Below are 113553 nucleotides of genomic sequence, written 5' to 3'. Positions count from 1 at the left end.
CCAGCCGGCTGTTCGCGCCCTGGCTGAATGCAGCCCAATTGACCCCCGTCTGATGACTGTCGGACAGCTGTACTTCGATGATCTTGGCTTCCAGCATCACTTGACGCTCGATCACCACCTGCATGGTCTTAAGAAATTCGGCGACACCGCGCAATTCCGAAGGCAATGCGCGTACGACGATCACGCCGGCCTGGGGGCTCATCACCACGATGCGTCCGCCTTCTTTGCCGACGATGGCGCGTAGTGCGGCATCTATCTCTGCCCAGAAATCGTTGTTCGAAGTGGTGCTGATGCGGCTGCTCTCAAGTGCCGTTGTCGACGCGCCGGTGCCGCTCGTGGTGCCGGGCTGCGCGGTAGCCCCGGTAGTGGAAGAGGAATCGGTTAGGGCTCCGGATGTCACCCTTACCTCGGTCTTGCCCTTGCGCTGGCTCATCAGGTAGTTCACCTGGTACACGCGCGTTTGCAGGCTGAGAGGCTCGATCAGGATGCGATTGCCCTGCATTTTGTATTCGTAACCGTAGACCTCGCGAATCGTATCCAAGGCTTCGAATACCGTCACATCGCGCAGGTTCACCGAGATCTGATCCTTGACTCCGGGATGCACAACCATGCTGTAGCGGGTGCCGGAAACGATCGCCATGAACACCTGACCCGCTGGTGCATTGTTGACCGCCAGATCGAATCGCGGCTCGATCGGCCGACCGTCGACCTTCGGCATTTCCACCGTCAGCGGGGGCAATAGCGCACGGCCGACGTCCTCGGACTGAGGGGTGGATTGCCGGAGGCGCGAGGCATTGGACATTTCTTTCTTCGCGCTGTCGTAAGTCGTGCCGGTGGGCGTCATCGTCGCGCACGCACCCAGCAGACTCAGCAGGAACACGGCGAGAGTCCGTCTCATGGCATCACTTGTATTTTTCATTTCTTCATTCCGGAGTGACTGGATCTCGCAGCTTTCGTGTTTTTTTCCACATCCGGCGCGTGCGTGCGCTTAGCCATGCCGGGGCTTGCATCGGCGGCGTCCAGCCTCATCACATCGGGAAACAGGTGGACAACACGCAATCCTTCCTGCGTGCGCAGCGTCACGCGCTCCTCTGCAACGGCAATCAGTTCGGCACCCGCAATCGAGCCGCCCAGCTGAACGACCTCACCGTTGATGATCGCGTAACGGCGTTCGGGCGAAATGAGTACCGACTGCAGAACCCATCCCGACTGTTCGATCTTGCCTGCGGCTCCCTTGGCACTCGCAGCCGGCGGAGGCCGGGTCGGATCACGCAAAGCCTGTGCGGCTGCTGTCGATGCGGTCACGACGCAGATCAGTGCGGCCAGGATCGGCGAATAGCGCATCAAACGACCAGCCACGCTTCCTCCAGACTGAGGGTATACAGCGTAATCGTCATGAGCACTCGTGGGTAGTCGACGGCGTTCACGCTGGTGCGTGCGAAAAACATGCGCCATGGAAGTTTCTCCAGTCGCGCCTGATACTCCAGCAAGTCAAGATAGTTGCCTTCGACCGTCAACTCTATGCCGTGTTTGTAGACCAGATTTTTCGACGGCGCGGCTGATTTTGCCGCCGCGTTGTCGGCATGGGCGCCCGCCGGTTCCATCAGGGCTGCGACCGGAAGCGTGCGCAGTTTCACCAGACGCACGTGTGAATCGCGGCTCAGCATGTCTTCAAGAACCCTGACCATCCGGTTGGGCGGCACCAGCCCCTGCTGAACGCTTCGCAGCTCGGTGTCATAACTCCCCAATTGACGCCGCAGATCATCGATGCGCTTGCGTCCTTCCGCATCCGCATCCTGGTTGAGCAGGCGGGACATTTCCGCGTTCTGCTTCTGCAATTGGGCGAGATCGATGCGGTGCTTCTCGGCATTGGCCGCCAGGATTTTATGTTTGGCAAGCGCGCCATCGATCGCCAGGACAAAGCCCAATCCGGCAATGATTGCCACCCCGGCCGCGAACACCATCACGCGCTCGCGCGGCTTCAGGGCGTCAAATCTGCGAGCCAGCTTTCCCCATGCCTGCCTCATTGCGTACCAGCCCTGGGCACGGCAGTCGCATCCGGCTTGGTAGCCAGCCTGAATTCCACGTAGTTGGGACGGACCGGGTTCTTGGCAGCGGGATCGGGCGCAGGCTCCTGGATTACCAATTCCGAAAAGGGATGCCCCTGCATCGCATTTTCCCCGTTCAAACGCTTGAGATAACTCGGGACATAGGCGGCTTGCAGCGCGCGCCCTTCGACCGAAACGTCGCGTCCCGCAGTCGCGATGCTCAATCCGGTCAACCAGACGCCTTCGAAAGACTGGCGCGCGAACGCCCTGAAATGGTCGGAAAAGCCACGGGTATCCCCGAGTTCGCCAGAGTGCAGCATGTTCATGGCTTCCTGCCGACCTTTGACGTCCCCCTCCAGCTTGGCAGCCTCCTCGGTAATCCGCGGATCGTGCTGGCGCGATGCCATTTGACTTCCCAATCGTTGCGCGTCGGCCTGTGCGGTAGCCACCTGCCGCTCCAGTTCGCGCTCCTGTTGCTCAGCGGAACGCAAGCTGATCGACTGATAGCCGGCGATCGCGACGACCAACGCTGTAGTCGCCACCCATCCGGCGGCTGCGCCCTTCATGGACATCAGCGCGCGTTTCGCCTCGAAGGCCGGGTTATACAGGTTGATCTGCTGCGGCATGACTGTTTCTTCTCCGTCCTATGCCGATTCGACACGCAACGCCGTGCCGAGCGTCTGCCACCGCATCATCTGTTCAGTCGGTTCGCGCAGTTCCGGCACCTCGTGAAAATCGAGAACATCGCCCAGATTCACCGGTTCCACCGGTGCTGACAGATTTCCCGCAAGGTAGGCGGACAATCCCAGTTCTTCCGGCAATGGCGCCAGCAGCAGACGCGCAAGCGGAATGTTGCTGAACTGGCGATCGAAGTGATCCAGCGAGCGCTGCAATTCCAGGGCAATGCGTTCGAACAATTGATCGCGCACCTCCGTCCGCACATCGACGAGTTGATCGAGACTGATCTCGATCCGGCGTGACAGATAAAGTTCGCCTCTGGCGCTGAACGTGAGCAGTCCACCTTCCTCGCTGAAGCTGAGCATAGCCAGGGCGCGCTGGTCGGATTCGAACAGGGTGGCGAGATTACGCTGCGCCATCTCGGCGACCTCGATTACGCGCAACGGAATCTTGGCCTGCGCGAACATTTTCATGCGCGCTTCAATGTCCTGGTTGCGCGCCGACACCGCGTAGACCGATCGGCCGCGATTGGCAGCAGCCTGGTCTGCGGGAATCGCCACGACATCGACGGTCGCGGTCTCCACCGGATACTCGAGAAAGTCCTTCAGCCGCCAGCGCACGGCCGACTTCATCTCCGCTTCGGGAACGTTCGGCGCATCGATCAATTGCAACTGGTATTGACGTGCCGGCAGCAGGGTCGCACAACTGAACCGATCCAGATGCGCTTCGCGGCGTAGCCGCTGCAGCGTCTCGACTTCGTCACCCACATTGGGGAATTGCGCGCACACATTTACGACTGGCCGCCCCGAACCGTTACGACGAACCTGCCCGACCTCTGCGCGATTGCCATAGAGGTTTACCGCCGCTAATTCGGCAGCCCGTTGTCGGGAAAACAGAGGGCGCATCGATGTCATCTTAATTTTGCGCTCGAAGGTATATCAATAACCCATTGTCGTCAATGCGGAATTTCAGACTTCAATTGATTTAATAAACTTCACGCAAATAGAGAAATTGATCTGCGCTTTTGAACACGCCAAATGCCGCTCGCCCCTGCGGGTTTTTGTCATAGGTCGCGGCTCCCCAGTTACCCTGTAGCCAGATTTTACTTGCGCCAGTCGCCGGAGTAGAACTCGCCCCGACGCAGGTGTTGCCCGAGGCTGTCCCCAGATTTACCGTCAGATCCACCGCGCCATCGTTGCTACTGCCGGGTTTGGTGAGCTTCACAGTCGCCGCTCCGGAACTGAACGAGAGCGTGCCGGTTGGACTCATCTGCGTCTCGCAGGTGGGGCCCAGGTTCGTTCCGGCGACGAAACTGAAGCTCACGTCACTCGCCAAGAGTGTCGTGCAACTGTCAGCGCTGTTCGTGACGAAGAGACCACTGCTGTTGTAGTACTCGACGGTCAGTGGCAATGGCAGGTCGAGCAGTGTGCTGCCGAAAGCGTTGCCGAGACGCATGCGCCCGAAGCGCATCTCCTTGGCGGTCACGGGCGAAAACGCGATGCCGTTGCCAGCGGTCGCCGCGCTGAACGCTGCCGGATTGCCGGCAAAGACAACGGAGTCGCCGTCGATTATGTTGAGTGCCAAGGCAATATCTGCATTGAACGGCAAATTCGGCGTAGTAGTGCTGCGAGTAAACGCGAGTCCCGTACCCGATGAGAACGTTAGCGTGCCAACGCCGCTGGCAAATGCCCCTATGGCAGGATCAGCGGTCGTTAGCGGCAGCGAACTGTAGTCGAGCAAAGGCGTCGTGCCGCCGCCCAGGGCGTCGAACCGTGAATAACGCCCCGATTGTGTGCTGTACGGCGCCTGATTCAGGCTTGTGCCCGCGACATTGGAAAACTTGGCGTACGAGCCGGCGTAGTTCGCGGTGGTCGCATTGGTCAACCCGTTGGTCGTGCCATTTCTCGCGGTCACCGTGATTACCGGCGGAGTCGAATACGCGAATGTCTGTCCGACATAGCTGAACGTTCCACATGCAGGTGCAAAGGAAGGCGCATTCAAACTCACGTTGAAGTTGTCAGGGATGAAACGTCCGAAGCCGCTTACACCGAGAGTCTGGGCAACAGCGGTGCTGCCCAGCAAACAGCCGTACTTTCCACTGACGAGGGAATTGGAAAAATCGGCGGTGCAGTCACTGGCCTGATCGACGCTGGTAAAGCCGGAGTCGAAAACGGCATTGGCTAGGAGGCCGACATTGCCGACCTCGCTGTAGAAAAAGCTTGCGCCGGACGCGGTTCCGGTGGCTGCCGGCGCCGCACTGAAGCTGCCGCCGATCGTACCGGCGGTCGGCGTACCCACGATCTTGGTGTTGTCGATCACGGGCGCTCCGTCATAGCCAATCACCGAAGCGGCAGTTAGGTTGAAGTTGGCCCCAGTCTTGATGGCTGGAGCGCCCGAAGTGTTGTTCTGGGTCGCGTTCGTGGATGTTATGGTGAAAGATTGCGGGCGGATCGTGAAATTGTCGGTCGAGCAACCGACATTGGCTCCCTGGGTCACCCGGATACGCGCGTTGCGCACCGCCTTTACCGGCGCCGTGATGGTCACGTTGACGCGCCCGCTCGCCCACGCAATCGCCGCCGGCACCGTCTGCGTTTGAATCACTGTAACCCAAGTCGTGCGGCAATTGCTGGCTGCGGTCAGCGTGCCACCAACGGGGCTGGCATCGATCACATCCACAGTGAGCGTCGTAGTGAGGGGAGCCGCGTTCACCGTATTGTTGCTCACGGCGACAATGGACACAGTGAAGGCAGTGCCGACCAGCTTGGTATACAGACGTCCCAATACCGCACCCGCCGGCGTGGTGGTCTCAAACGCGTTAAACGCGCCCGGCCCACCATTGAAGCCCGCCAGGGGGTCGCCGATGGCGAAGTCATTATTGCCGGCGACAAGAAGCGTGATATTCGATACTTGCGTGTTGAGCGGGTTGGCCGCGACCAATGTGGTGGGGTTCCAGTTTGTGCCGTCATAACGCTGCACGATGAAGTTGGCCGTGTTGGCGCCGGCGTCGACATCGCCCGCCACAAAGGTGAAGATCGCACTAATGGCCGTTCCGACCGTGAGTCCGGAGTTATTGACCCTCCAGTAGCGGTTGACGCTATTGTTGGCGTCGATGCTGGTTGACGCAATCGGGGTCGTCACTTGCGGGTGATCCGGCGTGAGCGTCGATACCGTCAGACTGCCCGCGGTAGTGGTAGTGCCGGCGCTGACATTGACAGGCGTGAAGTTGGTGGCATCCCCAACAGGAAAATCGTTTCCGGCGAAATAGCTGAGTGCGGCGCCGGCAGCGTAGTTTTTCTGAATGGATCCCGCCACGTAGCTGCTCGCACTGGGGGTGGCGATCGTCGCGGCCGTCCCGAGAATCACCCGGTTCGCGCCGGTCACGATATCCCCGTTGGTGAAAGTCAGCGTGCCGTTCACCGTCGGGGTGGTATTGATAGCCAGATTGTTCGATGCCTTGTTGATGGTGAAGTTGTTGAAGGTTGTCGCGGCTGTGCCACCTATCGCCGGCGCAGCGCTGGTGCCGGTGAACGTGACGGTGGTGGACCCTTGGGTGAAGGTGCCGTTGTTGGTCCAGTTGCCGCTCGCATTCCCCGCGCCAATGTTGATGGCAAGGCCCGCGCTTGGGTTCAGATTGTTGAGTGTCTGAATCGTCAGATCGTTCAGAATATTGGTCGAAGATCGCATCAGGATGTTTCTCGCGGGTCCCGAAGCGAGCACAAGATTCCACACGTTCAGTTGCCCACCCGCGCCATTGATGTAAGAGATGTCGTTGGCCGAGGTCGTGGTAGCGCTTCCGAACTGCAGCGTCCCGCCCGTTATATTTTGCGTCGCCGAACGGATGTCTACGTCGTCCGTGGTGGCGTTGCCGTTGGTCGCGATTATGGTTCCTCCCGACCAGTTCAAGGTGGTGGCGCTTCCCAGCAGGAAGGTATAGACCGGCCCCGCGTCGATGGTCTGCAGGGTAATGGTCCCGCCGCTCATCGTGAAGGTACCGGCGCCGTTATTAGCGGAACTGTTGATTCCGCCGGTCACTGTCAGCGCGCCGCCGTCCATCTGGAACAAAGTCGTAGCGGCGTTGCCCAGCGTCAGCAGCGTGTTATCCGCATTGCCGATGGTCATCGTGCCGGCGCTGATCCGCAGCGACCCTCCGTTTAGAGTGACGTTGAAACCGGTGGTGGTCACCGTCGCGGCGGCGTTCAGCCAGAAGCCCCCGCTCGCCGGGATGGCGGGGTCTGCGGTCCAGGGCGTGATATTGCTCGTGTTGGAATGCTTATAGGTGCCGTTGGTGATGGTCAGGAAATTGGCCGGCACCGTCATGTTCGATTGAACGTCCAGGATGTTGGCGTTCGTTGCACCCATATTCAGGGTGATACGGTTGAACGTGTAGGCCCCCGCGCCACTGACGGTCTGATTGCCGTTGCGGCTGAATGTGGTATTGCACAGGCTATTGGCATCCGTAGCGAGGTTCAGGGTGCCGCTATTGGAGAGATTCCCGACCAGCGACAGGGTATGGGTCACGTTCGATGCCGTGTCGACATCGAGCGTGGCGCCGGTCTGGATGGTGACGTTGCCCTGCGTCCCGGCATTGCCGACTGCAAGTGAGCGTGCGGCTGCCGTTGCAAACCGCAGGATGCCGCCGGTATTCACGGTGACGTTCTGCGCCACGGCGGCCGTATCGATGGTGACGGTGTGGCCGTTCAGGACGAAGACATCGTCGGTTGCAAGCGGCACGCGGCCACAGCTCCAGCGCGCGATCGTGTTCCATGTACCGCCACCAGTGGAGTTGCAGGTTGCGGCAACCGCATTGGTGCCCCAGGCCGAAAGAAGCGCACAGACGCAAAACCCGTACAGCGCGGATTTTTTCCACCATCGGTGCCGCGCCGGCAACCCGATGCCGCTCAAAGCGAGCAGCCTTGGCGCTTGCCGAAGGCCGATGGAAAAAGAGACGAGGAAACGTGTCATGGCTGCGATCGATTCATTGGGTCTGCATGTCGTTATCTTGCTGCAAATGCCGTCCCTTGTGGCTACGCACAATGAGAAGGCCGGGATTCAATCAATTTGTTTCCTGTCGCAGGTCTTGCTTCATTCTGCAACAGGCCCTTGGCGCCCATTGAGCCAGTGGCATCGTGATGCGTTTCGCAGTAGCAAATTAGGCAATGCATGGCTTCAGTTGTCGAGCGTCACTTCGAGCTGGCGCTCGACGTAGTACCCGCCTTGAACCCCGGGGCACGAAGTCCCGCTTGGCGGACTGCATCCGGTGGAAGTGATGCGGTAGATATTCTTGGTCACCCCGTTCTCCGAATAGCCGCCTGGAGTGGTGTTCGTACATAGCACGGTCACCGCAAACGCACCGAGAGCGCCGGTGAGTGCGAAAGAAGTGCTGGCGACGGGACAGGAGCCATTGCGCAACGCTTGGTAGACCCCCCACTGGATACCGGCATACGCCGCCTGATAGGCTTTCGCACCCTGAAGGTCCAGTGTCTCCGCCGTATGCTGTGTCGTAGCGACACTAGCGATATACGCCCCTAGCACCGCGATCACCAGGATCAGGAAGATCGCGGTGATCATGGAGACGCCGCGCGCGCGTTTACGGGACATTGTTGACATGCACCTGGTAAACGAGGCTGACGGATTCGCCGCCTTTTGTGAGCCCCAGCTCCAGCGTAATCAGCGCGTTGAGCTGGTTCAGCGTCTGATAGACAAACCGGCAGCGGGAAACATTGGTGGCGAGCAAAGCCGGCGTTCCGGACGGTGGCTGCGGCTGCGCGACGCTGAACGCATAGCCTGCGTAGCGCTGGAGTTGGCCGGTCCCGACATTGCAAACGTAGCTGACCGGCGTACCCACTACATGGAAACGGCGCGCAGGCGATGAAAACGGAAAGGCGCCCCCGCTGAATCCGGTTGTCGCCAACGCTGTTCCGAACGGAGCTGTGGCCGTGCGACGATCGGACCCGGCGTAAACATCCGAACCTGTGATGCCGAGGTTGTAGATGACGATCGAATCGCCCGAGGCAACGTCTACGCCCGGTCCGATCACGTCGAATGTGTCCGCTGCCGCCGTGAAGTCGAGCGAATTGCCGGGGCCACCATCGCGGTATCGGCCGGCGGATTTGATCGGCACGAATTCCATATAACAGGTCAGCGTACCGTCGCAGGTTGCTGCGGTAGTTCGGATACTGTTCGGCAGCGCCGCCCGGACATCGCGAGCAACGCGGCGCAGCGCCGTATCGGCGATATCGGTCAATTCGGCGCGTCGCGTGACATCCTGGTAGGCCTTGATGGGCGCCACGACGAACACGGCCACCGTCCCGGCTAATATGCCCGTCAGCACGATGGTCACGATGGCTTCCACCAGCGTAAAGCCAAGGGCGCGCCACCTGCTTGATAGGGGGAGGGTCATGGCACAGCGTTCGGCGCGTATTGGGTGCGGTGACCCTGCAGTGTCAGGCTTTTGTTACCGGGTCCCGTAACGGTCACGGTGATCTGCAGCGCATCGGTCGCGGCGATCCCGTTCAATGCCGAGGCGGCTACCGTAATGGTCGCGGCGTACCCGCCCAACCCGCTGATGGCATTGCCCGCAATATCGGTGATCGGAGAGATGACAAGACCAGCGTAGTCATTCACGTTGTTGAACGGCGTGCTGGCACTGGTACGGGTCTGGCCCGGTTCCGGTCCCGGCGTTTCGGGCAGGGTACAGCCCGCCGCGCTGGCCGCGGTCCTGGCATTGGGGTCTGTCGGGTCGCAATAAGTAAAGGGCTGACTCTCGACTTCTTCCAGCAACGCCTCGGCGATCGCCAGCATCTGCTTCTGGATCATCGGGTCCGCGCTTTTACGCGATGTCGTGCTGAACACCACCAGCAAGGCAACAACCCCGATGCTGACGATGATGATAAACATGATCATCTCGATCAGCGAAATGCCGCGCTGGCGGGCGGGCTGAATCAAGCAAGGCGCGCGCGTCCGGGAGACCGGACGCGCGGCGGGATCAGGTATGGACATAGCCGGTTTCCGGCTCGACACTGAACGATCGGGAGATATCACCGCTGATTGTGATGACCAGGACGGAAGCGAGCGGCAAGCCCGTCGCTGTGGCGAGGGGGCGGCCGAGTGCGTCGAAAGTCAGCCCGGCTGGAACGGCCGCAAACGTCACGACGGATTTAGCATCGGGCGAGATGGAATAAGGGCTCTGCCCGGCAGGGCCGGTCAGACTGGTGTTGCAAGCCGAAGCGGAACCGGCGGCGGAAGCGAACGTGAAACTGGCCGTCGTGGAAGTGAAGGCGACACAAACATTGCGGCGTTTGGCAATCGCCTGTTTTTGCGCGTAACGCAGGCTCGTCATCACGCTATCGGCAAATCCCTTGGTATTGAAGCTGGCCACACCGCGGAACCTGGGTATGGCGATCACCGCCAGTACGCCGACCAGAATTATCACGACCACCAGTTCGACCAGCGTAAATCCGCGTTGAGCTCGCATCCGCTCTAGCCCGCAGCGCCTGCAAACAGATTGCGCCGGACACCGTTCAGGAATCCGGCGCAGCTCCAAGCACTGCGGTACAGGCAACGTTATTACTGCGCGCAGATGTAGGTAACCAGTGCGGACGCGGTAGCCAACGCAGCGTCCTGGACCCGGCAGGTGCCGACGTTGCCGTCATTGGCCACCACCGAGCAGTCCATAGCGGTTGTTGTTGTCGTGATTATGTTGTATCCACTGGGCACGCCTCCCGTCATGACACCGCCAATAACGCCGGTAGTGCAAACCGCGGCCTGGGTACCATTGACTGCAACCGCAGTGGCGTTGTTGGCTTTTCTCGCGCCGTAGTTGATGGCGAAACCAGATGTTCCCGCTGCGGCTACGCCCAAGACTGCCGCATTGCGGGCTTCGGTGGACAGGTTGATGAACTTCGGCAATGCGGTCGCCGCCAGAATGCCCAGGATGATGATCACGACCACCAGTTCGATCAGGGTAAAACCGTTTTGCTTCGCTTGCATTTGCTTCTCCTCTTCAAGAAATGACACCGTTTGCAAATTCACCGGGCTTCCGAAAAATATCGGCCCTATCTGTTCAGCAACCTCCCGCAGCCACGCTGATGGTCGGCGACCCGTTGCCAACGTTCGGCGATGTATAGCTCACGCGGCAATTCGGCACCGTTCCGCCGTTGACATCCACGGTCAATGTCGCGCCCGCTCCGGCGCCGCCGGGCGTAATGTTGACGTCAGTTTCCAGGTTCGATATTTGCAAGGCGGTCTGAATGCCGGCGAGATCGGCGGTTGGATAGCCGTTGACCAGCGTCACGTTCTGCGCCTCCATCTGAATGGTCACCGGACCCGAAGCAAGCGTATTCGAGGCGATCACCTGGGCATGGGCCAGCGCCGCCGCGGATCGCAGGCCACCATAGAGCGCTTGCGTCTTGGCGATTCTTGCCTGCGTCTGCAATGCGATAAAGCGCGGGAGCGCCACCGCTGCGAGAATCGCGATAATGCTGATGGTAACCACCAACTCGATCAACGTGAAGCCGCGGCTGCGTTGCTTCGTTCCGTGTGCCTCGCCGGATGTCAATCGCATTTCTCCTTTTGAACGCACTCTATCTTCCCCTGCCGGGGCGTTCCGGTGCTATTCCCGCACGTTCCGTACCTGTTTTCACGGCAACCATGTGTATCCCTGTGGCTGCATCAGGTCGACCCACACCTGGGCACGGGAAGCCTGCGATGAAGTCGTTGCCGGACCCTGAATCCGCACAGCCCGATAACGAATGGTGAAATCCCGGCCGCCGTAGGGCATAAAGTGGCGCCGATTGTTCACCGTATACACCAGTTCCCGGTTGCGCTTGTCGTAGAACCACTTGCCCGCCGTCCCATCTCGGGGCGGCGAATCGAATTCGCCGAGATAGTTCTCCGGCGGCTCGGCAAGCCAAATCACCGGATTTTCGTCTGCGAGTGTCGGCATTTCCGACAGCCGGTTGTTCATGATCAGGTCGGCGATCTTGTACCTCAGTCCGGTACGCATGTTTGCCACGGTCATTTCCATCGCCGTCTTTTCCGCGTACTCCTGGTAGTAGAACGCCCGCTCCAGGAACACGGCCAGGAAGATCGCAAACAGCACGATGCTCACGGCCAGTTCCAACTGGCTTGCACCGCGCTGATGCCAGCGCCTCGGTCCTTTGTACATCGATCACTTCTTCAACGCCGCCTGGCCCAGATCCCAGATCGGAAGGAACACGCCCAGTGCGAGGATCAGGACCAGAATTCCCAGGCAGACGATGAGGATCGGTTCGATCTGCGAACCCAGCGTCTTCAGCTCGTATTCGACCTCGCGTTGATACATTTCGGCGATCTCTTCCATCATGTCGTCGAGTGCGCCGGATTCCTCGCCCACCATGACCATCTGCATCACCACCGGCGTAAAAATTCCAGCATGCAGGGCTGTGCGCAACACGCTTTCGCCGCGCTCCACGCCTTCCCGCATTTTCTCCACTTTCTCCGTAACAAAAGTGTTGTCCACGGTTTGCGCAACCAGCGACAGGCCTTGCACCACCGGCACGCCGCTGCGCATGGAAAGCGAGAAGCTGCGCGAGAATCGAGCCAGCGTGGCCTTGAGCACGATCTTGCCGGCGATGGGGATGCGCAGCTTGAACCGATCCCAGGCGTATCTGCCGTGTTTAGTCCGCGTGTAGCTGCGGAACGCAAAGACAGCGGCGATCAGCCCGGCGAGCAGAATGGGCCAGGTAGCGACCATCAAGTTGGAAAAACCGATCAGCAGCTTGGTGATCGCCGGCAATTCCGCGTTGAAGCCTTTGTAGACCTTGGCAAATTCGGGGATGACGAAAAGATTGATAATGACAATCGCGACCGCCATGGCCGCGATGACGAAGATCGGATAGCGCAACGCCGATTTGACCTGGTTGCGCATGGCCTCCTGGAACTCGAGATGGTTGAACATCCGCAGGAAGATCTCCTCGAGCTGCCCCGTGGTTTCGCCGACGTACACCATGGCAACGTAAAAAGGCGAAAACACCGCGTTCTGCCGCTGCATGGCGACCGACAGCGGTCGGCCGCTGTCGAGATTCTCGCGCAGGCTGCGCAGTACTTCCCTGAACGTCGGATTGCCGGACGACTCCTGCAGGCCACCGAGGGCACGCATGATCGGCACGCCAGCCTTCAGCAGCGCGTACATCTGACGGCTGAACAACAGCAGATCCTCAGTCCTTATGGGCTGCTGCTTCAGACGCGAGAAATATTCGCTTACCGGGGAAGTCTGCCCGCGGTTCGTTTCGCCGATTTCGACCGGTGTGATACCGGCGCTGAAAAGTTGGCCGGCAATGGCGCCGCTATCCGTCCCCTCCATCACGCCGCGCACCAACTCTCCGGCGGCATTTCGGCCTTTGTAGGCGAAGAAACTCATGCGTCGTCGGCCTGGCTACTGATGCGCATGGCCTCTTCCACCGTCGTGCGACCGCCGGCGACAAGCTGGACCGCGTGGTCCCTGAGGGTCTCGCCCTCCATCTGTTTGCGCGCCACACCGATGAATACCGCCGGGTCGGCCTGATTGGCCGCTTCCACCACCGGCCTGGTCATTTCCAGCATTTCGTATACACCGGTGCGGCCCAGATAACCGGTGCCGTTGCATTGGGTGCAACCCTTGCCCTTCATGAAGCTGCGGTCATCCACCGTGCCACCCAGTTGCATTCGCATCCATTCGTGTTCAGCCGGATCGAGCGGCTTCTCTTCGGCGCAGCTCTCGCAAACCAGCCGGAGCAGGCGTTGCGCGACTACGACCTGCAGCGACATGGCAACCATGTAGCGCGGCGCGCCCATGTCCAGCAGTCGGATCGGCGTACTGACCGCGTCATTGGTATGCAGCGTCGAGAACACCATGTGACCCGTCATCGCCGCACGCAATCCGGTCTCGACCGTGTCCTGATCGCGCATTTCGCCGACCAGGATCACATCCGGATCCTGGCGCAGCGCGGTGCGCAGCACCCTGCTGAACGTCAGGTCGATTTTTTCGTGGATCTGCACCTGATTGATTCCGGGCAGGCGATATTCCACCGGGTCTTCCACGGTGATAATCTTGCGCTCCGGTGTATTCAATTCCTCGAGCGCGGCATACAGAGTGGTCGTTTTGCCGCTGCCGGTCGGCCCCGTCACCAGTACCATGCCGCTCGGCCGATGGATGACTGAGCGCAACCGGTCGAGCATGCGTGTGGGCAATCCGATGCGCTCGAGGCCAAGTATGCCGCCGCTCTGATTGAGCAAGCGCGCAACGGCGGATTCTCCATGCTGCGTAGGCATGGTCGAAATGCGCACGTCGATCTGAACATTCCTGACCTTGACATTGAAACGCCCGTCCTGGGGCAGGCGCTTTTCCGAGATATCCAGGCCGGACATGAGTTTCAGCCGCAGCGTGAGTGCGGAGGCGATCTTCGAATCCGCTTCGGCCTGTACATGCAGCATGCCGTCGATCCGGAAACGGATCAGCACCTTGTGTTCCTGGGGCTCGATATGAATATCCGAGGCGCGCACTTGCACGGCGTCCTCGAACACGGATTGCAACAACTTCACCACGGGCGCATCTTCGGCGCCCGGCGTCAATCCGAGCGCGGCAAAGTCGGTGGTTTCGCCAAGTTCCTCTCCGAGCTCCAGCGCCAGTCCGCTGATTTCCTCCGTGCGGCGATAGACCCGGTCGATAGTCTGCAACAACAGCGATTCACCGACTACCGCGAGTTGAATTTCGCGCTTCAGGACACGATTGATTTCGTCATAGGCAAACAAGTCTGTTGGATCGGACATGCCAACCCGATAGAACACGCCCGTATCCTCGAGTACGATCGCGCGAAAGCGGCGCGCCAGAGTTTCCGGCAAGCGCGTTGCGACTTCGGGGCGAATATTGAAATGCTTGAGGTTGATGAAGGGAACCTGCAACTGCCGTGCAAGCGCGCTTCCGATCTGTTCTTCTGTAACAAACCCGGCATCGATGAAAATGCGGCCGAGCTTACGCCCACTGCGCTTCTGTTCGTCGAGTGCAGTCTTGAGCTTGTCCTCCGTCAGCAATTTTTGCTGAAGAAGAATCTCGCCTAGCCTTATTTTTTCCGGTCTGCCCATCTGCCTGGTTTACGTGTAGAGGCGTCTCTTTCCGTCTAACTTGAGGTTTGAGTTGCAGATCATTGAATTACAAGATTAAACTACTAAGTCTCGCAAATTGCAACAAATAATGTTCGATATCGTCCTCTTCGAGCCCGAAATTCCTCCCAATACAGGGAACGTCATCCGGCTCTGCGCCAATACCGGCTGCAGGCTGCATTTGATCCAGCCTCTGGGATTTCAGCTCGGCGATCGCCAACTGAAACGCGCCGGGCTGGATTACCACGAATACGCTTCAGTGCAGGTCCACAAAGACTGGCCTGCCCTGCTGCAGGCATTGCCAGGCCGGCGATTCGCTTTCAGCACCAAGGCGACAAGACGTTTTGATAGCGTCAAATACCTGCCCGGCGACGTGCTCATATTCGGGCCCGAAACCCGGGGTCTGCCAGGAGAGCTTTTAGCAAGCTTTGATCCGCAGCTTCGTCTCTGCTTGCCGATGGTAGCGGCAAGCCGAAGCCTCAACCTGTCCAACGCGGTGGCGGTAGTGGTATACGAAGCGTGGCGACAGAATGGCTTCGCCGGGATGGCGAGTTAGCGCACGCTCTCTGACTTTGGCTCGCGCTGCAACAAGCTCTCGACCAAGTCGCGGGCCGAAGTTGTGCCGTCGAGCAATTGTGAGACGGCCCATGTGATCGGCATGTCGATGGCAAGCTGTTCCGAAATACGCAATACTTCCGGTGCCGTGTAGACCCCTTCGGCTACGTGGCCGAGTTCTGCCAGGATCGCCGGTAGCGGTCGTCCCAGCGCGAGTTGCAGTCCGACCCGGCGATTTCTCGACAAATCAGACGTTGACGTCAGCATCAGGTCGCCGGCACCGGCAAGGCCTATGAAGGTCTCGGCACGGCCGCCGAGGCGCACTCCCAACCTCGTCACTTCCGCCAGGCCACGTGTAATCAGCGCCGCGCGCGCCGAAGCCCCCAGGTTGAGGCCATCGCAAACACCGGCAGCAATGGCGATGACATTTTTCACGGCTCCGCCGGTCTCCACCCCGACAAGATCGTCGCTGGAGTAGACGCGCAACCGGCCGGTATGCAGTTCCCGCGAGGCGGCGGCGGCAAACTGCGAATCGTGAGAGGCCAGCGTTACCGCGGCCGGCAAGCCGCGCGCAACTTCGCTGGCAAAGCTCGGCCCGGATAGTGCGGCGCGCGGCTGTCCGGATGGCAGTACCTCTTCAGCCACTTGGTGCGGAAATTTCGCACTACCGGTTTCGAACCCCTTGCACAGCCAGACCACCCCCGCTGTCGTTGCGGCTGACGCAGCCCGCCTCAAGGTCTCGCGCAATGCCGATGTAGGAACGGCGACAATGATCAACTCGCTATCCTCGATGGCCGATTCCATCTCCGGTGTTACCCGAACGCGCTTGGGTATCGCCACGTCGGGCAGATAGCGTGCATTGATCCGGTCGGCTGCCAGCTTCCGGCTTTGCACCGGATCACGGGCCCATAACGAGATTTGATGGTGAGAAGCCAGCGCAATGCCGAGTGCCGTGCCCCATGCCCCGGCGCCGAGAATGGCGAGCCTCATAGGCCCCAGAGCTGGCTTACTTTGACGAATCCGGTGGCGCCATCGTTATGGCGCACTTTGGCCCAGCCCGCCGCAGTATCGACCAGTTCCAGGAAAACGTTTTTTTCGGCGGTGAACACCACCGGGGAACTCTCATTGGCTGCCTGGCGTGCCTCTGCACTTGCCACTTTCACCATGACGGTATGACGTTCTGACAGGTGGCTGTTCTCTATCCAGGCGAACTCGCCGGTATCGTCACGGACCTTGGTCCACGCCTCGATCTTGACGACAACCTCCACCGGGTAACCCCGGGATAGGACGAAGAGCTTCTGCGCCTTGGTCGACGGTGCGTCGTAAAGGATCGCCGCCGGTTCGGCAACGGACCGAAACTCCAGTGCTGCCGCATTTGTACTGGCAAGCAGTACCGCAAGAACGACCAGAGACCACGGCCTGCCGTTCATATTGAGCCTGTTAATGCGTCGCTCCCGCTCCAGCCTTGCTTTGAGCATTCGCTTCGCGCTGCGCCTGAAATATTGCTTCGAAGTTGACCGGGTTCAGCAATACCGGGGCAAAACCGGCGCGCACGACCGCATCGGAGACGACCTCGCGCGCGTAGGGATAAAGAATGTTGGGGCAGGTGATCCCCAGCACCGGTTCGAGGTCTTCCTGCGGCAGATTGCGGATCTGGAACACGCCGCCTTGACTCGCCTCAACCAGAAAAACCGTCTTTTCCGCAAGCTTGGCCGTCACGGTTACGCTTACCACAACCTCGAAGTAACCCTCATCGATCGGGTTGGCGCTGGTATTCATCTGTATCTCGACTTGCGGCGTATCACGTTCGAGATATATTTTCGGTGCGTTAGGCACTTCGACCGAGAGATCCTTTACGAACAGTTTCTCGATCGAAAACACCGGCTGGTTGGGCTGCTGGCTCATGTGGACTGGTCTCGTTGGATAGTGGGGGTTCAGGCCGCGGATTTCCTGGTCTCATCGCGCAAAAGGGGATCGAGCCCGCCGGCGGCATCGAGCGCGGCGAGGTCATCGAATCCGCCGACATGCCGATCATCGATGTAGATCTGCGGAACCGTGCGCCTTCCGGTGCGTTCCATCATTTCGGTGCGTCGTGCGGGCTGCAGATCGACGCGAATCTTCTCGATGTGCCCGACGCCTTTGCTGGTTAACAACCGTTCGGCGGCCACGCAATAAGGACAGACTGCCGTGCAATACATGTTGATGCTCGGCATTATTTTTCTACCGGCATGTTGGCCTGCTGCCAGGCGTTGATGCCTCCGGCCAGAACGACGACCTCGGCAAAACCGGCCTTCTTGAGTAGCGCGGTTGCCGCGTGCGACCGGCCCCCGGTCTGGCAGAGTACGACCGCAGGACGATTCTTGAATTTTTCCAGTTCCCCTATGCGCTTGTCGAGTTGTGCAAGGGGAATATTCTTCGCGTTCGGTGCATGGCCGGCACTGAATTCCGCCGGCTCGCGCACGTCGATCATCACCGCATCCTTGCGATTGAGCAGTTGCACCGCCTGCAGCGCGCCGACCTCGGGCACGCCGCTGAGACGCCGGTTCACGAGCGGCCATAGCAGAATCGCGCCGCTCACCGCGGCTGCCAACACGAGCCATATGTTGTTCAGTACGAATTTCATTTAGTTTCCTTGACCCTCTGCATTTTTACATAGGCTGCGAGCCCCACAGCATTTGACTCGCGCGATGCCACGTTCTCCAGCACCTTCGCTATTCTGGCGCGTTCGCCCGGATAATTCGCCACGGCCAGATCCCATTGGGTTCGCGCTGCATCCTCCTGTCCGTCGAGCGCAAGCAAAACGGCCTGCCGATAGACCACGTCCGGCGCGGGCGCGAAGTGCATAACGGCATCGTTCAAGGTGAACTTGCTCTCGATCTGTTCCCGGTCGAGCACTATCGTGCGCGCCAGGGCGAGTTCCACGAAAGGCGCAAACAGCGAATGCTGCTGCAACTCGAGCAGGACAGCGGCCGGACTTCGCGTCTGCGCAGCGGCATCCCGCTGCGGAACTCGATGCACGGACTGAAGTGTGCGGTAGTCCTGATAGATATTGGCAACGGCAATCCACCCGAGCAGCAGTACCAGTACCGGCACCATCCTTCCGCCGGTCCGCTTGCCGATCGTTGTTGCAGCAGATTCAGAAGCGCCGCTGACAACCGCGGCGGTACCCAGGAAATACGCGTACCAGAGCGGGTACTCTAGCATACTGTGAATGCTCAGAATCGCGGCGAGCGACAGCACCCACCACATCGACGCCGAGAATTCGTTCCGCAATACGCTGCGTAGCCAAAGTGCAATTCCCGCTAGGAGTACGGCAACCCCTGCAACCCCGAACTCGGCCATCGTATGCAGCAGCAGGTTGTGAGCGTTGTCATTGATCACGTCCTCTGCGCGCGGCGGCGGCAACTGCCCGTTCAGCAGAAAGTGCTGCCACGGAAATTGCCGGAATCCCTGCCCGAATAGCGGCGCGTCGCAAAACATCAGCCAGGCCTCCTGCCACAGACGAAAACGGACCGGGGACAGCATGCCTTCACTGCGCATGCGTGCGCCGACCGCCTGCACTGAAGTAGACGAAGTATCCACCAGAATGCCCGCAAACCATTGCGCCAGCAGAAATCCCGCGAAAGCCGCAATGCTCAGCAGGAGAATGCGGGACGCGCCAGGTGAAGGCCGCAGAACGCGATGCAGACCCGCGAGGATCACCAGCGCCGCGAGAAAGAGCCAGATGCTGCGCGAGCCGGATACCATCAGCACAATGAGCAGAGGCATAGTGACCACAAGTGCGATAGCCAGACGAACACGAGCGGAGCCATACAGGAAGATCAGCGATGCGATTCCCATACAAAGATAATTCGCGAGGTGATTGGGTTGGCCAGTATTGGCGTAGATGCGTCCCGTCACGGGCGGAAGCATGAAAGGCTGCAGCAGCGACGAAATCCCCCACAGCTGCCCCAGCCCGATAGCGGCACTTACCAGCGCTCCGGCCAGGGTGAACCACGACAATACGGTAACCAGCCTCTCCAACCCGAAAATTTCCCGGAGACGCCACGCCAGTGAGGCCAGCGCCATGGCCCAGATCAGGTAGAGGATCGCCAGCAGGTTCTGCTGTGGATAAACCGTGCGGCCGAGCGCGACGTGCAGAAGAATCAGCGCCGCGAATCCGAGAAACACCAGGCTGGAACGCGGCAGCTGAATCACCGGCCATGCAAAACGCCCGTATAAGCAGGTGACGGCGGCGAGGCCAAGGACGACGGCTGCGGCTTCGCCATAGAAGCTGGAAATGGGCTCGAAAAAATTCGGACTCTGGAACGGCAACACCCAAGCGAGCCCGATCAATGTGAGGGCCAGCCTGGCCCGCCACGCATCGAAGGCACTGAGATTCGAGATCGTCAAGGCGGGCCTTTCCTGGCGATGGTTTTTCATTGTTCTGGGCAAGGTGCCAGCAGTAGCGCCAGCGACGTCGGCAGGACACTCGCCGATGCGGGTAATACAATTCTATCCGCTGGGCGCGAAAGCGCCCGCATCCCTCCAACCTCGCGATCATTGCATGTTTCCATGAAAAAAATCGTACTGCTGCGCCACGGTGAAAGCGTCTGGAACAAGGAAAACCGGTTCACCGGCTGGACCGATGTCGATCTTTCGGAGAAAGGCCTCGGGGAAGCACACGACGCCGGCCGGTTGCTTAAACAGGAAGGCTTCACCTTCGATCTCGCCCATGGTTCGGTACTCAAGCGCGCGATCCGCACGATGTGGATTGCGCTCGAAGAACTGGATCTCACATGGATCCCCCAGCAGCTTTCGTGGCGGCTGAACGAACGTCACTACGGCACGCTGCAGGGTTTGAACAAGACCGACATGGCCGAACGCTATGGCGCAGAGCAGATTCTGGTCTGGCGCCGCAGTTACGACACGCCCCCTCCAGCGCTCGAACCTGGCGACGCTCGCTATCCCGGAAACGATCGCCGCTACGCCGACATGCAGCCTCGGGACATTCCTCTCACTGAATGTCTGAAGGACACGGTGACACGCTTTCTACCCCACTGGAACGATGTGATCGCACCACAAGTCAAAGCCGGCAAGCGCGTCATTGTGGTCGCGCACGGCAATACCATTCGCGCACTGGTGAAATATCTCGACAACGTATCGGAACAGGACATCGTGGGGCTGAATATTCCCACCGGCATCCCGCTGGTTTATGAGCTGGACGATGCGCTGAAGCCGCTGCGCAACTACTACCTGGGCGACCAGGAGAAGGCAAAGCAGGCTGCGGCCGCCGTGGCGGCGCAGGCGCGCGGCAAGTCTTGAGCACGGAGCGGAAAAACCTTCAGCTATTTCCGGCTGCGGTCGCGGCGCTGTTCATGCTAGCCGTTTCGGCCGGGGCGCAAGCCGGACCCAAGGACGAACTGAAAGACCTTCGCGGCCGCATCGAGGCCCTGCAGAAGCAGCTCACCGAGTCCGAGGGGTCGAAAGCCGAAGTAGCCGATGCGCTGAAGGATTCGGAACGCGCGGTCAGCGAGACCAGCCGCAAGTTGTATCAGATCTCCGGCCAGCGGCGCGAGGTCAATAGCGCTTTGTCCCGTCTGCAATCGCGAACTCGTGTCGTGGAAAGCAATATCGCCGACGAACAGGCCACGCTGGGCCGGCTGCTCTATCAGCAGTATGTCGGCGGACAGTCGGACGCCATCAAGCTGGTGCTCAACGGCAAAGACCCGAACGAAATCGCACGTCAGCTGCACTACCTCAGTTACGTCTCGCGAGCCCGCGCCGAACTCCTCGCCAGCCTCAGGGAAAATCTCGCCAACCTCGAGAAACTGACAGACGAAACCCGCCGCAGGAGTTCGGAACTGCACGCGCTGCAAAGCGAGGAAACATCGCAAATGCGCCGGTTGGAGAAGGAAAAAGCGGAACGCCAGCGGGTCTACGTCAGGGTTTCGGACGACATCGACAAGAGCCGCGAGCAGCTTTCCACGCTCAAACGCGACGAAGAACGGCTCTCCCAGCTGATCGAGCGGCTCGCAAAGGAAGCAGCGCGCAAGAACAAGAAACCCGGCAAACGCATAACCAATCAGGCATTGCCGAATGCCGACACCGGATCAGGGCCATTCCGCCAGTTGAAGGGCAGATTGCGGCTACCGGTGATCGGGGAACTGATGAACCGCTTCGGCGGCCAAAGAAAGGACAGTGGTTTATCGTGGAAGGGTTTGTTTATTTCCGCCAAGCCCGGCCGGGACGTCAAGGCGGTAGCCGGCGGCCGGGTAGTTTACGCAGACTGGCTGCGCGGCTTCGGTAACCTGCTGATTCTTGACCACGGCGACGGTTATATGAGCCTATATGGCAATAACGAGTCGCTGCTCAAACAGGTCGGCGAAGAAACCCGGGCGGGCGACACGATCGCCGCAACGGGCAACAGCGGTGGCAACCCTGATTCGGGTTTATACTTTGAACTGAGATTTCAGGGAAAGCCTTTCGACCCCATCCCTTGGGTAACGTTGAAATGAGATCGCGCGCCATCGGGTTGCGCACATGAGGAGTCATGAAGATGCATAGCAAATTTCGGCAGATTGGCCTGATTGTCCTTGGGGCGATCCTTGGCGTGCTGATCAGCCTGAACTTTTCCGCCGTGGCGCAAAAAAACGTCGGCCCGCTGCCGATCGAGGATTTGCGCGCGTTCACCGAAGTATTCGGTCGCATCAAGAACGACTATGTCGAGCCGGTCGACGACAAGAAGCTCATCTCCGAAGCGATCAACGGCATGCTGTCCGGCCTGGATCCGCATTCCGCCTATCTGGACGCCGAAGCATTCAGGGACCTGCAGGTCGGCACCCAGGGCGAATTTGGCGGCCTGGGCATCGAAGTCGGCATGGAAGACGGTTTCGTCAAGGTCGTCGCGCCGATCGAGGATACACCGGCCTGGCGGGCGGGCCTCAAGTCGGGCGATCTGATCATCAAGCTCGACGAAGCCAATGTGAAAGGCATGACCCTGAACGATGCCGTCAAGCGCATGCGCGGTAAACCCAATACGCCGATCACGCTGACCTTCGTGCGCAAAGGCGATACCAAGCCGCGCGTGGTGACGCTGACCCGCGCCGTGATCCAGATCCAGAGCGTGAAGTCCAAGTTGCTCGAACCGGGTTACGCCTATTTCCGGGTCACCCAGTTCCAGGAGCACACCGGCGAGACCCTGGCGAAATACGTCGAGAAGCTGTTCAAGGACAACAACGGCCCGATGAAGGGCATCATCCTGGATTTGCGCAATGATCCGGGCGGTCTGCTCAACGGCGCCGTGGCTATTTCGTCGGCCTTCCTGCCAAGCGAAGCGCTGGTGGTCTACACCGAAGGTCGCACCGAAGACGCCAAGATGAAGCTGTTCGCGCGCCCCGAGTATTACCTGCGCGGCAGCAAGGACGACTATCTCAAGAAGCTGCCGAAGGAGCTCAAGACACTGCCGATGGTCGTGCTGGTCAACAGCGGATCTGCATCGGCGTCGGAAATCGTGGCGGGCGCCCTGCAGGATCACAAGCGCGCGGTGGTGATGGGGACGCAGACGTTCGGCAAGGGATCGGTGCAGACCATTCTTCCGCTCGGCAACGGCACCGCGATCAAGCTCACCACTGCGCGCTACTTCACGCCGAACGGACGCTCGATCCAGGCGAAGGGCATCACACCCGACATCATCGTCGAAGAAGCGACCGTGACCGAAGGGGAGGCCGCCGCCAGGTTGCGTGAAGCCGACTTGGAGCGCCATCTGGCCAATCCGCAAGGCGGTACGTCCGAAATCAAGCAACCCGCGCCGCAGCCGCAGTCGGCGGTGCCGCCCGCGCCGTCAGCGCCCAAGGCCGAGGACAAACCTACCGATGACGGCACGCCGCCGGACATCGTGTCGAAGAACGACTATCAGTTGAATCAGGCGTTGAATCTGCTAAAAGGTCTGCAGATTATTGGCAAGAGATAACCGCTGCCTAGGCAAGCGCCAGCCAACGGAAGGCCCGCCCAGTGCGGGCCTTCCGCGTTAAGATGCCCGCAAAATCCGGACTAATTACCGCAATGGACGACAACCAACTACTGCGTTACAGCCGCCACATCTTGCTGCCCGAGATCGGCATCGACGGCCAGCAGAAGTTGCTCGACTCGCACGCCTTGATGATCGGCGCCGGCGGACTCGGCGCCCCGGTATCGCTTTATCTGGCAGCGAGCGGCGTGGGTCGATTCACCGTATGCGACGACGACAATGTCGACCTGACCAATCTGCAACGGCAGATCGTGCATTTCACCGATTCGATCGGCGAGCGCAAGGTCGAATCCGCGCGCCGCACGCTGTCGCGCATCAATCCGGAGACCGTTGTCACCGCCATTGCTGAACGCGTAGCCGGCGAACGATTGGAGGAACTGGTCCAGTCCGCGGATGTGATCATCGATTGCACCGACAATTTCGCCACGCGTCATGCCATCAATCGCGCCTGCGTCAGATTTTCCAAACCGCTGGTGTCGGGCGCGGGTGTCCGCTTCGACGGCCAGGTTGCGGTATTCGATCTGCGCAGAGCGGACAGCCCGTGCTATCACTGCCTGTTTCCGGAAAGTGGGGATCTCGAGGAAATGCGCTGTGCCGTCATGGGCGTATTCGCCCCGCTGGTCGGAATAATTGGTTCGGTCCAGGCCGCCGAAGTGCTGAAATTGCTGATGGGCGTGGGCCGGGACCTGACCGGCAGGTTGCTGCTGCTCGACGCGCTGACGATGGAATGGAGGAGTGTGCGACTCAAGAAAGATCCGCATTGCGCCGTGTGCGCGGCGGGAGATACGACGCAGCGCGAAGCCGTTGAGGTGTGCGCGCGGCCGTAACGTTGACGCTTACTGCTTGCGAACTTCCACGCGCGTCCGGCCGTTGGCCGCGGATACATAGATCATTTCCTTGCTGGTGACTTCCTTGAGATGCCAGGCCGCGGCAAAACCCACCGGCATCAGACTGGGCAAGGTCGAAGACTCGATCCTGGTGTGCAGGTAGCCATCGCGTACCGCCCAGTTGCCGCTCGCAGAGAAGTAGTACACCAGCCGGCCATTCTTCACTTCGTAATTGGGGCGATTCGGCAGATAGAAATCGGGGGGCACCAGCATGCGCAACTCGCCCTGCCAGTTGACCCGCCCTCCGGGAAGCAGCGTGAACTCGGTTTCGACGATCACGTCGTCCGGTGCGACTTCGCGCGAACCCCAGGTCCCGGCGACCACTTTCGCAAAGTCGTCGTCCGAGGTGCCGCAACCGCCCAGCAATACAAACATGGCAGCGCACGCCATGGCCCTGACGACCTTCGCGGCATATCGCAAGGAAGCTATACCAGCGCGGGCCATTGCGCGGCCCACTGCTCCGTGGGGTCGCGCCTGAATCCGCTCTTGGCAAACTGGTGCCAGCGGCCGACCACGAAAGCGATCATGAGATTGGCCTGGGCGGCTGCGTCGGTATTTTCCGGAATCTGTTTTTCCGAAATCGCGAAGCGCAAGGCCTGCTTCAGCGTTGCTTCCAGCCGGTCATGCAACTGGTTGATGCGCGCCTGCAGGCGCTCGTCTTCATTGACCAGTGCGTCGCCGATCAGCACACGCGTCATGCCGGGATTTTTCTTGGCAAAGCCGAGCAACGTCGTCATGATCGCCTCGAGCTGCTTCAGTCCGCTCGCCTCCTCCGCGGTAATCTTGTTCACCAGCCCAAACAGGGTCTGCTCGATGAATTCGATCAATCCCTCGAACATCTGCGCCTTGCTCGCGAAATGCCGGTAGAGCGCCGCCTCCGAAACATCGAGTCTGGCAGCGAGCGCGGCAGTGGTGATTTTTTCACCCTTTGGATTTTCGAGCATGCTCGCAAGGGTCTGCAGAATCTGCAGCTTGCGTTCTCCCGGCTTGGTAGGCATGGCAACGCTGATTGGGGTGGAGGGAGGAAAGGTTACCCGAACGGCGCGAAATTTAACACGAACCGGCGTTGTGCGAAGCGGCGCGCCTTACAGGAGGCGCAACAACCTGGGTAGCCGGAACAGTTGCCGCACATTGGCGTCCACCCAGGCCGGCGCGCAATTCGACTCCGTCATCCACACGGTTTTCATTCCCAGACGCTTGGCGGTGCGCAGATTCTCCAAGCTATCTTCCACCATGACGCAGCGCGACGCTACCAGTCGATGCGCGTGCATCAGGCGCAGAAATCCGTGTGCTTCCGGCTTAGGTCGAAACCGGGTGCGCTCGATCGAAAAGACATCGTCGAACAGATCGCGCACCCCCAGCGCCTGCAGGACGGCACGCGCGTAATGTCCCGGCGCATTCGAGAACACGATCTTGCGGCCTGGCAGGCGCCGCAGGACGGAGCGCAATTCACGGCGGCCCACGACCATGCGGTCGAGTTCGGGGAAATGATGGGTTTCGCGCAAAAAATGCCCTGGATCGACGCGATGGTGCCGGATCAGACCGAGCAGCGTCGCACCGTAGCGCTTCCAGTAGAAGTCGCGTAACGCGTTGGCGTCCTCCTCGTCGAGATCGAGCAGCCCGGCTACGTACTCCGTCATCGAGCGGTTGATATGCGGAAAGATATGCGGTCGCGCATCGTGGAGGGTGTTATCGAGGTCGAAGATCCAGACCCTCGACCTGCGCACGCGGGAAACAGTCATTTCAGCGGAAGGACCGCACGCCCTCGATCGACAAGCTGACCGTTAGCGGTTGCGGATCAACGTCCCCACACCCTGATCGGTGAGCACTTCCAGCAACAGCGCGTGCTCGACCCGCCCGTCGATGATGTGCACGCTCCTGACGCCGCTCTTGGCCGCGTCCAGCGCCGAGTCGATCTTGGGCAGCATGCCGCCGTGGATGGTGCCGTCAGCGAACAGATCGTCCACCTGTTTGGGCGTCAATCCGGTCAGCAGCTTGCCGTTCTTGTCGAGCACCCCGGGCGTATTGGTCAGCAGGATCAGCTTTTCGGCGTGCAGGATCTCGGCCAGTTTGCCGGCGACCAGGTCGGCGTTGATGTTGTAGGACTCGCCGTCCTCGCCCACCCCGATGGGCGCCACCACCGGAATGAATTCGCGGCTCTCCAGCAGGGAAATCACTTCCGGGTCGATACTCTGGATCTCGCCGACCTGGCCGATGTCGAGCATCTCGGCGGCATCGTCCTTGTTCGAGAGCAACAACTTCTTGGCGCGAATGAAGGAACCGTCCTTGCCGGTCAGACCGATCGCACGGCCGCCGTTTTGGTTGATCAGGTTGACGATGTCCTTGTTCACCAGGCCGCCGAGCACCATTTCGACGATGTCCATGGTTTCGCGGTCGGTGACCCGCATACCCTGGATGAATTCGCCCTTTTTGCCGACGCGCTTGAGCATGTCGTCGATCTGCGGCCCGCCGCCGTGGACGACCACCGGGTCCATGCCGACCAGCTTGAGAAGCACCACATCACGCGCGAAGGAGTGCTTGAGCTTCTCGTCGGTCATGGCGTTGCCGCCGTATTTGACGACGATGGTCTTGCCGTGGAAACGGCGGATGTAGGGCAGCGCCTCGGCGAGGATCTGCGCTTTCTGCGCTACGTCGGTGGCGGACAGGGACATGGTGCGCTCACGTGAACTTGGGAATAGCGCGGATTCTACCGCGACGGTTACAAGGATCGTGATGAAACCGTGATTTTCGGGTGATAAGGCCGTGAGCATTGGCGCCGAGAATGCCGCACTGACGGGACTGAACCTGTCTGTTTTCTCGCCCGGCCCGGGTACTTTCACCCGGGCCGTCATTCCGGGGTGGCAACCCAGACACGAAGGGGAATTCTCATGAACAAGAGCAAGTCGATGACGGGACTCGCGATCGCAGCCGCTGCCGCTTCGCTGTTCGCTTCGGGCCTGGTCGGGGCCGCCGACGAAAGCGGATCGGGCGTGCAGATCAAGTGTTTCGGTGCGAATGCCTGCAAAGGTCACGGCCAGTGCAAAACCTCGATGAACGAATGCAAGGGGCACAACGCCTGCAAGGGCAAAGGCTTCGTCGAAATGACCGAAAAGGCGTGCGTCGAAAAACTCGGCCGCAGCTGATTCCGTTTTATGCCGGAACGAAACAGCACATCAACCCGGTTGAGCGCTGCAACGCCCCGTTCATTCACCAACTGCAAAGGAGCAACAATGAAAACCTCTGATCGCATCATCCGCAGCACCTTCGCCAGCCTGTTCGCGGCCGGCGCGCTGGCCTTCGGCTCCCAATCGATGGCCGCCGACAACGACCACAGCAAGGAAGAGAAGTGCGCCGGCATCATCAAGGCCAGCAAGAACGACTGCGCCACCAGCAAGAACCAGTGTCACGGCCATGTCACCAGCGACCGCGACCCGGAAGCGTGGATCTATGTGCCGAAGGGCACCTGCGAAAAGATTTCCGGTGCGCATCTGACCGCCGCCATCGATCCGACTCCCGGCGTCAAGAACTGAGCCCACAGCCTCGGGGCCGGGCAGCTTCCGGTCCCGACTTCGTTCCCCAATTTACGGGCGCCACCCCGGCAGCGCCCGAAATCGCGAGGCCATCATGAACATGTCAATTTTGCGAGTTGCTGCTGCGTTATCCCTGTTTGCAGCGGCGATGAACCTGCACGCAGAACAACTGACCGAACGTAAAACGCTGACACTGGAAGGTGCGGAGAAAGTCATGGCGGCGGCCATCGCCGAAGCCAGACGCCTCGATGCACCCGGCGGCGCGATTGCGATTGTCGATGACGGCGGCCATGCCGTGCTCACCGCGCGTCTGGACAATACCTTTCCGGCCGCGTCCACGATTTCCCTTGGCAAAGCGCGCACTTCGGCTCTGTTTCGCAAACCGACCAAATTTTTCGAAGACATCGTCAACAAGGGTCGCATCACCATGGTGGCATTGCCCGACACATTGTTCACCCCGTTGCAGGGCGGCATCCCGTTGGTCGTGGACGGCCAGACCGTCGGCGCGATCGGTATGAGTGGCGCGGCGAGTGCGGCTCAAGATGAGGAAATAGCCATGGCGGCGGCCAAGGTACTGACCGGAGAAAACAGATGATCTCCGTTGCGCGACTGCTGCTTGCGGCCGCCCTCGGCCTCGTTGCCGGCGCCGCCATGCCGGCGCCGGGCACAGCGGACCCGGATATCTTTCCCGGCAATCCGCGCGCCGTGGTGGACCTGGCAACCAGCACCGGGGCCGCATTGGTCAAGGGTGAGTGGCGCTACAGCGATACCCGCATCGTCGAAGCGCGCTTCATCGGCCCCGGTGCGGACGGTCAGCCCACCGGCGAACCGGTTGCCACCTACGACTACCTGCCGAAAGCGGGCGGCGCTGACTTCGACGACAGCGCCTGGGAAATCATCGCGCCGGAAACCCTGAAACGACCGCGTGGCCATGGCCATGTCGCATTCAACTGGTACCGGATCCGGCTCACCGTTCCCGCGCGCATCGGACGGTTCGATCCGACCGGCGCCTCCGTCGTATTCGAAACCAAGGTGGACGATTACGCCGAGATCTGGGTGGACGGCGAGATTGCCTACGCCATGGGCGACAGCGGCGGGCCGGTCGTGAAAGGTTGGAACGCGAAGAATCGTCTCGTCATCGGCCGCGACGTCAAACCCGGCCAGCAAATCCAGTTGGCTGTGTTCGGGATCAATGGCCCGATTTCGCGTTCTCCGACCAACTTCATCTTCCTGCATCACGCCCGGCTGGAGTTTCACAATGGCCCGACCGGGCCGATGGCAATTCCTCCGCACGAAGTCAACATCGAGGTCGAACGGCTGGATCCGGAGATCGACCGCATCGTCAGCCAGAATCCCAAGCTGTTCAAGCTGGCCGACGGCTTCCAGTTCACGGAAGGACCGGTATGGGTACGCGACGGCGGTTACCTGCTGTTTTCCGATCCGAACGCCAACACCATATATAAATACACACGCGCTGGCGCCTTGTCGGTATTCCGTTCCCCAAGCGGCTACGAAGGTGCGGACATAGCGGAATTCGGTCAACCGGGATCCAACGGTCTTACGGTGGACAGGCAGGGACGGCTTACCTTCGATGAGCACGGTAACCATCGGGTGAGTCGCCTGGAGCGCGACGGCACGATCACCGTGCTCGCCGACAACTATCAGGGCAAAAGGTTGAACAGTCCGAACGACCTGGTAATCAAGTCCGACGGCGCTGTGTACTTCACCGATCCGCCATTCGGCCTGCCGAAGTTCTTCGACGATGCGCGCAAGGAACTGCCCTACAGCGGTATCTACCGTATCAAGGACGGCATGCTTGCGCTGCTATCGGCCGATCTGACCGGCCCCAACGGCATCGCCTTCTCTCCCGACGAGAAGCATCTCTACATCGGCAACTGGGATGAAAAAAACAAAGTCGTGATGCGTTACCCGGTAAACCGCGACGGCACTCTGGCGCCTGGCGAGGTGTTCTTCGACATGACCGCCGCGCCTGGCGAAGACGCGCTTGACGGCATCAAGGTGGATGCAGAAGGTCATCTCTACGTATCCGGTCCCGGCGGACTATGGATCCTTGCGCCCGATGGACGACACCTCGGTACCATCCGTGGGCCGAAGCATGCGCACAACATGGCGTGGGGCGACGATGGCAACACGCTCTATCTCACCGCGCAGTCGGCGCTATACCGGCTGCCGCTCAAAGTTCAGGGCATTCGGCCCTAGATTGCATATCTGCGAATTGCTTCTCTCCTCCCTTGCGCCCGGCTTGCCGGGCTTTTTTTTGCCGGCGACCGGCATGGGGCAACTCTGTCGTTCGCTCAAGCCCATCCTTACAGCCTGCGCTCAAAAGACTTCCATCGGTCATTTCGCGCCGCCAGCCGTGACCAAAGCTTGTCTTCTCCGTGATCTTTGCGTGATCAACGCCGCCAATACTGCCGCCATCTGATCAGGCCGATCGGGCCTGCAGAAACAGACAGGGCCTGCCGCCCGGCCAGAACACAAGGAGATATCGAATGAACACCGTCGCCATGTCACTCTTATCGATGAATGTCGGCACGGCTGCGGCCGTGCGCCACTCGCGCGCCGCCGACGCGCTGCTGTCGCTGATGAGCTTCTACGAGCAGGGCGAAGGCCTGGAAGAAGGTGAGGAATCCGAGACCGAACTGATGGTGCTGTTGTCCGGCATGGTCGCAGTCGATATCGGCGCGTTGCAAGGCGAGTGACATGGGCGCATGCGAATCGATGAACGGACACGGTATCCCGGCGCGTGCAGGCATCGGTCTGCGCCCACCGCACTACCGGCAGTTGCTGGATGAATTGCCGGACATCGGCTGGCTCGAAGTCCACAGCGAAAACTATTTCTGCGAGGGCGGCCAGCCGCTGTACTTCCTCGATCGCCTGCGCCGGCACTATCCCGTCAGCCTGCACGGCGTCGGCCTGTCGCTGGGATCGACCGATGCGCTGTCCCGCGAGCACCTGACGAATCTGGCCCGCCTGATCGATCGCGTCGAACCGGCACTGGTTTCCGAGCACCTGTCGTGGAGTTCAGTCGGCGGCCGCTTCTACAACGACCTGCTGCCATTGCCCCATAGCGAGCAGGCGCTCGCAGTGGTATGCCGTCATATCAATCAGGCCCAGGAATTTCTCGGCCGTCAGATCCTGGTCGAGAACGTTTCCAGTTACCTGCAATTCGCCGAGTCGAACCTGCCGGAATGGGAGTTCGTCGCGGAAGTGGCGCGCCGCACAGGCTGCGGCATCCTGCTCGACGTCAACAATGTCTACGTGTCATCGGTCAATCACGGCTTCGACGCAGCGCGTTATCTGCGCGGCATTCCGACGGCGCACGTCCGGGAAATCCATCTTGCCGGCCACGATCACAACGGGCGCTGCCTGATCGACACGCATGGCGCCCGCGTCGCCGAACCGGTGTGGGCCCTGTACCGCGAAGCCGTCGCGCGTTTCGGGCGCGTCCCGACGCTCATCGAATGGGACACGGACCTGCCGCCGCTCGCCGTCCTTGTCGACGAAGCCGCCGCCGCCGACAGAATCCTGGCCGACACCATCATGGAGAACCGGCATGCCCTCGCTGCGTGAACTGCAACTGAAGTTCGTCGCCACCCTGCTTGATCCGGCGGGCAACTACGCGACCGCACACGTGATCGACAACGCCATCCCGGCGCACGAACGCATCGGCGTCTACCGCAACAACGTGATATCGAATTTTCGCCAGACATTGCGCGCCGTCTATCCGGTGATCGAACGCCTGGTCGGCGCGCGCTTCTTCGACCGCGCCGCCGACCGCTACATGCGCGTGCATCCCTCCGCCAGCGGCGACCTGAACCGCTTCGGAGAAACCTTCGCGGATTTTCTCGATACCTGGCCGCCGGCGCGCGAACCGCGATACCTCGCCGATGTGGCCCGCCTTGAATGGCTGGTGGAGGAATCGTTCCACGCAACCGACCGCGAAAGCCTGCGGCCGACCGATCTCGCCGCGGTTCCGCCCGATCGCCAGACATTGCTGACCTTCGATCTGCATCCTTCCTGCCGGCTGCTGGTCTCTGCCTATCCCATCCATCGCATCTGGCAGGTGAACCAGCCGGATGCGCCGGATGACGCTTCGGTGGATCTCGCGGAAGGCGGCGTGTTCCTGCTGGTCCGGCGTCACGGCCGTGAAGTCGCAATCGAAACGCTCGACCGCGGCGGCTTCTGCATGTTCAGCCTGTTCGCCGCCGGGAGAAATTTCGACGAGGCGCTCCGCTACTCAGTTTCGGTACAGCCGGATTTCGATGTCGCCGCCTTCCTGCAGCGCCACGTGTTCGGCGGCGCATTCGCCGGCTTCGACTGGCCGCTGTCCTGCAGCGACGAGACGGCGGACGGCGACTCGCAGCGCCCATTCGCGGCGGCTGCGTGACCGAACGTTTAGGTTTGCGTGAGACGTGCGTGATCTTTCGCGAACACACTCGCAATCACCAGGTGGCCCGATGCCACCCTGGCCTTCCAACCCTCAAATGAACGGAGCAAGAACATGAATGCATCGAACAGGATCATCAATACCGCTTTTGCGAGCCTGCTTGCGCTCGGTTTGAGTGCGGCCGGCAGCCAGGCGATGGCGGCCAAGGGCGACACCGAAAAATGCGCGGGCATCGTCAAGGCCGGCAAAAACGATTGCGGCACCAGCAAGTCGGCCTGTGCCGGCAGCATCAAGACAGACAACGAGGCGGAAGCCTGGATCGCGCTCCCCAAGGGCAGTTGCGAGCGCATCGCCGGCGGCCACATCGTCACTGCCGCCTGGGCCAAGCCCGGCGGCGCCAAGTAAACAACGCTGCTTCGATCCCTCTCCGGCGGCGACGCGGAGAGGGACTATCCGGGCAAAGGAGGCAACACATGGAACTGACCATGAACCAAAGCGCGCGCGTGAATGCGATCGGCACAGCGACCGCAATCGCCAGGAATGCGGTTCGTATCGCCGAGGGCTGGCTTGCGCCGGTGCTCGATCTCGCCATCCGCATCTGGGTCGGCATGGTGTTCTTTCAGTCCGGCCTGACCAAGATCCTGAGCTGGGACACGACGCTGGCCCTGTTCGAGAACGAATACGCGGTGCCGTTGCTGCCGCCGCAACTGGCCGCGTACATGGGTACCGCCGCCGAGTTGGTACTGCCGGTTTTTCTGGTTCTCGGCCTCGGCGGCCGGCTTTCAGCCGCCGCGCTGTTCGTGTTCAACATCATCGCCGTGGTTTCGTATCCGGATCTCGGGGAAGTCGGCCTCAAGGACCACCAGTACTGGGGCCTCCTGCTGCTCATTCCGCTGTTGCACGGCCCCGGAAAAATTTCAGTCGATCATTTTCTGCGCCGCCGCCTGTTCTGATCCGGCTGGCGTCACGCTACCAGAAGGAATGCAGCCATGAACGCAATCAATGCCAGCGAACAACGCGCCATCTCGATGCGATTGCTCGACGGACAGCGTGCCGTGATCACCGGTGCCAACTCCGGTATCGGAGAGGGCGTCGCCCGCGGTTACGCCGAAGCCGGCGCGCGGGTCGTCGTCAACTATGTCGCCGGGGAAGAGCGCGCGCAGCAGATCGTTTCCGAAATTCGCTCTGCTGGCGGCGAAGCCATCGCCATCCGCGCCGACGTAAGCAACGAAGCAGAGGTCAAGGCCATGTTTGCCCAGGTGATAAACACCTGGGGCAGCGTCGACATCCTGGTCAACAATGCCGGCCTGCAGCGCGACGCGAAGATCCACGAAATGTCGCTCAAGGACTGGGAACTGGTGCTTGCCGTGAACCTCACCGGCCAGTTCCTGTGCGCCCGCGAAGCCGTGTGCGAATTTCTGCGCCGCGGTGTGGTGGCGGAAATTTCGCAGGCCGCCGGCAAAATCATCTGCATGTCCTCGGTGCATGATGTGATCCCCTGGTCCGGCCACGCCAACTACGCCGCCTCCAAGGGCGGCGTGTCGATGCTCATGAAGACCATGGCGCAGGAATTGGCGATGCACAAGATCCGCGTCAACGGCATTTCGCCGGGCGCCATCAAGACCCCGATCAACACCGCAGCCTGGGCCACGCCGCAGGCGGAAGCCGAGCTGCTCAAACTGATTCCCTATTACCGCGTCGGCGAAACACGCGACATCGCGCGCGCGGCGGTATGGCTTGCCTCCGATCAGTCGGACTACGTCAACGGTGCGACGCTGTACGTCGATGGCGGCATGACGCTGTATCCGGAATTCCGCGAGGGGGGCTGATCATGAGCCTCGCGCAAACCACGGTACAGGCGCAGCAATCGCGCGCCTGGCGCGAATGGCTGCACACTTTCGCGCTGCTCGCGGCAGTGTCGCTGATCCTGCTGGCCGGCAGCGCCTTTGCCGGTGCCCGCGAAGTGAAGGGCTTCGTGCTGACGGTTTCCGATCTTGACCGCTCGGTCGCGTTTTTCGAGCAGGCGCTCGGATTCCGCAAGACCGGCGAACGTACGACTGCGGATCGCGACTACGACTATGTCACCGGTGTTTTCGGCACCCGCGTGCGAACGGCGTCGTTGCAGCTCGGCGATGAAACGATCGAGCTCGACCAGTATCTCGGACCCGCCGGCAAGCCGGTCCCGGTCGACAGCCGCGCCAACGACCTCTGGTTCCAGCATTTTGCGGTCGTGGTATCGGACATGCAGAAGGCCTATGAGCATGTCTCGCGCTTTCCGATTCAGGCGATTTCCAGCGCCCCGCAGACCCTACCCGAGTGGAACAAGGCAGCGGCTGGCGTCAAGGCTTTCAAGTTCCGCGACTTCGACGGCCATCCGCTGGAGCTGCTCTATTTGCCGCCGGACAAGGGCCCGGCCAGATGGCATCGCGACGACGCGCTGTTTCTCGGGATCGACCACTCCGCCATAACCGTTTCCAGTACCGATCGCAGTTTCGCTTTCTACCGCGATTTGCTTGGCCTAGTTGTGGTCGGCGCAAGCCTGAACTCGGGCGAAACCCAGGAGCAGCTCGATAACGCCTTCGGTGCGGTAGTACGCGTAACGGGATTGCGCCCGCGGGACGCAAGCGGCCCCGGTGTGGAGTTTCTGCAGTACCTCACGCCCGGCGGCGGACGTTCGACGCCCGCGGATGCCGGAGTCAACGATCTGGTCGCCACCCGGACGGTCATCGAGGTGGACGACCTCGACGAGTTGGTCGCCAAGTTGCAGCACGCGGACGTCCGCTTCATATCGCCTCGCGCCGTGGAAGTGAAAGACCAGCCATACCGCAGACAACTCATGGTCCGCGATCCCGACGGCCACGCCGTATTGCTGGTTCAACCATGAGGGCCACGGGTCCAGCCATGAGATACGACGCGATCATCATCGGTTCAGGCGCCGGCGGTTCGGCCGCCGCTTACCATCTGACACAGACCGGCAAACGCGTGCTGCTGATCGAGCGCGGACCGTCGCTGCCGAAGGACGGCAGCACGCTCGATGCGTACCAGGTGATTCGTCACGGAAAATTTCTGGCGCGCGAACCCTGGCTGGATAGATTCGGCCGCACCGTCGTACCCGAAGAACACTTCAACCTTGGCGGCAAGACCAAATGGTATGGAGCCGCGCTGCTGCGCTTTGCCCCCGAAGAATTCGAAGTCGACGCAAGTCACCAATGCCGCGGCTGGCCGATCGGCTATGACGATCTTGAACCGTTCTACGAGGAAGCGGAAAACCTGCTCGGGGTGCGCCAGTTTCCGGTGGAGGCGGACATGCGCAAGCTGGCGGACGGCCTGCACAGGCAAGACCCCCATTGGCGCATGCGGCCGCTCCCGCTGGGACTGTCCGCCGACATCCTGAACCATCCTTACGAAGCAGCCCATTTCGACGCCTATGCGTCGGTTCGCGGATTGAAAGCCGATGCCGAGAACCGTTTCCTGGACCGCGTGCGCGATCGGTCCAACCTGCAGATTCTGATCGGCAGACAGGTGACAAGCCTGCTCCCCGGTGCCGGCGAACCGACTCGCATCAGCGGCGTGGTTTGCGATGACGGCAGCCGCTTCGAGGCCAGCGCCGTACTGCTGGCCGCTGGCGCATTGCACAGCCCCCGCCTTCTGCAGACCTACATGGAATCCGCCGGACTCTCGCACAGTCTGCCGGCTTACCGGCAGGTGGGGCGCAATTACAAATCGCACATGCTCACCGCGATGCTGGCGCTATCGCACCGCAAAGTGCACGACGTGCTGTGCAAAACAGCACTGCTGATTTCGGATCGTTTTCCGCACAGCAGCCTGCAGACACTGGGCGGCGGCCTCGCCGCCGATATCATCTCCGCACAGATGCCCGGCTTCATACCGAAACGCCTGAGCGACATCGTCGGCAATCGTGTCTACGGATTGTTCTTGCAAACCGAGGACGGTTCGCATCCCGATAACCGCGTCGTGGTGCAGCCCGGCGTGAGTCCGCGGCTCGACTACGATGTCGAACGTCTGCCTTCCGCGCGTGACGAACACCGGCGCTTCGTGCGCGCGCTGCAACGGCAGCTCATTAGGCTCGGCTATTTCCCGCTCACCAAGGCGATACCGCTAAGCGGCACGGCGCACGCTTGCGGAACACTCATCGCCGGCCACAGTCCGCAAACCTCGGTGGTAGACGCCGTCGGCAAGGTTCACGGCATGGCGAATCTCTATGTGGTCGACGGCAGCATCCTGCCGCGCTCGAGCCGGGTCAATCCGGCACTCACCATCTACGCCTGGGCTTTGCGCGCGGCGCAGCGACTTGGCGAAACGCGTGCCATCACGCGCGACGAGATGCACGCGGCGGAATCCGTCGCCTGATGCGGAACTTCAGAGGAGACGACATCATGAATTCCCCGCAGGCACCACTGATTCGCTTCGGCAGGGAAATCTGCGGCGACATCGAACAGGCCGAGCGCCGCGAATGGTGGCTCGCCAATGGACTCGGCGCCTACGCGGCGGGCACGATCGCCGGCACGCTTACGCGCCGCTACCATGGCTTGCTGGTCGCGCCGGTCGATCCGCCGCTGGGTCGCCGTCTTGTCGTAGCCAAAGCCGACGCGACGCTGAGCGACGGCGTCGATAGCTGGCCGCTGTTCAGCAACCGCTGGGGGGGCGGCGTGATTGCGCCCGCGGGACATCTGAATATCGAATCCTTCGAACTCGACGGCCGCATTCCGGTATGGCGTTTTGCCTGCGCTGGTCTGCGTGTCGAGCAGCGCATCTGGATGGAACAAGGCGCCAACACCACCTATGTCGCTTTCCGCCTGCTGCCCGACGGCGGTGAACCGCAACGGCCGCTGTCATTGAACATCAAGCTGCTCGCCAACGCGCACGACCATCACGGCAGCGCGCGCTCCGGGGAATTCAATCCCGTGATCGAATCCGGCGGTGCCGACCTCCGGGTGCGCTTCCCGGACTGGTTCGCGCTCACGCTGCGCGCCCGTGGCGGCATCATTCACGGCCGGCACGAATGGTATGAAAACTTCGATCTGCCGGCGGAGCGCAGCCGCGGCCTGGCCGACCGCGACAATCATCTTTGCGTCGGCGAGGCCGCCCTGCAGCTGCTCCCCGGCGAATGGGTGGGCGTGGTAGCCAGCCTGGATGCCAATCCTTCGCCGTATCTCGATGAAGCGTTGCGCCGCGCCAGAGCGGCGGACGCCGGCAATCTCAAACGGGCGCGCGTGCAGGTACCCGAGCTTGCGCAAGCGCCGGCATGGGTCGATCAGCTCACGCTTGCGACCGCGAGCTTTATTTTTGCGCGCCCGCTTCCGGAAGCGCCCGACGGAGAATCGGTGATCGCCGGTTATCCCTGGTTCGGCGATTGGGGTCGCGACACGATGATCGCGCTGCCGGGCCTGACGCTAGCCAGCGGACGCTTCGAAACTGCGCGCCGGATCCTGCAAACTTTTGCGCGCTTCGTCGACCAGGGCATGTTGCCGAATGTCTTTCCAGGTGCCGGAGACAAACCGGATTACAACACCGTGGACGCGGCGCTCTGGTACATCGAGGCCTGGCGTGCCTACGTGGATACCACGCATGACAAGGCCGCGCTCAAAGATGCCTTCCCGGTGCTCGAATCGGTCATCGAATGGCACATCAGGGGAACCCGCTACGGCATCGGCGTGGATGCGTCCGACGGACTGCTGCGCGCCGGCGCGCCCGGCGTGCAATTGACATGGATGGACGCCAGGATCGGCGACTGGGTGGTCACGCCGCGCGCGGGCAAACCAGTGGAGATCAATGCGCTTTGGTTCAACGCCCTCGAATCCATGGTGCAATTTGCCGACCTGCTGAAACTTTCCCGCGAGCCCTACCGCACGCTCGCTTTGCAGGTCAGACAGGCCTTCCAGCGCTTCGTGAATGAGGATGCCGGCGGCCTCTATGACGTGCTCGACGGGCCGAACGGGGACGACCCAAGCGTGCGGCCGAACCAGATCTTTGCCGTGAGCCTGCCCTTTTCTCCGCTCGATCGAGTGATTCAGGAAAGGGTGGTTCGCCAGTGCGGCGCTGAGCTGCTCACCTCTTACGGCCTGCGCTCCCTGACTCCTTCGCATGCCGACTACAAACCGTATTACCGCGGCGGCGTCCGCGAGCGCGATTCGTCGTATCACCAGGGACCGGCCTGGGGCTGGTTGCTCGGCCACTACGCGTTGGCCGAATTCCGCGTGTTCGGCGATGCGCAAAGCGCGCAAGCGCGACTCGATCCGTTACGCGATCACTTGCTGGATGCCGGCCTGGGCACGGTCAGCGAAATCTTCGACGGCGGCCCGCCGCACGCACCGGGCGGCGCACCCTCGCAGGCCTGGTCGGTGGCTTGCACGCTGGAAGCCTGGTGGCTCCTGGAAAAAGCGAAGAAACAATCTGCCACAGAGGACACAGAGAAAGGCACCTCACCCCCCGCCCTCTCCGCTTACGTGGAGAGGGAGCCAAAGGCAGTGATGCGAGCGTGACTTCCTCTGTATCCGACACCCTCTCCGCCCGCTTGCGGGGGGAGAGGGATGGGGAGAGGTGGGTGTCCTTTGTGGCTAACAATTTTCTATTTGGAGCGAAACCATGAACGCAACGCTGAACGCGGAACGGCAACGACTGGAGGCGCAACACGAAGGCCGCGAGGACTGGCGGCTATGGGGGCCTTACCTTGCCGAACGCGCCTGGGGCACGGTGCGCGAGGATTACAGTGCAGGCGGCACCGCCTGGGAGTATTTCGATCACGATCAGTCGAGAAGTCGCGCCTATCGCTGGAACGAGGATGGCCTCGGGGGCATTTGCGACGAGCATCAGCGCCTGTGCTTCGCGCTCGCCATATGGAACGGCAAGGATCCCATCCTCAAGGAGCGCATGTTCGGCCTGACCGGAAACCAGGGCAATCACGGCGAGGACGTCAAGGAGTTCTACTTCTACCTCGACGCCACGCCCAGCCACAGCTGGATGCGCTATCTCTACAAATATCCGCAGGCGGAGTATCCGTACGGATGGCTGGTGCGGGAAAACGCGCGTCGCTCCAGACAGGAACCGCCGTTCAATCTGCTGGACACCGGCGTGTTCGAAGACAGCCGTTACTTCGATGTCGAAGTCCGTTATGCGAAGGCCGGACCGGACGAGATTCACATCCGGATCATCGCCACCAATCACGGACCGGAGGCCGCACCGCTGCACCTGCTGCCGCAGTTATGGTTTCGCAACGACTGGTCCTGGGGCGATCCGGTGGACAAACCCGTGCTACGGGATATCGCGGTGCCCATGGGCGCCCGGTGGGCGGTGCAAGCCGACCACCCCACGCTGGGCACTTACCATCTTTATGGCCGGCACCCCGCGCAGGTGCTTTACACGGAAAACGAGAGCAATGCCGAGCGCCTTTGGAATGTTTCCGGCACAACGCCTTACGTGAAAGACGCATTCCACCGTCGCGTCGTCAATGCCGAGCAAGCCGCGGTCAACCCGGAACTGTCCGGCACCAAGTTCGGCGCCTGGCATGTCGTTACGCTCGAGCCCGGTCACTCGGCGACCATCGGCATGACATTGTCGCGCCAGCCGCTCGTCGATCCTTTCGGCAAGCGCGAAGTCACCTTCGCGAAACGCGAGGCGGAAGCCACGGTGTTCTATGACCAGCTGCTGCCCGAGGGCGACACCCAGGACATGAACATACTGCGCCAGTCGCTGGCGGGCATGATCTGGAGCAAGCAGTTCTTCCACTTCGATGTCGCGCGCTGGCAGGATGGAGATCAATTGCCGCCGCCCGCGAACCGCAAGGTCGGACGCAATCGCCGCTGGCGCCACATGAAGGCCGCGCATGTCGTGTCCATGCCGGACAAATGGGAATACCCGTGGTTCGCCGCCTGGGACCTGGCTTTTCATTGCGGCGCATTGGCGCTGGTCGACGTGGATTTCGCCAAGCAGCAGATCGAACTGCTGCTCACCGAACACTTCCTGCACCCCAACGGCCAGATTCCGGCGTACGAGTGGTCCTTCGACGACGTCAATCCGCCGGTGCTGGCGATGGCCGCGCTGAAAGCTTTTCGCGCCGAGAGGGTGCAGCGCGGCGAAGGCGACATCGGCTTCCTGCAACGCGTGACCCACAAGTTCCTGATGAACTACACCTGGTGGCTCAATCGCAAGGACGCCGACGGCAACAACGTGTTCGAAGGTGGTTTCCTCGGACTGGACAACATTTCGGTGTACGACCGTTCACAGCCGCTGCCCGCCGGGTTCAGCCTCAAACAAGCCGACGCGACCGGCTGGATGGCGATGTTCGCATTGAACATGACCATGCTGTGCCTGGAACTGGCGGCCTCCGATTCAGACTACGAAGATCTTGCCATCCAGTGTTATCTGCAGTTCCTCGGCATCGCCAACACCATCGCCGGCGGCAGCGGCATGGGCATATCACTGTGGGACGAACAGGACGGCTTCTTCAAGGACGTAGTGGTGGGGCCGGACGGCAGTGCGCAGCGCATCGACGTGTTTTCCTGGGTCGGTCTGATTCCGTTGTTCGCCTGCGAAATCGTCGATCAGCGTCTGCTCAAGGCGGCACCGCGCTTCGAAGCGGTGATGAAGGCGCATCGCTACGGGCTGTTCGACGGCCACTACGTTTCCGAGTGCCCGACCAAGACCAATGCCCGCGGCGAACACCTGCTGGCATTGGTCGACGCCGAAAAACTGCGGGCCATCCTCAAGCACCTGCTGTCCGAGAACGAGTTCCTGTCGAACTATGGCGTGCGCGCCGTGTCGCGCGTGCACGCTGAACGCCGCGACCTTGGCGTCATCCAGGGCGTCGGCCGCGCGCTCATCGAGTACGTGCCGGGCGAATCCAACTCCGGCCTGTTCGGCGGCAATTCCAACTGGCGCGGGCCGATCTGGATGCCGACCAATTACGTGCTGGTGCAGGCCATCGAGCGCTACTACCGCTTTCTCGGCGACGGCTTCAAGGTGCGCGCGCCCTGCCTGGGCGACCGGGAAATGAACCTCAACGAGATCTCCAAGCTGCTCTCGGACCGGCTGGTGAACATCTTTCGCCGCGGACCCGACGGACGCATTCCCGCATTGCCCGGGAACAGTCCGTTTCAGACCGACCCGGCCTGGAAAGACCTGTTGCTGTTCAACGAATATTTCCACGGCGAAAACGGTCTCGGCCTGGGCGCGATGCATCAGACCGGGTGGACCGGACTGGTCGCCAACCTGGTGCAGCGCCGCTACCGCGCCGACATCCCGAGCTACTGGCGTCAGCAGCAGGCACAGCAGCCCGCAGCCCGGGCGACGAGGAAGAAGGCGGTCGCGTGAAGTCCGGGGACTACCACTGGCCGGAATATTTCCTCGAAGCGCTCGGTCTCGGGCTGTTCATGCTGTCGGCCTGCGCCTTCACCGCCTTGCTGGAGCATCCCGCCTCGTTCGCCAGGCAGGCGGTACCGGACCCGTTCACGCGGCGCGCGCTGATCGCGCTGGCCATGGGGCTGACGGCGATCGGCCTGATCTATTCACCGCTGGGCAAGCGTTCCGGCGCGCACCTGAATCCGGCCGTCACGGCGACGTTCTGGCGGCTGGGAAGAATCCACACGCGCGACGCGATGTTCTACACACTGTTCCAGTTTGCCGGCGGCACCGCCGGCGTCGTGCTGTTTTCATTCCTGTTCGGCACCGCGGTCATTGCCGACGCGGCCGTGAACTACGCCGTCACCGTGCCGGGAATGGCCGGCCGCTGGCCGGCTTTTCTCGCCGAGGCACTCATTTCCGGCGGCCTCATGTTCACGGTGCTGACGGTATCGAACAGGCCGGCGCTGAATCGCTACACCGGCCTGTTCGCCGGAGTGCTGGTTGCATTGTTCATCGTCTTCGAGGCACCGCTGTCCGGAATGAGCATGAACCCGGCGCGCACCTTCGCGTCCGCCCTGCCGGCACGGGTCTGGACCGATGCGTGGATCTACTTCCTGGCGCCGGTGGCCGGCATGCTGATCGCGGCGGAACTCTATCTGATGACCCGCGGCAGGAGCGCCGTGCTGTGCTGCAAACTGCACCACGAAAACGACAGCAGGTGCATATTCCCGTGCCGCTATCGCGCGCACCAGTCGCCTGCAGCCGCATGAACGCGGCATGCCGGCAGATCCAGGAGTCATGATGAAACGCGCAGCGGCAAGCGTCCATTCCACGCAGATCGGCAATCTCATGTCCGCATTCGCGGACGCGTTCCGCGCGCTCGAGCGTTCGTTCGGTCCGCTGCTCGATCTCGCGATCCGGCTGTGGGTGGCGGAAGCATTCTTCGTTTCGGGCCTGCTGAAAATCACCGGCTGGGAAACTGCGCTCTACCTGTCGGCCAACGAATATCCGGTTTCATGGCTGGATCCCGTAGCCGCTGCGGTCTTCGGCGTCGTCGTCGAACTCGCGGGCTCGGTGTTGCTGGCGGCGGGACTCGCGACTCGCCTGGCGGCGGCTCCGATGCTGGCCCTGGCGCTCGTGATCCAGTTCAGCTACCGCGCGCTCGACACGCAATTGTTGTGGGCCGCATCGCTGGCGTGGATCATGCTGCGCGGCGCCGGGCCGCTGTCGTTCGATCATCTGCTCAAGCGCGGGACGGGCGACACCGCGATTCCGTTCGCTGCGGGAATCGTGCGGATTTTCGACTGGATCACGCGGCGCATCTTTCCCGTCTATCAGCTGGTGCTGCGAGCCTGGCTGGCCATGGCGCTTGTCGTTGCCGCCCACGCATCGCCCGCCGCCGGCATTGCCGTTGCGGACTGGCTGCCGATTGCCAGCGCGCCGCAACTGCCGAGAGGCATTGCAGTTGCCTGTGCATTGCTGCTGGCAACCGGCTTCGCGACCCGTTTCACCGCCATCGCGCTGGCTGCGGCGGCCATCGCACTGACCGTGATGGACCCGAGCCTTGGGCCGGACTGGCGTTGGGCAATGGCGCTCGGCCTGTTCCTCGCTTTCGGCGCAGGGCCGCTTTCGCTGGACGCCCTTCTCCACAGGCGCCTGCGCGGCGTGTTCCCGCAACTCGCCGGCAAGCCTGCCTTCTCCATCGAAGGCTTGCCGCGCGTGGTCATCGTCGGCGCTGGTTTCGGCGGGCTCGCGTGCGCGCAGGCGCTGCGCCAGGCAAGGGTGCAAGTCACGCTCATCGACCGCAACAACTATCACCTGTTCCAGCCGCTGTTGTACCAGGTGGCCACGGCAAGTCTGGCGCCGGGTGATATCGCCTCGCCAGTGCGCGGATTGTTCCGCGAGCAGTTCAACGCCCGGGTGCTGCTCGGAACGGTGACTGCCGTGGATACCGCGGCGCGCAAGGTCATGGTCGGTGATCTGCAGATTGCTTACGACTTCCTGGTGCTGGGCACCGGTGCCTCGCATAGTTATTTCGGCCGTGATGACTGGGCGGCGCATGCGCCCGGGCTCAAGCGCATCGAAGACGCAACCGACATACGCAGGCGTGTGCTCACCGCGTTCGAGCGCGCGGAGGCCTGCGAAGACGAATCGGAACGCCGTGCCTTGCTGACGTTTCTCATCGTCGGCGGCGGACCGACCGGCGTTGAACTGGCCGGAGCAATTTCGGAACTCGCGCGCTTCGGCATGGACAAGGACTTTCGTCGCTTTGACCCGGCGGCGGCGCGCGTAGTGCTGGTGCAGGCGGCGCCGCGAATACTGCCCACATTTCCGCAAGCTCTTTCCGAGAATGCAAAACGCTCGCTGGAGAATCTGGGCGTTGAGGTCCAGACCGGCAGCCGGGTGGAAACCATAGACGAGCTGGGTGTGACTGTGAACAGCAAGCGTGTCGCCGCACGCACCGTATTGTGGGCGGCAGGTGTGGTCGCCTCGCCCGCGGCAACATGGCTGGGCACGGAAGCCGACAACGCCGGCCGGATCAAGGTCGGCGCGGACCTGTCGGTGACCGGACTGCCGGAAGTCTTCGCCATCGGTGACACGGCGTACTCGACCGCGTGGAATGGCCAACCCGTGCCTGGATTGGCGCCGGCCGCCAAGCAGGGCGGCTTGTATGTTGCATCGGTAATCCGCTCGCGAATTGCCGGGCGAACGCCGCCACGACCTTTCCGCTATCGCCATCTCGGCAGCCTGGCCACCATCGGCCGCAAAGCGGCGGTAGCCGACTTCGGTTCGGTACGTTTGTCCGGAGCCGGGGCCTGGTGGCTCTGGGGCATGGTGCACGTCGGCTTCCTGGTAGGCGTGCGCAACCGGATGTCGGTGATGTTCGACTGGTTCTGGGCCTATCTGACCCTGCGTAGCGGCACGCGCCTGATCACCGGCGCGCCGCTGATCGCGGCCGCCCCGACCTCACCCGCTCGGCCGCGGCTGGAAACGGCGGCGATGTAATGTAAGGAATCCGGGCTTGCTTCTACCAATCAGGCAAAGCCGGCAAAACGGCGAACCGGACCAATACAATGAAAGCGCGGGGGACATGACGCACAGCGTACTGGTGATCGAAGACGATCAAGACATTTCCCAGTTGGTCAGGCTGCATTTGCAGGACCTTCCCTGCCAGGTAAAGCTCGCCGCCGACGGCATCGTCGGCCTGGCCGAAGCGGAAGCGAAGGACTACGACCTGATCATCCTCGATCTCAAGCTGCCGGGCCTGGACGGCCTGGAGGTTTGCAGGCGGTTGCGTGGGCGGGGTACCTACACCCCGATCCTGATGCTGACGTCGAAATCTTCAGAACTGGACCGCGTGCTGGGTCTGGAAATGGGCGCCGACGATTACCTGACCAAGCCGTTTTCGGTGCTCGAACTCACCGCACGGGTCAAAGCGATCCTGCGGCGCATGCGCGCAGTCCCCAATGCCGGAATCGCAGAGGCGGGCAACATGGTCCGTGCCGGAGCGCTCTCGCTGGATCTCGAGCGCCACTGCGTCGCGCTCGACGGCAAACCGGTGACGCTGACTGCGCGCGAATTCGACCTGCTCGTGCATTTCGCCCGCCATCCGGGGCGGGTGTACACCCGCGACCAATTGCTCGACCAGGTGTGGGGATACCAGCACAGTGGGTATGAACACACGGTGAATTCGCACATCAACCGCTTGCGCGCCAAGATCGAACGCGACCCGCAGAACCCCGAATATATCCAGACGGTATGGGGAGTGGGCTACAAGTTCGCTGAACGTCAGTGACTGTTCACGATTTACCGCTTCGCTGATGTTCCGCACTCTTTACAGCAAGCTTGCCGGCGTCCTGCTGCTGCTTTTTCTCGCAGTCGGCACGGCGCTCGTGCTGGCGACTCTGCATTTCTTCGTCGCCTACAACCAGGAGGCGACCCAGAAGCTGAACCAGAAACTGGCGCATCATCTGCTCGAACAGAACCGGCTCATCACGCCAGAAGGCTACGACTCGGCGCGCCTGAAATCCCTGTTCGACATGCAGATGGCGATCAATCCATCGATCGAGATCTATTTGCTGGACAATGAAGGACGCGTGGTCGAATACTCGGCGGCACCGGGCAAGGTAAAGCTCGCGCAGGTCGCACTCGATCCCATCCGTCGGTTCCTCTCCGGCAACGCCCGACTGCCGATTCTGGGCAACGATCCACGCAACCCCGGCACCTGGAAGATTTTCTCGGCAGCGGCGATACCGGGGCCAAACGACGGTCGTGGATTTCTCTACGTCATCCTTGCGAACGAAGAACAGGACAGCATCGGCAGCCTCCTGGCCGGTAGCTACATCCTGCGGGTAACGGTGGGCGAAGTCGCGGTCGGCGTCCTGTTTGCCGTGCTCACCGGCATGTTGATATTCGCATTCATGACCCGCCGGCTGGAACACCTGGCCGAGGTCATGGCGAATTTCCAGCGCGGCGAATTTTCAACCGCGCCGGTTGCCGAACTACCCGCCGCCGGGCAAAACTCCGACGAGATCGACCGGCTGGCCGGCACCTTTCGCGAGATGTCGATCCGCATGGTCGACCAGGTGCGCGAACTCACGCACAACGATGTGCTGCGCCGCGAGCTGGTCGCCAACGTATCCCATGATCTGAAAACGCCGTTGGCGTCGCTGCAGGGATATGTGGACACCTTGTTGCTCAAGGACGGCAGCCTGAGCGACGAGGAGCGTCGTCACTATCTGCTTGTCGCTTCGCGCAGCGGCGAGCGTCTCGCCAAGCTCATCGGCGACCTGATCGAACTTGCCAAGCTCGATGCGCGCGAGGTCAAGTTGTCACGCGAAGCATTCCCCGTCGCGGAACTGATGCAGGATGTCATGCAAAAATTCCAGCTCCGGGCGGACCAGAAGCAAATAAAGCTGGCGGTCAACTTGCCGAGGAATCCGCCGTTCGTGTGCGCCGATATCGGCCTGATCGAACGTGTGCTGGAAAACCTGATCGGAAACGCGATTGCGCATACCAGTGCCGGCGGCAGCGTAAGCCTGGATCTGAAATCGAATGTCCAACACGCCGTCGTCGCAGTCGCGGATTCGGGCTGCGGCATCCCTGAAGAGGAAATTCCGCACATCTTCGATCGCTTTTACCGTGTCAACGACGATCAGCGCGCGCGCGGCGAGCATGCCGGTCTGGGTCTGGCCATCTCCAGGAGCATTCTCGAACTGCATGAGAGCCGCATCGATGTTGCCAGCCGCCCGGGAGTCGGCACCGAGTTCCGCTTCACGCTGCCCGTGGCGCAGTCCGGTTCGCTCGAGTGCGCGGCATGAGTTTCGCCTGGGTGACAGCGGCCATTGCCAGCGTCAGCGTATTGTCGCTGACGCTGGCGTTTAATCTGATATTGCGATTGCGGCTCGGGCGATTGGCGGCCCAGTCAAGCCACTATGTTGCGGCGGCCGGGCTCGTTCCGCTGTTGCGCGGCGACGCTTTGGCGACCATTCGCGGTGGACTGGACGATCTGCATGCAGCGGCGGGCCGCTTGCAGGACCGTGTCGCCGAAGAAGTCAGCCGCCGCCGGCGGCTGAATGAGAACCTGCGCGAAACCGAGGAACGTTATGCCCTCGCCGTAAGCGGCGGGAACGACGGCATGTGGGAATGGAACCTGAAAACCGGCGCGGTATTTTATTCGCCGCGATGGAAAAGCATGCTCGGCAATGAAGGATGTGAGATAGGCGGCGGGATTGACGAGTGGCATTCGCGCATTCATCCCGAGGACCGCGAGCGCGCCCTGGCTGGTGTTGATGCGCATCTGCAGGGCCACAGCGTTCGTTTCGAGAACGAGCACCGTCTGCGCCATCGCGACGGCCGGTATCGCTGGGTATTGGTGCGCGCCCAGGCCGTGCGCCATGCCAATGGCACGCCTTACCGCATGCTGGGCCTGACCACGGATATTGCGTCGCGCCACCAGGTACAGCAGGTGTTGCTGGAGGTTGCCGACGGGCTGGCCGACCTTTCCGGGCAGGCGTGTTATCAGGCGCTGGTCGGAAAACTCGCCGATCTCATCGGCGTGAAAGAAGCCTTTCTGACCGAGTGCAGCAACTACCCCACGAACAGGTTGCGCATGCTCGCCTTCTGGATTGAGGGAAAATTCGCCGCCTGCGAGGAATTCGATCTGGCGAACACGCCCTGCCAGGAAGTCATCCAGAGCGGGCGAAGCGTATTCGTGCCCCGTCACGCAACCGCTCGCTGGCCGGAGGAACGCCGCTACGGCACCGAGGGATATCTAGGCCTGCCCTGCCTGGATACCAAAGGCAGGGTCATTGGCCACATCGCCTGCAAGAGTCGCGTCGAAATGCAGCCGGTGCTGCCGCACCATGCCATTCTCAAGCTGTTTGCGGTACGCGCATCGGTGGAGATGGAGAGGCAATGGCTGGGGCGCGAGCGCCGCGTCGGTTTTCCGACGGCCGCCGGGACCCCGTAAGGAACGCGCCGGCTGTTCGACCAAACGTGACGGATCGGTCCATCGGTCGATGCGAAACGCCGCCACGGAAAGGCCAGTCATGAACACACGCCTGCATCTGCTGCTGATTATCGCCGGCGCGCTGCTCGGCGCCGCACTGCTGCTGCTCGCCAGGTTCGGTCCGTTTTCCGCGGCCGCGCTGACGCAGGATCTGTGGCCGTGGCTGGCCCTGGTTTCGACGGCATTGATCGCCATTCACATCAGGCTGCGCATCCGTTTGTCACAGGCTTCGGAAAGCGCGAAAAGAACCCTGCTCGAACTGGACCAGCCGGTTCCCGGCGGCGGGTTGATGGCGCTCGCACAGGCGTTGCACGCGCTGTCGGAAAAGCTGAGCGAGAATCGCAACCAGCTTTCGCATGAAACCCGGCGGCGCGAGCAAGCCGAGGATCTGTTGCGCGAAAGCGAGGAACGCTACGCTCTGGCGGTGCGCGGCGCCGATGACGGTATGTGGGAATGGAACCTGCGCACCGACTCGGTTTATTTCTCGCCGCGCTGGAAGAGCATGCTTGGCTACGCCGACCACGAACTGGGAGATCGCATGGAGGAATGGCGCGCGCGCGTGCATCCGCAGGACGTCGACCGCGTTGTTGGCGAGCTGGATGCGCACTTGCAAGGCAAGACCGTACGGTTCGAAAACGAACATCGCCTGCTCCACCGCGATGGCCGTTATCGCTGGATTCTTGCGCGAGGAGCAGCGCTGCGCAATGCCGCGGGCAGGGCCTATCGCATGGTCGGATTGCATACCGACATTTCGGCGCGGAAACAAGTACAGGAGGCATTGCTCGAAGTGGCCGATGGCCTGTCGACGCTATCGGGCGACGAATGCTTCCGTGAACTGACAAAACGCTTCGCGGAAGTTCTGGGCGTGCGGGAAGCGTTCGTCTGCGAATGCAGCAACTATCCCGCCACGCGGGTGCGCATGCTTGCGCGCTGGAACCTGGGCGGATTCGCGAATTGCGTGGAGTTCGATTTGACCGGGACCGCTTGCGAAGACGTCATACAGCAAGGCAAGCAAGTGTTCGTACCGGGCAACGTCGCGGCGCGCTGGCCTCTGGAAAAGACCTTCGACCGGGAAAGTTATCTTGGATTACCCTGTATTGATACGCAAGGCAGGGTGATCGGGCACATCGCCTGCGCGGACGGAAAGGAAATGCGCCAGGAACTCCCCCATCTGGCGATCCTGAAGATTTTTGCGATCCGCGCGGCTGTTGAATTGGAGCGCAGAATCCTCGAGCGGGAACGGCTCAGTTTCCCGAAAGCGCTCCATCCGGAAAACACCTCGGCGGTTTTGCACTGACGCGGCTGTGATCCAATCCGGGCGTGGTCCAATCCGGCGGATTCGAATCGAGAGCACTGGAGGGGCGGCAATCGCCCCTCCACGATGCAGCAACTGCCGGTATTACTGTATCGAGAGCTTTTTGGCGGATGCAACTGCCTTCTTCGGTAACCTCAGCACCAATACGCCCTCGTTGTATTTGGCTTCCGCAGAAGCTTCATCCACATCCTGCGCCAGCCTGAAGGCGCGATAGGCCTTCCCGTAGAAACGCTCGGAACGCAGAACCTTTTCGCCCTGCTTGTCCTGCTTGTTGTGCTTTACTTCAGCCGTGATTGCCACCTGATTGCCGTCGATGGTGACGTTGATGTCTTCCTTTTTCACCCCGGGAATCTCGGCATGCACGGTGTAGGCACCGTCGTCTTCCGCGACATCCATGCGTACTTGGACTGCTGGCGGGTTGTCGGACGCCATCGGGCGCAGGAAGAAGCCTCTGAAAAGATCGTCGACGCTTTCGTCAAAGGGGTTGTATCGGGTCAAATTTGCCATGGTCTTGTCTCCTGGTTTAGGTGCGGGCGTTCAACGCCCTTGGCGGCTATATGAGCGCCGTCGCGGCCATTTCAAGAGCGTCATTTACGCCTCTGTCGGTCGCCAGACTTGAGTTCTTGGGACAAAATCACTAGATTCAAGACCTCCCAGTCCAGTGGATCTCAGATGGCCGAACGCACCGGGCCCGGTGAACTCCAGGAACACCGCGCCTATCTCTACCGCTATGCCCTGCTGCAGGTGCGGGACGCCAACCGCGCCGAGGATATCGTGCAGGAAACGCTGCTCGCCGCCATCGAAGGCGGCGATCGTTACGCCGGACGCTCCTCGGTCAAAACCTGGTTGACCGGCATCCTGAAGCACAAGATCACCGATCTGTTCCGCAAGCAGTCGCGGGAGACGCAGGTACCGGATGCGCCCGACGGCGAAGACGAACGCGAGTTCGCCGACCAGTTCTTCGACCAGGCCCGCACCGACCACTGGCACACCTTTCCGCCGACGTGGGAAGATCCCGAGCGCTGTTTCGAGCAGAAGCGCTTCTGGGAAGTGTTCGAACGCTGCAACACCCAGTTGCCGGCGCAGACGGCGCGCGTATTTGCAATGCGCGAATTCATGGGCATGGACACGGGCGATATCTGTCAGGAACTGGGGATATCGTCGACCAATTGCTGGGTGATTCTTTACCGTGCGCGGATGAGTCTGCGGGAATGCCTCGAGGTGGCCTGGTTCGGCCCGGAAGAGCGGGTCCGTCCGGTCAAATGAACTCGTTTCGTTTTCCGTCGGTGCGTGCCCCGCGTCAACCTCGATGCTGACCTGCAAGCAAGTTTCCGAGCTGGTTTCCCATTCCATGGATCGCCGTCTCGGCTGGCTGGAGCGTTGGCGGATGGCGGTGCACCTGAAAGCCTGCGAGGGCTGCAGGAACTTCCAGCAACAGATTTCCTTCCTGCGCACGGCTTTTCGCAATCATCCGGTGATCAAGGACCGCGAGGATAAATAAGGAATTCGGCCTCGCCCACATCCAATTGTGCGGTTGTTGCGTACTTCCACTTGCGGCAGGCACCGACGGCCGTAACCAGGCAGATCGTCAATCACATTGGAAGGGGAATGAACCATGGAAGGCAGGAAAATCTTAGGCTTGGCGGTAGCGGCCTCCGCTGCTGCACTTTTCATTACGGGTTGTGCGAACATGGGCAGCGGCGGCGGCGGGACCGAGGCGAAGGTCGCCTGCAATGGCGGCAACTCCTGCAAGGGGCAGAGCGAGTGCAAGAGCGCGAACAGTTCCTGCAAAGGCCAGAACGCCTGCAAAGGCCAGGGCTTCGTGTCACTCACGCCGGATGAATGCAAAAAGGCTACCGGTCGCTCGTAATGCTTTAGTGCGGGAAGTCCGGTTCGCCGGACTCCCGCACTGAAGTGAAGGCTATGGTTTCTTGATGACAACGAATTCGGAACTGGGATTCGGGCTGGGCCTGCGCACCGACCATTACGAGTCGATTCTCGAGAGCCGCCCGCGCGTCGACTGGTTCGAAGCGCTCAGCGAGAACTTCCTCGTTCCTGGCGGCAAGCCCCTGTATTTCCTCGATCGCATACGCGCCGACTACCCGATGGTGCTGCATGGGGTGTCGCTTTCGATCGGCAGTACCGACCCCCTTGACCGCGATTACCTGAAGGCGCTGAAGCAGCTGGCGCAACGCGTGGAACCGGCATGGGTGTCCGATCATCTTTGCTGGACCGGCGTCGCCGGCAAGAATCTGCACGACCTGTTCCCGATTCCTTACACCGAGGAAGCGGTCGAGCATGTCGCCGCCAGGGTGCGCGAAGCGCAGGATTTCCTCGGCCGGCAGATCCTGCTCGAGAACGTTTCGAGTTACGTGACGTTCCGCGGGTCCGAGATGAGCGAATGGAATTTTCTATCCGAGATCGCACGACGCGCCGACTGCCACGTGCTGCTGGACGTGAACAACATCTACGTCAGCGCGTTCAACCACGGTTTCGATGCCCTTGAGTTCCTGAACGGCATCCCGGTCGAGCGCGTCCGGCAGATCCACCTTGCCGGCCACAGCCACTGCGGCACGCACATCATCGATACCCACGATGCCGATATCGTCGATCCTGTGTGGGATCTGTACGCAACCGCCGTTCGCCGCTTCGGCAACGTCGCCACCATGATCGAACGCGACGACCACATTCCGCCGCTGGCCGATCTGGTGACCGAGCTCGGCCGAGCGCGCGAGATTGCCGCGCACACCCTGCAAGCGAAAGCAGCTGCATGATTCGCCCGAAGCAGCTCGCCGTCACCGAAGCCCGTTTCCAGGACAACGTGCTGACCGGCGGGTGCGCCATCGACAGCCAGATCGAAGGCGACACCGCGGAATTCCGCAACACGCGGCTGGGAATCTACCGCAATGCCTATCGCCTGCGGCTGATCGAGGTTCTCGGCACCGACTACGAAGTCCTGCACGCTTACCTGGGCGACGAGCTTTTCGACGCCCTCGCCGGCGACTACATCGCCGCGCATCCCTCGACGTTTCGCAATGTGCGCTGGTTCGGCGGCAAGCTGGCGGAATTCCTGCGCTCCACGCCGCGCTACGCCGCACATCCGGTGCTGGCCGAGCTCGCCCAATTCGAGTGGTCGCTGGGACAGGCGTTCGATTCGCCGGACGAAGACGCAGTGCGCTTTGAAGAGGTTGCGGCCGTGGCACCGGAAGCCTGGGCGGAACTTCGCTTCAAACCCCACCTGGCCTTACGCTTGCTGGAGTTGCGCACCAACGCGGTCACGATCTGGAAGGCAATCGACAACGACGACAGTTCATTCGAGCCCGAAACCTTTGATGAGCCGGTAACCTGGGCCGTCTGGCGCACGCAGCACTCGCCGTTCTTCCGGTCGCTGGAAGCCGATGAAGCCTGGGCGCTGAAGGCCATGATTTCGCAAGCAGGCTTTGGCGAAATCTGCGCCGGGTTGTGCGAATGGGTGGCCGAAGAGGAAGCCGCGGCGCGAGCCGCCGGCATGCTGCGCGGCTGGGTCGAGGCAGGCTGGATCGCGGAGTTGCTGATCGCCCGCTAGCGGTCAGTGGTGATCGTGCCCGTCTGGGGGGCCCGCATCGCGATCGCGCACGACGACTTCGACCGCAACCCGGTGCGGGCGTTTGGACGCGTCCTCGACGGTCAGTTCCAACTTCAGTTTCTGTCCGGCCACCAGCGATTGCCTGAGGTCGAACAGCATGATGTGATAACCGCCCGGCTCGAGCTTGACCGTCTTGCCGGCAGGCAGCTCCAGGGACGGCACGGCCCGCATTCTCATCATGCCGTTTTCCATTTTCATCTGATGCACTTCCGCTGTCTCCGCCACCGCGCTCTTCGCGCCGGTCAAGTGCAGATTTTCGCGGGCAACGATTTTCATGTAGACCCCGCCGACCTTCTGTCCCGGCACCGTGGCTTTTGCCCAAGGCTCCCTCACCTGCACCAGATCGGCGGCATGGGCCGCGCCGACCAGGAGCCAGGCCAGCGCTATCGCGCCGAAATAACCGCGTCTTGCAGGGGAACTCTTCATATTGGAGTGAAATCGTCGATAGGGTGCATTGTTGCAGACGCATCGCTGCGCGGCAATCGGGAATGCGACAGGCGTCCTGTATAATTCGGGCGCTTCGCAATGATGAAATTTTTCGTCTTTCTCGCGCTTTTCACAAGCCATCTGGCGTTTGCCCAGGTTCCGGCCAGCGCCAACGCGTCCGGTCCGGCTCTGTCGTCGAAGTCGTATCTCCTCGTCGATTTTCAGAGCCGGCAAATACTGGCCGCGCGCAATCCGAACGAGCGCGTCGAACCGGCGTCGCTGACCAAGCTGATGACCGCGTATGTCGTCTTCGACGCCTTGCGCGAGAAGCGGATCACGCTGGTGCAGCCGTTCAGTGTTTCGGAAAAAGCCTGGCACGCACCGGGTGCGCGCATGTTTCTGACGGTCGCTGAAAGCGTACCGGTCGAAGCATTGCTGAACGGCATGATCGTGCAGTCGGGCAACGACGCCGCGATCGCCCTGGCCGAAGGTGTGGCCGGCACCGAGGAAGCCTTTGTCGACACCATGAACCGGGAGGCGGCCCGGCTCGGGTTGAAGAATTCGCACTTCGTCAACGCAACCGGCCTTCCGAATCCGCAGCACTATTCCACGGCATCCGATCTGGCCACGCTGTCGCGCGCAATCATCGAAGAATTTCCGCAATACTTCCCGATGTACAAGGTGCGCGAGTATCGCCATAACAACATCACGCAGTACAACCGCAACCGGCTGCTCGGGCGCGACCCCTTTGTCGATGGCCTGAAGACCGGTTATACCGAGAGCGCCGGTTTCTGCATGATTGCCACCGCGCAACGCAAGGACCGGCGCCTGATCGCGGTGGTGCTCAATGCCGGCTCGGAAAACGGTCGCGCCGTCGACGCCCAGAAATTACTGAACTACGGCTTCGAGGCTTTCGATACGGTCAAACTCTACACCGGCGGGCAGCCGATCCACCCGCTGCCGGTATGGAAAGGCAACAGCAGCGAATTGCAGGCGGGGCTGCCCAACGATTACTTCGTCACCCTGCCGAAAGGTTTTTCCGAACGGCTCAAGGCGACCCTGGAGAGCATGCAGCCGCTGATGGCGCCGATCCGCGCGGGAGATCGTGTCGGCACGCTGCGGCTGACTTTCGACGGCAAGCCCTTTGCCGAACAGAATGTCGTTGCGCTCGAAAACGTGGGCATCGCCAATCTTTTCATCCGCGGCTGGCATAGTCTGCGGCTGCTATACCGGGAGTTGTCCGGAGGAAAGCCGTGATCTATCTGAACGGCGAATTCATGCCGATCGAACAGGCGCGTATTCCGGTGCTCGATCGCGGCTTCATTTTCGGCGACGGCGTTTACGAGGTGATTCCGGTGTATTCGCGCCATCCTTTCCGGCTGGCCGAGCATTTGCGGCGCCTGCAGGACAGCCTGAACAGCATCAAGCTCGTCAATCCGCACGACGACCAAACCTGGATGCGCTTGATCAGACGTCTGGTGGAATTGAACAAACCGGAAGACCAGTCGCTCTACATGCATATCACGCGCGGACCGGCGAAGCGCGACCATGCCTTTCCGAAAGATATCACGCCGACCGTCTTCCTGATGAGCAATCCCCTGACAACCCCGCCGCGGCAACAGGTAATCGACGGCGTAGGCGCGATCACTGCGGTGGACAATCGCTGGCTGCGTTGCGACATCAAGGCAATCGCGCTGCTGCCGAACGTGCTGCTGCGCCAGGAGGCAGTCGAAGCCGGGTGCGTGGAAGCCGTACTGCTGCGCGACGGGTTCATGACCGAAGGCGCCGCCAGCAATATTTTTGTGGTCAGGGGCGGCGTCATGCTGGCGCCACCGAAAAACCATCTGATGTTGCCAGGCATCACTTACGACGTGGTGCTGGAATTGGCACGGGCGAACGGCATTCGCCACGAAGTCCGGGAAATCCCGGAAGCCGAACTGCGCAGTGCGCAGGAAATCTGGCTGACTTCCTCCACCAGGGAAGTGCTGGCGATTGCACGACTGGACGACGCGCCGGTCGGCAAGGGGAAGCCAGGCCCGATGTTCGCTCGGATGTATGCGCTTTATCAGGACTACAAGAACCAAGTCATGCGTTCGGGCTGAACATGGCACAGGAATCCCTGATCGAGTATCCCACCGACTTCCCGATCAAGATCATGGGAAGGCGCGAACCCCGTCTGGTGCAGACTATCGTTGAAATCGTGCAACGCCATGCCCCCGGTTTCGACGCGACCACGGTGGAAATGCGCATCAGCAAGAAGAACAACTATCTGAGCGTGACCTGCACCGTGCGTGCCACGTCGCGCGAACAGCTCGATGCGCTGTATCGCGATCTTTGCGATCATCCGGCGATCGTGATGGTCTTATGAGTAACGAGGTTCGAGGTTCGAGGTTCGAGAGCAAGAACCCGCGAGATGCGGACCTCTCGGCCCTCGGCCCTCGGCCCTCGGCCCTGATTCGCCGGCTCGGCCTGACGGAATACGAAGACGTCTGGCGACAGATGAAGGAATTCACTCTCGCGCGCAATGCGGATACGCCCGACGAACTCTGGCAAGTCGAGCATCTGCCCGTGTATACACTCGGCGTAGCGGCCAAGCCCGAGCATCTCCCGCGAACGGACAACGGCATCCCGCTGGTCAGGACGGACCGCGGTGGGCAGATCACTTATCACGGTCCGGGACAAATTGTGATCTACACCCTGCTCGACCTGCGCCGGCGCAATCTCGGCGTGCGCGCGCTGGTGCGAAGGCTGGAGCAGGCGGTGATAGAATTGCTGGAGGGTTATCGCATCGATGCAAACGGACGCGACGATGCGCCGGGCGTTTATGTCGCCGGCGCCAAGATCGCGGCGCTCGGTCTGCGGGTACGCAACGGTTGCTGCTATCACGGACTGAGCCTGAACGTGGACATGGACCTGACGCCGTTCGGCGCGATCAATCCTTGCGGTTACCCCGGACTTGAAGTCACGCAACTACGCGATCTCGGCGTCTCCGACCCGGCCGAGGCCATTGCCGAAAAATTGCTCGACAGACTTGCAGCAGGAATCTGAACGGACTCCGATGACCACGACGAAAGTCGAACGCCAGACCGGTGAACAGAAGACGGCACGCAACCCGGTCAAGATCATCCCGATCGCGCCGCTGAAAAAGCCGGACTGGATTCGCGTCAAATCGCCGAGCAGCCAGCGTTTCTACGAAATCAAGCAGGCGCTGCGCGACCACAAATTGCATACGGTGTGCGAAGAGGCCTCCTGCCCGAACATCGGCGAGTGCTTCGGCAAAGGCACAGCGACGTTCATGATCCTCGGCGACCTGTGCACACGCCGCTGCCCGTTTTGCGCCGTCGCGCACGGCCGCCCGCTCGCGCCCGACGCGGAAGAACCCGCCAATCTGGCGCAGACCATCGCCGCAATGAAACTCAAGTATGTGGTCATCACCAGCGTCGACCGCGACGATCTGCGCGATGGTGGCGCCCGGCATTTCGCCGACTGCATCCGCGCGATACGCGAGCTATCGCCGCAGACTCGCATCGAAGTGCTGGTGCCGGATTTTCGCGGGAGGCTGGGAATTGCGCTGGAGAAGTTATCGGCCAACCCGCCGGACGTGATGAACCACAATCTGGAAACCGTGCCGCGGCTCTACAAGCAGGCGCGGCCCGGGGCCGACTATCTGAATTCGCTGAAACTGCTGAAAGACTTCAAGGCGGGTTTCCCGGACATCCCGACCAAGTCCGGCCTGATGCTCGGACTGGGCGAAACCGACGACGAGATTCTGCAAGTGATGCGCGACCTGCGCGACCACGACGTGGAAATGCTCACGCTGGGCCAGTATCTGCAGCCGACCCGCGGCCACTTGCCGGTGTTGCGCTACGTCGAGCCGGCGCGCTTCAACCAGTTCGAGCAGGAAGCGCTGGCCATGGGCTTCCGCCATGCAGCCTGCGGACCGCTGGTGCGCTCCAGCTACCACGCCGACCAGCAGGCGCACGACGCAGGCGTGGCTTAACGGCAGCCCGCACATTTCCGCCGGTTGGGAATATCTCCGACGCAATTCGCCAACATTAAAACCGAGAATCCATGTCATTCAAAACAACATTGAAGTGGCTCCTTCGGTCGCGCTCCGTTTCTTTCGTGCGCAATCGATTCTCGGCGCCGAACTACAACACCGCCTTTGAGTATCACTGGCACGGCGCGAAGCTGCGGTATCGCCCCGGGACTAGCGATCAGGATCTGATCTACGAAATCCTTCTGAAGACGGGGAAAAAAGCGGACTATTGGTTGCCGGACGATATAAAGGCCGAAGTGATTCTGGATATCGGCGCGAATATTGGTATTGCTTCGACTTATCTGGCCGCCCGGTTTCCGAAAGCCCGGATTTTTGCGTTCGAACCGGTTCCGGCTAATTTCGCCATTCTCAGAGAGAATGTCGCGCAATTCAAGAATGTGCGGCCACATTCGGTCGCCCTGGGTCGCGAGAACGGCTCGTTCGAGATGTTCACTTCGGATTCAGAGTCGAATCTCGGCGGGTTTTCGTTTCACCGCGCCGGTAGCAATGTCACACAGAAGGTGCGTGTCGAAGTGCGCTCGGCAGAATCAATGATGCGGGAGCTTGCGCTCGATCATGCAGACGTGATCAAAATCGATACGGAAGGGGCCGAGTACGACATCATTACGAGCCTCGATAAAGATTTCCTGAACCGGGTCAAATGGATTTATGGCGAGTTGCACGGGAATCGCGACTTCGAACTTCTTGCTTATCTTTCAGAACACTTTGACATTGGCGTAAAGAGAACCATGGGTAAGCGGCTATTCATGTTTCATGCGCGAAACAAGGCCCTTCCTCCGCTCGTTCACTGAATCGCTCAATCACCCGCTTTTCAAAAGTTCCTTCTCGATCAGCTCGCCCAGCATCGCGAAATCCGGTTCACCCTCGAAGCGCTGCACGATCTTGCCGCTCCGGTCCACGAGGAAAGTCGTGGGGGTGCCGCGAATACCGCCGAAAGCCTCTATCGCCTTGCCGAAAATATCCGGCGTCACGCGAAACGGCAGTTTGTTCTGCTGCACATAAGCGAATACCCGGTCCGGCGGATCGTAAGACATCGCCACTGCAACGGCTTCGAGCCCCTGTCCGCGATACTTCTCGAAGGTCTGCACCATCTTCGGCATTTCGCTAACGCACACCGTGCAGGACGTCGCCCAGAAATTGACCAGCACGACCTTGCCCTTGAGCGATGACATCGCGAACTGATCGCCATGCACGCCGATGAAGTTCACATCGGCCGGTGCCACCGGACGCTTCCAGCCCGCGTATACGCCAGCCGCCAGCGCGCCCAGCGCCAGCACAATGGCGAACACGGCTATTTTTCTTTCCGCACTCATGATTGCTTTCTGTCGGTTATCTTCACCAACCCGGGACGAAGGTGGATCCCTTCCTTAAGACGTTGCCGTCTCTCATCATGCCATGCTCCGGATGCTCCCGTTCACGATCGGTCAGGCAGAGGTCATCCGCTTGCCAGTTTCCGCAAGCAACGATTCCAGCGCGTCGATCGCCATGTCGGCCGTGAGCGCATGCATGCATTTCGGCGACGCGCATTGCGCTGTAGTGCGGCCGCAATGTTCCGCCCAGGGCAGGTAACGGCGAAACAGGAGGTTCTCGTCGCGACAGAAAAATTTGGGGATCGTCACTTTTCGATCCGGCGTGTTGCGCCAGAATTCTCCCCCGCTGAACAATGTGGCCGATCCGGGCCCGAATAATACTACAGCGGGTGCGCCGGCCAACCGGGCAAGATGGCCGACTCCGGTATCGGGGCAGACTACCGCGGAGGCGCCGGCGAGCAAGCCCCACATCTGCGGCAGCGACAGGCGGCCGGGATAGGAAATACAACGTTTTTCCGGATCGATCTGCGCGACCAGGGCTTCTTCGCCCGGGCCGGCCGTTATGACGGGGGTTATTCCGGATGCCTCAAGGCGCGCAATCAGCGAGCGCCACTTTTCCGGTTCCCAGTACCGCAGCCGCGTGCTGGCTCCGACATGCAGAACGCAATAAGGAGCCGGGGGCAGCGGGAACGATTCCGCCGGCGGCGCCGGCCAATCGGTCTTCTCGTAAGGCAAAGGCGCCGGACCGTCCACGAGGAATTCCGCGAACAGATCGCCCAGCGCCATCGCATGATCCGGAAAATGCCGGAACTCGTCGACCAGCCAGTTTTTGTAAGCGGGATGATCGCCTTCAAAAGCCACTATCCAGCGCGAATCCAATCCACGGGCGAGCCAGCTGAGTCTGTTGTCGGCCGGCAACAACGCAAGATCGAAACCGCGTTCGCAAAGCAGTGCGAAAAAGGATCCTGTATCGCGCGGATCGAAGGGCATGGCCTGGACACCGTATGGGCGTGACGCGAACAACGGCAGGAACGCTCGCTTGCAGGTCATTACGATTTCCGCCTGCGGGAATCTCGTCCGCAGTTTTTTCAGCAAAGGGGCGAGCATGATGGTGTCGCCCAGGAGAAGGCTGTGCGCAATCAGGATGCGCCGCGGCGAGGCAGGCGGCCTGCGGCGCGCCAGTCCAAAGCGCGCATACCAGAGCGCCAGACCCGCACATAGGATCCTGGTCGGCCAGCGGCTATTCATTCTTCCCCGCCCGCAAGATGATAGTCAATGGCTGGCATCCGCTCTCAGGCTGCTCAACTGCGCCAGCGATTCGTCCAGGATCAGAAGCTGCAAAATTCCTTCCGCCAGCGTTTCATCGCCTGACTTGTAGGCCTGGACCATTTCCGCGATGGCCGTTCCAGGAAGCATGCCGTTCGTCATCGCATTCAACCGCTCTCCCAGCCCTTCGAACCGGGCAGACAGCGCTCCGCGCAGCCAGGGTTGCAACGGCGGATTGAAGCCGCGCTTCTTCCTGGCGAAGAGGTCGAGATCGGCGATTGCGACGAGCGCGGGCGCGAGCATGCGCTTGGGCGGACTCGTGAAGCGCGTTTCTTCAGGCAGGCTCAGCAGTGTCTGGAAAAATACATGGTCGAGCAAGGGCGCGCGCAACTCCAGTCCGTGCGCCATCGTGCAAAGATCCCCCTTGCGCAGAATGTACTCGGGCAGATAGTTGGCCCAATCGATTTGCAGTATTTCGTTCAACGCGCCTTCCTCTTCGGTATCGGCAGCACGCCAGTAAAGCTCCCGCTGCAGGGGCTTACCCCCCGACAGGAATCGACGCTGCTGCGGCCCGAAACCTGAAAAGCGCAGGCTGTACGCGTCTTTCCAGGACATGCGCATTTCGGCGATCCATTTCGCGCCCCCGCTGCGGGCCATCGAGGACGAAATTGGCAGGCCCGGCAGGCGCAGTCCGCGGCGCCAACGACTGCACAGGTGCTGTCGCATGCGCTTGTACCCCGCCAACAGTTCGTCGCCGCCTTCTCCGCCGAGCACGACCTTGACGTGATTCGTCGTTTCCTGCGACAAATACCAACTCGGAACGCTGCTCGGATCGGCAAAAGGCTCGTCGAGATCCGCCACGATGCGACTGAAATCGCGGGCGATATCCGCATTGATCGGAATGGCGAGATTGCGCAATTCCAACCTGTCGGCCACCTCCGTGGCTTGCGCGCTTTCATCCATCGGCGAGCCGGGAAATGCGGCGGTGAAAGAATGCAGGTCGCGATGACCGAGCGCGGCGAGCCGGCTCGCGATCACGCTGGAGTCGATGCCGCCGCTCAGGAACACGCCGAGTGGACGATCGGCGACGGTTCGCATTTCCACTGCCTGGTCCAGAGTTTCCAGCCAGTTGCCCGCTTGCGGTCGCGGATACCAGTAACGCACCTTCTCCAGCCGGCGAGAGTCAAGATCGAAACGAATGTAGTGACCGTTCTCGATCCTGTTAATGGAGGAAAACACCGTTCGCGGCGCGGGAATGTAGCGATGCGCCAGATAGGCATCGATGCCTTCGGCAGAGAATTCCCGTTTTGAGCCGGGCAGGAACGGCAGCACCGAACGCACCGTCGAACCGAAAGCGAGACGACCATCGAAGGAGGCGTAGATCAGCGGCTTGAGCCCCATGCGATCGCGTACCAGCCAGGCGGTTCGCCGCCTCAGGTCGAGAATCGCGAACGCGAACATGCCCCGCAGCCGCGCAATGCAATCTATGCCCCACGCCTCGTAGGCACGCAGAATGAACTCTGTATCGGAGCGGTTGCGAAAGGAATAGCCCAGCGCTTTCAGTTCCGCTGCCGGACCGGCCCAGTCATAGACTTCTCCGTTGTAGCAGATCCAGATGTCTTTGGCCTCGTTCGCCATAGGCTGGTCCGCTTCCGGACGAGGATCGATGATCGAAAGTCTCGCATGCAACAGCGCGTTGGAGGCCGCGCCCTGTGTCCGCTCGAAACGGCTGTTCCACAAGACGCTGTGCTGTGCGTCGGGTCCGCGCCGGCGGAGCACATCGAGCATGCGCTCCGGCGTTTGCGGCGCTACGGGTTCGAGAGAGAAAAATCCCGCGATTCCACACATAATTTGCAGTCTCCCGTGTCCGGCACGCTAGACGGACGAGTCCACCAGCAGGCGTCGATACAGGTTGAGTAATTGCGCTGTCATGGCATCGACGGTGAATTTCTCCGCAAGTCCCCGTGCCGCGGCGCCCATGACCAATCGCCGTTCGCGGTTCGCCAGCGCGTCAATGGCCGAGCTGAATCCGCCAATATCGAGGGCGTCACAGACATAGCCTGTCTTTCCCTGCTCGAGGATCTCCGCCGCTCCCGATTTCGTGCTGGTCACCACCGGCAATCCCATGGCCAGCGCTTCCATGCTGGCATTGGCGAACGGCTCGTAGAGGCTGGCTGAAATGAAAACATCCGCGGCCGCATAGTAGCGCTTGGGATTTTGCTGCACGCCGGCGAAATGCACCCGCGATGCTATCCCGAGTTCGTGTGCCAACGACTTGTAGCGCTCCTCGCGCTTGTCACCGCCGACAACGATCAGGTGACAGGCAGCCGAGGCGCGTGCGATCGCACGCAGGATTGTCCCTACGCCCTTGCGCTCAAACCCGGATCCGACGTGAAGCAGAGTGAGCGTCTCCTCCGCAATTCCCAGTGCCTGGCGCTGGGTGCTGCGCCATGGCTCGCGTCGGCGTGGGCTGAACTCCTCCAGGTCGACGCCGTTATACACGACGATGAGTTGGTCCTGACGCAGGCCGTAGTGACGGACAAGCTCGTCTTTGACCATCCGCGAGTTGCAGATGACCGTCCGCAATCGGAGGCTTGCGAACATCTGCCGCTCGGCATGCAGCACGTACGCATGGTGCGGATTGACATGCATCGCCAGCCGCCGCAGCGGAGTCAGTGTGCGTGCGCGCTGCATCAACCATTCGCGATGCACGCCATCGCCCGCCCGGAATACATCGCAGCAGGCGAGGCGCTCATGCGATTGCACCAGATCGTAATGCGTGTTCTGCAAATGCCGGCAGACCGCCCGGCTGAAACTCCAATCCCGCCAGGTGCTGCCCAGATACCAGGGTGTGAGCTGGACGATGCGCTGCGCCGAATCCTGGTCCCATTTGCGGGTAATCAATGTGATGTCGGCACCCTGTTCAACGAGCGCCCGGGTCGCGCGGCTGACGAAGCGCTCGGCCCCACCTGCCGGATTGTATTTCTGCCGGATCAGCGCAATGCGGGGTGCGCTCAATCGGTTTCCTGGAGGAGCGACTTAACGGCACCGAGCACCTGATTTGATCCGATCGCCTCCAGGCACTCGCTGCGCTTGCCACCGCCGCATCCATCCAGGCCGCAAGGACGACAAGGATAGTCCGCCGTGATGATTCGGGAAGGAACCTGCCAGGGGCCCCACTCAATGTCACCGCTCGGTCCGAACAGGGCAACCGTCGGCGTTCCCATCGCCGCGGCAATATGCATCGGTGCGGAATCCACGCCAATGAAAAGCCGGGCGCATCCAATCAGGGCGGCCAGTTCTTTCAATGACAGGCTTCCCGCAAAATTCACCACGTCTGTCAGACCGTCGAGAATATCGTCGACCAGCGCGAGTTCGGCGCGATCAGGAGCGGCGCTGAGAACCACCCGCCAGCCCTGGGCCTGAAGTCCGCGGATCAACTCCTGCATGTGCGCGACTGTCCAGCACTTGAAGTGCCAACGCGACCCGGGGTGAACAACCATGAATGAACGCTCGGCCAAGCCGTGTTCGGCAAGACGTCGAGACACTTTTTCCCTGGCTTCGGCGCCCGGGACGAGAGTGAGGCGGCGCTCTGCCGGCCCCGGATAAACGCCGAGGCGACGCAAGCTGTCCAGGTGGATCTCCGCTGTATGCCGCCGGTTGCCGCCGACCACGGGATAACGGTGAGTGAAGCTGCGATCGTATAGCCAGCCAAATTCGCCAGCCGGGGCTACCGAGAATTTCGGCCGCAGCAAGTGACTCAGCCAGACCCCTCTGTTGTGCTCGGTAAGATTGATGATCAGATCATGGCGGCGCGCTTTCAGCGCGGAAATAAGCGAACCTTCCGCACCGATTTGACGGAACAGGCCGAGGTGCTTCCACTTACGATCGATGGTGAAAAGTTGTGCGATGTCGGGGTGGCCGTCAAGCATCTCAGCGGTATCGCGATAGACCAGCGCGTCCACTTCGATATGCGGGGCATGACTCTTGAGGCAGGAAAAGACCGGCGAAGTCAGCAGGACATCACCGAGGTGACGGAGCTTGACGACGAGCGCGCGACGAACATCCTGAAGCGACGGCGCATCATCGGGTCTCGGCAACCAGCGGCTTTCGCCGGTCATGCAGAAATACTCATGGAGAGGGTCCGGATCACACGTCGAAGGCGAATTGCCTGCGAAACCTTCGCATCCAGTGCCACTTGCTCGCCGTCAACCGGTTGCATCGTTGTCGCCATTCCGTCTGCAATGAGCTATGAGCTTTGCGTTCTTCATCAGCGTATTGTTGCAGCCAATCAGGATGTGAACCAGCCCGGGAACGCCATCGAGAAACCCACCCCGCAGAAAATAAAATTTCAGGAACCTCGCGAGCGGCGAAAACACCAGTTTGAACAGGCTCGGTCGAACGCCTTCCCGATACAGTATCCCCGCCTGCAGACTGGTGTAGCGGTTCTGCTTCTCCAGATAGGAATGCAGTGTCTCAGCCGATTCATGCAAAAGATCACCATCGAGCCTTCCGACCACCGTTTCCGTGAGGACTTTTTCGTGAACCGGATCCTTCGACCAGCGCGCGCTGCGGCGGTCGAATAATCTCAGGTTCCAGTCCGGGTAGCCTTCGCCGTGCCGCAGCCAGCGGCCCATGAAGTGGTTGCATCTCGCCATCTCATACGCGCGAAACGCCGGCCTGCTCAGTGCCTTCTCGAGACTGCCGCGCAATTCGGAGCTCACCCGCTCGTCAGCGTCCACGCAAAAAACCCAGTCGTTCGAGGCTTGCTCCACCGAAAAACGCTTCTGAGGGCCGTAACCCAGCCACGCCTGGTGAACCACTCTGGCTCCGCGTGCCCTCGCTATTTCAACGGTTCGATCCGTGCTTCCCGAATCCACCACGACGATCTCGTCGGCGAACTCCAGGCTCTGCAGACAGGCCTCCAACTGATTCGAGGCGTTTAGCGTGATGACAACCGCCGAGACATGAGGGCGGCCGGGCTCAGAGGGATTCACGACGGAGCCTGTTCTGTCTTCCGTTGCAGCTTGCAATGGCGCAGGACATTGAAAGCCTAGCAGTTTCGCGGGTGGCGCAGTATAGCCGACGGCCTTCCGCTCTGGGAACCGATCCGAAGTGCCGGAATTGTGCGCAATGGCATGTTCGAAGACGTTTGCAGCCAGAATCCGGATGCGGCGATCGACAGACAAAGTCATGCTCTCGCAACCCGGACTCGGCAGAGCGCTGCGCGAATGCAGGCGGGCGGTAGCGGAGGAAAACGGGCGGGGCCTGCATGCGGATGCCGAGTCCCTCCAGCATCAGCAGGATGCGATTGTTTTCATGCGGCGACACGAATCATTTTTCACGTTTACAATCATCCCGGCTTACACAGCGCGTGCGCCCCAAATGTCGCCAACCAGCCCTCCACCTGTCCGAACCGGCCCGAAGATCCTCGTGATTCGCCGCGACAACATCGGCGACCTTATCCTCACCACCCCTCTCATTCATGCGCTTCGCCTGCGCTTCCCGGCAGCGTGGATCGGTGCGCTGGTAAACAGCTACAACGCCAGAGTGCTCGAAGAAAATTCCGACCTCGACGAGGTGTTCATCTACACCAAGGCCAAACACCGCGGCTCGGCAAGTATCTTGTCCGCCTATTGGTCCACGCTCAGCTTGATACTCCGGCTCAGAAAGCTGCGCGTCGACTATGCGATTCTCGCTTCACCGGCCGCCTCGTCCAAGGCCCAGATGTTCGCCCTCAAGATCAACGCACGGACCATCGTCGGATTCGGCGAATGCACCAGCCCGGGTTATGGCCTGACGCCTGGTTCGGCCGGACCGTTGCACGAGGTCGAAGAGGCATTTCGCATCGCGCCGCTTTTTGGCATCAAAGGCCCGCCTCCCCGAACCGCCGTATTCGCCAATGAACGCAAGATAGCCGCCGCCCGCAGCCTTGTCACAAATGCACTGCCCGGCAATAGCATGCTGATCGGCGTGCACATCAGCGCCCGAAAAATGAAACAGCGCTGGCCCGCCGGAAGGTTTGTCGAATTCCTGCGCCAACTCGTCGATCTTCGGCCGGATCTTGCATTTGTCCTGTTCTGGTCGCCGGGGGAGTCGGATAGTCCAACCCATCCGGGTGACGACGCCAAGGCGCACCAAATTCTGGAACAACTCGGCAGCTTTCCGATCATACCGTTTCCGACCGTTACGCTGTCGGATCTGTTCGCCGGACTTGCCGTTTGCGAACAGGTCATCTGCAGCGACGGCGGGGCGATGCATGTGGCCGCTGCGCTTGGAAAGCCGATCCTGTGCTTCTTCGGTGATTCGGATGCGGATCGGTGGCACCCATGGAAAGTACCGTACCAACTGATGCGGCCACAATCGGAAGACGTCTCGGACATCAGCGTTGCCGAAGCGCTCGAAAAATTCCGGGAACTGCAATCCGGGATATAGTTTCTCCCACTTACCCGGAATTGGAGTGGCTTGGTGGCAAACGGGGATTGCGTATATGAACGAGGCAATACTTTCCGCCGTCTGGCTGCTGACCAACGTATGCATTCCCTTGTCGGCGCGCTTGTCGGTGAAATAAACGCGCAAACCAAAGAGCATGAATATCGCCTATCCTGCAATCCATGCGTTATTTAACTGAGTTCTCGGCAATTGAGTGGCTGAAGCTGCTGCCGGTTCAGCATGCACTGAAGCAAATTCGCAATGATGCCTGGCTTGCCCTCTACAAAAATAATCGCCCAAACAAATTGAGCCAATTTCTGGCGGAATATGAAGATCTGGCAGACAAGAATATTGCCCTGGTTATTGCATTTGAACAGCCTTGGGCTTTGAACTGGTTATTGCAGATGGCAAACAGAAATGTTTCCGATATGACGGTTCTGGTTTTTGACAATTCACGAAACAATTCGAAACGGATTGAGATCGAACAGATCTGCAAACAGAACAAAGCACCTTACCTTGCACTGCCTCCCAATCCGACCAGACATGTCAATCGTTCGCATGGCATGGCAATGACCTGGGTTTATCACAATGTTGTTCGTGCAATCAATCCCCGCATTTTTGGATTCATCGATCACGACCTCATACCCGTTCGCAAGGTGAGCATTGCAGACAAACTGACGAATCAACCCGTTTACGGTCTGCTCAACCGGGGCAAATTTGGTTTCTGGTATCTTTGGGCCGGATATTGTTTTTTTGACTATGCGGGAACAAAAGACAAGTCGATAAATTTCCTCTACGACTTCTCTCGCGACCTTGATACAGGCGGCAGAAACTGGAAAAGCCTCTATCGCGACCTCGATCCCCGACAGCTGCGCGTTGTCAGCGCTGAAAGCATCAGCATGAAAGTGGCATCAATTGAGAATCCGAGACTGGTGCAATTTGTTGATAAGCATTGGTTGCACATCGGAGGGATTAGCTACAACTTTCCGGAGCATATCGAATTCTTCAAGGACTTGGAGAACGTATTGAACGAGGGATCTTCGTGACATTGCGTGGATAAATGCGGACGTCGACAGGCAGTAAAAACATACGGCATGGTTTGGGGCATTGACGAGCGTCGGTGCTCGCCGGCCTTGTGATAGGGTGGCACCCATTCAGGTGGCCGACGAAGTGAACAGTAAGATCCACGTTATTCGACAATGTGTCCATGCGTTGCGCCGCGAGAAACGCCCGCTACTCAGGTCAGCCTTCCGAACACACCCAAACTTCACTCTGCGAGTACGCAAGTAGTTAATGCAATGAAAATCGAGCGCGAATCCTTGATTCTTCTGGCACCGGCGATATATCTTTTCGTCCTGCCCTTGGCACACACGACCGCTCTGCGATCGGTCGCATTCGGGGTGTCGGTCCTGCTGCTGTTCTGGGCGTGGCGTACGGACGCCATCCCACCCATTCCCCTGAAAGTCCCATTCGCGGCCTGGATCGGAATTGCCCTTCTGTCCTTGATCTGGGCAGTCTATCCAGACTACTCGATCGGCGAGATCAAGTCCGAAATTATCTGTGGTTTTCTCACTTTCGTTATTTTTTTCTCGTTTACCCGCAGTCGTCGCGAACTGGGCTTCTGGATCGCAGTGCTCGCCGCGTCCTCGCTGGCAACCGGTACCTTTGCACTTGTTCAATGCATAAGAGGCACAAACTCCAATGAGGTCGGCATGCACGGGGGGGCACTTCATTACTCGGCGTACCTGGTTACAATCATGCCCCTTTTTCTGGCGGCGGCATTGTTATGGCCCGGTCGACGCCGTTCCGCGATGATTGGTCTCGTGCTTTTTCTGCTGCTGACTGCGTACGGCACCAAAAACAGAGGGCTCTGGATTTCATTGATCGTGGAACTGGTCATTTTCGGCTACATGTACCTGCGACATCTGAATTTGAATATCGCGAGAAGAAAGTCGATCGTCGCAATCATGGCATCGGTGCTGATTGCCATGACAATCGCGTTCGTGACAGTCTCAGGGGAAAGGCTTGTGACGGATTCGGGAGAAAAGCTTGGTATAGACGGCAGTACCAGCGAAGTGCTTTCCGGCACGATCAAGATCGACCCTCGACCCAAGCTTTGGCAAGACAGCTTCGCGTGGATCATGCAGCGCCCGTGGACAGGTGCCGGATTCGGTCGCATGGTCCTCTCCAAGGAATTCCAGCAACAGGCGGGGCTAGCGACCCACACTCATGCACATAATATTGTCCTCAACTACGCCATTGAGCTTGGCTTTCTGGGTCCTATCGTGCTTGGGCTGCTTGTGTTCTGCGTACTCCGTGAATTGCTCAAGACAACAAGGTTGGCCGATCGGGATGTTCGGACGCTCGGGATCGCAGGTCTGGCGATCGTAGCCGGTATCTTTGGCGTGGAGGGGATGATCGAGGATCTTTTCTTCCGGCACCTCGGATGGATGTTCTGGGCTTTGATCGGAATGATCCTCGGTTACTCATCGAACGTTGCGCGACATGCCCCGCTCGTCGAGGATTCCGCGCGCCAACCGGTCAACACAGATGCCTCGTCTATTAGTTAGCGACGACGCAGTCCCTTAGCGGCCATCTGCGCACGAATCAAGCTAACCGGCGCTATGTGACCATTACTCCGTGTCGTGTTCGACCGCTGCTGACGGCGACATGTCATTTCTGCAATCCGACGCGATAGTAAGAGCAATACCAGTCGACGAAGCGACCGATTCCATCCGTGATCGAGGTTGCGGGGACAAAGCCAACGTCGGCCTGCAAAGCCTCCGTTTGTGCATAGGTTGCGACCACATCTCCGTCTTGCATGGGAAGGAGTTTCTTTTCCGCCTTCCGTCCGAGCGCTCGCTCCAGCACGTTTATGTACGTCATCAGATCGACCGGCTGATGATTGCCAATATTGTAGATGCGGTATGGCGCGCTGCTTGAAGCCGGGTCGGGATTCACTGAATCGAAGCCCGGCTGGGGGCGCGGCGGTCGGTCCAGCACGCGGACCACGCCCTCGACGATGTCGTCAACATAGGTGAAATCTCTTTGCATCTTGCCGTGATTGAAGACCTCGATCGGACTGCCTTCCAAAATGGCCTTGGTGAACTTGAAATACGACATGTCCGGCCGACCCCATGGCCCATAGACGGTGAAAAAACGCAGGCCGGTCGCGGGCAAGCCGAACAAATGGCTGTACGTGTGCGCCATCAGCTCGTTGGATTTCTTGGTGGCCGCGTAGAGGCTGATCGGGTGATCGACATTGTCGTGCTCGGAGAACGGTAACTTCGTGTTGCCACCGTAGACGCTCGAACTGCTTGCATACACCAAGTGTTCCACTTTGCCATGGCGGCAGCCTTCGAGAACGTTGACGAAGCCCACCAAGTTGCTCTGTACGTAGACCTGCGGGTTGGCCAGCGAATACCGGACGCCAGCCTGCGCCGCAAGATGCACGGCCCGTTGGAATCCTTCCTGACGAAACAATTTGCCCAACGCTTCCGCGTCGGCGACGTCGAGCCTGACGAAGCGAAAGCCTGGATGTCCGGCCAAGCGGCCAAGACGCGCTTCCTTGAGAACCACATCGTAGTAAGCATTGAGATTGTCCACGCCGACAACTTCGTCGCCTCGCGCGAGCAGCCCCTGAACCACGTGCATGCCGATGAATCCGGCGGCACCCGTTACAAGTACCTTCATTGTCTGGGAACGTTGTTCATGATGAAGTGCGTTTGTCTGCCCTCGTTCGCGTCATCAAATTGGAGATCGTGGCTGTCCGACTCAGGCGGAATACGGTGTTGCCGCCTTTTCCCGTCTGGCAACGACAGGTGACGAATACTCAGGAATCCAGTCCTTCAGTGCCTCCCGAACCTGCCCGTCGTCGTATGGCGATGTGCCGCCGAGCCAACCGAGCAGGCCATCCAACCATCCATCCTCGACGCTGCGCGCACGCGCGATACGCAACTTCGGGTGCGGCGTGGACAACGTATGTTCGTCGTCGGCCAGCAATTCCTCGTAGAGTTTTTCGCCGGGACGCAAACCGGTAAAAACGATCTTCACGTCATCCTCCCCCAGCCCCGACAGGCGGATCATGTCGCGCGCCAGATCGACGATGCGTACCGACTCACCCATGTCGAGCACGAAGATTTCGCCGCCACGGCCCATCGTGCCGGCCTGCAGTACGAGTTGCGCCGCCTCGGGAATGGACATGAAGAAGCGTGTGATCTCGGGATGGGTGACAGTCACCGGACCGCCCGCGGCAATCTGTTCGCGGAATTTCGGGATGACGCTGCCTGCGCTGCCGAGCACGTTGCCAAAGCGAACCATCACGAAGCGTGTGCCTTGCGGCCGCTGCAACGACTGGCAGACCATTTCCGCGAGCCGCTTGCTGGCACCCATGACATTGGCCGGATTGACCGCCTTGTCGGTGGAAATCAGAACGAATTTGTCCACGCCGTGGCGCATCGCTTGGGATGCCAGCACGTAAGTTCCGTAGACGTTGTTGCGCACCGCTTCCCAGGCGTTCTCCTCTTCCATCAACGGTACATGCTTGTAAGCCGCGGCGTGGAAAATGACCTGCGGCCGGTATTTTTCCAGCGCCTGCGCCACCCGCTCCGGATTCTTGGCATCGCCTACCATGCAGGTCGCCGGCACATGCCGGAACGCGCCGAGAAATTCCTGCTCGACCTGGTAGAGCGCAAGCTCCGACATTTCATACAGGACCAGGCGCGCCGGGTTGTAGCGGGCGATCTGCCGGCATAGTTCGGCCCCGATCGAACCGCCGGCACCGGTCACCATGACAATCTTGCCTTCGAGCAATTCCGCCAGTCCGTTACTATCCAGGGTGACCGGGTCACGTCCGAGCAGGTCGTCCAGTTCGACGTTGCGGATCTGCGATACGGTCACCTTGCCGCCCATCAGGTCTTCGAATGACGGCACGGTGAGCACTTTGAGACCGACACCCTGACAGATGCCGATAGCCCGGCGACGAACGCCGTGGGCGGCGTCGGGCATCGCTATGATCGCGTGCTCGACCGCAAAACGCGGGGCGACTGAAGGAAGGTCGGCAATACGGCCGAGCACGGTGGCGCCGAGAATCTGGCGTTTCTGCTTGGTATCGTCGTCGTCCAGCAACCCGATCACGCGCCACTCGGCACTGCTTGCCAGATCCTTGAGCAGCGACACGGCGGTATCGCCGGCGCCGAGGATCACGACCGGTTTGCCGTAAAGCGCGCCTAGCTTGCCGATATTGCGCTCCTTCCAGGCCCGGTACAGAAGGCGGCTTCCGCCCATCAGGAACACCAGCAGCAGGGGATGCAGCACATAAACCGAACGCGGCACTACGAATCCGGGCTGGACGAGTACGAACAAGGCAGGAAACGCCAAGGCGCCGACGCCCACCGCGATCACTATCAGGCGCAGGTCGTGGATGCTGGCGTAGCGCCACAATCCCCGATACAGGCCGAACATCCAGAAACACAGCGCATACAACGCCATTATCCAGCCGACCGTGCTCCACATGGCGGGCAGGAACTCGGTCTGAATCTCGAAATTGAAGCGAAACGAGTAGGCGGCCAGCCATGCCACGCCGACAGCGATGACGTCGTGCAGGAAAGCAAGCGCGGAACGCGGATTCACGCTCGGCAGCTTAGCCATGCGCCGTCCCGGAGAATCGTTTCCAGCGCCGGTCGATTGCCCACATCGCCACTGCGAAGGTCAGTGCAAGACCGAGGACCACCACGAACTGCCCCGCCTGCGATTGCTGCAGACCAGCAAGCGCCACAACACTGCACAAGGTCATCAGACCATATTCCGACAATGCCGTGCGCCGGTGACTCCAGCCTGACAGGATCAATCGCTGGTAATAATGCTGCCGGTGAGCCTCCCAGATGCGCTCGCCGCGCAGCAGCCTGCGCGCAAGCGTCGTGGTGGCATCGACGATGAACGGCGCGAATACAGCCAATGGAAACCACAGCGGCCAGAGTCCCTGCCGCCAGCCGGCCACGCCGAACGCTCCGGCAAGGAAACCCAGTGGAATCGAGCCGACATCGCCCATGAAAATCTTCGCCGGCGGAAAATTGAAAATCAGAAAACCCGCTGCCGCTGCCGCGATCGACCAGGCAAGCAGTTCAAGCTCACCGTTCCCTCCGAGCCACGCCGCCAATCCGTAAGTGCCGAAACCGATAACGGCCATTCCGCCCGATAATCCGTCGGCGCCGTCCATGAAGTTGTAAAGATTCGTGATCCAGGCGATTGCGAACAACAGAACGACGAGCGACGCCGCTCCGAAAGAGCCTGCGGCCAGCCATAGAAAAACGCCTGCGGCGGCCAGGTGCATCGCCAATCGCACCACCGCGGGCAGGGCATGACGATCGTCGAAATAGGAGGCAATAGCCAGCGCGACCGCCGGGACCAGCAGGCTGGGACTGGCGCGAAGCCACAAGGCGGCCGCAGCGATGCCGGTAATGATGGCGATGCCACCGGTTCGCGGCACCGGTATGCGGTGCAGCGAGCGTTCGTTCGGCTCATCCAGCGGCAGGCCGCGAGTTCTCAGCAGCACGAGCATGGTGGCGGTGGAAACAATTCCGGCGAGCAGCGGGGCAAGCGTGAACGCGAAGACGCCGGTTTCCATCGGGGCGATTATATAAGAACGACGCTCAATTTCCCCATTCTCGACAGGATGCCAGCCCGCTCAGCCGGAGCGCGTCCGATACCAGGACACGGTCCGTGCCAGACCCTGCTGCAACGAGAACGGCGGTTGCCAGCCGAGCGCTTTCTTGATCGACGATACATCCACCCGCAACGATCCTGTCAGGCGCGCGATCTGCTCGGTCCGCCCTGTGAGCGCGCCGATGCCGCGAAGCAACACCGGTGAAATCGGAAAGAGCAGCGCTTCCTTGCCCAATGCCGCGGCGATCTCCCGGACCAGTTGCGGCGTCGAAACGTCATGGTCATCGGCTACGAAAAACGTCCGATTGGCCGCGGCCGGGTGCACCAGGCAGGCTTCCAGTGCATGGACCAGATTGCCGACATAAACGAGACTGCGCAGATTGGAGATCGATGACAAAGGCAACGGCAGCCCCGAATCGACGGCGCGCAACAGACCGAGGAAATTCGCCTTGACGCCGGGGCCATAGACCAGCGGCGGCCGCAAGATCACCACTTCCATGCCCGTCTCGTCGGCGATCTTCTTCAATCGCTCCTCCGCTTGCGCCTTGGATGCGCCATAGGCATCGGTCGGGGCCGGTGGGTCGCTCTCCGTGAATGCGCGCTCGCGGGTGATCTCACCGTTGACCTTCACCGAACTCAGAAACACGAAGCGGCGGACGCCTGCGCGCGCGGCCTGACGCGCGAGATTCTCGCTGCCTTCGACGTTGGTTCGGAAAAACGCTTCCCGGGCATCGCCGCCGGACTCGCGCATGATATGCACGCGCGCTGCCAAGTGCACGACCGCTTCACAGCCGCGCAAGGCCGCCGTCCAGTCGGTGGCGGAGCCGATATCTCCGGTTCTCACCACTTCGGTCCCTTCCGCCCCGGGCGGAAATTCAACGGCCGAATACAGACGCATCGCCGCACGCGCCGTGAAGCCGCGTCCGCGCAACGCAGTCCACAACGCCCGGCCGACAAAGCCCGATGCGCCGGTAATCAGACAAGCAGTCATTTCCTCCAGCCCTTGAACGCCGGGGTCAGGTGACCAGCGAGGACATGGCAACCGCCCTTTCTACGAGAGTCAATGAGCACCGCGGAACGATCTCGCGTATCGCCCACCTCTGTTGGCCGCTCTCCACAGGAAAGTCACGCCGGGAGATCTGATCAGTCATTCAGGGCGCGGAGAAAATCTCCCGCCGACACACCAGCCTGGCGCAGCACGCCGGCCAACGTTCCCACTTTGAGTTCCTTGTGGTTTGGCACCACGCAGCCGGCCGGGCCATTCCGCAAAATGACGTGACTTCCACTCTGGCGCACCACCGCGAAGCCCAACCTCTCGAGCGCCCGAATCGCTTGGGCACCCGAGACACGGGGTAATTTAGGCACGCGCAAGAACTGTAAAAGTGGTTACCAGAGGGGGGCCGGAAACGACTGTTGGAAACTCTTCAAGATAAAGGGAAGTGGCTTCCTGCAGGTTGGCCAGTGCTTCGTCAATCGTTTCTCCCTGCGTCGTTGTACCTGTCTCTGGATTGAGAGCTACAAACCCGCCTTCTTCCGCGTGGATGAGAACAGCCGTTAATTGCATGTTGCCTCCATTTCGGATAACCAAAATTTCATTTTGGCCCAAAATCATCTTCAAAACCAACTTTCGATTCGGCCTCGGCTTTGGATGTGCCATACGCATCCATCGGCATGACGGGATCGCTTTCCACGAAGGCGCGTTGCGCGCCTTCCTCGCCGTTGACCTTCACCGAACTCAGGAACACGAATCTGCGCACACCGGCACGCGCGGCCTGGCGCGCGAGGTTCTCGCTGCCTTCCACGTTGACGCGATGGAAGTCGCCGGATGCATCACCCGCCCGGTGCCGCATCACATGCACATGCGCAGCCAGGTGCACAACCGCTTGGCATCCTGCGAGCGCAGCCGTCCAATCCGTCTCAGGACCGATATTCCCGACCGCAATGGACGGAAATGGAAACTGCTCCGTCGGCGCTCGCATCCCGCCCCTCACCACGTGACCTTGTGCGCCCAGGTGATTGCTCAAAGACTTTCCGACGAATCCTGATGCGCCGGTGATCAGGACAGGGAGGCTCATCTCGCTCTCATGCATTCGACCGCATCAGGATGCTTGTCCGGTCGACAGAACATAGTGCGAAGATTTGCGCAACCAGCGTTTTTCGACCAGATGCCACGATCCCCAGGCCAATAAATTTATGACTGCGATAGCCGCGAAAAAGGCAATTTCCGGGCTTCGGGCAAAAAACCCTTTCCAGACGAGAAACTGCAATACCGGGAAATGGATGATATAAATTCCGTAGGAAAGATCGCCATAGCGTCCGAAATTCCCGAGGGAGGGTATCCCCATGGCAAAATACATGACAACAAAGCCAAGGCAGATCGGGGCGAGAATGGCATCGAGAGGTCCAGAGCCAAATACCAGCCATAACCCCGAGAGGATCACTATGGGCCAAGTCCGGCGGCGTAGCAGGGACTCGCGATAATGAAACGCGCCCCCAATCAGGAAATACGTCAACTGGCCGGGCAGTTGCCTTGCCAACATATCGAATACCGGTCTGCCCGTGCGTTGTGCCATGATCTCAAAAAAGAGCAGGTAAATAACGGACATTACGTAGAGAACTACCAGCACCTGTACAAATCCGAAGCGGCGGAACAGCAATGCGATGACAGGGACAAAAAGATAGAAGGCAACTTCGATCTTGAGTGTCCAGAGCGCGCCGTTTACTACTTCCAGAAAGTTGCCGGTAAATACACCGGGCAGGGCAGGGGTCAGGAAATTCAGGAATACCAGATTGGCGGCCAGGTACTTCAGCAGCGGCATCGAGAGATAGTCGGACCAGCGTAGCTGCGTAACAACCAAGCCCATCAGCGCGCTAACGAGGATAACGCATGCGTAAGCCGGGTATATCCTTCTGGCGCGCTTCTCGAAATAATCAATGACCGACCGGGACGCTTCGAAACTGCGGAAGATCAGGAAGCCGCTTACGACGAAGAAACTTTTCACCGCCAGGTCTGCAGACACATAACGGGAAAGAAAAACCAATCCTTGCTCACCGGACAATACATGTACATGAACCAGAAAGACCATTGATGCCAGAACAAAACGCAACAAGTCAAAATTGTTCGTCTGATTTGCTGTCATCTCTGGTTTCAGTATCGATCGTCAATCATGGCCATGGCAAGATGGTTGGTAGTCTGATCGGGGATCTGGCGGCTATCACCGAAACACGCCTGGAAATCATACTGACCCAAAACATACCGGAAGTCCGGAATTATTTCAGCCGAGCGATCCCCTTCAACACCGTCCTTATTGAGAACGCAAAACCAAGGGGATTCGGCGCGAATCATAACGCGGCGTTCGGTCACGCCAAAGGAGATTTCTTTTGCGTACTCAATCCCGACATAAGAATCTCAAGGAATCCGTTTCCCGCGCTGCTCGCGGAACTCTCGCGGCCCAAAGTTGGCGTGGCGGCTCCCAGGATCCTCGGGCCATCTGGCGGCATCGAAGACAGCGCACGCCGCTTTCCGACAGTCGCATTTCTCGCGCGGAAAGCCCTGGGCGGCGTCCGGGCGGTCGACTACGATGCCGTTGATCAGCCGATTTCCCCGGATTGGGTCGCCGGTATGTTCATGGTATTTCGCAAGGAAGCATACGCGGCAGTCGGGGGGTTCGATGAAAATTACTTTCTCTACTATGAGGATGTGGATATCTGCAGGCGGCTCCGATCGCGTGGATTTGACATCCGTATGGTGCCTTCAGTGGAGGCGATTCATGATGCCCGCAGGCAAAGTCGTCGCAGCCTGCGCCATATGCGCTGGCACCTTGAGAGCATGCTCCGTTATTTTCTGAGACCGATGAAATGATTCTGGTCTCGATCATTGTTCCAACTTTCAATGCACACAGCACGCTGGCGCAATGCCTCGAAAGTGTCATCGGCCAAACCCTTTCCGAGAAAGAGATCATCGTGGTCGACGGAGGCTCGACCGACCAGACGGTCGAATTGATAAAATCGTACGGACCGCGAATAGACAGTTGGCTATCCGAGCCGGACCGTGGCGTATTCGACGCCTTCAACAAGGGCATTAAACGGGCTCGCGGCAGGTGGCTCTATTTTCTGGGAGCCGATGATTACCTCCTTGACCAGGATGTACTATCGCGATTGGCTCAGTACTTGCGGAGAGACCCACCGGTCGCACGTGTAATTTATGGACGCGTCGCCCTGGTCGGTTCGGAAGGGGAGACACTCGCACTTCTGGGCGAGCCCTGGGATGCTACCCGAAAGCGGCTAAGCGCTTACCTGTCGTTGTCGCACCAGGGGGTTTTCCACGCCCGCGAACTGTTTGCCGAACATGGGTTATTCGACCCATCGTATCGTCTGTCGGGAGATTATGAATTCCTGTTGCGCGAGCTGCCAAAGCGAGACGCTTTCTATATACCAGATGTCATTATTGCCGGCCATCGCAGCGGCGGCATAAGCAGTGCGCCAGGTAACCACACGCGCACTTTATGGGAGCTACGTCGCGCACAAGTAACCCACGGCATTCTTATTCCCCGACCAGCATGGATTGTCCGGTTATTCGCCGCTTGGATCCGAAGCGCGCTGGTAAACCTCTTCGGACACCGACGAGGTCATGCGATCATGGATTTTCTTCGGGCACTATTCGGAAAGAAGCGCCACTGGTCGCGATTGTAAATTTTCGACATTCGATCAAAAACGGTCCAACCAGCGCCGCACGCGCTGAAGTCGATGTTCGGGAATCAACACCGTAGCGACTCGTCGCACCCCCGGCAGACGATATGCGTAGCGCAGTCGCGCCTGCAAGCTCTCCTTTAGCGCATCCATCAGGAACCCCGGGCGCGCCCGCCAAGACCTCGCGAATCGCAGAAAGTCGGATTTCGACGTCGCAGCAGGTTCAATTGGCGCCCAGACCTGCAGATAATCCGTCTCATAGGAATATGCGCTCTTCGTGGCGGGCGTGAGCCTCGCTGCTTCTGTCCGGTCGTCTTCGCCTCGCGCGGCAAGCTGCACAAAAAAATCATTCCACTCTCGAGCCTCGGTATCCCAGGGTAGCAGCCAACTTCCGTTCCGCCCTGCGAGCCGGTCATGGAACGCACCAATATCCGTCGCTGCAATCGGGAAACCAAGGCGCATCGCGGCGCTGAGCGTGTAGCTGTAGGTCTCCGGCCATTGCGCAGGAAACCAAAGAAGATCCGGCGTCATGCGAGCCAGAAGATCGTCCAGCTCGGCGTCCCTGTAAGACCCGTGAACATATAGTGCAGCCCGTGGCGCTTGCGCGAGCGAGCGATAAGCCTCTCCCAGCAAAAGAAATTCGATCGGCAATTTGCGAACGGTTGCGTCCTGTGCGCAACTTTCGAGCAGGTCTGCACCCTTCGGTGGATTCAGCGTGCCGAGTACGGCAATCCGCAGCTTTCCCTTTCCGGTGGAAATCCGAACTGGCGCACGTGGAACCATTGAAGGTTCCGGATGCGGGGCAAGCACAATCCTGGCTTCGGGAAAATGGCGCATCAAGCGCTGCCCTACGCCAGCGGTTGGCACAAACACCCGAGCGGCGCCCTCGATAAATTTGCGGTAACGGTATCGCCAGCCCGATATGTCCTCGCGCAGGGGCGTAGGACGAACTGACAGGCATCGATCGCAACCCGCGTCGTCCGGTTCGCCGCAGTAGCGGAAATGCTCGGACGTAAGCGTAATTTGGGGACAGAACGAGAAGTAATCGTGCGCCGTGTAGTCGTAAGGCACACCCAAATCTCCCGGCAGAAGGCTGAGATTCCACGGAAGGCGAACTGTATGATGAAAATGTACGCGTTGAATGCGCACTGCCCGAAGAAACGTTACGAGCGGGGTTATTTCCCTTACGGGGTCAAAAAACAGCTCTGCGGGATATCCGGCCATTCCATGCCTGATGCGGAGCAATCCACCCTTTGCCGGCACCATGCGGAAGAAATCCGCCTGATCCCGCAGCAGGTGCGTGAGATCGCTTACATGGCGCTCAACTCCACCGCCCAGTCCATGTTCAATCATCAGGATGACCGGACGCATGGTCGACACCGTTAACTTCCCGAGGCAATGCTCTTGCGCACGAAGAACCCGTCCACCTGCACCGTTTGACCGGTGTTCTGATTTACATAGCCCGGGAATATTGCGAACAGCACGTAGCCCAGAGACTCTATTTCTCGTCGCATTTCATCGAACAACAACTGTCCGGCATAGAGCGGAACCAAAGATAGCTCGACTTGAATCGCCGAGATGCGATTCATGATTCCCGTAGCTCCACGCAGGACTCGATCTTCGTACCCCTGGGTATCGATTTTGAGCAGCACGGATTGCATTCCCTGCATGTAGTCTCCAGCGACCTGGTCGACCCGACGCAAAGGCGACAACTCGCTTCCTATGAAGCGGGAACCGGGTGCAGCCGATTCATGTTCAGAAAGCATGTCCAGTACGGAACTGCTCTGCGAATTCCCCGCAACCCGGATCGTTACCTCGCCTTCTGCATCGCCAAGAGCCATGCGCTGCGCAACCTGCCAGTGCGCATCGCCTCGAGCGGCTTTCTGCAGTTGTGCATGAGCGCCAGCCAAGGGTTCGAACGAGACGATTCGGCCCCGGTATCCATGAGCGCGGAGCGCCATGGCATATTGCCCGCTGTTGGCACCAACGTCGATTATCAGATCTATACCAGCATATTGCAGTAGGCACTGTAGCTGCGCGGCGGTCGAGGTCTGCACCGCATAACGGCCAATCTGGAAACCTGCTTTACGGAGTAAGTTCTTGATGGCTTCCTTCATTCCGGGTCCCGAATATGCGAAGGTGCAACGGGGCGATTCGCGTATGACTCCAAGGTCTTCCGAAAAGCAAACTGAGAATTTTGTGCCGTACGGTTGGAATGCCCGCGGTTTGGCGCGTTTTTTCGGATCACCGGGCTTTTCGCATCAGCCATCGGGCCGCTCGCCTCAAAAAGGACGGACGAATGGAGCGATAATAATCTGCGAACGCCTCGAATGCGATTGTGTCTTCGCGAAGCGGAATGCGTTCGACCCGAACAGGATCATGCGAGATTTCCACATCGAATTCGTCGGTCGCGTAGCTGTGTGTCCCGGTCTCGTCGAATCCGATATTCCGCACCAGTGAACGCCCGGGGTATAGCGTCAGTCCCCCCTTCAATAGTGCCGAAGCCTGCCATCTGATGGCCCATGAGTTGATTTGGCCGTCGATCTGTTGCTTGAGCATGCCGGTATAGTCGTACGCCCCATTGAAATCAAAACGCCGAAGCAGTCGTTCGCGAGTCAGCTTTTGGAGCAATTCGACGCCGTCCGCCTCGAATTGTCGCCACGCGCGGGACCAGGTCGCCCAGCCCCAGCAATCGGCGCCCAACAAAAAGAACGTTTCGGGCAGGCGGATCTTAACGGGGAAAACATAACCGTGAATACTGAATACGCTTTCGTCCCCCTCGTAGATTTGCAGCGCCGTATTCATGTAATCCAGGAATGAGGACGACACTACCAGATCATCCTCGAGAACTATCACCCGGCCAAATGCTTCGCATGTTTCCGTGACGCCATTTATGACGGATCGCGAAAGACCAAGATTCGCAGCCTGCTCCACGACCTTGAGCGATTTAAATCCCGAAACGGAGCGGCCAATTGATCGCACTTCCTGAACCGCGGCTTTATCGTCGAAAGTTTTCGGACCATCGCAATAGATTATCAAATCACTCTGGGAAGCGAGACGATTGCTCTTTAGCGCATCGATCGTGCGCTGCAGGTGCACCGGGCGGTTGTATGCGAACAAACAGATGGGCGCTGTATTCAAGGCCGATGATTTCACCGATCTTGTCAATCACTACTCACGAGTGATTGTGCGTTGATACCCTTGAGGGAATTGCACCGTTCTACGGCTTCCTGGAAGGTTTTCAAATATTGGGGAATGACGACTTGAGGCGACCATAGCTGCACGGCTCGGGAGCGGGCTTCACTGCTCAGCGCGCCATAACGTTCCCGGGATTCGAGCATCCAACCGATGCCATGCGCCATGTCGTCCATATCAAAGGGCTTAGCCAGATAGCCGGTTTTCCGGTGGTCGACCACGTCGGGCATTCCTGTGCAATTGAAGCCCGCGACTGGAATGCCACATGCCTGCGCCTCGGTACCGACTTGCGGGAGGTTGTCCTCCCGCGAGGGAACAACAACGATATCGGACAGATTATAAATCAGGGCCAATGTCTGCTGATCGTATATCCGGGGAATCCAGTGCGTCCGGAATGGCAACTTCGGATTTCCCGGGTGCTCCGCTTGCCCGAAAATGCAGATCTCAATGTCCGACGCAATTGCATGGGAGGCAAGCTTGTCGAGCAGGGATATGAACAAATCGCCGCCCTTTCTCAAATCCCTGAGGAGGTTGTAGGCACCGCAGGTCACCAGTTTTTTGGTCGTATTGATATTGAAAACCTCCCTGCAGAACTGCTTTCGCAGGGGTTTGAACAATCCCGTATCGACAACGTTCGGAATAACGCTTATATGCCATGAACGCGCCACCTCGCTCAATTTGACTTGATCCGCCATCCATCGACTGGGACAAACGATCGACATGCCACGATTCCAGGCATGTTGCTTTCTCCTCTTAACCCACTTGTCGACCGCAACCGAAACCCGCTCCCCTGAGGTATTTGCGTGGGCTTTGCTCCGGTGCCCGGAAGTGTGGTTGTCGTCGTAACCGTACTCATAGTGTCTGGCACCGGAAATCGGCCAAAGGTCCTGCGATGTCCAGACCACGGGCTTTTCGATTCTACCGATATCGCGAATGGACAAGGTTTCCTGACCAACCCATTGCAGGTTGACTACATCCACATCCATGCTGTTTATTTTCGCGGACCACCGGGAAGGCAGCACGTTCAGCGACAAAGTATTACCGTCATCACTTCCGAAAAGCCGCTGCAATGCCACCCCGGATTTATCGCGCAGCATGGACACCCATTTGCCTAGGCGCGTAACCGGCCCGATCGTGGAATCGTCATTTCCTTCCATCACGCGAACAAGCATTTGCGCGTTCACGCCTTGCCGGCACAGATGACGGTAGAGCAACGACGCGGCCTTATAGGCACCCCGCTCGCCGTTACTGTGAGATACGACCAGAACCTTAGGCCACACTTGCAACCCCGCTAATGTTGGTCGAAAGCGTTGACCGTTTCGATGACATACTGGATTTCGTCATTCGACAGGCTGGTGAACAACGGCAATCTCACCAATCGTCCCGCGTGATCTTCGGTGTTTGGGCACGCAACGCCATGCTTGCCGACTTTCGTGCCATACGGAGAGGAATGCAGGGGAATGTAGTGAAACGAAGCGCCAATATTCTTCGCCCGCAGATATTCAATGAACTTCGCCCTGATTTCCCGAGTTCTCGTCTTCACAAAGAAAAGGTGGCCATTGTGATCGCAATGCGCCGGAGGATTCATGATTTCGAGGGATTCGTTCTTGAGCCCGTTATCGTACAGTTTCCATAATCGCAGGCGGCGCCTGGTGACATCGTCCATGGACAGCAACTGCGCATGAAGAAAGGCGGAGCTTATTTCGCCGGGCAGAAAACTCGAGCCGATATCGACCCAGGTATATTTGTCGACAAGGCCCAGCGTGAATTGCTTGCGATTGGTGCCTTTCTCCCTGATTATTTCCGCGCGTTCCAACAGAGCTTTGTCATTGACGACCAAGGCCCCGCCTTCCCCGCAATGCAGATTCTTCGTTTCGTGGAAACTGAAGGTCGAAAGATGGCCCGCGGTTCCCAGCGGATCGCCTTTGTAGCGCGCACCTATTGCCTGGGCCGCATCCTCGATAAGCCAGATGCGATGCCTGTCCGCTATCTCCCTGACGCGATTCGGCGCGCATCCGACGCCACCGTAGTGGACGATGAGGATCGCCTTCGTCTTACTGGATATGGCCTCCTCGATCCTGGTTTCATCCATGTTCATGGTATCGGGGCGGACATCCACGAATACCGGTACCGCACCCCTGAGCACAAAGGCATTGGCACAGCTCACAAACGTGAAGCTGGGCATGATGACTTCATCGCCGGGCTCAATGTCGATCAAAAGTGCGGCCATTTCCAGGGCGGCGGTGCAGGAAGGGGTCAGTAGCGCGGTTCCTGTTCCCATCGACTTGCTGATCAGGCTTTCGCATTGCTTCGCAATCGGGCCGTTGCCGCTGTAGGGCCCGGTTTCGACCACTCGCCGCACAAAGGCGGCTTCTGTCCCTGTCAACGTAGGTTTGTAAAACGGGATTTTGTTTGTAGTCACGGAATTTCAGGCCGGATGATGGCGAGCACTCGCGAGTTTGGCGAAGATCTCAGGCAGCGGATCATGATGCCAGATTCCGATTTTTCATGGCTTGGCGCTGATCTGCTTCTCGAAAACGCCAACCCAGCCGTTGGTCTTGCCGATCGACCGGGCGCTGACCAGGTATGCGACTGCGGCAATGAAATCCAACGCGATCAGGGCAAATCTCCACGGCGAGCGGACGTAACGCGAGCGGGAATGGCTTATGCGCAGCGGACTGCGCCGGAACCAGATGTCACGCAACGCGAGTCTGTTGCGAGCGTAGTACTGGACCTGGGCGGCTCCATCGCCGAATACCATCAGAATCCCGGTCGGTTGATACGGCTTGACGTGATCGAAATCATCGTAGAAATAGTCGCTCATGAGCGGGGTCGCTACGATCAACCGTCCGCCCGGCTTGAGGCGATCCAGGTAGGAATCCATGAAGGCCAGCAGATCGGCGGGGCTGAAATGCTCTATCACATGGGCCATCAGGATGACGTCGAACTGTTCCGTTGACTGCTTGAACTCCTCGGCCGTCCAACAACGCAATCCGGCTTTGCGGTTGGCTTCGACGATCTCCGGATTTATTTCGACACCGGCGGCATCCCATCCCGAAGAGATCATCAGCCGAAGCATCCGCCCATACCCGCAGCCGACGTCGAGCACGCGCACGCCCGCATCGGTTCCCGTCGTCCTCAGCAGGCGAATGATGTGACGCGCCTCTCCATCCAGATGTTGTGTGCTTTGATGTAGAGATCGCAGTAAGGCCAGCATGATTTACCAAACTCCACACAGTCGGGCAATTGTACCTTTCGCCGCCAGATGCGGGACCGGCTGGCGCCCGGATTGCGCCGATTCGACGGGCATGACTAGTGTATTCTCTCGGTCCATATTTTCGAATACCGAAGTCAGGAACGTGCTCTATGGCCGCGGCAATAATCCGATTTGTACGTCTTCTGGGAGGCCGTTTCCTCATACGGCAAATTAACGAGCTGTTGCGCCGGGTAACGGCTTTCACGCATCGGATCCAATTCCTGATCGAATGGGGCGTGCAACCTACTCCAGTCTGGTTCGATCATTTTCTCGATCAGTACTATTTGTGGCGAAAATCCCGTACGCCCCTGGGTTGGGAGCGGGGGATATTCGGTTTGCTCGCAATGAAGGAGGGCGCAAAGGTTCTGGAGCTGTGTTGCGGGGATGGGTTCAATACCTATCACTTCTATTCAATTCGGGCCGGATCCATCATCGCACTGGATTACGATCCGGAAGCGATTCAATTTGCCAGACGGCATTTTGCAGCCCCGAACGTAAAGTACAACGTCGCCGATATTCGCACTTCAATGCCGTCAGGACCATTCAACAATATCGTCTGGGATGCCGGCATCGACTATCTCACGGAACAGGAAATCGACAAGGTCATGGCCGACATCAAGTCTCGACTGGCTATGGATGGAATATTGAGCGGCTATACGATTCTCGAATTCGGTGAAGGCCGATACCTTCATGGAAACCGGTACGACTTCAAATCCAAGGAAGACCTAATCCGCCTCCTGAGCCCACATTTTGCGAATGTGCGCGTGTTGGAAACAAGATATCCGTCCCGTCACAATCTTTACTTTTTCGCGGGAAACTCAGAGCTACCCTTCGATTCATACGTAGCTAAAAAAGGAGGGCGAACTTAAGACAGTCAGTTTGTATCTTAATTATTACACCAGTTTTCGTTCTTTCAGCGCTGTCACTATTTTTTAAGGGAAAGAATTGCTTTTTATTGGCTAGGTTCTTGCCGGGAGTATTCCGATAAGATGCAATTTACGCCGCGCTCGTAAGAAATACCTCCGCCAAAACTCATAAATTCTGAAACGAATTCGCGAGAATGGCTCGACTTTCACCGTATTACCCCAGCCATCCTTATCGACCTGAATGAAAATTCGAATCAGATTGGTAACGTCATACGCAATTCGATATGGTTTCTCTTCGGCACAATAAATAAGTCTGCGAATTTTCCCACGAAACAAACGGAGCAAATTCTTGGAACTCTTAATATCCGTCTGACCCAGTCTGGTAACACCGTAACCATACGGACCCGGTGTCTCAACAATTAAAAAACCATCCTTTCTGAGGACCCGTAGCCATTCCTTTGCGAGCAAGCGGACATCGTAAGACTTATTAATTACCCCGCGGGCAAAGATCAACTTAATTGAATTGTCTTCAAAAGGGAGATGATGCATATCTGCAGAAATTACAAGCTCAGGGTTAGATGAAACTAAGTCCACTCCCTTGGTGTTTCTTAAACCCAAATTTTGCCGAAAATACAGGATTTCTCCGAGCCAACGATTTCCAATACAAATTACCGGGTCTTCTAGCGCAATATTTCCGCGCATAATTTCACGGCGCACTAGATATGTCCATGGATTAGTTCGGTCCGATCCCATATAGAGCTCGTAGGAATCAGCATATATTTCGTTTTCCGGTACATCACCTATGGCGCGCAACGACCACTTAAGTTGAAACTCATTGTTTAGATCAATCGAGTTGCTTTCGTTTTTGAGGGTATGGAAAGACGGTTCCGAGTTATACAACGTCTCACCGTGAAAGGTACTACGAGGTCGAATATTGGCCAAATCCAGTTCTCTCTCATGAGCCTTGACGTAAGCAATCATATCTTCGAGGCTTACGAACTGAAAATGGGAGCAAATCAATTCAAACCACTTTTGCGCTTGCGGATCCGCAAATTGTTGGGTATTGACATCGAAGTCATGATTCTCGATGACTATATTTTCCAAGTCATCGACGTATCTGCGGCCATAAGTATCAATACAATCTGTCGGATTTATAAGGTAATCCATAAATCGCTCGATCAATTGTAGATTGTCTTTCATTTGAATTTTTCTCTTCTATTCTCGTGTCGGCATGTCTTAAAAAAGGTCAATTTAACGGTCTGACAATGACATTTCTCACAACATTTAATCCACGCTTGCAGGAAGTCACGAGACGTTCAGATGAGTAAGCTATTTTCAAAGTCAAAGTTGGCATAAACGCGTGGATATTTCTTCGCCAACTCGCCAAACTGCGGAACATGAATACGTCGAATTAAATGCCGCTTATTAGCGCCAAAAGTGCTGTTAGAGATCTCAAAAGCCAACAATAAGCGGTCACCTTTAGCGGGCATGAGCCCTTTATGAAAACCTCGACTATCCTCAGCAACTATTGTCCCACGAGGGCCAATAAACTCACGATAAGCTTCCTGACCAAAAGACTCCAAAATTGTTTCATCGGTCTGGCGTACATATCCGGGCTTTAACAAGGCGGCTGGAATGGCGCCGCTTCGGTGAGATCCTTTGATAAAGCAATGTGGTCCGCTATATTTCGTTACATCGGTAAGATAGATGAAATATCTGAGCCACCTTATTCGTTCCATATCGAAGTGGAACTGTTGCGCCGCATTGGCATCCGGTGAATTCTTGACCGGTGCGCTCCACCAGAGGCTCAGTCCCGTAAAAATGGGTTTTGATTTCAGATAATTCTGTGCAACTGTAATTAAAGATAGATCGCTCAAGAGTTGCTGGACCTCCGGGATATCGCTGGTATCGTCTTCGGTAAGAATGTATTTTGGTGCATATGGAGACTCGCGATTGTAACGGTCGTATACCTTCTCGGGCTGGGCAACAAATTCATCTCCTAAGACGAGGCAATTCGCCTTAAGAGTCTGCCGGACGATCCGTTCGCAAAAATCCGCTGGAAGGCAATTCTCAAAAACGTAATAGCCGTCGATTTCAAGTTTCTCCTGAATTTTGGCGAGATCCTGCGGTGTTAAATTCCCTAAGACCCCTGAGGACTGCGGAAGTACATAAGGTGAATGCCTGATTGATAGAACCCACGCCAAAAAGTCGTTTGTTCGGCCCTGGCTCATGACAAAGAGATTTACAAGTGCTTGTTGTGCTGTTCGTGGAGTTTCTCCTCTAAGAGCATGGATCAGTGCCCCTTTGAGGAGTCTCGCCCACTCAATGGCGTATTTTACGAGTTGAAACCTGGCCTTCAAGCGCCGTACGGCGGCTCGAATTGAAAAAGCAGGATTGAAAATATCTGAATCCATCGCTTTCCTCATCAACTATGGTTTAGAGACTATCCGCCTGATTGATCGAGTGCAAATTGCAGAGTGTTCCTCTGACTAGCAAGCAGTTGGTGTTCAATTGAGGCGCGGATCGATTCCATCTTGTCCAGTTGCTTTCAACGAGTATGGCTTCCATGCAATTGCATGCATCATAGAGCTACGAGGTCTTAACGGCTCCCGCGTTATTCTCGAGAAGTGCTTAATTGTCCGTACAGAGAACTTTTTGCGAGTAGCTCTTCGTGTGTGCCACTGGCCATGATTGTCCCTTTAGAAAGTATGTAAATACGATCGCAACCGACGATCGTCGACAGCCGATGGGTAACAATTATCATGGTGATGTGTCCGTGCAATTGATCGATTTCTGACGTCAATTCTCGCTCGGATATGGTGTCTAATGAGCTGGTGGCCTCGTCAAAAACTAGAATCGCAGGATCGCGATACAGTGCGCGAGCGATTCCAATTCTTTGCCTTTGGCCTCCGGATAGCCGCAAACCGTTCTCGCCTACCAAGGTCTCCACTCCCTCAGGAATCGATGAAATGAATTTTTCCAAGTTGGCAACGCGAAGTGCTCGCTGCAAGCGCTCAGGATTTGGCTGGTGTTCGAATGAAATATTGAACGCAATCGACTCGTCTAGCAGAGTAATCGATTGCGGCACATACCCGATCATCGATCGTATGGACTTACTGCGAAATGGATCGAACAATTTTCCGTCGCAGAAGAATTCACCTTCGACCGCGGGTTGGAGTCCGGTAATAAGGTCCAATAGCGTGGTTTTTCCAGAGCCGGAAGGACCAACAATGCCGATCGATTGCCCACGCTTGATCGTCAAATTAACGTTGGAAAGCGTCTGCATTGCACCGTAGTGGAATCCGACACCACGAAGTTCAATTACTTTGTTGAATTGGAGCGAGTCGTCATGCCGCCTACTTTCTGCCGCAACCAAATTGGTTCGCACTGACATTAGTCGTTCAACAACGGGTTTCGAGAAACGATAGGTATTTATAGAGCTAATTAACCGGGAAAATCCCGGTACAGTGCGGACCGATGCTATTGCCGCTACGCCAATCATCGGGGCAATTTTCTCAATGGGCAGTTGAAGCAAAATGTATGCAGAAGCGATAGCTACCAACCCTACTAGCACGACAAGCTCAATAGCTAAGCGCGGTAGCGCCCCGTTGAGGTTATGGCGCCAGGCGACTTCTGCATATTGTGCGGACACTTCTCTGTTCCTATCGTCAAACAGTTTTCCGAGTCCCATGATATTGATATCGCGAATGGCGCTGACAATCGAGAAGAGCAACCTGTAGCGGATATTTTCAATACGAGTCAATGCGACCCCAAGAGCCGTAGTTCTGCGAATGACCCCAAAATAGATAACTGCACAAAGCAAAGCCAACACAAATATGGACAGAATGGCGAGCATAGGCTGCGCAACAAGGAAGGCGATTAACAATAAGCCCAGGAAGAGTGCTTCGTTCAGCACTTGCGTCAGAGCTTGAAAAGCATTCGTCGCGTGCACCGTGTTCGAATAAGCAACTCCGACTAGCTCAGAAGTGGCGGTCTTTTGGAAAGTCGCATATCTTGCCCGCAAGATGTGGGAAACCATGTCGTCCGTGAGGACGGCAGTCAACTGGGATAGCGCCTTGTACTGATACCGCGTCAATATGACCTGCAATGCACTTTTGAAGACATAGAGCGCGATCAGTATGGCACTCAGCATTAGTAACAAGCTGCCGCGGTCTAGGGAAGATAGCGAATTTGGTAGCCAATCGAGAACTCTTTGTTCCGTTTGTGTGCCTGTGCTAGTGGCCACTTGAAGGTAAGGAAAGATTATGGCGATGCCGAACAAATCAAGTAACGACATTGCCACTGCCGCCCCAAGAAAGGCAGCTGTCTTATACGCACCCATGAACTGCAGGAGGAACTGCCGCACGGTGGCTATGGGTTGCGCGACGATGAGCGGGTCACTCTCAATATTTGCCATTATTAATTGAGAGGGTGCTTAATCGTTTGTCAGAACTGCTTTATGCAAATGGCCAATAAGCGGGGAATTGAGATGACTTTGATCGACGTAAACTTGTTCGACAATACGACCAATCTCGGCGCGCAAGAGACGTTCTTCCTCTATCTCAGATAAAGAACGGCGATCTTGTAGCTGAAGGGTGAACACAGGTATTTCTTCCAGGATCGCGCGCACGATTTTACTTCCTTGCTTTAGCGGCCGTCGTAGGGCGTGTACGTGCGCGCGCTGAATATGGAGAGGATCGATCAATCGCTTTAGGCGATTGAATATACGTCGCAAAAACGGGGCGCGAACCTCTTGGAAATCGAACCCATCGCTTATGTCGATGGTCGCCAGCGTGTATTCGAGCGCCAACCAGCGATAAGTTAGACGGATGCGTTCGATCGACCATCCTTCTATAAGTGCTTCGTCGATACGCGTGAAATAATTGTTCTTATCCTTAGCGAGTAAGTTTAGCGAAGCCGGATAATAGAGAATTTCGCTGGCGAACAGGACCACAGGAATCCCCAGGAATGCCAATTCCTTGCCGGCGCTGGACCATCCATTCAGGCCCACATCGGTTTCGACGGCCAGGTCATATAGCGATATGTTGTCGGTCGGCCAATTGATCTTTACGTTGGACGGTAAATTCTCGAAGGTCTCTGCGAGTGCTCGCGCGTGGCTCGAATGCAGGGGATCACGTCGATTGGGAAATTCGCGCGGGTGAACACGGATAATTAGAAATAGGTCTGGCCGGTTTTTTACCCATCCAATTAGTTCGCCAATCCATTCGATTTGACTTGGGAAGATCAATGGATATGTCTTCATCACGCCCATGGTTTGGCTGGAAAATAGCTCGTCGTAACTGCTGAGGGTCGCAAGAAGCACTTTTTGTTGAGGCTTCACCCCGAAGAAACTCCGGACATCAAATCGCTTTGCATGTTTGGGGGCCGAATATACAAAGATCATGCGTCCGGACGTGAGGGCCAGATAGTGATCCGTCGCATCACGAATTCCTGCGACGTCGCTCGGTATATGGCGCAATTTTTCTTCGAAAAGCCGGATCATTTCTCGGTACAAGACGACCATATCTCGACGAAATACGTAGAGGCCCGTAAGCCGCTTGGCCATATTGCCGCTGGCGTGTAATCCGAACACGGCAATCCCATTGCGTTCCGCCAGATTCATGAACGCGTAATTTATGGAGTGCTGCGTGTTGTAAGTAACAATTCGATCTGGCTTGTACTTTGCGAGCGCTTGCTTTGCCACATAGAACGCCATGAGCACATGCTTCAAACTGACTTTGAAGTGCTCGAAGGCTGCGGGTGTTACCTCGATAAGGTCCGTAAGCTTAAAGCGGATGATCGTATCGTGCAGGGCATATCGGCCAAGGGGAAAACCCTCCACAGAAAATTCCAGCATGGAATGCGTCGTGATGGATTCGACTGACTGATCGATTAGCGCCAAGGTAGCGGAGTCGATGAGCGCATCCATACTGACCGTCTCGACCCTAATCGAGTCAACAATGAGGTTGCGCTGCTGACGACAATTCGCGCAGATGCCTTGGCGCGTAACCATGTCTGCGGTATACGACACTCCAGCGGCAGCCATCGCCCCGCATCCGGCCGACAGGATTCCGTCGCAAGTTATGTAAGTTATATCGGCCCCAGATCGCTGCAACTCGGCTGCTACTAGGGCCTCCGGCATCGCATGCTGCCAGATCCCGGCATATGGAGAGAAGAACAGGACTTTCATTGGTGCGACGGTCATATCTTCTCGTAACCGGCAAGCATGTCCCAGGTTAACGGGGTTCCGCGCTTGATGTCGCGCGCCGCGCGCCGACCAAGGAAGGTTTCCAGATGCTTGGGCGGAAGGCCGAACCCTGGTCTTATGGCGCGTACGTTACTGGTATCAAATAGCCCGCCAGTGCTGATATCCGCAGTTACATACAACGAGCGGCGGAATTTTAGCGATTCCCTTTCGGCCTCGGTTGGCCCATACGAAACCCGACCCAGAGCCTGCCATGCCTGCTCGGTATCTGCCACCAGCGTGGCAAATTCGGCAGGTTCCAGGGAAAATGCAGAATCCACTCCACCGTCGGCACGTGACAGTGTGAAATGCTTTTCGATGACCGTGGCACCAAGCGCTACTGCCGCTACTGCGACCCCAGTACCCATTGTGTGATCGGAAAGACCCACTTGGCATTGGAAGAGCTCGCGCATGTGCGGAATCGTGGAAATATTGGTGTTTTCCGGTGTGGCCGGATAGGTGCTGGTGCACTTCAATAACACGAGATCCTTGCAACCCGCGGCACGCGCAGCATTCACGGCCTCGTCCAACTCCGCGACGGTTGCCATTCCGGTCGAGATAATCATCGGCTTGCCCGTTGCGGCAATCTTTCTGATCAACGGTATATCCGTATTCTCGAATGAGGCAACCTTATAACAAGGCACATTCAGTTTTTCGAGGAAGACGACTGCAGATTCGTCGAACGGTGTACTGAAGCAGATCATCCCGTGCTTGCGACCGCGATCAAATATTGCTTCGTGCCATTCCCACGGCGTATGAGCTTCCTCGTAAAGCTTGTACAGCGACTTCCCCGCCCATAGGCTGTTCCGGTCTTCGATTTGGAATCCTTTGCCATCGACGGCGAGTGTCATCGTATCAGCCGTGTAAGTCTGAATCTTTACTGCATGGGCGCCTGCCTTTGCAGCTGCATCAACGATTTCGAGGGCGCGGTCGAGACTCTGATTGTGATTGCCTGACATTTCGGCGATAACGAAAGGCGGAGCATGATTTCCGACCTCTCGCGAAGCGATGCGTATCACTCGATTTTTCTCCCGATGAGGTTCTTGGAAAACAGCAATTCGGCTTTGCGATATCCTGCGTTTTCGAACATACGGATCGAAGCACCGTTCTCCGGATGAACTATTGCACTAATTGCGACGACTTCCGGGCACCTCGCGATTACCCATCGTTCTCCGGCAGCCAGCAGTTTTGCACCGATGCCGTTTCCCAATCGATTCGGTACGACGTAAATTGACACCCGTGCAGCTTTCGGAAGAATGTCATACCGGAGAACGCCCAACGCACCCTGGCCATCTTCACCGATAAGCAGATGGCAGTTAGGATCGGAGAGAACTTTTTCGAACCAGTTGTGATGATTGTCTATGCTGATTTCAGCGCTGTTTCCAGAGTATTTTCTAATGATCGGGTGATTACGCCAATACAGGATTTTTTCTGAGTCCTGTCTCGTCGCCTCCCGCACTCGTACTTCGCCAGCCGTCAGTCTGGCTGAGACACGTACGGCACCAAGTCCATCAACGATCGCTGAGGATCGGTCTGCGAGCCTGGCGATCCATGCGGGCGACGCGAGGACTGCCATAGCTGCTTGTGCGACCCCCTGCGGCGTAACGCTTGATGCGTTTCCTAGGTATACGTGGCTGCCAATGTCATCTAGGACTCGACACTGAGATTCTTGGTTCTCGGTGACAGCCACTACCACACCCGGCAGGCCAAGACAACAGCGCTCCCAGCTTGCGATTCCACCCGCCCCCACATAAAGCCGCGCTCGTGCCATCAGTCGCGCCATATCATGGGTAGCATGATGGAACCAGACGTTGGACACACCCGCCACGAATTTCTTGATCGCCTCAACGTTACAGTTCAAAGCACCCGCCACCACATCGACGCGCAAAGCATCATGAGAAAGATCGAGCAATGCTTGGAGTACAGGCAAGGTCATGGACTTTGGGTCGCTACCGCCAAAGCTAATCAGCACTCCGTCGCGCTTACTTTCATCCAATTTTGTTTTTTCCACAGCGAATGCCGAATCTAGTAAGGCATAGCGAGGGCCTATCAAACGTTCGCATGCCAGCGGCACGTATTGATCGTAGCCCGCCCCATCGCCTCGATGAAGGTTCTGGTCAAGTAGCACGTCGCAACGATGGGGTCTATTCGACAAGTCATCGATGGCCAGGAGCCAACGACCGGTGTCTCGCATTCTCAGTTCCCAGTCTGCGGCAAGTCCGTAATGATCAACCACCACCCAGTCATAGTTTGTCGATGGCGTAGCCGCGATAGTGGCTTGAGCATCCCGCTCTTGGGCCAAGCTTGGCAGTATCTCCTCGTTCCGAGTGCGCTTAGCGTACGAGGGCGCATTCAGCTTGACTAACTCAAATCCCTTCTCTCGAATCATTCTTTCAGCGGCTGGCGGCAACTCAGCACAAGCGAAAGTCACTGATGCGCCATCATTCTGGATTGCAGAAGCAAGAGTAAGGCAGCGAATGAGATGGCCAATCCCTATCGCTTCGGATGCGTCAGTTCGGATAAGCACGCGCATCTATGACTGCATTCCCGGTCCAACCCTAGTATCGTCGACGGAAACACGTCCTGAGGTTAATAGGGCTTCAGCGAGGAGCATGTCTTCCTCCGTATCCACATCCAGACCGGCAGGCCAGGGCATTGGATAGGCCGCTAGCGGGTAAACATAGTATTTGCGCTCGGTACGAAAGCGAGCAACATTGACAATCGTAACTGCCCCGTTTGACTTTACCAGTTCTGGCAATTCCCCCTTCTTTGCGTTTGCCCCAAGCCTGCCGATCCACTCCGGATGTAGAGGCTCCATAAAGCTGTCGCGGAGTGTATGAGCTGCCAGCAAGGAGTAATCTAGTTGCGACACGCTCATGAGAAAATCTGCTTTGAGTTCAATGTAACGATTGAGCGCTTCGGCAATGTGATGCGCTCTACGGAAGGGACTAGTAGGAAGCAGAACTACCAAGTGATCGAAACTGTCGCCAGCAGCTTCCAGTTTTTCGAGTGCATGTAAGCACACATCAACCACACCGTATGGATCACGCGCCAAATAGTCAGGGCGCATGAATGGCACCTCCGCCCCACCCGCGCGCGCAACTTCGGCCGCCTCTTTATCCTCGGTACTCACCACCAGTCTGTCCAGACACCCGGAGCGCAGGCCAGCGTCAATTGCCCACTGCAGGAGCGCCTTACCACCAATTCGACGCAAGTTTTTACGCGCCACACGCACCGATCCCCCCTTCGCGGGAATGAGACCCAGGACTCGACTTTTTGGACGGTGCATTGTCTTGTAAGAAAAATACGCCTTAGCGCTTTGCGAATAACCACCAATTCGAATTGTCACTGGAATCCAGGGGTTCCCAGAGAAAGCCGTAGTCAAGGACTCTAAGATCGGGAAATTTCTCCAAATAGACGCGACCAAAATCTCTCTTAAAAAGATATCCTTCTCTTCCGTGATAGGGGACTTGAACCGGTTGGTGGGAAAAATACTCAATACATAAGACGTAGTGCCGCGCAACGCGTACTATTTCGCTCGTTACTTTTTCAAGATCTTCAGGTGCTACGTGGATTAGAACTCCTGATGTAAAAACAAGATCAACACTGCTATCAGGGAAGGCAAGATCGAATCCACTCCCTTCTTCGATGTTGACCCCTTTCAATACAGGATTTGCGCGTGCAGTGCGGACAGCTTCACTATTGGGTTCCACAGCATGAAGTTCTTCCACAAATCCCTGTAGCGCTACAAGATTTCGACCAATATTACAGCCCACTTCGAGTACGCTCTCAGGATGTGGCGTGACGGCATGCTCAAGCATCCGCCCCCAGTCGCGCATCAAACGTCGGAGATTTTTCGTGGAGATGCGATTACCCTCACGACTTGCGTACTCGGCGCCAAATGCCGATTTCCACAACTGTAATTGTTTGGTATCCATGTGCGTGCCATTTCTAAAATATTTTGAAAGTGTCTGGCCGCTCATCAAGGGCGGATATGCCGCTAGGCAAGGGTGGGTTTACTGGATTGAAATAAAGATGTCGATTTACCTCAGACAGCGCACGGTCAGGTGACAGTTTTTGTCGCGCAGACTCTTCCTCTGGACCGATATTGTGACGGTCGGCGGCATCAAGTGGCACCCATTCTCCTTGCTTATCTCTTGCCCAAATAGAGGGATCTCTCATAGGCTCAACTAGATCATAGAAGTGTCTTTCCTCGATTCCAAAAAAGTTGCAGTAATACCCCAAACTCGACGGTTCATTGGCATCATAGCGACGCACCATCTCTATTCCCTCCTCGCGCGTCATGCGACCATGGCGAATCTCCATGCTTGCGTCGTCGGTCGCCCGGCCGTAACCGAATTTGAGGTACTTCAAGTAGTCGTGGACATCGTTTGCGTGATCTTCAATCTTCGCGTAAAGGTTGAAGGTGCGCTCGCGCTCGTATGTGACCGGAGCGAAATTCCATTCCTTGATCATAGCCTCGGCGTGAGATTTCGCGTCCCAGTTAACGAAGTTGCTTAGGTAAATGCCGCGCACTTCTGTGCGCTCAATCTCTTCATCACTGGGATAGATGTAAGGACGCACGTCGCCAAGCGTAATACCGCCCTTTCCAATAAGGTCAGTCGGTTCGTAGCCGCGCATGTCATGCTCTTTGCGCGTCCACCGGGTAAACTCGACGAAATCCTCCAGCGAAACGATGCCAGTAAGCTCTGCAAACCCATGCTCGCCCCACACTATTAGCGGAATGTTGTATTGCACAGCGATTTGAAACGGCAAGGTTCGAATGCCGGCATGGTAGTGCCACGTTAGGTCACCCACTTTCTCAAGCATGTAGCGTGAGACCCGGCGCACAGAATCAACCCCAGCCGTATATCTAACCAAATCGCATCCTGAACGCTCGACGAGATTTGCCAGGTTTCTGAGCCCTGATGGGCTGTTGTAGGCATGGTTGAATGTAACGAGGAGCGGATTCATACCATATTTCTTTTTCAGTAACCAAACCTGGAAGTGCGAATCCTTTCCGCCACTGACGGGCACGATGCAATCATGACTATTACCGCGCGTTCGAGCCATTTGCCGAGCCTCATCCAGGATCTTCTCGAGCATCTTTAGACGCTCATCCCAGTTTACCTCCAGTTTTTGCCGGCTTTCGTGGTAACGACAACCGCTGCAGACGCCTTCTTCATCAAAAATGATTGTAGGCTTCGCGTTCTCCGGATACAGACAGCGCGCGCAATATTTCATACCTTTGTTTGTCCTTCGTTGCGGACCAAGATTCCTGCTTGCGCGAGATAGCGCTTAGCTTTCTTGGTACTGTGTTCTGTGTAGTGAAAGATATTTGCTGCTGCAACCGCGGAAGCACCCACGTGGACACCCTCAACCAGATGTTGCCAGGAAAATACGCCCCCAAATGCAATTACAGGTATGCGGACGGCAGAACATATTTTCTGAAGAATATCGAGGTTGTATCCCTTGCGCGCACCATCGTGGTCGACAGAATTGAAGAATATCTCACCCGCACCCAGTGCCTCGGCTTGGCACGCCCACGATACGGGATCATTGAAGGCCACTCTACTGCCGCGATCAACGACGATGTGCGTGTCCCCAGAATCATCACGCTTGACGTCCATTGAAGCGACAATACATTGCGCGCCGTACCGGGCGGATAGCCTGGATACCAGTTCCGGCGAATCCGCCAATGCGGTATTTATCACCAACTTGTCCGCACCATTGCTCAGCAAATTCGCCGCGAAATCTTCATCGTCAATCCATCCTCCTGCAGAGAGTGGCACAAAGCAGGATGACGAAACTGCTCCGACTGCATCCGAAAAGGCGCTGCGAGAGTCTGGGTTCCGAGATACATTCAACATCACAATTTCATCAACAGCCCATTTATTGAAGCATTCTATGGCGTGAATAGGATCGTAGTGAATTGCGTTCGTATGCTTGAATCGAACACTCTGCACCACCCGCCCATCCGCAAGTATGAGAACAGCAACTAATCGAGTTTTTAGCACGACTCACATTTGCGCGAAGTTACGAAGCATTGTCAGGCCCGGGTGCTGACTCTTTTCCGGATGAAACTGGATTCCATACAGATTGTCGTGAGCAAACATTGCGGTAAACCGCAGGCCATAATCCGATGTCGCGAGCACATCTTCAGGATGCTCACAGGCACAATGAAAGCTGTGAAGAAAGTAGACATCGGAGCCATCACCAACATCAACCGTCAAATCATGGTTTCGGGTGAAAGTAAGTTCATTCCATCCCATATGTGGAACTCGTAAATCCGGTTGGTCTGGAAAGCGAATCACGCGACCTTTTATCCAATCCAATCCTTGGTGAACACCGCCTTCTTCGGAAACACTAAACATCAATTGCATCCCGAGGCAGATTCCGAGAACGCTTGCACCGGCTTGCCTCGCCTTTTCGAGCGCCTCGTCAACGCCAGATTGGCGCAAATTGTTCATAGCCTCCCCAAATGCGCCAACTCCGGGCAGAATCAATTTGCTTCGCCGTGCAATATCACTGGGATTACTGATCAATTCTCCATCCGACCCCACTTCGCGAAGTGCATTGAGGATGGACCGAATGTTTCCCATCCCATAGTCAACGATTGCAATTGAATTAGACATTCCCTTCTCTTTATGAACTACTAGCGGAGGATGTCGGCGCAACGAGATCCTCGTAGCGAAGCATTTGTCCGGATGCCTTGGGCACCGCAATGGCCCTCCCTAAGATTCGATCCACCTCCGAAGGCGGTATGCCAAGGCCGGGCCTTCTAAAATCGATGTCGACAATGGTTAAAATCTCTCCTGCGCGCAAGTCGCGCTTGACGAAGATACTGCGGCGAACCAAATCTCGTTTGCGAATTTCCACCTCTTGCATGATGCGACGCGGACTTCCGAAAGCAGCCTCGATATCTCTTATTACAACAACAAACCGGGAAATGTCCTTACCCTCTATGGACATGATGTGTTCAACGCTGGGGGTGGTGCGGTCCAGTGTTATGGTCTTCTCAACCATATTTGCGCCCAGGCATACGGCGGCAATATCCATGTCCCAGCCCGGCGTATGATCAGAGAATGCTGTCGGGTAGGGAAACATGGCCTTGAGTGTTTGAATTACTCGAAGGTTGATTCCCTCACGACGCGCGGGGTACCCAGAAGGACAATGATGAATGATAATTCTGTCGTTGCCGGTTCTGCTTATTACATCTATAGCCGCCTCAATTTCTCCGATCGTTGAGTTGCCGGTGTCCAACTGAAGGGATATTCCCGTTCTTGCCGCGTATTCAATGAGGGGAAAGTGATTGACATCGCCCGAAGCTATCTTGATGGAATCACAGCCAAGCTCAGCAAGAAAATCGACTTCGGCCTCAAAGCTCACCGTCGCGAAAAATGCCAGGTCGAGAGAATCGGAGAATGATTTAAGATCTTTCCATTCTGATTTGGTGAGCGAACGTCTTTTGAGAATATCGTAAAGAGGTTCAGACTTCTCCTTTGTTTCCCCGGTCTTTCGATCAATCAGAATCTGGTAAGAGAATGGCTGTTTTTTGTCCGCAACCAGTCGTTCCGGATCGAGAATCTGAAACTTCACTGCGTCGGCACCAGCATCCGCGGCTGCTTGTACCAGTTTCATGGCAGTCTGCAACCCATCGTGCGTAGGACCGGCCTCGAAGGTAACAAAACATGGTTGGCCGTCTCCGATAAGTCGGGACCCTATCTTGAAGGACATGGTAGGTTTCCTTGGAAAAAAGGTGAGGTTAAGTTCCTAGTATTCGGGGGTGCGACCAAGTTCCACATCGATGTCCCAAGCAACTCCGCTTGTCTAGTCGGGGCGAATCGCTGTCTATTCAGCGCAACGTCATCCATCTCGGACCCTTGAGTTAAAGGTCTCATGCCGGGGTCTGCCATAAGAACTAGGTTGAACTCCAAATTGCTCAACGCCTTTTCAATTGTCTGTGAATTGCCGCAACAGAATCTGGAAGCGTAGATTCGTAGTTTGAAGTGCTGTGCTCAAGCGTGTAGCGCTTTGCGCAATGCGTCTACCACTAAATCTTGTTCTGAATCCGTCAGCGCGAAAAACAATGGCAAGCTCAATGCTTGCTGGTAGTATTTTTCCGCGACGGGACAGTATCCCTCGCCATAACCCAAAGCCCGATAGTAGGGTTGTAGATGAACGGGAATGTAATGTACGTTCACGGCAACACCATGCTCACGCATTGAGTCATAGACTTGTCTTCTAGACACATTAGCCTTGCTGACATCGATATTGATTACGTACAGGTGCCAAGACGACTTTACCTCGGGACTTTCTCTTGGCAACTTTATTGGTAGCCCTTCTAAGCAGAGTTGATATCGCCTAGCCAAATGTACCCTGCGAGAAATGAATTCATCCAACCTTACCAACTGGCTTGAACCCAGAGCCGCCTGAATGTCGGTCATGCGATAGTTGAATCCAAGTTCAATCTGCTCGTACTGCCATGGATCTTCGCTTTCCTTTGTCATCTCTCCCGGATCACGAGTAATTCCATGCGTCCTTAACAACCGCAGACGCTTTGCGACCGCATCGTCGTTGGTCAAGACCATCCCTCCTTCCCCCGTCGTCAGAATCTTGACGGGGTGAAAGCTGAAGACCGTTACGTCCGAGTACCTACAGTTGCCAACCTTGCCTGACAGAACCTCCGCACCGATAGCATGGGATGCATCCTCTACAACACGAAAGCCGTACCTCAGCGCCAGATCTGCAATTGCAGGCATGTCACAAGGGTGTCCGGAGAAATGGACAGGAACAACGATCTTTGGTAGCACACCTTTCTTTTCTGCACGAGCTAGTTTCTCCTTAAGGGCATCTACGGAAATGTTGTATGTCTCCGGGTCAATATCGACAAAATCGACATTGGCGCCACAATATCGTGCACAGTTCGCGGAAGCGACGAAAGTATTCGTGGACGTCCACAGCCAATCTCCGGCTTGCAGGCCAAGGGCGAGGCAGGAGAGGTGGAGGGCCGCCGTAGCACTATGAAGTGCAACGGCATGACGGGCATTGCAGTAATCCGAAACATCAATCTCGAATCGACCTATCGCGGGGCCCTGCGTTAGCCAATCGGAGCGAAGAACCTCGCTAACCGCATCGATGTCTGCCTTCGAAATACTCTGGCGAGCGTACGGAATCACACGTAGTCCGCGAGAAGGCACTTCAACTCCGTCAGAGAAAGAACCCAAGGATTAGTGCCGGAGTTGTACTCAAACCCCGCGGGAACAGCCGTCCCCGTTTCACCTAAAGCATTGGTCGTATGATCCACAGGTATGGAAAATTGAATTGTCGGTCGAATGACGTAGTGATCTGCAAACTCCAGCGTGAGATGCGAATCGTCCTTTGGACACATGGTCTCGTGAAGCTTCTCACCGGGGCGAATGCCGATCACTCTAGTCGGCATGCCGGACGCCATGGACTCAGCAAGGTCCAGGATCTTTGCGGAAGGTATCTTTGGCACAAAGATCTCACCCCCCTGCATTCGCTCTAGATTCTTAAATACGAAGTTGACGCCCTGCTCAATCGTGATCCAAAACCGAGTCATGCGCTCATCGGTGATTGGTAATTCGAGTATCCCTTCGGTCAGCATTTTGCGAAATAGCGGCACAACCGATCCCCTCGATCCAACTACGTTTCCATATCGCACCACCGCAAAACGAGTCCTGTGGCCGCCAGCTAGATTGTTAGCCGCGACAAAAAGCTTGTCCGAGACCAACTTAGTTGCTCCATAGAGATTAATCGGGTTCGCGGCCTTGTCGGTGGACAGTGCAATTACTTTTTCCACTTCATTTTCTATCGCTGCGCCGATGACGTTTTCGGCACCATGAACGTTGGTCTTCACGCATTCCATCGGGTTGTATTCAGCTGCAGGCACTTGTTTGAGTGCGGCTGCATGCACAACGATGTCGATACTGCGCATCGCTTGCGTGAGTCGCTCGCGATCTCGTACATCACCAATGAAGTAACGCATCTCAGGGGCATTAAACTCCTGACTCATCTCATACTGCTTGAGTTCGTCACGAGAAAAAACAACGAGTCGCTTTGGCTTCCAGTCCGCCAATATTCTGCGGACAAAGGCTCGACCAAAAGAACCTGTTCCTCCCGTAATTAGTATTGATTTATTGTCGAACAAGGATTCCTCCCGAATTCAGGCTGGCGCGTTGCATACAGGCTCGTAAGGTTTGTGCATAAAGCGATCGGGTAAGTATCACAGGCGTCAGAGATCTGCTTTCATCCGTTGATTGACGTCGGAACTCACGGCTCATTTCCCTTTTCCAACTTGATCCGGGCGTCGCAGCCTGCTGGCTTCCCGCTGAAGCTGCGCCACCTCCTGCTTCAGGTTCTCATATTCATCGAGTTTGACCTTCAGGAAACGGACAGTGACCCTTGCCTTTTCCTGCATGCCCTTCGGGGTGAGGTAGTAGAGATAGGCGCGCTTGCTTTCGTTCCGGCGGAAGTTGTTGACCTTTATCAGGCCTTTTTCCACCAAAGCCTGCAGGCAATAATTGACTCGCCCCAGGCTGACGCCCAGCTCGCGGGCAATCTCACGCTGGCTCGCGGCCGGGTTGTTTTCGAGAATCTTGAGAATGCGGTATCGGTATTCGTCGGTCAGCATCGACTGCGTTCAATGATTGAACAGTACGCGCATTAAACCGGCAAAACCCAACAAAATCAAGTGGAGATTTCGCTCAGGCCGTCACCGGCTGGCGTTGCAGGAAGTCGAGGTAGGCGGCTTTTATGCCGACATCAAGCTGGATGGCGGGACGCCAACCGAGGGAAAACAGCCGTCCGACGTCGAGCAACTTGCGAGGCGTACCGTCAGGTTTGGAGGTATCGAATTTCAATGCGCCTTTGAACCCGACCGTGTTTGCAACGAGTCCGGCCAGTTCTCTTATGGTCAGATCCACGCCGCATCCGATATTGATCAATGGTGGATAGTGTGTCGCCTGGACATTGAAAGATTCGTCCTTCATGCTCATGAGTGTCACGCAGGCATCCGCCATGTCCTCGCTGTAGAGAAACTCCCTTCGCGGTCTGCCCGTCCCCCAAACAACGACTTCGGAATCACCGCGCGCTCTTGCTTCGTGCATCTTGCGAATAAGTGCCGGCAAGACATGAGACGTCTGCAGATTGTAGTTGTCGCCAGGCCCATAGAGATTGGTCGGCATTGCGGCCAGGAAGCGGGTCCCGTACTGGCGATTGTAAGACCAGCACATCTCGATGCCCGCAATCTTGGCGATCGCATAGGCGCGGTTGGTCGGCTCGAGCGGTCCGGTCAGCAGATATTCTTCCTTGATGGGTTGCGGACAATCGCGGGGATAGATGCAGGACGATCCCAGAAAGAGCAAGCGCTTGACGCCGCCGCGCCAGGCTTCATGGATGACGTTGGTCTGGATCGCCAGGTTCTCGTGGATGAACTCCGCCGGAAAGGTGTCATTCGCCAGAATTCCGCCGACCTTGGCCGCAGCCAGGAAAACATATTCCGGACGTTCAGCCTCGAAGAACTGCTTGACCGCGCGTTGATCGATCAAGTCGAGTTCGGCATGCGTGCGGGTAATGATACTGGTGTAACCAGCCGCATGCAGGCGGCGCACGATCGCCGAGCCCACCAGGCCACGATGGCCCGCGACGTAGATTCGCGCGTCGAGCTTCATCTATCGACGCGCCGGTGAACAGCTAACGGTAAATGGTGAACGGAGAAAGGCAATCATCTCTTCGCTAGCCTACCCGGCAAGCATTCGGAAATTCATTCACACAGGGTCAGGCGTTCAGCGCCTCGATCGCCGACTTTGGATCGGACGCTACAATTTTGAGCAATACCCGCGCCGGACCGGACGGCCGTGTACGGCGCTGTTCCCAGTTCTGCAGCGTGCGCAGGTTTACGCCAATGAGCCTGGCGAACTGCGACTGGTTGATCTTTGCTGCCTCGCGGATCGCGCGCACATCGGGCTCTGCAAATTCGGTCGTCTTCACGCCACGTACAACCTTGCCCGCCATATGCCGATTCATCTGGCGAACCGCCTTCACCAGTTGATCAAAATGTTCCTTATCCATGCTTGAAGGCGTTTGTCAGCTCGGCGATGTGTGACGCGCGAATCAAATCGTTACGATGACAGTAGCTCCATATTTCGAGAGAACTCGATCGTCTGTCAGCAGAACGAGCGACTCCACCAGGCTCTGCGCGACGAGCATTCGATCGAAAGGATCGCGATGATGGTCAGGCAGTCGCATCACCGCCGAAGCATGCCGGCCGGTTACCGGTAGTTCTTCGAAGCCGCCTGAGCGAAGAGCGACGAGCATTTCATTCGAGTCAGCCTCGATCTTCCCAAGAGCCGCCTTGATGGAAACCTCCCATATGCTGGCCGCACTGAAAAAGACCTGATTCGAAGTATCTGCCAGAAATCCCCGTGCGCGCCGCGGAAGCCTGACTCCTCCGGCCAGCCACCAGAGCAGCAGGTGCGTATCAATGAGCAACCTCATCGGCGAGCTGCACGGCCTTCGAAAACTGCGATTACCCCCTCCGGAAGCGGTGCGTTAAAGTCCCGACCGATGCGTATCCGCCCTCTGAGAGAACCGGGTTTGCGCACAATGCCCGCCGGGACCACCGGTACCAGCCGGGCGACGGGCTTGCCAGCCTTCGCGATCACGACCTCCTCGCCGGTTCTTACGCGTTCGATAAGCCGCGATAGCTGTGTCTTGGCTTCGTGAATGTTGACGGTTTCCATGATTGCCGCAAGTTTAGTCAAGTTAGCTAAGAAGGGCAATGGAACGGGAGAATCACTCGTGGTAATCGTAGGGCCGGTGGCCGTGGCTTTTGACCAATTCGTCGCGCTCCGCGGATTTCAAGTCTTCGATGACCATTTCCTCGACCAACTGCTCAAAGCCAACCTTGGCAGACCACCCCAGCTTGCTTCTCGCCTTTGACGGATCGCCCAGCAGGGTTTCGACCTCCGCGGGGCGGAAGTAGCGCGAATCGACCGCGACCACCGTCTTGCCTTTTTCGTTCACCGCTTTTTCGTCCACGCCTTTACCCGACCATTTTATCTTGAGGTCGAGCTTGCGCGCGGCCACATCGACGAATTCACGCACGCTGTGCTGCTCACCGGTGGCGATTACAAAGTCTTCGGGTTGCTGCTGTTGCAGCATCAGCCACATCGCCTTCACGTAATCCCGCGCATGTCCCCAGTCGCGTAACGAATCCATGTTGCCGAGATACAAACAATCCTGCAGCCCGAGCTTGATGCGCGCGAGAGCGCGGGTGATCTTGCGTGTGACGAAGGTCTCGCCGCGGACCGGGCTTTCGTGGTTAAAAAGAATGCCGTTGCAGGCGAACATCCCGTACGCCTCGCGATAGTTCACGGTGATCCAGTAAGCGTACAGCTTCGCTACGCCGTACGGCGAGCGCGGATAGAAAGGCGTCGTTTCCTTCTGCGGGCTCTCGCGCACCAAACCATACAACTCCGAGGTCGAGGCCTGGTAAAAGCGCGTCTTCTTGCTCAAGCCGAGTATGCGGATGGCTTCCAAAATCCGCAGGGTCCCGAGTGCGTCCGAGTTTGCGGTGTACTCGGGCTCCTCGAACGACACCGCGACATGACTTTGCGCGGCGAGGTTGTAGAGTTCGTCCGGCTGTGTTTTCTGAATCACATGTACCAGACTGCTCGAATCCGTCATGTCGCCGTAGTGGAGAATGAAGTTCCGGTCAGATATGTGCGGATCCTGGTACAGGTGATCGATCCGATCGGTATTGAAAAGTGATGTGCGGCGCTTGATGCCATGGACGACGTAGCCTTTGCGCAGCAGAAACTCCGCGAGGTAGGCTCCATCCTGGCCGGTAACACCGGTGATCAGCGCGACTTTGCTCATGGTTCGGAATCTGGGAATGGTTCTGTATACTCTGGGGACGGCTCGGCAGACACGTTATAAGGCGACTGCAACATTTGTCAGTCGCCCTTTGACGACAGGAAAGCAAGTTGTCATGGGCTTCGATTTTAAGCGATTTGACTACCCTCGGAAAGAAAAGCCGGCAGTAAGTTCGCGCACAAACAAGGTATACGCATGATTTTTCCCGTCGTACTCTCCGGCGGCTCCGGCAGCAGATTGTGGCCGCTGTCGCGCGCCCTCCTGCCAAAGCAATTCCTGCCATTGGTCAGCGGCAAGACCATGTTGCAGGAAACGCTGTTGCGCCTGGACGGGATCGCAGGACTGAAAGGCCCGGTACTTGTGTGCAGCAACGACCACCGCTTCCTCGCCGCGGAGCAGTTGCGCGAGATCGACGTGACGGCAGCAGCGCAGATCCTGGAACCCGCGGGCCGCAATACCGCGCCCGCAGTGGCAGTCGCCGCCCTGCACGTCGCGGAAACAGATCCCGACGGCATCATGCTCGTGCTCCCGGCGGATCACCTGATCCGCAATGTCGCGCGCTTTCATGAAATGGTCGGCAATGCAGCAGCGGCCGCAGGCAACGGCCGGCTCGTGACTTTCGGTATCGTCGGGAGAGAGCCGGAAACGGGCTACGGCTATATCGAGCGTGGCGCTCCGGTCGAGAAAACTGCGCATTGCTACCGGGTTGCGCGATTCATCGAAAAGCCGGACGAAGCGCGTGCACGCGAATTCATCGCTTCCGGCCGGTTTTACTGGAATAGCGGCATGTTTGTATTCAAGGCGTCGCGTTACCTGGAAGAACTCGGCAAATACCGCAGGGATATTTTCGAAGCTGCAAAGGCCGCCTGGGCCGCGAGCACGCGGGATCTCGACTTCGTACGCCTGGACGAAAAAGCCTTCCTGGCCTCGCCTGCCGAGTCGATCGACTACGCCGTCATGGAAAAGACGGACGATGCGGTCGTGGTTGAAGCCGATATCGGCTGGAGCGATATCGGCTCATGGACCGCATTGTGGCAGGCCGGCCAGCCGGATGCCACCGGCAATGTGACGGTCGGTGACGTTCATGCCGACGATATTCATAACTGTTACGTACGCGCGGAACATCGGCTGGTCGCCGCAGTGGGCGTGAAAGACCTGATCATCGTCGAAACATCGGACGCAGTTCTGGTCACTCACAAAGACCGTTCGCAAGAAGTCAAAAGGGTGGTCGACGCGCTCAAGGCCAAGCAGCGCGACGAGTATCTGGTCCACAAACGGGTCTATCGTCCCTGGGGCTATTACGAAGGGCTCGACATCGGCGAGCGCTTCCAGGTCAAGCGCATCATGGTCAAGCCGGGCTCCAAGCTGTCATTGCAGATGCATCATCACCGCGCCGAACACTGGGTCGTAGTCTCGGGGACGGCAAAGGTGATCCGGGGTGAGGAGACACTGCTGCTGTCCGAGAACCAGTCGACTTACATTCCACTCGGCGCCCGCCATCGGCTGGAGAATGTCGGCAAGATGCCGCTGCACATGATCGAGGTGCAATCGGGAAGCTATCTGGGCGAGGACGACATCGTCCGCCTGGAGGACGACTATAAGAGGCAGTGAACAGCGAACGGTTAACGGTTAACGGTTAATGGTTAACGGTAAAAGACCTTTACAGCCGGACATTCTTCCAGAGACCGTTCACTACCCTGGAAACTTGCTCGAGAAGTGTAAAAACAGAAGCATTTTCTGCCAGGTAACTGCGCTGTTCACCCGCTAAGCTCCTCGATACATAGTTGCAGACCCACTTTCCAATCGGGCAAGCTGAACCCGAATTGCCTCTCCAGCTTGCTGTTGTCGAGCACCGAATTCTGTGGGCGCCGGGCCGGGGTCGGGTAACTGGAAGTGAGGATCGGCGACACCTTCGCCATACCCTGTTTGCCCATCAGGATCGCCTGGGCAAACCCGTACCAAGTCGTACGACCGGCCGCGGTCAGATGATAGAGGCCGCCCATTTGCCGGAAACGATCCAGATTGAACCCTCCATCGACGAAGATCCTTGCAATCGCACCAGCGGTCGCTTCGGCGATCAGTCGCGCCGAGGTGGGCGCGCCAATCTGGTCGTCGACAACTTTGAGTTCTTTTCTCTCCTTCGCGAGCCGGAGCATTGTCAGAAGGAAGTTTCTTCCACGCGATCCGTATACCCAGCTTGTACGGAAAATGAGATGCGCCGCTCTTGCGGCCGTCACACCCTGTTCGCCGGCGAGTTTGGTCCGGCCGTAGACATTGATCGGCGCGGCTTCGTCGTCTTCACGATAAGGCTCCGCCTTGCGGCCGTCGAACACATAGTCCGTCGAATAGTGGATCAGCGCGGCGTTCTGCAGGGCCGCTTCTTCGGCAAGAATGCGCGGCGCTTCCCCGTTGATCTGCATGGCCAGTTCCGACTCCGATTCCGCCTTGTCCACCGCGGTATAAGCGGCTGCATTGACGATCAGGTTCGGACGCACGCCGCGAACGGTGGCGACGATGGAATCCGCCGAAGCGAGATCCAGAACATCGCGCGTCGGCGTGACGACTTCACCGAAAATCGCGAGCGTGCGACGCAGTTCCCAACCCACCTGTCCGGAGCCGCCGGTAACGAGAATGCGCATCAGGGAAAAGTCTCGGCGAGTTTCAGCGCGACGCCGCGGCCATCCCTTTCTGAAACCAGCGGCACGCCGGTGAGCGGCCAGTCGACACCGATGTCGGGATCATTCCACAACACGCAGCGTTCACGCTCCGGTGCGTAATAGTCGGTAGCTTTGTAGAGAACTTCGGCAAACTCGGAAAGCGCCAGAAAGCCATGGGCGAATCCCGCCGGGATCCACAACATGCGCTTGTTTTCAGCGGACAATTGAAGCCCCATCCAGCGTCCGTAGCGGGGCGATGAACGACGCAGGTCCACGGCGACGTCGAACACTTCCCCCGCCACGACTCTTACCAGTTTGCCCTGCGCCTGCTTCAGTTGATAGTGAAGACCGCGAAGAACGTTACGCGCGGAACGCGAGTGGTTGTCCTGCACGAAGTTCGCATCGATGCCGGTGGCTTCCCGGAATACGCGCTGATTGTAGCTTTCCAGAAAAAAACCCCTCTCGTCGCCGAACACGCGCGGCTCGAGCATGAGGATCTCCGGCAATGCACCTGGTGTGACTTTCATCCGGAGACCGGGTCTTTGAGAACATCCAGCAGGTAGCGGCCATAAGCACTGTTGGCCATGAGTCTCGCCAGTTCCTGCAATTGGTCCGCGCCGATATAGCCGAGCCGATAGGCGATTTCTTCCGGGCAGGCGATTTTCAGCCCCTGCCGGTGCTCAATGGTCGAAATGAATTGAGATGCTTCCAGAAGGCTTTCGTGCGTACCGGTGTCGAGCCAGGCATCACCCCGTCCCAGTTTTTCCACCCACAACCGGTCGCGCTCCAAGTAGCGTCTGTTGACGTCCGTGATTTCCAGTTCGCCACGCGCCGACGGTGTCAGCGATGCCGCGATATCGAGGACGTCATTGTCGTAAAAATAGAGGCCGGTAACGGCGTAGCGGGACTTCGGCTGCTTCGGCTTTTCCTCTATGCTTTTGGCTTTGCGCCCCGCGCTGTCGAATTCCACGACCCCGTAGCGCTGCGGGTCCGTCACCTGGTAAGCGAAAATCGTCGCTCCCGTGGTGTTTTTCGTCGCCTTTTGCAGGCGGATCGAAAGATCGTGGCCGTAGAAGATATTGTCGCCCAGCACCAACGCGCTGGAATCCCTGCCGACGAAATCCCGTCCGATGATGAACGCCTGCGCCAATCCATCTGGAGACGGCTGCTCCTTGTACGACAGGTTGATGCCCCACTTGGTGCCATCCTCAAGAAGGTTCTGGAATCGCGGGGTGTCCTGCGGCGTGGAAATGACCAGAATGTCCCTGATGCCGGCGAGCATCAGCGTCGTTAGCGGGTAATACACCATCGGCTTGTCGTACACGGGAAGCAGCTGCTTCGAGACGACCTGCGTGACCGGATACAGCCGCGTACCGGATCCACCGGCCAACAATATCCCTTTCACGTCGCCTCCCGTTTGTCGTAGTTCTTTTCCATCCACTTGCGGTATTCGCCGCTGACTACGCCCTGCACCCAATCAGGGTTGTCCAGATACCAGCGCACGGTCTTGCGGATGCCGGTTTCGAAAGTCTCGGCGGGCTTCCAGTCAAGCTCGTTGCTGCTTTTCGTTGAGTCGATCGCATAGCGGCGGTCATGGCCGGGCCGGTCGGCAACGAACTTGATCAGGGTCTCGTAAGGTTTCCGGTTCTGCGCCGGCCGCAATTCGTCGAGTATCCCGCAGATCGTGCGCACGACATCGATGTTCGCACGCTCGTTGTTTCCGCCGATGTTGTATGTTTCGCCCGGACGGCCTTTCCTCAGAGCCAGGCGGATCGCCGCGCAGTGGTCGCCGACGAACAACCAGTCCCGCACGTTCATGCCATCGCCGTAGACCGGCAGCGGTTTACCCGCCAACGCGTTGAGTAGGATCAGCGGGATCAGCTTTTCCGGGAACTGGTAGGGGCCGTAATTGTTGGAACAATTCGTTGTAATGGTCGGCAGGCCATAGGTGTGATGATAAGCCCTCACCAGATGATCGGAAGCCGCTTTCGACGCGGAATACGGGCTGTTCGGTGCGTAAGGCGTCTGCTCGGTGAACGGCGCTTCGCCGGGCAGCAACGACCCGTAGACCTCGTCGGTGGAAACATGCAAGAACCGGAATCGCTGCCTGGCATCGGCCGGCAATGCAGACCAGTAGCCGCGCACCGCTTCGAGCAACTGGAACGTGCCGACCATGTTCGTCCGGACGAATTCGCCGGGACCGTGGATCGAGCGATCGACATGACTCTCCGCGGCGAAATTCACGACTGCAACCGGTTGCCGGCGCGCCAGCAATCCGGAAACCGCGTCGAAGTCTCCGATATCCGCGCGCGTGAAAGCATAGTTCGGGTTCGACTCTACTGCGCGCAAGCTGGCGGGATTGCCGGCATAGGTCAGCTTGTCCAGATTGATCACGGCCGCCGGTTCAGTCGAGATCCATTGCTGGATGAAGTTGGCGCCGATAAACCCAGCCCCCCCGGTCACGATGATGCAAGTCTGCGTCATCCCGTGCTGCGTAGTCACGTCTGTCTAAAGGTCGCCATTCTAGGGATAATCGCGCATCCAGTCGAACCCGAAATCCGAGCCGCGTGCCCCGCATACTTCTGATCAAGACTTCGTCGATGGGCGACGTCGTCCACAATCTTCCCGTGGTCGGCGATCTGCGCGCAGCCATGCCCGATTGCCGCATCGACTGGGTGGTGGAAGAAGCTTTCAGCGCCATTCCCGGATTGCATCCGGGAGTCGACCAGGTAATCCCCGTTTCGATACGCCGCTGGCGCAAGCATCCGTTCGCCGCAGGCACCCGAAGAGAATTTGCCGACCTGCGGTGCCGTTTTCGCCAAACTCAATACGACGAAGTCATCGACACGCAGGGCCTTCTCAAGAGCGCACTGCTGGCATGGATGGCGAATGGCCGCAGCCACGGGCTCGACTGGAAGAGCTCGCGCGCGCCGCTGCGGATGTTCTACGACAACGTACACGCGGTGTCCTGGTCGGCGCACGCGGTCCAGCGCAATCGCTCCCTGGCGTCCAAGGCGCTCGGTTATGCGATTTCCGAAACACCCGAATACGGAATTGCCACTCAACCGGAAAGCACGGCGTCTCTCGAGTCCGCATTTCCCGTGAAGGGCGCGGGTGAATTCGCCGTGTTGCTGCATGCTACCAGCGCTACAAGAAAGGAATGGCCGGAGAATGATTGGGTCCGAATCGGCGAATACCTTGCCGCGCAGGGCATGATCAGTGTGCTCCCATTCGGCAACGCTGAAGAGCGGCAACGCAGCGAAAGACTGGCTGCGCGAATTCCCGGTGCGCGAATGCCACCGGCGCTGGGCTTGGATCAACTGGCAGCGCTGATGTCCGGAGCGCGGATGGTCGTCGGCGTGGATACCGGATTGACGCATCTGGCGGTCGCGCTTGGCCGGCCGACGATCGGGCTCTATCGCGCAACCGATCCCGCCGCGACAGGTCTTCACGGTTCTTCCCGCGCGTTGAATCTCGGTGGCATCGGCATGACGCCGTCTGCCGATGAAGTCGCGCACGCAATAAAACGTCTCTTGGGAAAAATTTGAGCCGCGCGCTTTACTCGTTGATGCTTTACCTGCTGCTCCCATGGGCGTTGCTGCACCTTGTATGGCGAGCGCGCAAGCAGCCTGCGTACCTCGATCATGTCGGCGAGCGATTTGGGGGGTTCCCGGACAACATGCCATCGCGGGTCATCTGGATTCACGCCGTCTCGGTAGGCGAGACGCGAGCGGCGGAACCTCTCATCAAGGCGTTGCGGGCACGTCATCCCGAACACCGGATTCTTCTGTCGCACGGCACGCCGACGGGACGCCAGACCGGCGTGGATCTTTATGGCGACCATGTCGAGCGCTGTTACCTGCCCTACGATTTCGGCTGGGCAACGCGCCGCTTCCTGCGCCGCTTCCGCCCGGTGGTCGGCGTGTTCATGGAGACCGAGATCTGGCCGAACCTGATCCAGGCCAGCGTTCAGGCGGCTGTTCCCGTCTATCTGGTGAACGCCAGAATGTCTGAAAAATCCGCGCACGGCTATCGGCGCATCGGCGGGCTGACGCGCAATGCGCTGTCGACGTTGTCGGGCATCGGCGCGCAGACCGATCGCGATGCGCAACGGCTCGTCGAGCTCGGCGCGGCAGATGTGAGCATTACCGGAAATATAAAATTTGACCGTCTCGCGCCTGCAGAAATGCTGGCGCTCGGTGTCACTCTGCGCGATTCGTTCGGCACGCGAAGGCCCGTATTCCTGGCCGCGAGCACGCGAGAAGGTGAGGAAACGATGATTCTGGATGCGCTCGCCGACTCTGAAATTCCGGAGTTGCTGACCGTCATCGTGCCGCGCCACCCCCAACGATTCGAGGAGGTCGCGACGCTGGTGCAACAGCGCGGGCACAAGGTTCAACGCCGCAGCGAGAATCGGCCGATCGAGGCGGATACCAGCATCGTCATTGGCGATTCGATGGGAGAGATGTTCGCGTACTACGTCGCCTGCGATATTGCGTTCATCGGGGGCAGCCTGCTGCCGCTGGGCGGCCAGAACCTGCTGGAAGCCTGTGCCGTCGGCCGGCCGGTGATCATCGGCCCGTATACGTTCAATTTCGAGGACGCGACGCACGGCGCAATCCAAGCCGGGGCGGCGATCCGGGTAACCGATGGAGGAGAATTGGGTAGTGCGATTAACCAACTGGTGAACGATTCAGATCGGCGCAAGGCAATGTCCGAAGCGGGAAAACGCTTTACCGACGCACATCGCGGCGCCACCGAGAAAACGCTGGAGCTTCTCCAATGGTGAGGGACCGCCGTTCACTTCTCCGTGACGACCTGATCTACACGCTGGTCGTGTGCTCCCTCTGGAATGTGATCCACCACTTGCAATTCGAACACGGCCGCAATGCGGGCAATGCGCCGATCGAGTGACGCCAGCAAACGATCGTAAAAACCGCCGCCGTAACCCAGGCGCGCGCCGCGCGCCGTAAAAGCGACGCCCGGCACCAGGATGAACTCGACTTTGGTCACGGACACGATCGGACAGCGCTCCGCCGGTTCGCGAATTCCCCATACACCCGAAACGAGATCGGCGCCGAGGTCGATCGCATGCCGCAACTCGAGGGCTCGCTGCGCACGGTTTATTCGCGGCAACAAGAGTTGCTTGCCATCCGTGAGGACTCTTGCGAGGAATTCCGACGTATCGAGTTCGCTGCCAAATGACGCATAGGCCGCTACGACGTTGGCTGCTCGATAAGCGGGAAGGGCGGACAGTTTCTGCGTGATGGTTTGCGAGTTGCTGCTTCGACTCGCGGCATCGGCAGCGTCGCGAAGCGCAAGAATAGTCTGCCGTAGCGCCGCCTTGGCATGCTTGAGGGCTTCGGGAGAAAGCGCAGCGCCGCTGGTCATGCGCCGCTTCCGGATTACTGCGCGTCGTCCTTGAGGAGGAGGTTGACGTCGGCCAGGTCGGCTTCGGCGAGCTTGCCCACCGCCGCCTTGAGCTTCAACTGGTTCACGATCGTGTTATACAGCGCCTGCGCCAGGTTGCGCTGCGCCTCCGCCAGTT

At 58.6% G+C, this 113553-nt stretch carries 118 protein-coding genes (1 of these 118 only partly in view); 45 read left to right on the top strand and 73 right to left on the bottom strand.

Annotation, left to right across the window (positions count from 1 at the left end; translation table 11 throughout):
* From mshL to tadA, 15 genes are all read right to left on the bottom strand, one after another.
* Positions 1–898 carry the 5' portion of a pilus (MSHA type) biogenesis protein MshL gene (gene mshL / locus HY067_17725; GenBank protein MBI3529794.1) on the bottom strand. The gene continues 869 nt to the left of window position 1, outside the view, so only the first 898 of its 1767 coding nucleotides appear in the window; it begins with the start codon at positions 896–898; its stop codon lies beyond the left edge, outside the window.
* A 17-nt stretch (positions 899–915) separates the two neighbouring features.
* Positions 916–1359, bottom strand: a complete 444-nt coding sequence (locus HY067_17720) for a hypothetical protein (protein ID MBI3529793.1) — start codon at positions 1357–1359, stop codon at positions 916–918.
* Complete coding sequence (locus tag HY067_17715) at positions 1344–2027, bottom strand: type II secretion system protein M (protein ID MBI3529792.1); 684 nt, start codon at positions 2025–2027, stop codon at positions 1344–1346. The genes HY067_17720 and HY067_17715 overlap by 16 nt, the downstream gene beginning before the upstream one ends.
* Entirely contained in the window at positions 2024–2674 is a 651-nt protein-coding gene (locus HY067_17710; GenBank protein ID MBI3529791.1) for a hypothetical protein, read from the bottom strand. The genes HY067_17715 and HY067_17710 overlap by 4 nt, the downstream gene beginning before the upstream one ends.
* A gap of 18 nt (positions 2675–2692) precedes the next feature.
* Positions 2693–3631 carry an agglutinin biogenesis protein MshI gene (locus HY067_17705; protein ID MBI3529790.1) on the bottom strand — a complete coding sequence of 313 codons (939 nt, stop codon included), beginning with the start codon at positions 3629–3631 and terminating at the stop codon, positions 2693–2695.
* 79 nt (positions 3632–3710) lie between these two features.
* A complete protein-coding gene (locus HY067_17700; protein MBI3529789.1) occupies positions 3711–7688 on the bottom strand; it encodes a hypothetical protein in 3978 nt (1325 codons plus the stop codon).
* A gap of 204 nt (positions 7689–7892) precedes the next feature.
* A complete protein-coding gene (locus HY067_17695; protein MBI3529788.1) occupies positions 7893–8324 on the bottom strand; it encodes an agglutinin biogenesis protein MshP in 432 nt (143 codons plus the stop codon).
* Positions 8314–9126: a type II secretion system protein gene (locus tag HY067_17690; protein ID MBI3529787.1), complete on the bottom strand. Its 813-nt coding sequence runs from the start codon at positions 9124–9126 to the stop codon at positions 8314–8316. Before HY067_17690 ends, HY067_17695 begins: the two co-directional genes overlap by 11 nt.
* Positions 9123–9629 (bottom strand): type II secretion system protein, encoded by a 507-nt coding sequence (locus HY067_17685; GenBank protein ID MBI3529786.1) that lies wholly within the window; start codon positions 9627–9629, stop codon positions 9123–9125. The genes HY067_17690 and HY067_17685 overlap by 4 nt, the downstream gene beginning before the upstream one ends.
* A gap of 82 nt (positions 9630–9711) precedes the next feature.
* A complete protein-coding gene (locus HY067_17680; GenBank protein ID MBI3529785.1) occupies positions 9712–10200 on the bottom strand; it encodes a prepilin-type N-terminal cleavage/methylation domain-containing protein in 489 nt (162 codons plus the stop codon).
* Positions 10201–10292: 92 nt separating this feature from the next.
* Positions 10293–10715, bottom strand: a complete 423-nt coding sequence (locus tag HY067_17675; GenBank protein ID MBI3529784.1) for a type II secretion system protein — start codon at positions 10713–10715, stop codon at positions 10293–10295.
* A gap of 73 nt (positions 10716–10788) precedes the next feature.
* On the bottom strand, positions 10789–11289 hold the full coding sequence (locus HY067_17670) for a type II secretion system protein (GenBank protein MBI3529783.1): 501 nt from the start codon (positions 11287–11289) through the stop codon (positions 10789–10791).
* A gap of 75 nt (positions 11290–11364) precedes the next feature.
* A complete protein-coding gene (locus tag HY067_17665; GenBank protein MBI3529782.1) occupies positions 11365–11892 on the bottom strand; it encodes a hypothetical protein in 528 nt (175 codons plus the stop codon).
* Between the two features lie 3 nt (positions 11893–11895).
* Positions 11896–13125 (bottom strand): type II secretion system F family protein, encoded by a 1230-nt coding sequence (locus HY067_17660; protein MBI3529781.1) that lies wholly within the window; start codon positions 13123–13125, stop codon positions 11896–11898.
* Complete coding sequence (tadA, locus tag HY067_17655) at positions 13122–14825, bottom strand: Flp pilus assembly complex ATPase component TadA (GenBank protein ID MBI3529780.1); 1704 nt, start codon at positions 14823–14825, stop codon at positions 13122–13124. The genes HY067_17660 and tadA overlap by 4 nt, the downstream gene beginning before the upstream one ends.
* Positions 14826–14934: 109 nt before the next feature.
* Between tadA and trmL the strand changes: the two genes are divergently transcribed.
* Positions 14935–15399, top strand: a complete 465-nt coding sequence (gene trmL / locus HY067_17650; protein ID MBI3529779.1) for a tRNA (uridine(34)/cytosine(34)/5-carboxymethylaminomethyluridine(34)-2'-O)-methyltransferase TrmL — start codon at positions 14935–14937, stop codon at positions 15397–15399.
* On the opposite strand, the gene HY067_17645 is transcribed toward trmL, so the two are convergent.
* Genes HY067_17645 through HY067_17620 form a run of 6 tightly spaced genes read right to left on the bottom strand, consistent with a single transcriptional unit; the run spans position 15396 to position 19790 of the window.
* Positions 15396–16388 carry an NAD(P)-dependent glycerol-3-phosphate dehydrogenase gene (locus HY067_17645; GenBank protein MBI3529778.1) on the bottom strand — a complete coding sequence of 331 codons (993 nt, stop codon included), beginning with the start codon at positions 16386–16388 and terminating at the stop codon, positions 15396–15398. The genes trmL and HY067_17645 overlap by 4 nt on opposite strands.
* Complete coding sequence (locus HY067_17640; GenBank protein MBI3529777.1) at positions 16385–16828, bottom strand: SH3 domain-containing protein; 444 nt, start codon at positions 16826–16828, stop codon at positions 16385–16387. The genes HY067_17645 and HY067_17640 overlap by 4 nt, the downstream gene beginning before the upstream one ends.
* 10 nt (positions 16829–16838) lie before the next feature.
* On the bottom strand, positions 16839–17303 hold the full coding sequence (gene secB / locus HY067_17635) for a protein-export chaperone SecB (GenBank protein ID MBI3529776.1): 465 nt from the start codon (positions 17301–17303) through the stop codon (positions 16839–16841).
* Between the two features lie 29 nt (positions 17304–17332).
* On the bottom strand, positions 17333–17611 hold the full coding sequence (gene grxC / locus HY067_17630; GenBank protein MBI3529775.1) for a glutaredoxin 3: 279 nt from the start codon (positions 17609–17611) through the stop codon (positions 17333–17335).
* Positions 17611–18021, bottom strand: coding sequence for a rhodanese-like domain-containing protein (locus HY067_17625; protein MBI3529774.1), 411 nt, complete (start codon positions 18019–18021; stop codon positions 17611–17613). The genes grxC and HY067_17625 overlap by 1 nt, the downstream gene beginning before the upstream one ends.
* The gene (locus tag HY067_17620) at positions 18018–19790 is read right to left on the bottom strand and encodes an O-antigen ligase C-terminal domain-containing protein (protein MBI3529773.1); all 1773 of its coding nucleotides are present in this window, start codon (positions 19788–19790) and stop codon (positions 18018–18020) included. Before HY067_17620 ends, HY067_17625 begins: the two co-directional genes overlap by 4 nt.
* A 162-nt stretch (positions 19791–19952) precedes the next feature.
* On the opposite strand from HY067_17620, the gene gpmA reads away from it, so the two are divergent.
* From gpmA to moeB, 4 genes are all read left to right on the top strand, one after another.
* Positions 19953–20702, top strand: a complete 750-nt coding sequence (gene gpmA, locus HY067_17615) for a 2,3-diphosphoglycerate-dependent phosphoglycerate mutase (GenBank protein ID MBI3529772.1) — start codon at positions 19953–19955, stop codon at positions 20700–20702.
* A 53-nt stretch (positions 20703–20755) separates the two neighbouring features.
* Entirely contained in the window at positions 20756–21895 is a 1140-nt protein-coding gene (locus tag HY067_17610) for a peptidoglycan DD-metalloendopeptidase family protein (protein MBI3529771.1), read from the top strand.
* A 41-nt stretch (positions 21896–21936) separates the two neighbouring features.
* Positions 21937–23349 (top strand): S41 family peptidase, encoded by a 1413-nt coding sequence (locus HY067_17605; protein MBI3529770.1) that lies wholly within the window; start codon positions 21937–21939, stop codon positions 23347–23349.
* Positions 23350–23441: 92 nt separating this feature from the next.
* On the top strand, positions 23442–24233 hold the full coding sequence (gene moeB, locus HY067_17600) for a molybdopterin-synthase adenylyltransferase MoeB (protein MBI3529769.1): 792 nt from the start codon (positions 23442–23444) through the stop codon (positions 24231–24233).
* 9 nt (positions 24234–24242) lie between these two features.
* Here moeB and HY067_17595 read toward each other — a convergent pair whose 3' ends face one another.
* The 4 genes from HY067_17595 to argB all read right to left on the bottom strand — a co-directional run bounded on the left by HY067_17595 (position 24243) and on the right by argB (position 26965).
* A complete protein-coding gene (locus HY067_17595) occupies positions 24243–24683 on the bottom strand; it encodes a hypothetical protein (GenBank protein MBI3529768.1) in 441 nt (146 codons plus the stop codon).
* Between the two features lie 35 nt (positions 24684–24718).
* Positions 24719–25291: a nucleoid occlusion factor SlmA gene (gene slmA, locus HY067_17590; GenBank protein ID MBI3529767.1), complete on the bottom strand. Its 573-nt coding sequence runs from the start codon at positions 25289–25291 to the stop codon at positions 24719–24721.
* Positions 25292–25378: 87 nt separating this feature from the next.
* The gene (locus HY067_17585) at positions 25379–26035 is read right to left on the bottom strand and encodes a pyrimidine 5'-nucleotidase (protein ID MBI3529766.1); all 657 of its coding nucleotides are present in this window, start codon (positions 26033–26035) and stop codon (positions 25379–25381) included.
* A 42-nt stretch (positions 26036–26077) separates the two neighbouring features.
* Complete coding sequence (gene argB, locus HY067_17580) at positions 26078–26965, bottom strand: acetylglutamate kinase (GenBank protein MBI3529765.1); 888 nt, start codon at positions 26963–26965, stop codon at positions 26078–26080.
* A 216-nt stretch (positions 26966–27181) separates the two neighbouring features.
* Here argB and HY067_17575 point away from each other — a divergent pair, with 216 nt between their 5' ends.
* From HY067_17575 to HY067_17480, 20 genes are all read left to right on the top strand, one after another.
* Positions 27182–27436: a hypothetical protein gene (locus tag HY067_17575; protein MBI3529764.1), complete on the top strand. Its 255-nt coding sequence runs from the start codon at positions 27182–27184 to the stop codon at positions 27434–27436.
* A gap of 87 nt (positions 27437–27523) precedes the next feature.
* The gene (locus HY067_17570) at positions 27524–27823 is read left to right on the top strand and encodes a DUF2282 domain-containing protein (protein ID MBI3529763.1); all 300 of its coding nucleotides are present in this window, start codon (positions 27524–27526) and stop codon (positions 27821–27823) included.
* A gap of 148 nt (positions 27824–27971) precedes the next feature.
* Positions 27972–28418: a heme-binding protein gene (locus HY067_17565; protein ID MBI3529762.1), complete on the top strand. Its 447-nt coding sequence runs from the start codon at positions 27972–27974 to the stop codon at positions 28416–28418.
* Positions 28419–29098: 680 nt separating this feature from the next.
* The gene (locus tag HY067_17560) at positions 29099–30043 is read left to right on the top strand and encodes an SMP-30/gluconolactonase/LRE family protein (GenBank protein MBI3529761.1); all 945 of its coding nucleotides are present in this window, start codon (positions 29099–29101) and stop codon (positions 30041–30043) included.
* A gap of 290 nt (positions 30044–30333) precedes the next feature.
* Entirely contained in the window at positions 30334–30543 is a 210-nt protein-coding gene (locus HY067_17555; GenBank protein MBI3529760.1) for a hypothetical protein, read from the top strand.
* 1 nt (position 30544) lies between these two features.
* On the top strand, positions 30545–31414 hold the full coding sequence (locus HY067_17550) for a DUF692 domain-containing protein (protein ID MBI3529759.1): 870 nt from the start codon (positions 30545–30547) through the stop codon (positions 31412–31414).
* Positions 31398–32231, top strand: coding sequence for a putative DNA-binding domain-containing protein (locus tag HY067_17545; protein ID MBI3529758.1), 834 nt, complete (start codon positions 31398–31400; stop codon positions 32229–32231). Before HY067_17550 ends, HY067_17545 begins: the two co-directional genes overlap by 17 nt.
* Before the next feature lie 114 nt (positions 32232–32345).
* Entirely contained in the window at positions 32346–32636 is a 291-nt protein-coding gene (locus tag HY067_17540; GenBank protein MBI3529757.1) for a DUF2282 domain-containing protein, read from the top strand.
* Positions 32637–32716: 80 nt separating this feature from the next.
* The gene (locus tag HY067_17535) at positions 32717–33184 is read left to right on the top strand and encodes a DoxX family protein (protein ID MBI3529756.1); all 468 of its coding nucleotides are present in this window, start codon (positions 32717–32719) and stop codon (positions 33182–33184) included.
* A 75-nt stretch (positions 33185–33259) separates the two neighbouring features.
* Positions 33260–34060, top strand: coding sequence for an SDR family oxidoreductase (locus HY067_17530; protein MBI3529755.1), 801 nt, complete (start codon positions 33260–33262; stop codon positions 34058–34060).
* A gap of 2 nt (positions 34061–34062) precedes the next feature.
* A complete protein-coding gene (locus tag HY067_17525; GenBank protein ID MBI3529754.1) occupies positions 34063–35115 on the top strand; it encodes a VOC family protein in 1053 nt (350 codons plus the stop codon).
* 17 nt (positions 35116–35132) lie between these two features.
* Positions 35133–36602, top strand: a complete 1470-nt coding sequence (locus HY067_17520) for a GMC family oxidoreductase (GenBank protein MBI3529753.1) — start codon at positions 35133–35135, stop codon at positions 36600–36602.
* 26 nt (positions 36603–36628) lie between these two features.
* Positions 36629–38734, top strand: coding sequence for a glycogen debranching enzyme family protein (locus HY067_17515; GenBank protein MBI3529752.1), 2106 nt, complete (start codon positions 36629–36631; stop codon positions 38732–38734).
* Between the two features lie 103 nt (positions 38735–38837).
* On the top strand, positions 38838–41561 hold the full coding sequence (locus HY067_17510; protein MBI3529751.1) for a glucosidase: 2724 nt from the start codon (positions 38838–38840) through the stop codon (positions 41559–41561).
* Entirely contained in the window at positions 41558–42361 is an 804-nt protein-coding gene (locus HY067_17505) for an aquaporin (protein MBI3529750.1), read from the top strand. Before HY067_17510 ends, HY067_17505 begins: the two co-directional genes overlap by 4 nt.
* Before the next feature lie 79 nt (positions 42362–42440).
* Complete coding sequence (locus HY067_17500; GenBank protein ID MBI3529749.1) at positions 42441–44597, top strand: NAD(P)/FAD-dependent oxidoreductase; 2157 nt, start codon at positions 42441–42443, stop codon at positions 44595–44597.
* 85 nt (positions 44598–44682) lie between these two features.
* Positions 44683–45387, top strand: coding sequence for a response regulator transcription factor (locus tag HY067_17495; GenBank protein MBI3529748.1), 705 nt, complete (start codon positions 44683–44685; stop codon positions 45385–45387).
* Between the two features lie 25 nt (positions 45388–45412).
* A complete protein-coding gene (locus HY067_17490; protein ID MBI3529747.1) occupies positions 45413–46912 on the top strand; it encodes a HAMP domain-containing histidine kinase in 1500 nt (499 codons plus the stop codon).
* Positions 46909–48063: a PAS domain-containing protein gene (locus HY067_17485; GenBank protein MBI3529746.1), complete on the top strand. Its 1155-nt coding sequence runs from the start codon at positions 46909–46911 to the stop codon at positions 48061–48063. The genes HY067_17490 and HY067_17485 overlap by 4 nt, the downstream gene beginning before the upstream one ends.
* 79 nt (positions 48064–48142) lie before the next feature.
* Positions 48143–49399: a PAS domain-containing protein gene (locus HY067_17480; GenBank protein ID MBI3529745.1), complete on the top strand. Its 1257-nt coding sequence runs from the start codon at positions 48143–48145 to the stop codon at positions 49397–49399.
* 102 nt (positions 49400–49501) lie between these two features.
* Here the strand turns inward: HY067_17480 and HY067_17475 are convergent, their stop codons facing one another.
* Positions 49502–49924, bottom strand: a complete 423-nt coding sequence (locus HY067_17475; protein MBI3529744.1) for an Hsp20/alpha crystallin family protein — start codon at positions 49922–49924, stop codon at positions 49502–49504.
* Between the two features lie 165 nt (positions 49925–50089).
* On the opposite strand from HY067_17475, the gene HY067_17470 reads away from it, so the two are divergent.
* The 5 genes from HY067_17470 (at position 50090) to HY067_17450 (ending at position 52982) form a co-directional block, all read left to right on the top strand.
* Entirely contained in the window at positions 50090–50683 is a 594-nt protein-coding gene (locus tag HY067_17470) for a sigma-70 family RNA polymerase sigma factor (protein MBI3529743.1), read from the top strand.
* Between the two features lie 43 nt (positions 50684–50726).
* Positions 50727–50918 (top strand): zf-HC2 domain-containing protein, encoded by a 192-nt coding sequence (locus tag HY067_17465; GenBank protein MBI3529742.1) that lies wholly within the window; start codon positions 50727–50729, stop codon positions 50916–50918.
* A 114-nt stretch (positions 50919–51032) separates the two neighbouring features.
* On the top strand, positions 51033–51287 hold the full coding sequence (locus HY067_17460) for a hypothetical protein (protein ID MBI3529741.1): 255 nt from the start codon (positions 51033–51035) through the stop codon (positions 51285–51287).
* 64 nt (positions 51288–51351) lie between these two features.
* On the top strand, positions 51352–52191 hold the full coding sequence (locus HY067_17455) for a DUF692 domain-containing protein (GenBank protein MBI3529740.1): 840 nt from the start codon (positions 51352–51354) through the stop codon (positions 52189–52191).
* On the top strand, positions 52188–52982 hold the full coding sequence (locus tag HY067_17450) for a putative DNA-binding domain-containing protein (protein ID MBI3529739.1): 795 nt from the start codon (positions 52188–52190) through the stop codon (positions 52980–52982). Before HY067_17455 ends, HY067_17450 begins: the two co-directional genes overlap by 4 nt.
* 3 nt (positions 52983–52985) lie before the next feature.
* Here HY067_17450 and HY067_17445 read toward each other — a convergent pair whose 3' ends face one another.
* The gene (locus tag HY067_17445; GenBank protein ID MBI3529738.1) at positions 52986–53468 is read right to left on the bottom strand and encodes a copper chaperone PCu(A)C; all 483 of its coding nucleotides are present in this window, start codon (positions 53466–53468) and stop codon (positions 52986–52988) included.
* A gap of 102 nt (positions 53469–53570) precedes the next feature.
* On the opposite strand from HY067_17445, the gene HY067_17440 reads away from it, so the two are divergent.
* From HY067_17440 to HY067_17415, 6 genes are all read left to right on the top strand, one after another.
* Positions 53571–54725 carry a D-alanyl-D-alanine carboxypeptidase gene (locus HY067_17440; GenBank protein MBI3529737.1) on the top strand — a complete coding sequence of 385 codons (1155 nt, stop codon included), beginning with the start codon at positions 53571–53573 and terminating at the stop codon, positions 54723–54725.
* The gene (locus HY067_17435) at positions 54722–55570 is read left to right on the top strand and encodes a D-amino acid aminotransferase (protein ID MBI3529736.1); all 849 of its coding nucleotides are present in this window, start codon (positions 54722–54724) and stop codon (positions 55568–55570) included. Before HY067_17440 ends, HY067_17435 begins: the two co-directional genes overlap by 4 nt.
* Positions 55571–55572: 2 nt before the next feature.
* The gene (locus HY067_17430) at positions 55573–55836 is read left to right on the top strand and encodes a DUF493 domain-containing protein (GenBank protein ID MBI3529735.1); all 264 of its coding nucleotides are present in this window, start codon (positions 55573–55575) and stop codon (positions 55834–55836) included.
* Entirely contained in the window at positions 55833–56516 is a 684-nt protein-coding gene (gene lipB, locus HY067_17425; protein MBI3529734.1) for a lipoyl(octanoyl) transferase LipB, read from the top strand. Before HY067_17430 ends, lipB begins: the two co-directional genes overlap by 4 nt.
* 10 nt (positions 56517–56526) lie before the next feature.
* Positions 56527–57468, top strand: a complete 942-nt coding sequence (gene lipA, locus HY067_17420) for a lipoyl synthase (protein MBI3529733.1) — start codon at positions 56527–56529, stop codon at positions 57466–57468.
* A 71-nt stretch (positions 57469–57539) separates the two neighbouring features.
* Positions 57540–58319, top strand: a complete 780-nt coding sequence (locus HY067_17415; protein MBI3529732.1) for an FkbM family methyltransferase — start codon at positions 57540–57542, stop codon at positions 58317–58319.
* Between the two features lie 9 nt (positions 58320–58328).
* On the opposite strand, the gene HY067_17410 is transcribed toward HY067_17415, so the two are convergent.
* The 6 genes from HY067_17410 to HY067_17385 all read right to left on the bottom strand — a co-directional run bounded on the left by HY067_17410 (position 58329) and on the right by HY067_17385 (position 65299).
* Entirely contained in the window at positions 58329–58841 is a 513-nt protein-coding gene (locus tag HY067_17410) for a TlpA family protein disulfide reductase (protein ID MBI3529731.1), read from the bottom strand.
* 111 nt (positions 58842–58952) lie between these two features.
* Positions 58953–60086 (bottom strand): glycosyltransferase family 9 protein, encoded by a 1134-nt coding sequence (locus HY067_17405; GenBank protein MBI3529730.1) that lies wholly within the window; start codon positions 60084–60086, stop codon positions 58953–58955.
* A gap of 24 nt (positions 60087–60110) precedes the next feature.
* Entirely contained in the window at positions 60111–61952 is a 1842-nt protein-coding gene (gene asnB, locus HY067_17400; protein MBI3529729.1) for an asparagine synthase (glutamine-hydrolyzing), read from the bottom strand.
* Between the two features lie 27 nt (positions 61953–61979).
* Positions 61980–63122 carry a glycosyltransferase family 4 protein gene (locus HY067_17395; GenBank protein MBI3529728.1) on the bottom strand — a complete coding sequence of 381 codons (1143 nt, stop codon included), beginning with the start codon at positions 63120–63122 and terminating at the stop codon, positions 61980–61982.
* A complete protein-coding gene (rfaQ, locus tag HY067_17390) occupies positions 63119–64225 on the bottom strand; it encodes a putative lipopolysaccharide heptosyltransferase III (protein ID MBI3529727.1) in 1107 nt (368 codons plus the stop codon). Before rfaQ ends, HY067_17395 begins: the two co-directional genes overlap by 4 nt.
* A gap of 87 nt (positions 64226–64312) precedes the next feature.
* Complete coding sequence (locus HY067_17385; protein ID MBI3529726.1) at positions 64313–65299, bottom strand: glycosyltransferase family 2 protein; 987 nt, start codon at positions 65297–65299, stop codon at positions 64313–64315.
* A gap of 238 nt (positions 65300–65537) precedes the next feature.
* Here HY067_17385 and HY067_17380 point away from each other — a divergent pair, with 238 nt between their 5' ends.
* The 3 genes from HY067_17380 (at position 65538) to HY067_17370 (ending at position 69106) form a co-directional block, all read left to right on the top strand.
* Positions 65538–66539, top strand: a complete 1002-nt coding sequence (locus HY067_17380; GenBank protein ID MBI3529725.1) for a glycosyltransferase family 9 protein — start codon at positions 65538–65540, stop codon at positions 66537–66539.
* Between the two features lie 179 nt (positions 66540–66718).
* Positions 66719–67582, top strand: coding sequence for a hypothetical protein (locus HY067_17375; protein ID MBI3529724.1), 864 nt, complete (start codon positions 66719–66721; stop codon positions 67580–67582).
* Positions 67583–67834: 252 nt separating this feature from the next.
* A complete protein-coding gene (locus HY067_17370; protein ID MBI3529723.1) occupies positions 67835–69106 on the top strand; it encodes an O-antigen ligase family protein in 1272 nt (423 codons plus the stop codon).
* A gap of 103 nt (positions 69107–69209) precedes the next feature.
* Here the strand turns inward: HY067_17370 and HY067_17365 are convergent, their stop codons facing one another.
* The 8 genes from HY067_17365 to HY067_17330 all read right to left on the bottom strand — a co-directional run bounded on the left by HY067_17365 (position 69210) and on the right by HY067_17330 (position 76339).
* A complete protein-coding gene (locus tag HY067_17365; GenBank protein MBI3529722.1) occupies positions 69210–70229 on the bottom strand; it encodes an NAD-dependent epimerase in 1020 nt (339 codons plus the stop codon).
* 81 nt (positions 70230–70310) lie between these two features.
* Positions 70311–72185, bottom strand: a complete 1875-nt coding sequence (locus HY067_17360; protein ID MBI3529721.1) for a polysaccharide biosynthesis protein — start codon at positions 72183–72185, stop codon at positions 70311–70313.
* Positions 72178–73161 carry a glycosyltransferase family 4 protein gene (locus tag HY067_17355; protein ID MBI3529720.1) on the bottom strand — a complete coding sequence of 328 codons (984 nt, stop codon included), beginning with the start codon at positions 73159–73161 and terminating at the stop codon, positions 72178–72180. Before HY067_17355 ends, HY067_17360 begins: the two co-directional genes overlap by 8 nt.
* 60 nt (positions 73162–73221) lie before the next feature.
* Entirely contained in the window at positions 73222–74190 is a 969-nt protein-coding gene (locus tag HY067_17350) for an SDR family oxidoreductase (GenBank protein MBI3529719.1), read from the bottom strand.
* A 152-nt stretch (positions 74191–74342) separates the two neighbouring features.
* A complete protein-coding gene (locus tag HY067_17345) occupies positions 74343–74564 on the bottom strand; it encodes a type II toxin-antitoxin system HicA family toxin (GenBank protein MBI3529718.1) in 222 nt (73 codons plus the stop codon).
* Entirely contained in the window at positions 74557–74763 is a 207-nt protein-coding gene (locus HY067_17340) for a type II toxin-antitoxin system HicB family antitoxin (GenBank protein ID MBI3529717.1), read from the bottom strand. Before HY067_17340 ends, HY067_17345 begins: the two co-directional genes overlap by 8 nt.
* Before the next feature lie 28 nt (positions 74764–74791).
* A complete protein-coding gene (locus HY067_17335) occupies positions 74792–75274 on the bottom strand; it encodes an NAD-dependent epimerase/dehydratase family protein (protein MBI3529716.1) in 483 nt (160 codons plus the stop codon).
* Positions 75275–75298: 24 nt separating this feature from the next.
* Entirely contained in the window at positions 75299–76339 is a 1041-nt protein-coding gene (locus tag HY067_17330; GenBank protein ID MBI3529715.1) for an acyltransferase, read from the bottom strand.
* On the opposite strand from HY067_17330, the gene HY067_17325 reads away from it, so the two are divergent.
* Complete coding sequence (locus tag HY067_17325) at positions 76288–77061, top strand: glycosyltransferase family 2 protein (protein MBI3529714.1); 774 nt, start codon at positions 76288–76290, stop codon at positions 77059–77061. The two genes, HY067_17330 and HY067_17325, sit on opposite strands and share 52 nt — an antisense overlap.
* The gene (locus HY067_17320) at positions 77058–77891 is read left to right on the top strand and encodes a glycosyltransferase (GenBank protein MBI3529713.1); all 834 of its coding nucleotides are present in this window, start codon (positions 77058–77060) and stop codon (positions 77889–77891) included. Before HY067_17325 ends, HY067_17320 begins: the two co-directional genes overlap by 4 nt.
* Positions 77892–77906: 15 nt before the next feature.
* On the opposite strand, the gene HY067_17315 is transcribed toward HY067_17320, so the two are convergent.
* The 6 genes from HY067_17315 to HY067_17290 form a co-directional block, all read right to left on the bottom strand.
* A complete protein-coding gene (locus HY067_17315) occupies positions 77907–79268 on the bottom strand; it encodes a glycosyltransferase (GenBank protein MBI3529712.1) in 1362 nt (453 codons plus the stop codon).
* Between the two features lie 2 nt (positions 79269–79270).
* Complete coding sequence (locus tag HY067_17310) at positions 79271–80005, bottom strand: FkbM family methyltransferase (GenBank protein MBI3529711.1); 735 nt, start codon at positions 80003–80005, stop codon at positions 79271–79273.
* A gap of 127 nt (positions 80006–80132) precedes the next feature.
* On the bottom strand, positions 80133–81029 hold the full coding sequence (locus HY067_17305; GenBank protein ID MBI3529710.1) for a glycosyltransferase family 2 protein: 897 nt from the start codon (positions 81027–81029) through the stop codon (positions 80133–80135).
* 23 nt (positions 81030–81052) lie between these two features.
* Positions 81053–82297 (bottom strand): glycosyltransferase, encoded by a 1245-nt coding sequence (locus HY067_17300; GenBank protein ID MBI3529709.1) that lies wholly within the window; start codon positions 82295–82297, stop codon positions 81053–81055.
* 77 nt (positions 82298–82374) lie between these two features.
* Complete coding sequence (gene rffA, locus HY067_17295; GenBank protein ID MBI3529708.1) at positions 82375–83505, bottom strand: dTDP-4-amino-4,6-dideoxygalactose transaminase; 1131 nt, start codon at positions 83503–83505, stop codon at positions 82375–82377.
* Between the two features lie 84 nt (positions 83506–83589).
* The gene (locus HY067_17290; GenBank protein MBI3529707.1) at positions 83590–84300 is read right to left on the bottom strand and encodes a class I SAM-dependent methyltransferase; all 711 of its coding nucleotides are present in this window, start codon (positions 84298–84300) and stop codon (positions 83590–83592) included.
* Between the two features lie 149 nt (positions 84301–84449).
* On the opposite strand from HY067_17290, the gene HY067_17285 reads away from it, so the two are divergent.
* Positions 84450–85208 (top strand): class I SAM-dependent methyltransferase, encoded by a 759-nt coding sequence (locus HY067_17285; GenBank protein MBI3529706.1) that lies wholly within the window; start codon positions 84450–84452, stop codon positions 85206–85208.
* A gap of 90 nt (positions 85209–85298) precedes the next feature.
* Here HY067_17285 and HY067_17280 read toward each other — a convergent pair whose 3' ends face one another.
* From HY067_17280 to gmd, 20 genes are all read right to left on the bottom strand, one after another.
* Positions 85299–86405 carry a class I SAM-dependent methyltransferase gene (locus HY067_17280; protein ID MBI3529705.1) on the bottom strand — a complete coding sequence of 369 codons (1107 nt, stop codon included), beginning with the start codon at positions 86403–86405 and terminating at the stop codon, positions 85299–85301.
* Positions 86406–86521: 116 nt separating this feature from the next.
* Entirely contained in the window at positions 86522–87619 is a 1098-nt protein-coding gene (locus HY067_17275; GenBank protein ID MBI3529704.1) for a phytanoyl-CoA dioxygenase family protein, read from the bottom strand.
* A 200-nt stretch (positions 87620–87819) separates the two neighbouring features.
* Positions 87820–89622 carry an ABC transporter ATP-binding protein gene (locus HY067_17270; protein ID MBI3529703.1) on the bottom strand — a complete coding sequence of 601 codons (1803 nt, stop codon included), beginning with the start codon at positions 89620–89622 and terminating at the stop codon, positions 87820–87822.
* Between the two features lie 18 nt (positions 89623–89640).
* On the bottom strand, positions 89641–91410 hold the full coding sequence (locus HY067_17265) for a hypothetical protein (protein MBI3529702.1): 1770 nt from the start codon (positions 91408–91410) through the stop codon (positions 89641–89643).
* Positions 91407–92465 carry a pseudaminic acid synthase gene (gene pseI / locus HY067_17260; GenBank protein ID MBI3529701.1) on the bottom strand — a complete coding sequence of 353 codons (1059 nt, stop codon included), beginning with the start codon at positions 92463–92465 and terminating at the stop codon, positions 91407–91409. The genes HY067_17265 and pseI overlap by 4 nt, the downstream gene beginning before the upstream one ends.
* Positions 92465–93982: a UDP-2,4-diacetamido-2,4,6-trideoxy-beta-L-altropyranose hydrolase gene (pseG, locus tag HY067_17255; GenBank protein MBI3529700.1), complete on the bottom strand. Its 1518-nt coding sequence runs from the start codon at positions 93980–93982 to the stop codon at positions 92465–92467. Before pseG ends, pseI begins: the two co-directional genes overlap by 1 nt.
* On the bottom strand, positions 93983–94678 hold the full coding sequence (locus HY067_17250; GenBank protein MBI3529699.1) for an acylneuraminate cytidylyltransferase family protein: 696 nt from the start codon (positions 94676–94678) through the stop codon (positions 93983–93985).
* A gap of 82 nt (positions 94679–94760) precedes the next feature.
* Complete coding sequence (locus HY067_17245) at positions 94761–95387, bottom strand: methyltransferase domain-containing protein (protein MBI3529698.1); 627 nt, start codon at positions 95385–95387, stop codon at positions 94761–94763.
* 13 nt (positions 95388–95400) lie between these two features.
* Positions 95401–96693: an N-acetyl sugar amidotransferase gene (locus tag HY067_17240; GenBank protein ID MBI3529697.1), complete on the bottom strand. Its 1293-nt coding sequence runs from the start codon at positions 96691–96693 to the stop codon at positions 95401–95403.
* Positions 96690–97466 (bottom strand): imidazole glycerol phosphate synthase subunit HisF, encoded by a 777-nt coding sequence (gene hisF, locus HY067_17235; protein MBI3529696.1) that lies wholly within the window; start codon positions 97464–97466, stop codon positions 96690–96692. The genes HY067_17240 and hisF overlap by 4 nt, the downstream gene beginning before the upstream one ends.
* 3 nt (positions 97467–97469) lie before the next feature.
* Positions 97470–98084, bottom strand: a complete 615-nt coding sequence (hisH, locus tag HY067_17230; GenBank protein ID MBI3529695.1) for an imidazole glycerol phosphate synthase subunit HisH — start codon at positions 98082–98084, stop codon at positions 97470–97472.
* A 10-nt stretch (positions 98085–98094) separates the two neighbouring features.
* Positions 98095–99186: an N-acetylneuraminate synthase family protein gene (locus HY067_17225; GenBank protein ID MBI3529694.1), complete on the bottom strand. Its 1092-nt coding sequence runs from the start codon at positions 99184–99186 to the stop codon at positions 98095–98097.
* A gap of 281 nt (positions 99187–99467) precedes the next feature.
* Positions 99468–100628: a UDP-4-amino-4,6-dideoxy-N-acetyl-beta-L-altrosamine transaminase gene (gene pseC, locus HY067_17220; protein MBI3529693.1), complete on the bottom strand. Its 1161-nt coding sequence runs from the start codon at positions 100626–100628 to the stop codon at positions 99468–99470.
* Complete coding sequence (gene pseB, locus HY067_17215; protein MBI3529692.1) at positions 100625–101620, bottom strand: UDP-N-acetylglucosamine 4,6-dehydratase (inverting); 996 nt, start codon at positions 101618–101620, stop codon at positions 100625–100627. Before pseB ends, pseC begins: the two co-directional genes overlap by 4 nt.
* Before the next feature lie 129 nt (positions 101621–101749).
* Complete coding sequence (locus tag HY067_17210; protein MBI3529691.1) at positions 101750–102103, bottom strand: MarR family EPS-associated transcriptional regulator; 354 nt, start codon at positions 102101–102103, stop codon at positions 101750–101752.
* Between the two features lie 73 nt (positions 102104–102176).
* Positions 102177–103142 (bottom strand): GDP-L-fucose synthase, encoded by a 966-nt coding sequence (locus HY067_17205; GenBank protein ID MBI3529690.1) that lies wholly within the window; start codon positions 103140–103142, stop codon positions 102177–102179.
* A 106-nt stretch (positions 103143–103248) separates the two neighbouring features.
* The gene (locus HY067_17200; GenBank protein ID MBI3529689.1) at positions 103249–103542 is read right to left on the bottom strand and encodes a helix-turn-helix domain-containing protein; all 294 of its coding nucleotides are present in this window, start codon (positions 103540–103542) and stop codon (positions 103249–103251) included.
* Between the two features lie 42 nt (positions 103543–103584).
* Positions 103585–103968, bottom strand: a complete 384-nt coding sequence (locus tag HY067_17195; GenBank protein ID MBI3529688.1) for a type II toxin-antitoxin system VapC family toxin — start codon at positions 103966–103968, stop codon at positions 103585–103587.
* On the bottom strand, positions 103965–104213 hold the full coding sequence (locus HY067_17190; protein ID MBI3529687.1) for a type II toxin-antitoxin system Phd/YefM family antitoxin: 249 nt from the start codon (positions 104211–104213) through the stop codon (positions 103965–103967). Before HY067_17190 ends, HY067_17195 begins: the two co-directional genes overlap by 4 nt.
* 52 nt (positions 104214–104265) lie before the next feature.
* On the bottom strand, positions 104266–105351 hold the full coding sequence (gene gmd / locus HY067_17185) for a GDP-mannose 4,6-dehydratase (protein MBI3529686.1): 1086 nt from the start codon (positions 105349–105351) through the stop codon (positions 104266–104268).
* A gap of 192 nt (positions 105352–105543) precedes the next feature.
* On the opposite strand from gmd, the gene HY067_17180 reads away from it, so the two are divergent.
* Positions 105544–106959, top strand: coding sequence for a mannose-1-phosphate guanylyltransferase/mannose-6-phosphate isomerase (locus tag HY067_17180; GenBank protein ID MBI3529685.1), 1416 nt, complete (start codon positions 105544–105546; stop codon positions 106957–106959).
* 146 nt (positions 106960–107105) lie between these two features.
* Here the strand turns inward: HY067_17180 and rfbD are convergent, their stop codons facing one another.
* The 4 genes from rfbD to rfbB are packed head-to-tail and all read right to left on the bottom strand — an operon-like array spanning position 107106 to position 110489.
* On the bottom strand, positions 107106–107987 hold the full coding sequence (rfbD, locus tag HY067_17175) for a dTDP-4-dehydrorhamnose reductase (protein ID MBI3529684.1): 882 nt from the start codon (positions 107985–107987) through the stop codon (positions 107106–107108).
* The gene (gene rfbC, locus HY067_17170) at positions 107987–108532 is read right to left on the bottom strand and encodes a dTDP-4-dehydrorhamnose 3,5-epimerase (protein ID MBI3529683.1); all 546 of its coding nucleotides are present in this window, start codon (positions 108530–108532) and stop codon (positions 107987–107989) included. Before rfbC ends, rfbD begins: the two co-directional genes overlap by 1 nt.
* Positions 108529–109410: a glucose-1-phosphate thymidylyltransferase RfbA gene (rfbA, locus tag HY067_17165; protein ID MBI3529682.1), complete on the bottom strand. Its 882-nt coding sequence runs from the start codon at positions 109408–109410 to the stop codon at positions 108529–108531. Before rfbA ends, rfbC begins: the two co-directional genes overlap by 4 nt.
* The gene (gene rfbB / locus HY067_17160) at positions 109407–110489 is read right to left on the bottom strand and encodes a dTDP-glucose 4,6-dehydratase (protein ID MBI3529681.1); all 1083 of its coding nucleotides are present in this window, start codon (positions 110487–110489) and stop codon (positions 109407–109409) included. Before rfbB ends, rfbA begins: the two co-directional genes overlap by 4 nt.
* Before the next feature lie 83 nt (positions 110490–110572).
* Here rfbB and waaC point away from each other — a divergent pair, with 83 nt between their 5' ends.
* Both waaC and waaA read left to right on the top strand, forming a co-directional pair.
* Positions 110573–111553, top strand: a complete 981-nt coding sequence (waaC, locus tag HY067_17155) for a lipopolysaccharide heptosyltransferase I (protein ID MBI3529680.1) — start codon at positions 110573–110575, stop codon at positions 111551–111553.
* The gene (gene waaA, locus HY067_17150) at positions 111550–112794 is read left to right on the top strand and encodes a lipid IV(A) 3-deoxy-D-manno-octulosonic acid transferase (GenBank protein MBI3529679.1); all 1245 of its coding nucleotides are present in this window, start codon (positions 111550–111552) and stop codon (positions 112792–112794) included. The genes waaC and waaA overlap by 4 nt, the downstream gene beginning before the upstream one ends.
* An 11-nt stretch (positions 112795–112805) precedes the next feature.
* On the opposite strand, the gene HY067_17145 is transcribed toward waaA, so the two are convergent.
* Together HY067_17145 and HY067_17140 are read right to left on the bottom strand one after the other, a co-directional pair.
* Complete coding sequence (locus HY067_17145; GenBank protein MBI3529678.1) at positions 112806–113396, bottom strand: 5-formyltetrahydrofolate cyclo-ligase; 591 nt, start codon at positions 113394–113396, stop codon at positions 112806–112808.
* Positions 113397–113410: 14 nt separating this feature from the next.
* The coding region (locus tag HY067_17140; protein MBI3529677.1) for a channel protein TolC at positions 113411–113553 on the bottom strand (143 nt) is incomplete at its 5' end.

The sequence above is a fragment of the Betaproteobacteria bacterium genome (assembly GCA_016194905.1).
Lineage (GTDB): Bacteria > Pseudomonadota > Gammaproteobacteria > Burkholderiales > JACQAP01 > JACQAP01.
The sequence above is the reverse complement of the archived record's forward strand: the minus strand, read 5'-3'. Positions and strand labels throughout refer to the sequence as shown.

What these genes read in the sequence shown, in the direction of transcription:
- HY067_17680 (MBI3529785.1), bottom strand. Translation starts at nt 10,200, where the DNA reads ATGCGAGCTCAACGCGGATTTACGCTGGTCGAACTGGTGGTCGTGATA.
- HY067_17445 (MBI3529738.1), bottom strand. Translation starts at nt 53,468, where the DNA reads ATGAAGAGTTCCCCTGCAAGACGCGGTTATTTCGGCGCGATAGCGCTG.
- HY067_17525 (MBI3529754.1), top strand. Translation starts at nt 34,063, where the DNA reads ATGAGCCTCGCGCAAACCACGGTACAGGCGCAGCAATCGCGCGCCTGG.
- HY067_17205 (MBI3529690.1), bottom strand. Translation starts at nt 103,142, where the DNA reads ATGAAGCTCGACGCGCGAATCTACGTCGCGGGCCATCGTGGCCTGGTG.
- HY067_17690 (MBI3529787.1), bottom strand. Translation starts at nt 9,126, where the DNA reads ATGACCCTCCCCCTATCAAGCAGGTGGCGCGCCCTTGGCTTTACGCTG.
- HY067_17335 (MBI3529716.1), bottom strand. Translation starts at nt 75,274, where the DNA reads ATGAGCCTCCCTGTCCTGATCACCGGCGCATCAGGATTCGTCGGAAAG.
- HY067_17350 (MBI3529719.1), bottom strand. Translation starts at nt 74,190, where the DNA reads ATGACTGCTTGTCTGATTACCGGCGCATCGGGCTTTGTCGGCCGGGCG.
- HY067_17535 (MBI3529756.1), top strand. Translation starts at nt 32,717, where the DNA reads ATGAACCAAAGCGCGCGCGTGAATGCGATCGGCACAGCGACCGCAATC.
- HY067_17555 (MBI3529760.1), top strand. Translation starts at nt 30,334, where the DNA reads ATGAACACCGTCGCCATGTCACTCTTATCGATGAATGTCGGCACGGCT.
- gmd (MBI3529686.1), bottom strand. Translation starts at nt 105,351, where the DNA reads ATGAGCAAAGTCGCGCTGATCACCGGTGTTACCGGCCAGGATGGAGCC.
- HY067_17575 (MBI3529764.1), top strand. Translation starts at nt 27,182, where the DNA reads ATGAACAAGAGCAAGTCGATGACGGGACTCGCGATCGCAGCCGCTGCC.
- HY067_17415 (MBI3529732.1), top strand. Translation starts at nt 57,540, where the DNA reads ATGTCATTCAAAACAACATTGAAGTGGCTCCTTCGGTCGCGCTCCGTT.
- HY067_17520 (MBI3529753.1), top strand. Translation starts at nt 35,133, where the DNA reads ATGAGATACGACGCGATCATCATCGGTTCAGGCGCCGGCGGTTCGGCC.
- lipB (MBI3529734.1), top strand. Translation starts at nt 55,833, where the DNA reads ATGAGTAACGAGGTTCGAGGTTCGAGGTTCGAGAGCAAGAACCCGCGA.
- HY067_17310 (MBI3529711.1), bottom strand. Translation starts at nt 80,005, where the DNA reads ATGAAGGAAGCCATCAAGAACTTACTCCGTAAAGCAGGTTTCCAGATT.
- HY067_17455 (MBI3529740.1), top strand. Translation starts at nt 51,352, where the DNA reads ATGACAACGAATTCGGAACTGGGATTCGGGCTGGGCCTGCGCACCGAC.
- HY067_17265 (MBI3529702.1), bottom strand. Translation starts at nt 91,410, where the DNA reads ATGACCGTCGCACCAATGAAAGTCCTGTTCTTCTCTCCATATGCCGGG.
- HY067_17705 (MBI3529790.1), bottom strand. Translation starts at nt 3,631, where the DNA reads ATGCGCCCTCTGTTTTCCCGACAACGGGCTGCCGAATTAGCGGCGGTA.
- HY067_17500 (MBI3529749.1), top strand. Translation starts at nt 42,441, where the DNA reads ATGTCCGCATTCGCGGACGCGTTCCGCGCGCTCGAGCGTTCGTTCGGT.
- HY067_17510 (MBI3529751.1), top strand. Translation starts at nt 38,838, where the DNA reads ATGAACGCAACGCTGAACGCGGAACGGCAACGACTGGAGGCGCAACAC.
- HY067_17275 (MBI3529704.1), bottom strand. Translation starts at nt 87,619, where the DNA reads ATGGATTCAGATATTTTCAATCCTGCTTTTTCAATTCGAGCCGCCGTA.
- HY067_17270 (MBI3529703.1), bottom strand. Translation starts at nt 89,622, where the DNA reads ATGGCAAATATTGAGAGTGACCCGCTCATCGTCGCGCAACCCATAGCC.
- HY067_17685 (MBI3529786.1), bottom strand. Translation starts at nt 9,629, where the DNA reads ATGATCATGTTTATCATCATCGTCAGCATCGGGGTTGTTGCCTTGCTG.
- HY067_17280 (MBI3529705.1), bottom strand. Translation starts at nt 86,405, where the DNA reads ATGAAAGACAATCTACAATTGATCGAGCGATTTATGGATTACCTTATA.
- rfaQ (MBI3529727.1), bottom strand. Translation starts at nt 64,225, where the DNA reads ATGACCGGCGAAAGCCGCTGGTTGCCGAGACCCGATGATGCGCCGTCG.
- secB (MBI3529776.1), bottom strand. Translation starts at nt 17,303, where the DNA reads ATGAGCCAGCAGCCCAACCAGCCGGTGTTTTCGATCGAGAAACTGTTC.
- HY067_17365 (MBI3529722.1), bottom strand. Translation starts at nt 70,229, where the DNA reads ATGAAGGTACTTGTAACGGGTGCCGCCGGATTCATCGGCATGCACGTG.
- HY067_17470 (MBI3529743.1), top strand. Translation starts at nt 50,090, where the DNA reads ATGGCCGAACGCACCGGGCCCGGTGAACTCCAGGAACACCGCGCCTAT.
- asnB (MBI3529729.1), bottom strand. Translation starts at nt 61,952, where the DNA reads ATGTGTGGAATCGCGGGATTTTTCTCTCTCGAACCCGTAGCGCCGCAA.
- HY067_17430 (MBI3529735.1), top strand. Translation starts at nt 55,573, where the DNA reads ATGGCACAGGAATCCCTGATCGAGTATCCCACCGACTTCCCGATCAAG.
- HY067_17610 (MBI3529771.1), top strand. Translation starts at nt 20,756, where the DNA reads ATGCTAGCCGTTTCGGCCGGGGCGCAAGCCGGACCCAAGGACGAACTG.
- HY067_17195 (MBI3529688.1), bottom strand. Translation starts at nt 103,968, where the DNA reads ATGAGGTTGCTCATTGATACGCACCTGCTGCTCTGGTGGCTGGCCGGA.
- HY067_17550 (MBI3529759.1), top strand. Translation starts at nt 30,545, where the DNA reads ATGGGCGCATGCGAATCGATGAACGGACACGGTATCCCGGCGCGTGCA.
- HY067_17355 (MBI3529720.1), bottom strand. Translation starts at nt 73,161, where the DNA reads ATGGAAACCGGCGTCTTCGCGTTCACGCTTGCCCCGCTGCTCGCCGGA.
- HY067_17675 (MBI3529784.1), bottom strand. Translation starts at nt 10,715, where the DNA reads ATGCAAGCGAAGCAAAACGGTTTTACCCTGATCGAACTGGTGGTCGTG.
- hisH (MBI3529695.1), bottom strand. Translation starts at nt 98,084, where the DNA reads ATGTCTAATTCAATTGCAATCGTTGACTATGGGATGGGAAACATTCGG.
- HY067_17375 (MBI3529724.1), top strand. Translation starts at nt 66,719, where the DNA reads ATGCGTTATTTAACTGAGTTCTCGGCAATTGAGTGGCTGAAGCTGCTG.
- HY067_17245 (MBI3529698.1), bottom strand. Translation starts at nt 95,387, where the DNA reads ATGGATACCAAACAATTACAGTTGTGGAAATCGGCATTTGGCGCCGAG.
- HY067_17225 (MBI3529694.1), bottom strand. Translation starts at nt 99,186, where the DNA reads ATGTCCTTCAAGATAGGGTCCCGACTTATCGGAGACGGCCAACCATGT.
- moeB (MBI3529769.1), top strand. Translation starts at nt 23,442, where the DNA reads ATGGACGACAACCAACTACTGCGTTACAGCCGCCACATCTTGCTGCCC.
- HY067_17565 (MBI3529762.1), top strand. Translation starts at nt 27,972, where the DNA reads ATGAACCTGCACGCAGAACAACTGACCGAACGTAAAACGCTGACACTG.
- HY067_17715 (MBI3529792.1), bottom strand. Translation starts at nt 2,027, where the DNA reads ATGAGGCAGGCATGGGGAAAGCTGGCTCGCAGATTTGACGCCCTGAAG.
- HY067_17710 (MBI3529791.1), bottom strand. Translation starts at nt 2,674, where the DNA reads ATGCCGCAGCAGATCAACCTGTATAACCCGGCCTTCGAGGCGAAACGC.
- HY067_17290 (MBI3529707.1), bottom strand. Translation starts at nt 84,300, where the DNA reads ATGCTGGCCTTACTGCGATCTCTACATCAAAGCACACAACATCTGGAT.
- grxC (MBI3529775.1), bottom strand. Translation starts at nt 17,611, where the DNA reads ATGCCGAGCATCAACATGTATTGCACGGCAGTCTGTCCTTATTGCGTG.
- HY067_17695 (MBI3529788.1), bottom strand. Translation starts at nt 8,324, where the DNA reads ATGTCCCGTAAACGCGCGCGCGGCGTCTCCATGATCACCGCGATCTTC.
- tadA (MBI3529780.1), bottom strand. Translation starts at nt 14,825, where the DNA reads ATGGGCAGACCGGAAAAAATAAGGCTAGGCGAGATTCTTCTTCAGCAA.
- HY067_17545 (MBI3529758.1), top strand. Translation starts at nt 31,398, where the DNA reads ATGCCCTCGCTGCGTGAACTGCAACTGAAGTTCGTCGCCACCCTGCTT.
- HY067_17570 (MBI3529763.1), top strand. Translation starts at nt 27,524, where the DNA reads ATGAAAACCTCTGATCGCATCATCCGCAGCACCTTCGCCAGCCTGTTC.
- rfbD (MBI3529684.1), bottom strand. Translation starts at nt 107,987, where the DNA reads ATGCGCATTCTCGTTACCGGCGGCTCCGGACAGGTGGGTTGGGAACTG.
- HY067_17490 (MBI3529747.1), top strand. Translation starts at nt 45,413, where the DNA reads ATGTTCCGCACTCTTTACAGCAAGCTTGCCGGCGTCCTGCTGCTGCTT.
- HY067_17320 (MBI3529713.1), top strand. Translation starts at nt 77,058, where the DNA reads ATGATTCTGGTCTCGATCATTGTTCCAACTTTCAATGCACACAGCACG.
- HY067_17540 (MBI3529757.1), top strand. Translation starts at nt 32,346, where the DNA reads ATGAATGCATCGAACAGGATCATCAATACCGCTTTTGCGAGCCTGCTT.
- HY067_17385 (MBI3529726.1), bottom strand. Translation starts at nt 65,299, where the DNA reads ATGACTTTGTCTGTCGATCGCCGCATCCGGATTCTGGCTGCAAACGTC.
- HY067_17240 (MBI3529697.1), bottom strand. Translation starts at nt 96,693, where the DNA reads ATGAAATATTGCGCGCGCTGTCTGTATCCGGAGAACGCGAAGCCTACA.
- HY067_17405 (MBI3529730.1), bottom strand. Translation starts at nt 60,086, where the DNA reads ATGAATAGCCGCTGGCCGACCAGGATCCTATGTGCGGGTCTGGCGCTC.
- HY067_17450 (MBI3529739.1), top strand. Translation starts at nt 52,188, where the DNA reads ATGATTCGCCCGAAGCAGCTCGCCGTCACCGAAGCCCGTTTCCAGGAC.
- HY067_17660 (MBI3529781.1), bottom strand. Translation starts at nt 13,125, where the DNA reads ATGAGTTTCTTCGCCTACAAAGGCCGAAATGCCGCCGGAGAGTTGGTG.
- HY067_17475 (MBI3529744.1), bottom strand. Translation starts at nt 49,924, where the DNA reads ATGGCAAATTTGACCCGATACAACCCCTTTGACGAAAGCGTCGACGAT.
- HY067_17440 (MBI3529737.1), top strand. Translation starts at nt 53,571, where the DNA reads ATGAAATTTTTCGTCTTTCTCGCGCTTTTCACAAGCCATCTGGCGTTT.
- HY067_17370 (MBI3529723.1), top strand. Translation starts at nt 67,835, where the DNA reads ATGAAAATCGAGCGCGAATCCTTGATTCTTCTGGCACCGGCGATATAT.
- HY067_17200 (MBI3529689.1), bottom strand. Translation starts at nt 103,542, where the DNA reads ATGGATAAGGAACATTTTGATCAACTGGTGAAGGCGGTTCGCCAGATG.
- HY067_17530 (MBI3529755.1), top strand. Translation starts at nt 33,260, where the DNA reads ATGCGATTGCTCGACGGACAGCGTGCCGTGATCACCGGTGCCAACTCC.
- HY067_17210 (MBI3529691.1), bottom strand. Translation starts at nt 102,103, where the DNA reads ATGCTGACCGACGAATACCGATACCGCATTCTCAAGATTCTCGAAAAC.
- HY067_17480 (MBI3529745.1), top strand. Translation starts at nt 48,143, where the DNA reads ATGAACACACGCCTGCATCTGCTGCTGATTATCGCCGGCGCGCTGCTC.
- HY067_17465 (MBI3529742.1), top strand. Translation starts at nt 50,727, where the DNA reads ATGCTGACCTGCAAGCAAGTTTCCGAGCTGGTTTCCCATTCCATGGAT.
- HY067_17585 (MBI3529766.1), bottom strand. Translation starts at nt 26,035, where the DNA reads ATGACTGTTTCCCGCGTGCGCAGGTCGAGGGTCTGGATCTTCGACCTC.
- HY067_17145 (MBI3529678.1), bottom strand. Translation starts at nt 113,396, where the DNA reads ATGACCAGCGGCGCTGCGCTTTCTCCCGAAGCCCTCAAGCATGCCAAG.
- HY067_17670 (MBI3529783.1), bottom strand. Translation starts at nt 11,289, where the DNA reads ATGCGATTGACATCCGGCGAGGCACACGGAACGAAGCAACGCAGCCGC.
- HY067_17645 (MBI3529778.1), bottom strand. Translation starts at nt 16,388, where the DNA reads ATGAGGCTCGCCATTCTCGGCGCCGGGGCATGGGGCACGGCACTCGGC.
- HY067_17700 (MBI3529789.1), bottom strand. Translation starts at nt 7,688, where the DNA reads ATGACACGTTTCCTCGTCTCTTTTTCCATCGGCCTTCGGCAAGCGCCA.
- slmA (MBI3529767.1), bottom strand. Translation starts at nt 25,291, where the DNA reads ATGCCTACCAAGCCGGGAGAACGCAAGCTGCAGATTCTGCAGACCCTT.
- HY067_17515 (MBI3529752.1), top strand. Translation starts at nt 36,629, where the DNA reads ATGAATTCCCCGCAGGCACCACTGATTCGCTTCGGCAGGGAAATCTGC.
- HY067_17330 (MBI3529715.1), bottom strand. Translation starts at nt 76,339, where the DNA reads ATGACAGCAAATCAGACGAACAATTTTGACTTGTTGCGTTTTGTTCTG.
- HY067_17325 (MBI3529714.1), top strand. Translation starts at nt 76,288, where the DNA reads ATGCCAGAACAAAACGCAACAAGTCAAAATTGTTCGTCTGATTTGCTG.
- argB (MBI3529765.1), bottom strand. Translation starts at nt 26,965, where the DNA reads ATGTCCCTGTCCGCCACCGACGTAGCGCAGAAAGCGCAGATCCTCGCC.
- HY067_17410 (MBI3529731.1), bottom strand. Translation starts at nt 58,841, where the DNA reads ATGAGTGCGGAAAGAAAAATAGCCGTGTTCGCCATTGTGCTGGCGCTG.
- HY067_17485 (MBI3529746.1), top strand. Translation starts at nt 46,909, where the DNA reads ATGAGTTTCGCCTGGGTGACAGCGGCCATTGCCAGCGTCAGCGTATTG.
- trmL (MBI3529779.1), top strand. Translation starts at nt 14,935, where the DNA reads ATGTTCGATATCGTCCTCTTCGAGCCCGAAATTCCTCCCAATACAGGG.
- rfbC (MBI3529683.1), bottom strand. Translation starts at nt 108,532, where the DNA reads ATGAAAGTCACACCAGGTGCATTGCCGGAGATCCTCATGCTCGAGCCG.
- HY067_17560 (MBI3529761.1), top strand. Translation starts at nt 29,099, where the DNA reads ATGGCAATTCCTCCGCACGAAGTCAACATCGAGGTCGAACGGCTGGAT.
- HY067_17360 (MBI3529721.1), bottom strand. Translation starts at nt 72,185, where the DNA reads ATGGCTAAGCTGCCGAGCGTGAATCCGCGTTCCGCGCTTGCTTTCCTG.
- HY067_17340 (MBI3529717.1), bottom strand. Translation starts at nt 74,763, where the DNA reads ATGCAATTAACGGCTGTTCTCATCCACGCGGAAGAAGGCGGGTTTGTA.
- HY067_17190 (MBI3529687.1), bottom strand. Translation starts at nt 104,213, where the DNA reads ATGGAAACCGTCAACATTCACGAAGCCAAGACACAGCTATCGCGGCTT.
- rfbB (MBI3529681.1), bottom strand. Translation starts at nt 110,489, where the DNA reads ATGACGCAGACTTGCATCATCGTGACCGGGGGGGCTGGGTTTATCGGC.
- gpmA (MBI3529772.1), top strand. Translation starts at nt 19,953, where the DNA reads ATGAAAAAAATCGTACTGCTGCGCCACGGTGAAAGCGTCTGGAACAAG.
- HY067_17180 (MBI3529685.1), top strand. Translation starts at nt 105,544, where the DNA reads ATGATTTTTCCCGTCGTACTCTCCGGCGGCTCCGGCAGCAGATTGTGG.
- HY067_17605 (MBI3529770.1), top strand. Translation starts at nt 21,937, where the DNA reads ATGCATAGCAAATTTCGGCAGATTGGCCTGATTGTCCTTGGGGCGATC.
- HY067_17285 (MBI3529706.1), top strand. Translation starts at nt 84,450, where the DNA reads ATGGCCGCGGCAATAATCCGATTTGTACGTCTTCTGGGAGGCCGTTTC.
- pseG (MBI3529700.1), bottom strand. Translation starts at nt 93,982, where the DNA reads ATGCGCGTGCTTATCCGAACTGACGCATCCGAAGCGATAGGGATTGGC.
- HY067_17595 (MBI3529768.1), bottom strand. Translation starts at nt 24,683, where the DNA reads ATGGCGTGCGCTGCCATGTTTGTATTGCTGGGCGGTTGCGGCACCTCG.
- HY067_17665 (MBI3529782.1), bottom strand. Translation starts at nt 11,892, where the DNA reads ATGTACAAAGGACCGAGGCGCTGGCATCAGCGCGGTGCAAGCCAGTTG.
- lipA (MBI3529733.1), top strand. Translation starts at nt 56,527, where the DNA reads ATGACCACGACGAAAGTCGAACGCCAGACCGGTGAACAGAAGACGGCA.
- HY067_17460 (MBI3529741.1), top strand. Translation starts at nt 51,033, where the DNA reads ATGGAAGGCAGGAAAATCTTAGGCTTGGCGGTAGCGGCCTCCGCTGCT.
- HY067_17640 (MBI3529777.1), bottom strand. Translation starts at nt 16,828, where the DNA reads ATGAACGGCAGGCCGTGGTCTCTGGTCGTTCTTGCGGTACTGCTTGCC.
- HY067_17625 (MBI3529774.1), bottom strand. Translation starts at nt 18,021, where the DNA reads ATGAAATTCGTACTGAACAACATATGGCTCGTGTTGGCAGCCGCGGTG.
- HY067_17495 (MBI3529748.1), top strand. Translation starts at nt 44,683, where the DNA reads ATGACGCACAGCGTACTGGTGATCGAAGACGATCAAGACATTTCCCAG.